At 68.4% G+C, this 94,489-nt stretch carries 87 protein-coding genes and 3 tRNA genes (1 of these 90 running past the window's edge); 64 read left to right on the forward strand and 26 right to left on the reverse strand.

Annotated elements, in window-relative coordinates:
• The 3 genes in view from WKW77_RS28130 to WKW77_RS28140 are tightly spaced (at most 4 nt apart) and all read left to right on the forward strand, a layout consistent with a single transcriptional unit that may run on beyond the window.
• A protein-coding gene (locus WKW77_RS28130; RefSeq protein ID WP_340360196.1) for a LysR family transcriptional regulator crosses the window boundary here: on the forward strand, nucleotides 1-750 show its 3' portion. Its footprint begins 210 nt before the window's first position; 750 of the gene's 960 nt are visible here — the last part of the coding sequence; its start codon lies off the left edge, out of view; it ends in the stop codon at nucleotides 748-750.
• A complete protein-coding gene (locus tag WKW77_RS28135) occupies nucleotides 747-1,205 on the forward strand; it encodes a DUF2214 family protein (protein ID WP_340360197.1) in 459 nt (152 codons plus the stop codon). Before WKW77_RS28130 ends, WKW77_RS28135 begins: the two co-directional genes overlap by 4 nt.
• A gap of 4 nt (nucleotides 1,206-1,209) precedes the next feature.
• Nucleotides 1,210-3,240 (forward strand): fused MFS/spermidine synthase, encoded by a 2,031-nt coding sequence (locus WKW77_RS28140; protein ID WP_340360198.1) that lies wholly within the window; start codon nucleotides 1,210-1,212, stop codon nucleotides 3,238-3,240.
• A gap of 125 nt (nucleotides 3,241-3,365) precedes the next feature.
• On the opposite strand, the gene WKW77_RS28145 is transcribed toward WKW77_RS28140, so the two are convergent.
• Complete coding sequence (locus WKW77_RS28145; protein ID WP_340360199.1) at nucleotides 3,366-3,623, reverse strand: hypothetical protein; 258 nt, start codon at nucleotides 3,621-3,623, stop codon at nucleotides 3,366-3,368.
• Between the two features lie 132 nt (nucleotides 3,624-3,755).
• Between WKW77_RS28145 and argS the strand changes: the two genes are divergently transcribed.
• From argS to WKW77_RS28175, 6 genes are all read left to right on the forward strand, one after another.
• Nucleotides 3,756-5,429 carry an arginine--tRNA ligase gene (gene argS / locus WKW77_RS28150; protein WP_340360200.1) on the forward strand — a complete coding sequence of 558 codons (1,674 nt, stop codon included), beginning with the start codon at nucleotides 3,756-3,758 and terminating at the stop codon, nucleotides 5,427-5,429.
• Nucleotides 5,430-5,443: 14 nt separating this feature from the next.
• Complete coding sequence (locus tag WKW77_RS28155) at nucleotides 5,444-6,193, forward strand: SPOR domain-containing protein (protein WP_340360201.1); 750 nt, start codon at nucleotides 5,444-5,446, stop codon at nucleotides 6,191-6,193.
• Between the two features lie 75 nt (nucleotides 6,194-6,268).
• Nucleotides 6,269-6,910 (forward strand): thiol:disulfide interchange protein DsbA/DsbL, encoded by a 642-nt coding sequence (locus tag WKW77_RS28160; protein WP_340360202.1) that lies wholly within the window; start codon nucleotides 6,269-6,271, stop codon nucleotides 6,908-6,910.
• 131 nt (nucleotides 6,911-7,041) lie between these two features.
• A complete protein-coding gene (gene lptA / locus WKW77_RS28165) occupies nucleotides 7,042-7,734 on the forward strand; it encodes a lipopolysaccharide transport periplasmic protein LptA (RefSeq protein WP_340360203.1) in 693 nt (230 codons plus the stop codon).
• Entirely contained in the window at nucleotides 7,731-8,525 is a 795-nt protein-coding gene (gene lptB / locus WKW77_RS28170; RefSeq protein ID WP_340360204.1) for an LPS export ABC transporter ATP-binding protein, read from the forward strand. The genes lptA and lptB overlap by 4 nt, the downstream gene beginning before the upstream one ends.
• A gap of 17 nt (nucleotides 8,526-8,542) precedes the next feature.
• On the forward strand, nucleotides 8,543-10,132 hold the full coding sequence (locus WKW77_RS28175) for an RNA polymerase factor sigma-54 (RefSeq protein ID WP_340360205.1): 1,590 nt from the start codon (nucleotides 8,543-8,545) through the stop codon (nucleotides 10,130-10,132).
• A gap of 15 nt (nucleotides 10,133-10,147) precedes the next feature.
• Here WKW77_RS28175 and WKW77_RS28180 read toward each other — a convergent pair whose 3' ends face one another.
• Complete coding sequence (locus tag WKW77_RS28180) at nucleotides 10,148-11,926, reverse strand: ATP-binding response regulator (RefSeq protein WP_340360206.1); 1,779 nt, start codon at nucleotides 11,924-11,926, stop codon at nucleotides 10,148-10,150.
• A 55-nt stretch (nucleotides 11,927-11,981) separates the two neighbouring features.
• Between WKW77_RS28180 and WKW77_RS28185 the strand changes: the two genes are divergently transcribed.
• From WKW77_RS28185 to WKW77_RS28200, 4 genes are all read left to right on the forward strand, one after another.
• Complete coding sequence (locus WKW77_RS28185) at nucleotides 11,982-13,244, forward strand: THUMP domain-containing class I SAM-dependent RNA methyltransferase (RefSeq protein WP_340360207.1); 1,263 nt, start codon at nucleotides 11,982-11,984, stop codon at nucleotides 13,242-13,244.
• Between the two features lie 119 nt (nucleotides 13,245-13,363).
• Nucleotides 13,364-14,068 (forward strand): glutathione S-transferase N-terminal domain-containing protein, encoded by a 705-nt coding sequence (locus tag WKW77_RS28190; protein WP_340360208.1) that lies wholly within the window; start codon nucleotides 13,364-13,366, stop codon nucleotides 14,066-14,068.
• A gap of 20 nt (nucleotides 14,069-14,088) precedes the next feature.
• On the forward strand, nucleotides 14,089-14,490 hold the full coding sequence (locus WKW77_RS28195; RefSeq protein WP_340360209.1) for a PIN domain-containing protein: 402 nt from the start codon (nucleotides 14,089-14,091) through the stop codon (nucleotides 14,488-14,490).
• Nucleotides 14,491-14,613: 123 nt separating this feature from the next.
• Complete coding sequence (locus WKW77_RS28200) at nucleotides 14,614-14,784, forward strand: hypothetical protein (RefSeq protein WP_340360210.1); 171 nt, start codon at nucleotides 14,614-14,616, stop codon at nucleotides 14,782-14,784.
• A 15-nt stretch (nucleotides 14,785-14,799) separates the two neighbouring features.
• Here WKW77_RS28200 and WKW77_RS28205 read toward each other — a convergent pair whose 3' ends face one another.
• Nucleotides 14,800-15,696 (reverse strand): BUD32 family EKC/KEOPS complex subunit, encoded by an 897-nt coding sequence (locus WKW77_RS28205; protein ID WP_422823285.1) that lies wholly within the window; start codon nucleotides 15,694-15,696, stop codon nucleotides 14,800-14,802.
• Between the two features lie 146 nt (nucleotides 15,697-15,842).
• Here WKW77_RS28205 and WKW77_RS28210 point away from each other — a divergent pair, with 146 nt between their 5' ends.
• Both WKW77_RS28210 and WKW77_RS28215 read left to right on the forward strand, forming a co-directional pair.
• A complete protein-coding gene (locus WKW77_RS28210) occupies nucleotides 15,843-16,625 on the forward strand; it encodes a UPF0149 family protein (RefSeq protein WP_340360212.1) in 783 nt (260 codons plus the stop codon).
• A gap of 173 nt (nucleotides 16,626-16,798) precedes the next feature.
• The gene (locus tag WKW77_RS28215; protein ID WP_340360280.1) at nucleotides 16,799-17,977 is read left to right on the forward strand and encodes an MFS transporter; all 1,179 of its coding nucleotides are present in this window, start codon (nucleotides 16,799-16,801) and stop codon (nucleotides 17,975-17,977) included.
• Between the two features lie 7 nt (nucleotides 17,978-17,984).
• Here the strand turns inward: WKW77_RS28215 and WKW77_RS28220 are convergent, their stop codons facing one another.
• From WKW77_RS28220 to WKW77_RS28245, 6 genes are read right to left on the reverse strand one after another with little or no spacing between them, the layout of a single operon-like run.
• Complete coding sequence (locus WKW77_RS28220) at nucleotides 17,985-18,428, reverse strand: GFA family protein (RefSeq protein ID WP_340360213.1); 444 nt, start codon at nucleotides 18,426-18,428, stop codon at nucleotides 17,985-17,987.
• A gap of 33 nt (nucleotides 18,429-18,461) precedes the next feature.
• Nucleotides 18,462-18,770: a GNAT family N-acetyltransferase gene (locus tag WKW77_RS28225; protein ID WP_340360214.1), complete on the reverse strand. Its 309-nt coding sequence runs from the start codon at nucleotides 18,768-18,770 to the stop codon at nucleotides 18,462-18,464.
• Between the two features lie 16 nt (nucleotides 18,771-18,786).
• Nucleotides 18,787-19,284, reverse strand: a complete 498-nt coding sequence (locus tag WKW77_RS28230) for a nuclear transport factor 2 family protein (protein ID WP_340360215.1) — start codon at nucleotides 19,282-19,284, stop codon at nucleotides 18,787-18,789.
• A gap of 2 nt (nucleotides 19,285-19,286) precedes the next feature.
• Nucleotides 19,287-19,793, reverse strand: coding sequence for a CinA family protein (locus tag WKW77_RS28235; protein ID WP_340360216.1), 507 nt, complete (start codon nucleotides 19,791-19,793; stop codon nucleotides 19,287-19,289).
• Between the two features lie 5 nt (nucleotides 19,794-19,798).
• The gene (locus WKW77_RS28240) at nucleotides 19,799-20,362 is read right to left on the reverse strand and encodes a phosphatidylglycerophosphatase A family protein (protein WP_340360281.1); all 564 of its coding nucleotides are present in this window, start codon (nucleotides 20,360-20,362) and stop codon (nucleotides 19,799-19,801) included.
• 49 nt (nucleotides 20,363-20,411) lie between these two features.
• Complete coding sequence (locus WKW77_RS28245) at nucleotides 20,412-20,666, reverse strand: hypothetical protein (protein WP_340360217.1); 255 nt, start codon at nucleotides 20,664-20,666, stop codon at nucleotides 20,412-20,414.
• Between the two features lie 82 nt (nucleotides 20,667-20,748).
• Between WKW77_RS28245 and WKW77_RS28250 the strand changes: the two genes are divergently transcribed.
• Entirely contained in the window at nucleotides 20,749-21,369 is a 621-nt protein-coding gene (locus WKW77_RS28250; protein ID WP_340360218.1) for a response regulator, read from the forward strand.
• Nucleotides 21,369-23,186: an ATP-binding response regulator gene (locus WKW77_RS28255; RefSeq protein ID WP_340360219.1), complete on the forward strand. Its 1,818-nt coding sequence runs from the start codon at nucleotides 21,369-21,371 to the stop codon at nucleotides 23,184-23,186. Before WKW77_RS28250 ends, WKW77_RS28255 begins: the two co-directional genes overlap by 1 nt.
• Before the next feature lie 25 nt (nucleotides 23,187-23,211).
• Here the strand turns inward: WKW77_RS28255 and thiL are convergent, their stop codons facing one another.
• The 4 genes from thiL to apaG form a co-directional block, all read right to left on the reverse strand.
• Nucleotides 23,212-24,180, reverse strand: a complete 969-nt coding sequence (gene thiL / locus WKW77_RS28260) for a thiamine-phosphate kinase (RefSeq protein ID WP_340360220.1) — start codon at nucleotides 24,178-24,180, stop codon at nucleotides 23,212-23,214.
• A 7-nt stretch (nucleotides 24,181-24,187) separates the two neighbouring features.
• Nucleotides 24,188-25,336: a YbdK family carboxylate-amine ligase gene (locus tag WKW77_RS28265; protein WP_422823286.1), complete on the reverse strand. Its 1,149-nt coding sequence runs from the start codon at nucleotides 25,334-25,336 to the stop codon at nucleotides 24,188-24,190.
• A gap of 127 nt (nucleotides 25,337-25,463) precedes the next feature.
• Nucleotides 25,464-26,732: a cation:proton antiporter gene (locus WKW77_RS28270; protein ID WP_340360221.1), complete on the reverse strand. Its 1,269-nt coding sequence runs from the start codon at nucleotides 26,730-26,732 to the stop codon at nucleotides 25,464-25,466.
• 58 nt (nucleotides 26,733-26,790) lie between these two features.
• Nucleotides 26,791-27,189 (reverse strand): Co2+/Mg2+ efflux protein ApaG, encoded by a 399-nt coding sequence (gene apaG / locus WKW77_RS28275; RefSeq protein WP_184531038.1) that lies wholly within the window; start codon nucleotides 27,187-27,189, stop codon nucleotides 26,791-26,793.
• A gap of 36 nt (nucleotides 27,190-27,225) precedes the next feature.
• Here apaG and rpe point away from each other — a divergent pair, with 36 nt between their 5' ends.
• Both rpe and WKW77_RS28285 read left to right on the forward strand, forming a co-directional pair.
• Nucleotides 27,226-27,921 (forward strand): ribulose-phosphate 3-epimerase, encoded by a 696-nt coding sequence (gene rpe / locus WKW77_RS28280; protein ID WP_340360222.1) that lies wholly within the window; start codon nucleotides 27,226-27,228, stop codon nucleotides 27,919-27,921.
• A gap of 136 nt (nucleotides 27,922-28,057) precedes the next feature.
• A complete protein-coding gene (locus tag WKW77_RS28285) occupies nucleotides 28,058-29,056 on the forward strand; it encodes a succinylglutamate desuccinylase/aspartoacylase family protein (RefSeq protein ID WP_340360223.1) in 999 nt (332 codons plus the stop codon).
• Nucleotides 29,057-29,080: 24 nt separating this feature from the next.
• Here the strand turns inward: WKW77_RS28285 and WKW77_RS28290 are convergent, their stop codons facing one another.
• Both WKW77_RS28290 and WKW77_RS28295 read right to left on the reverse strand, forming a co-directional pair.
• Nucleotides 29,081-30,868, reverse strand: coding sequence for a carboxylesterase/lipase family protein (locus WKW77_RS28290; RefSeq protein WP_340360224.1), 1,788 nt, complete (start codon nucleotides 30,866-30,868; stop codon nucleotides 29,081-29,083).
• 92 nt (nucleotides 30,869-30,960) lie between these two features.
• The gene (locus WKW77_RS28295; RefSeq protein WP_340360225.1) at nucleotides 30,961-31,563 is read right to left on the reverse strand and encodes a phenylacetic acid degradation protein PaaY; all 603 of its coding nucleotides are present in this window, start codon (nucleotides 31,561-31,563) and stop codon (nucleotides 30,961-30,963) included.
• A 187-nt stretch (nucleotides 31,564-31,750) separates the two neighbouring features.
• Here WKW77_RS28295 and WKW77_RS28300 point away from each other — a divergent pair, with 187 nt between their 5' ends.
• The 18 genes from WKW77_RS28300 to ligD all read left to right on the forward strand — a co-directional run bounded on the left by WKW77_RS28300 (nucleotide 31,751) and on the right by ligD (nucleotide 54,792).
• Entirely contained in the window at nucleotides 31,751-32,551 is an 801-nt protein-coding gene (locus WKW77_RS28300) for an enoyl-CoA hydratase-related protein (RefSeq protein WP_340360226.1), read from the forward strand.
• Between the two features lie 134 nt (nucleotides 32,552-32,685).
• Nucleotides 32,686-33,135 (forward strand): hydroxyphenylacetyl-CoA thioesterase PaaI, encoded by a 450-nt coding sequence (gene paaI, locus WKW77_RS28305; RefSeq protein WP_340360227.1) that lies wholly within the window; start codon nucleotides 32,686-32,688, stop codon nucleotides 33,133-33,135.
• 20 nt (nucleotides 33,136-33,155) lie between these two features.
• Nucleotides 33,156-34,475 (forward strand): phenylacetate--CoA ligase PaaK, encoded by a 1,320-nt coding sequence (paaK, locus tag WKW77_RS28310; RefSeq protein ID WP_340360228.1) that lies wholly within the window; start codon nucleotides 33,156-33,158, stop codon nucleotides 34,473-34,475.
• Between the two features lie 18 nt (nucleotides 34,476-34,493).
• Complete coding sequence (locus tag WKW77_RS28315; RefSeq protein ID WP_340360229.1) at nucleotides 34,494-36,932, forward strand: penicillin acylase family protein; 2,439 nt, start codon at nucleotides 34,494-34,496, stop codon at nucleotides 36,930-36,932.
• A 38-nt stretch (nucleotides 36,933-36,970) separates the two neighbouring features.
• The gene (paaA, locus tag WKW77_RS28320) at nucleotides 36,971-37,981 is read left to right on the forward strand and encodes a 1,2-phenylacetyl-CoA epoxidase subunit PaaA (RefSeq protein ID WP_340360230.1); all 1,011 of its coding nucleotides are present in this window, start codon (nucleotides 36,971-36,973) and stop codon (nucleotides 37,979-37,981) included.
• 23 nt (nucleotides 37,982-38,004) lie between these two features.
• Nucleotides 38,005-38,322, forward strand: coding sequence for a 1,2-phenylacetyl-CoA epoxidase subunit PaaB (paaB, locus tag WKW77_RS28325; protein WP_340360231.1), 318 nt, complete (start codon nucleotides 38,005-38,007; stop codon nucleotides 38,320-38,322).
• A 10-nt stretch (nucleotides 38,323-38,332) separates the two neighbouring features.
• Nucleotides 38,333-39,106, forward strand: coding sequence for a 1,2-phenylacetyl-CoA epoxidase subunit PaaC (gene paaC / locus WKW77_RS28330; RefSeq protein WP_340360232.1), 774 nt, complete (start codon nucleotides 38,333-38,335; stop codon nucleotides 39,104-39,106).
• Nucleotides 39,107-39,120: 14 nt separating this feature from the next.
• Complete coding sequence (gene paaD / locus WKW77_RS28335) at nucleotides 39,121-39,618, forward strand: 1,2-phenylacetyl-CoA epoxidase subunit PaaD (RefSeq protein WP_340360233.1); 498 nt, start codon at nucleotides 39,121-39,123, stop codon at nucleotides 39,616-39,618.
• 17 nt (nucleotides 39,619-39,635) lie between these two features.
• Nucleotides 39,636-40,721 carry a 1,2-phenylacetyl-CoA epoxidase subunit PaaE gene (gene paaE / locus WKW77_RS28340; protein ID WP_340360234.1) on the forward strand — a complete coding sequence of 362 codons (1,086 nt, stop codon included), beginning with the start codon at nucleotides 39,636-39,638 and terminating at the stop codon, nucleotides 40,719-40,721.
• Nucleotides 40,722-40,734: 13 nt separating this feature from the next.
• Nucleotides 40,735-41,358, forward strand: coding sequence for a TetR/AcrR family transcriptional regulator (locus WKW77_RS28345; RefSeq protein WP_340360235.1), 624 nt, complete (start codon nucleotides 40,735-40,737; stop codon nucleotides 41,356-41,358).
• A 45-nt stretch (nucleotides 41,359-41,403) separates the two neighbouring features.
• Nucleotides 41,404-42,558 carry an ABC transporter substrate-binding protein gene (locus WKW77_RS28350; RefSeq protein WP_340360236.1) on the forward strand — a complete coding sequence of 385 codons (1,155 nt, stop codon included), beginning with the start codon at nucleotides 41,404-41,406 and terminating at the stop codon, nucleotides 42,556-42,558.
• Between the two features lie 145 nt (nucleotides 42,559-42,703).
• Nucleotides 42,704-43,732, forward strand: a complete 1,029-nt coding sequence (locus WKW77_RS28355) for a branched-chain amino acid ABC transporter permease (RefSeq protein ID WP_340360237.1) — start codon at nucleotides 42,704-42,706, stop codon at nucleotides 43,730-43,732.
• Complete coding sequence (locus tag WKW77_RS28360) at nucleotides 43,729-45,555, forward strand: branched-chain amino acid ABC transporter ATP-binding protein/permease (RefSeq protein ID WP_340360238.1); 1,827 nt, start codon at nucleotides 43,729-43,731, stop codon at nucleotides 45,553-45,555. Before WKW77_RS28355 ends, WKW77_RS28360 begins: the two co-directional genes overlap by 4 nt.
• Nucleotides 45,556-45,677: 122 nt before the next feature.
• Nucleotides 45,678-46,418, forward strand: coding sequence for an ABC transporter ATP-binding protein (locus WKW77_RS28365; RefSeq protein ID WP_340360239.1), 741 nt, complete (start codon nucleotides 45,678-45,680; stop codon nucleotides 46,416-46,418).
• 17 nt (nucleotides 46,419-46,435) lie between these two features.
• Nucleotides 46,436-48,481 (forward strand): phenylacetic acid degradation bifunctional protein PaaZ, encoded by a 2,046-nt coding sequence (gene paaZ / locus WKW77_RS28370; RefSeq protein WP_340360240.1) that lies wholly within the window; start codon nucleotides 46,436-46,438, stop codon nucleotides 48,479-48,481.
• Between the two features lie 67 nt (nucleotides 48,482-48,548).
• On the forward strand, nucleotides 48,549-51,080 hold the full coding sequence (locus WKW77_RS28375) for a mechanosensitive ion channel domain-containing protein (protein ID WP_340360241.1): 2,532 nt from the start codon (nucleotides 48,549-48,551) through the stop codon (nucleotides 51,078-51,080).
• A gap of 169 nt (nucleotides 51,081-51,249) precedes the next feature.
• Nucleotides 51,250-52,221, forward strand: coding sequence for a non-homologous end joining protein Ku (gene ku, locus WKW77_RS28380; protein WP_340360242.1), 972 nt, complete (start codon nucleotides 51,250-51,252; stop codon nucleotides 52,219-52,221).
• A gap of 30 nt (nucleotides 52,222-52,251) precedes the next feature.
• Nucleotides 52,252-54,792 carry a DNA ligase D gene (gene ligD, locus WKW77_RS28385; protein ID WP_340360243.1) on the forward strand — a complete coding sequence of 847 codons (2,541 nt, stop codon included), beginning with the start codon at nucleotides 52,252-52,254 and terminating at the stop codon, nucleotides 54,790-54,792.
• Here the strand turns inward: ligD and WKW77_RS28390 are convergent.
• Nucleotides 54,780-55,628, reverse strand: coding sequence for a transglutaminase-like domain-containing protein (locus tag WKW77_RS28390; protein ID WP_340360244.1), 849 nt, complete (start codon nucleotides 55,626-55,628; stop codon nucleotides 54,780-54,782). The two genes, ligD and WKW77_RS28390, sit on opposite strands and share 13 nt — an antisense overlap.
• Nucleotides 55,629-55,694: 66 nt before the next feature.
• Here WKW77_RS28390 and katE point away from each other — a divergent pair, with 66 nt between their 5' ends.
• The 3 genes from katE to WKW77_RS28405 all read left to right on the forward strand — a co-directional run bounded on the left by katE (nucleotide 55,695) and on the right by WKW77_RS28405 (nucleotide 60,101).
• Nucleotides 55,695-58,070, forward strand: coding sequence for a catalase HPII (gene katE, locus WKW77_RS28395; RefSeq protein ID WP_340360245.1), 2,376 nt, complete (start codon nucleotides 55,695-55,697; stop codon nucleotides 58,068-58,070).
• Between the two features lie 196 nt (nucleotides 58,071-58,266).
• The gene (locus tag WKW77_RS28400; RefSeq protein ID WP_340360246.1) at nucleotides 58,267-59,307 is read left to right on the forward strand and encodes a M14 family zinc carboxypeptidase; all 1,041 of its coding nucleotides are present in this window, start codon (nucleotides 58,267-58,269) and stop codon (nucleotides 59,305-59,307) included.
• Entirely contained in the window at nucleotides 59,304-60,101 is a 798-nt protein-coding gene (locus WKW77_RS28405; RefSeq protein WP_340360247.1) for an alpha/beta fold hydrolase, read from the forward strand. Before WKW77_RS28400 ends, WKW77_RS28405 begins: the two co-directional genes overlap by 4 nt.
• Here WKW77_RS28405 and WKW77_RS28410 read toward each other — a convergent pair.
• Entirely contained in the window at nucleotides 60,055-60,765 is a 711-nt protein-coding gene (locus WKW77_RS28410; protein WP_340360248.1) for a glycine zipper 2TM domain-containing protein, read from the reverse strand. The genes WKW77_RS28405 and WKW77_RS28410 overlap by 47 nt on opposite strands.
• 222 nt (nucleotides 60,766-60,987) lie before the next feature.
• Between WKW77_RS28410 and WKW77_RS28415 the strand changes: the two genes are divergently transcribed.
• The 6 genes from WKW77_RS28415 (at nucleotide 60,988) to WKW77_RS28440 (ending at nucleotide 68,242) form a co-directional block, all read left to right on the forward strand.
• Entirely contained in the window at nucleotides 60,988-64,458 is a 3,471-nt protein-coding gene (locus WKW77_RS28415) for a response regulator (RefSeq protein WP_340360249.1), read from the forward strand.
• Nucleotides 64,455-65,297: a CheR family methyltransferase gene (locus WKW77_RS28420; protein ID WP_340360250.1), complete on the forward strand. Its 843-nt coding sequence runs from the start codon at nucleotides 64,455-64,457 to the stop codon at nucleotides 65,295-65,297. The genes WKW77_RS28415 and WKW77_RS28420 overlap by 4 nt, the downstream gene beginning before the upstream one ends.
• Nucleotides 65,294-65,920 (forward strand): chemotaxis protein CheB, encoded by a 627-nt coding sequence (locus WKW77_RS28425; RefSeq protein ID WP_340360251.1) that lies wholly within the window; start codon nucleotides 65,294-65,296, stop codon nucleotides 65,918-65,920. The genes WKW77_RS28420 and WKW77_RS28425 overlap by 4 nt, the downstream gene beginning before the upstream one ends.
• Complete coding sequence (locus WKW77_RS28430; protein WP_340360252.1) at nucleotides 65,910-67,115, forward strand: hybrid sensor histidine kinase/response regulator; 1,206 nt, start codon at nucleotides 65,910-65,912, stop codon at nucleotides 67,113-67,115. Before WKW77_RS28425 ends, WKW77_RS28430 begins: the two co-directional genes overlap by 11 nt.
• A gap of 87 nt (nucleotides 67,116-67,202) precedes the next feature.
• Entirely contained in the window at nucleotides 67,203-67,559 is a 357-nt protein-coding gene (locus WKW77_RS28435) for a response regulator (protein ID WP_340360253.1), read from the forward strand.
• Nucleotides 67,556-68,242, forward strand: a complete 687-nt coding sequence (locus WKW77_RS28440) for a hypothetical protein (protein ID WP_340360254.1) — start codon at nucleotides 67,556-67,558, stop codon at nucleotides 68,240-68,242. The genes WKW77_RS28435 and WKW77_RS28440 overlap by 4 nt, the downstream gene beginning before the upstream one ends.
• A 20-nt stretch (nucleotides 68,243-68,262) precedes the next feature.
• On the opposite strand, the gene WKW77_RS28445 is transcribed toward WKW77_RS28440, so the two are convergent.
• The 3 genes from WKW77_RS28445 to WKW77_RS28455 all read right to left on the reverse strand — a co-directional run bounded on the left by WKW77_RS28445 (nucleotide 68,263) and on the right by WKW77_RS28455 (nucleotide 73,370).
• Nucleotides 68,263-70,269, reverse strand: coding sequence for an ATP-binding response regulator (locus tag WKW77_RS28445; RefSeq protein WP_340360255.1), 2,007 nt, complete (start codon nucleotides 70,267-70,269; stop codon nucleotides 68,263-68,265).
• On the reverse strand, nucleotides 70,266-71,261 hold the full coding sequence (locus WKW77_RS28450) for an ABC transporter substrate binding protein (protein ID WP_340360256.1): 996 nt from the start codon (nucleotides 71,259-71,261) through the stop codon (nucleotides 70,266-70,268). Before WKW77_RS28450 ends, WKW77_RS28445 begins: the two co-directional genes overlap by 4 nt.
• Nucleotides 71,262-71,480: 219 nt before the next feature.
• Nucleotides 71,481-73,370 (reverse strand): ATP-binding response regulator, encoded by a 1,890-nt coding sequence (locus WKW77_RS28455; RefSeq protein WP_340360257.1) that lies wholly within the window; start codon nucleotides 73,368-73,370, stop codon nucleotides 71,481-71,483.
• Nucleotides 73,371-73,585: 215 nt separating this feature from the next.
• On the opposite strand from WKW77_RS28455, the gene phnD reads away from it, so the two are divergent.
• Entirely contained in the window at nucleotides 73,586-74,590 is a 1,005-nt protein-coding gene (phnD, locus tag WKW77_RS28460; protein WP_340360258.1) for a phosphate/phosphite/phosphonate ABC transporter substrate-binding protein, read from the forward strand.
• Nucleotides 74,591-74,633: 43 nt separating this feature from the next.
• Entirely contained in the window at nucleotides 74,634-75,608 is a 975-nt protein-coding gene (locus WKW77_RS28465; RefSeq protein WP_340360283.1) for a phosphate/phosphite/phosphonate ABC transporter substrate-binding protein, read from the forward strand.
• Here WKW77_RS28465 and WKW77_RS28470 read toward each other — a convergent pair.
• Entirely contained in the window at nucleotides 75,572-76,498 is a 927-nt protein-coding gene (locus tag WKW77_RS28470) for a beta-1,6-N-acetylglucosaminyltransferase (RefSeq protein WP_340360259.1), read from the reverse strand. The two genes, WKW77_RS28465 and WKW77_RS28470, sit on opposite strands and share 37 nt — an antisense overlap.
• A gap of 216 nt (nucleotides 76,499-76,714) precedes the next feature.
• Between WKW77_RS28470 and tagF the strand changes: the two genes are divergently transcribed.
• The gene (gene tagF, locus WKW77_RS28475; protein ID WP_340360260.1) at nucleotides 76,715-77,365 is read left to right on the forward strand and encodes a type VI secretion system-associated protein TagF; all 651 of its coding nucleotides are present in this window, start codon (nucleotides 76,715-76,717) and stop codon (nucleotides 77,363-77,365) included.
• Nucleotides 77,366-77,384: 19 nt separating this feature from the next.
• Here the strand turns inward: tagF and WKW77_RS28480 are convergent, their stop codons facing one another.
• Nucleotides 77,385-78,176, reverse strand: a complete 792-nt coding sequence (locus WKW77_RS28480) for a crotonase/enoyl-CoA hydratase family protein (protein WP_340360261.1) — start codon at nucleotides 78,174-78,176, stop codon at nucleotides 77,385-77,387.
• Between the two features lie 249 nt (nucleotides 78,177-78,425).
• On the opposite strand from WKW77_RS28480, the gene WKW77_RS28485 reads away from it, so the two are divergent.
• Together WKW77_RS28485 and WKW77_RS28490 are read left to right on the forward strand one after the other, a co-directional pair.
• On the forward strand, nucleotides 78,426-79,520 hold the full coding sequence (locus tag WKW77_RS28485; RefSeq protein WP_340360262.1) for a serine/threonine-protein kinase: 1,095 nt from the start codon (nucleotides 78,426-78,428) through the stop codon (nucleotides 79,518-79,520).
• Between the two features lie 19 nt (nucleotides 79,521-79,539).
• Complete coding sequence (locus tag WKW77_RS28490; protein WP_340360263.1) at nucleotides 79,540-80,313, forward strand: PP2C family protein-serine/threonine phosphatase; 774 nt, start codon at nucleotides 79,540-79,542, stop codon at nucleotides 80,311-80,313.
• Nucleotides 80,314-80,349: 36 nt separating this feature from the next.
• Here WKW77_RS28490 and WKW77_RS28495 read toward each other — a convergent pair whose 3' ends face one another.
• Nucleotides 80,350-80,757 (reverse strand): hypothetical protein, encoded by a 408-nt coding sequence (locus WKW77_RS28495; protein ID WP_340360264.1) that lies wholly within the window; start codon nucleotides 80,755-80,757, stop codon nucleotides 80,350-80,352.
• A gap of 103 nt (nucleotides 80,758-80,860) precedes the next feature.
• Between WKW77_RS28495 and fusA the strand changes: the two genes are divergently transcribed.
• A complete protein-coding gene (fusA, locus tag WKW77_RS28500) occupies nucleotides 80,861-82,921 on the forward strand; it encodes an elongation factor G (protein WP_340360265.1) in 2,061 nt (686 codons plus the stop codon).
• 13 nt (nucleotides 82,922-82,934) lie between these two features.
• Here the strand turns inward: fusA and WKW77_RS28505 are convergent, their stop codons facing one another.
• Together WKW77_RS28505 and WKW77_RS28510 are read right to left on the reverse strand one after the other, a co-directional pair.
• Nucleotides 82,935-84,074: a type VI secretion system protein gene (locus tag WKW77_RS28505; RefSeq protein WP_340360266.1), complete on the reverse strand. Its 1,140-nt coding sequence runs from the start codon at nucleotides 84,072-84,074 to the stop codon at nucleotides 82,935-82,937.
• Nucleotides 84,075-84,084: 10 nt separating this feature from the next.
• Nucleotides 84,085-85,410 carry a DotU family type IV/VI secretion system protein gene (locus WKW77_RS28510; RefSeq protein ID WP_340360267.1) on the reverse strand — a complete coding sequence of 442 codons (1,326 nt, stop codon included), beginning with the start codon at nucleotides 85,408-85,410 and terminating at the stop codon, nucleotides 84,085-84,087.
• Nucleotides 85,411-85,647: 237 nt separating this feature from the next.
• On the opposite strand from WKW77_RS28510, the gene WKW77_RS28515 reads away from it, so the two are divergent.
• Both WKW77_RS28515 and WKW77_RS28520 read left to right on the forward strand, forming a co-directional pair.
• Nucleotides 85,648-86,322: a LuxR C-terminal-related transcriptional regulator gene (locus WKW77_RS28515; protein ID WP_340360268.1), complete on the forward strand. Its 675-nt coding sequence runs from the start codon at nucleotides 85,648-85,650 to the stop codon at nucleotides 86,320-86,322.
• Between the two features lie 136 nt (nucleotides 86,323-86,458).
• Nucleotides 86,459-87,136: a phosphoglycolate phosphatase gene (locus WKW77_RS28520; RefSeq protein ID WP_340360269.1), complete on the forward strand. Its 678-nt coding sequence runs from the start codon at nucleotides 86,459-86,461 to the stop codon at nucleotides 87,134-87,136.
• A gap of 8 nt (nucleotides 87,137-87,144) precedes the next feature.
• On the opposite strand, the gene WKW77_RS28525 is transcribed toward WKW77_RS28520, so the two are convergent.
• The gene (locus WKW77_RS28525; RefSeq protein ID WP_340360270.1) at nucleotides 87,145-87,735 is read right to left on the reverse strand and encodes a chalcone isomerase family protein; all 591 of its coding nucleotides are present in this window, start codon (nucleotides 87,733-87,735) and stop codon (nucleotides 87,145-87,147) included.
• A 277-nt stretch (nucleotides 87,736-88,012) separates the two neighbouring features.
• On the opposite strand from WKW77_RS28525, the gene trpE reads away from it, so the two are divergent.
• The 10 genes from trpE to WKW77_RS28575 form a co-directional block, all read left to right on the forward strand.
• Nucleotides 88,013-89,515 carry an anthranilate synthase component I gene (gene trpE / locus WKW77_RS28530; RefSeq protein ID WP_340360271.1) on the forward strand — a complete coding sequence of 501 codons (1,503 nt, stop codon included), beginning with the start codon at nucleotides 88,013-88,015 and terminating at the stop codon, nucleotides 89,513-89,515.
• A 26-nt stretch (nucleotides 89,516-89,541) separates the two neighbouring features.
• Nucleotides 89,542-90,126 carry an aminodeoxychorismate/anthranilate synthase component II gene (locus WKW77_RS28535; RefSeq protein ID WP_340360272.1) on the forward strand — a complete coding sequence of 195 codons (585 nt, stop codon included), beginning with the start codon at nucleotides 89,542-89,544 and terminating at the stop codon, nucleotides 90,124-90,126.
• Nucleotides 90,127-90,133: 7 nt separating this feature from the next.
• Nucleotides 90,134-91,189, forward strand: coding sequence for a low-specificity L-threonine aldolase (ltaE, locus tag WKW77_RS28540; RefSeq protein ID WP_340360273.1), 1,056 nt, complete (start codon nucleotides 90,134-90,136; stop codon nucleotides 91,187-91,189).
• Between the two features lie 52 nt (nucleotides 91,190-91,241).
• Nucleotides 91,242-92,270, forward strand: coding sequence for an anthranilate phosphoribosyltransferase (trpD, locus tag WKW77_RS28545; RefSeq protein WP_340360274.1), 1,029 nt, complete (start codon nucleotides 91,242-91,244; stop codon nucleotides 92,268-92,270).
• 15 nt (nucleotides 92,271-92,285) lie between these two features.
• A complete protein-coding gene (gene trpC, locus WKW77_RS28550; RefSeq protein WP_340360275.1) occupies nucleotides 92,286-93,086 on the forward strand; it encodes an indole-3-glycerol phosphate synthase TrpC in 801 nt (266 codons plus the stop codon).
• Nucleotides 93,083-93,781 carry a uracil-DNA glycosylase gene (locus WKW77_RS28555; protein ID WP_340360276.1) on the forward strand — a complete coding sequence of 233 codons (699 nt, stop codon included), beginning with the start codon at nucleotides 93,083-93,085 and terminating at the stop codon, nucleotides 93,779-93,781. The genes trpC and WKW77_RS28555 overlap by 4 nt, the downstream gene beginning before the upstream one ends.
• 142 nt (nucleotides 93,782-93,923) lie before the next feature.
• Nucleotides 93,924-94,009, forward strand: a tRNA-Tyr gene (locus WKW77_RS28560).
• A 111-nt stretch (nucleotides 94,010-94,120) separates the two neighbouring features.
• Nucleotides 94,121-94,194: transfer RNA gene (locus tag WKW77_RS28565), tRNA-Gly, on the forward strand.
• 38 nt (nucleotides 94,195-94,232) lie between these two features.
• Nucleotides 94,233-94,307, forward strand: a tRNA-Thr gene (locus WKW77_RS28570).
• 74 nt (nucleotides 94,308-94,381) lie between these two features.
• Nucleotides 94,382-94,489: GTP-binding protein (locus WKW77_RS28575; RefSeq protein WP_295178652.1), on the forward strand; the 108-nt coding region annotated here is incomplete at its 3' end.

A 94,489-nucleotide genomic window follows, 5' to 3' on the forward strand; every position in this document is an offset into this window, starting at 1 on the left:
CGGCTGCTGACAGAGCTCGCCAACGCCGAGGCGAGCGTAAGCGCCGGCGGCATTAAGGCCAGCGGTCATCTGCGGGTGACCGCGCCGGCGGGCTTCGGGCGCCGGCACGTCGCACCGCTGGTGCCGCGCTTTCACGAACTGCATCCGGAAGTGACCCTCTCGCTCAACCTCAGCGACCGCGTGATCGACGTGGCCGGCGAGAACTTCGATTGCGCGGTGCGCGTCGGCGACTTGCCCGATTCATCGCTGGTGAGTGTTCGCCTTGCCGACAACCGGCGCCGGTGCGTGGCGACGCCGGAGTTCGTTCGCCGTCATGGCGCGCCCAAGAATCCGTCGGAGCTGGCGCGCTTCGACTGCCTGAGCCTGTCGAGCGATGCCTCGCAGACGCGGGGCTGGGCGTTCCGCGTGCCGACGGCCAACGGCGAGCACGAGGTGATCCACCTCAAGCCCTCGGGGCCGCTCGATTGCTCGGACGGCCAGGTGCTGCACGACTGGTGCCTCGCCGGCCACGGCATCGCGTGGCGCAGCACCTGGGAGGTCGAAGCCGAGATCGACGCCGGCCTGCTGGTGCCGCTGCTCGACGATTTCGCCGCGCCGCCGAACGGCATCTTCGCGGTCTTCCCGCAGCGCAAGCACCTGCCGCTGCGGGTGCGGCTCTGGCTCGATTTTCTGAAAGCGCACTATGCGCGTCCGGAGTTCTGGGGCGGCACAATCGCTCGGCCGTCGACCACCGAGGAACCTCACCGATGACGCTTGAAGCCATTCTTGCCTACCTGCACATCCTGGCCATCCTGACGATGGTCGTCTTCATCTCCAGCGAGGCGGCGTTGTGCCGGGTCGAGTGGATGAATGCGGCGGTGGTCGAGCGGCTCGGCCGGGTCGACATGGTGTACGGCATCGCGGCCGTCGCGGTGCTCGCGACCGGCGTCGCGCGCACCTGGTGGGGCATGAAGGGCACCGCGTGGTACTGGACCAACCCGCTGCTGCACCTGAAGCTGACGCTCTTCATCATCGTCGGCCTGCTGTCGATCCGGCCGACGATGACCTATTCGCGCTGGCGCAAGGCGTTGCGCTCGAGCGGCGCGCTGCCGGACGAGGCCGAAGTGCGCAAGACGCGCAAGCAGGTGATGGTGCAGGCGCACATCATCGCGTTGATCCCGCTGGCCGCGGTGTTCCTCGCGCGCGGCTTCGGAGCCAGGGGCTAGCGCCATGTCGCCTGCGACCTCCAGGGCGCTGTTCGCCGGCACCATCTTCGCGAGCGCTTTCCTGCTCTTTCTCGTCCAGCCGCTGATCGCCAAGCAGATCCTGCCGTGGTTCGGCGGATCGGCGGCGGTGTGGTCGATCTGCATGGTGTTCTTCCAGGTGGTCCTGCTGGCCGGCTATGCCTATTCCGACTGGGTCACCCGGCGTCTGGCGTCCCGCATGCAGGCGCGGGTGCACATCGGGCTGCTGCTGGCGAGCCTCGCCTTCCTGCCCATCGTGACGAATCCGCGCTGGAAGCCGACCGGCACCGAGGATCCGACGCTTTGGATCCTCGGCCTCCTGATGGGCACGATCGGGCTGCCGTACTTCCTTCTCTCGACCACCGGGCCGCTGGTGCAGTCCTGGGTCGCGCGCACGCCGTGGGGTGCGCAGGTCTACCGGTACTTCTCGCTGTCGAACTTCGCTTCGCTCGCCTCGCTGCTGGCCTATCCGGTGCTGATCGAGCCGCGCAGCTCGCTGGTGCAGCAGGCGTGGGGCTGGTCGGCGGGCTATGCCGCGTTCGTGCTGCTGTGCACCGGGACTGCGCTGCATGTCTCGCGGCGCTGGCCGGCCGGGGCGCCGGTCGCGGCGTCCAGCAGGGCCGTTGCGCCATCGACCCGGCCGGTGGCCGGCGACTACCTCATGTGGCTCGCACTGCCGGCCCTCGGATCCTGGCTGCTGCTGGCGATCACCAACCACCTCACGCAGAACGTGGCGGCGATTCCCTTCCTCTGGGTGCTGCCGCTGTCGGTGTATCTGCTGACCTTCGTGCTGACCTTCGAGAGCGATCGCTGGTATCGGCGCGCGGTCTTCGTGCCGCTCGCCGCCGCGATGCTCGCGCTGTGCGCCTTCGGCTTGCAGGACAACCTCGGCACCAACTTGCGCACCGCGCTGCCGATCTACGTCGTCGGCCTGTTCGCGCTGTGCATGTTCCTGCACGGCGAGATGGCGCGGCTGCGGCCGGGCGGGGCGTATCTCACGCGCTTCTACCTGATGCTGTCGCTGGGCGGCGCGCTCGGCGGCGTGAGCGTGGGACTGATCGCGCCGCACGTGCTGCCGGCCTATTACGAGCTCGGCGTGGGGCTGATGCTGTGCGCCCTGATCGCCGCGGTGCTCTGGCGGCAGCGCCGCGCCGGCATGGCGGCATCGCTCGGCCTGGCCGCCGCCTGTGCGTGGTTCCTCGCGCTGCAGGTCACGGGCGATGCGTCCGGGGCACGCCGCATGGAGCGCAACTTCTACGGCACGCTGCTCACGCTCGACACCTTCCGCGGCGATGCGAAGGAAAGGGTTCGCCAGATGTACCACGGCTCCGTCAAGCACGGAGAGCAGTACCTCGCGGCCTCGCGCCGGCGCGAGCCGACCACGTACTACGGCCGCTCATCCGGCATCGGCCTCGCGATCGAATCGGCACCTGCCCGAGGCCGCCGGGTGGGCCTGATCGGCTTGGGCGCCGGCACGCTAGCCGCCTATGGCCGCACCGGCGACGTCTACCGCATCTACGAGATCAACCCCGAGGTGTTCACGCTGGCCGACAGTGAGTTCAGCTTCCTCGCCGATAGTCGCGCCCGCATCGAGCGCGTGCTCGGTGACGCGCGGCTGGCGCTGGAGCGCGAGAGCCCGATGGCCTTCGACGTGCTCGCCGTCGATGCCTTTTCAGGCGATTCGGTGCCGATCCACCTGATCACCTGCGAGGCGATGGACATCTACTGGAAGCACATGAAGCCGGACGGCATCGTGGCCTTCCATGTGACCAACCGCTTCCTCGCGCTGGCGCCGGTGGTCGAGAAGATCGCGCTGGCGAAGGGCTTGCATGTCGCCTTCGTGCACGATGAGCCGGCTGATCCGGGCTTGCGCAACACGGATTGGGTGCTTGTCGCGCGTGATCCGAACGTGCTGAAGCGCGACCCCATCCGTCGCGCCAGTTCGGAAATCGCGCCGATCCCAGGCCTTCAGGCCTGGACCGACGACTACAACAACCTCTTCGGAGTATTGAAGTAAGACCGCACGGTGGTCGGCGAAGCCAGGCCAGTTCGGAGAACCCCGCGGAACCGGCGTCGCCGGGCCGCTGGGGTTGCCCCCTGCAAGGGGGTGTCAGAGCCACACGAAGTGGGCGAGGCTGGGGGTTAGCCCTCCTTTTCGCACTTCTTCATGAAGCTGTTCTTGGCGGCGCCAGCCAAGGGCTTGCCGTTCTTGTCGATCGCCTTGGTGGCGCAGGTGGCCGACATGGCCGCCTTGGCGTCCTTCTCGCACTTCTTGACGAAGCTGGTCTTGGCGGCGCCGTTGAGTTTCTTGTCCGCGGCCTGGGCATCGCAGGTCTGCGCGTGTGCCACGCCGAAGGAGAGGGTGGCGCCCAGAGCCAACAGGGAAAGGAGTTTTTTCATGATGGAGGAATCCTTGAGGTTGGGTTGCGACAGGTGTCCCCCGCCGCCGGGGCTGCCCACCCTAACGGTCCATCTTGACTGTTGGATGACGTTCGTCACAGATCGTTATCCTGCCCCTCGTAAAATCCCGCGATGCTATTGGTCAAACAGGAGCTGCTCGCGGCACTCGCGGACACGCTCGAATCCCTCTCGCCCGGCGCCGGCAGCAAGGCCGCGTTCGAGTCCCCCAAGGTTGCGGCGCATGGCGACTTCGCCTGCACGGCGGCCATGCAGCTCGCCAAGCCCCTGCAGCGCAAGCCCCGCGAACTCGCGGAACAGATCAGCGCGGCGCTGATGGCGACGCAAGTCTTCGCCCAGTGGGTGGATGCGATCGAGATCGCCGGACCCGGCTTCCTCAACATCCGCCTCAAGACCGCCGCCAAGCAGCAGGTGGTGCGCGAGGTGCTCACCGCGGGCGACCACTTCGGCGCGCAGCCCAGGGACGGCGAGCGCGTGCTGGTGGAATTCGTCTCCGCCAACCCGACCGGCCCGCTGCACGTGGGCCACGGCCGCCAGGCGGCGCTCGGCGACGCGATCTGCAACCTGCTCGCCACGCAGGGCCACGACGTCTATCGCGAGTTCTATTACAACGACGCCGGCGTCCAGATCCAGACACTGGCAAACAGCACGCAACTGCGCGCCAAGGGCCTCAAGCCAGGCGACGCCGGATGGCCCGAACAGGCCTACAACGGCGAATACATCGCCGACATCGCCGAGGACTTCAAGGCGAAGAAGACCGTGCGATCGGACGACCGCGAGTTCACCGCGAGCGGCGACGTCGAGGACATCGACTCGATCCGCCAGTTCGCCGTCGCCTATCTGCGCCACGAACAGGACCTGGACCTCAAGGCCTTCCAGGTCCGGTTCGACAACTACTACCTCGAGTCGAGCCTCTACACCAGCGGTCGCGTCGAGGCGACGGTCAAGAAGCTCGTCGAGGCCGGAAAGACCTACGAGCAGGACGGCGCGCTGTGGCTCAGGTCCACCGAGTACGGCGACGACAAGGACCGCGTCATGCGCAAGGGCGACGGCACCTACACCTACTTCGTGCCGGACGTGGCCTATCACATCGCCAAGTGGGAGCGCGGCTTCCACCAGGTGGTGAACATCCAGGGCACCGACCATCACGGCACGATCGCGCGCGTGCGCGCCGGCCTGCAGGCAGCGGGTGTGGGCATTCCGGCCGGCTACCCCGACTACGTGCTTCACACCATGGTGCGTGTCATGCGCGGCGGCGAAGAGGTCAAGATCAGCAAGCGCGCCGGCAGCTACGTCACGCTGCGCGACCTGATCGAATGGACCAGCACCGATGCGGTGCGCTTCTTCCTGCTCAGCCGCAAGCCCGACACCGAATACACCTTCGACATCGACCTCGCGCTCGCGCAGAACAACGACAACCCGGTCTACTACGTGCAGTACGCGCATGCGCGCATCTGCTCGGTGCTGGCGGCATGGGGCGGTGATGTGGCGTCGCTCGGCAATGTCGACCTGTCGCCGCTGCAGAGCCCGGCCGCACAGGCGCTCCTGCTCCAGCTCGCGAAGTACCCCGCCATGCTCACCGGCGCGGCCAAGGATTTCGCGCCGCACGACGTCACCTTCTACCTGCGCGAACTGGCTGCCAGCTACCACAGCTACTACGACGCCGAGCGGATCTTGGTCGACGAGGAGCCGGTCAAGTTCGCCCGCCTTGCGCTGGTCGCTGCCACCGCGCAGGTGCTGCACAATGGCCTCGCTGTTCTCGGCGTGAGCGCGCCGCAGAAGATGTGATTTCGACTCCCACCATGAAGCAAAGACAAAGCGGCAACATCGTCATCGGCCTGATCATCGGACTGGTGCTCGGCCTGGGCGTGGCGCTCGGCATCGCGGTCTACGTGACCAAAGTGCCGATCCCGTTCATGACGAAAACACAGCGCAGCGGCCCCGAACAGGACGAGGCCGAGGCGCGAAAGAACCGCGACTGGGATCCCAATGCGCCGCTCGCGGGCAAGGCCGGGCAGCAGCCTGCACGCCCGCCCGCGACGACCGCGAACGCGAATCCGACGACGGCCCCGACCCAGCCGGCGACCGTCGGTCCGCTCAATCCGCCGAGCGCGCCGGTGCCGGTCGTGGTCGCGCCGAGCGCCAAGAGCGCCGAGGCCGCCCCCGCGCGTCCCCGTACGGCGCCCGTTCCCGCTGAGGCGAACGCGACGCCGTCGAGCGATCCGCTGGGCGACCTCGCCCGGGCGCGCGCCGGCATCGGCGGCGGCAGCACGTCGACCGCCAGCGCCGCCCACAGCGCCGGCACGGGTTCCGATCCGTTCATCTACTTCGTGCAGGCGGGTGCCTTCCGTACCAACGAAGACGCCGAGGCCCAGCGCGCCAAGCTCTCGCTGATGGGCGTCGAGGCCAAGGTCACCGAGCGCGAGCAGTCCGGCCGAACCGTCTACCGGGTGCGCGCGGGTCCTTTCAACAAGAAGGAAGACGCCGACCTGCTCAAGGAACGGCTCGACGGCGGCGGACTGGAATCCGCCCTGGTCCGGGTCCAGCGCTGAACTTTCTTTACTTCGCTTGTCCGGGGAACTCGCCCCGGAGCGCAGGCTCTGTCAGCCGCATAGGAGAACTCATTAATGAAACGTCGTGACTTTTCGCTGGCCGCAGCTTCGCTGGGTCTTCTTCCGCTGGCTTCCCACGCACAGGCGCGCGCGCCGAAGGCAGGAACCGACTACATCGTGCTCGGCACGCCGATGCCGGTCGACGCACCGGCCGGCAAGGTGGAAGTGGTGGAATTCTTCTCGTACAACTGCCCGCACTGCGCCGCTTTCGAGCCGCAACTGGAAGCCTGGATCAAGAAGCTGCCGCCCAACGTCGTCTTCCGGCGCATCCCCGTGCCCTTCGTGGGCAACGACACCGAAGCCAAGCAGCGCCTGTACTACACGCTCGAGGCGATGGGCAAGGTGGATGAATTCCAGCCGAAGCTCTTCGACGCCATCCACAAACAGCGCCAGCCGCTGTTCGGCGACGCAGCCATCCTCGCGTGGTCCGAGAAGCAGCCGGGCCTGGACGCCAAGAAGTTCGCCGAGCTCTACAAGTCCTTCTCGGTCGCCGGCAAGGCCAAGCGCGCGGCCCAGCTCACCAACGATTACCGCGTGGCCGGTGTTCCGGCACTGGGCGTGGCCGGCCGCTGGTACGTCGACGGCGACACCGCCGGCTCGCTCGACCGCGCGTTGCAGGTCGTCGAGTACCTGATCGGCGAAGCCAAGAAGAGCTGAGCGCTTGGTCCGGGGCGGTCGCTGCGGCCGCCCCGCCTTCTCGCAAAGCCCGCCTCGGCGGGCTTTTTCATCCTGGCCGCGAAACCCCGGCCAACGGCCGCATACAATCGTGCAGCAAGTTTCGTGCCTTTATGAATTCGCCATCCCATATTCCCTCCCTTCGTCACCTCGGCCGCGCGGTCGTGCTGGCCCTGGCATTGGCGGGCATCGGTTCCGTCGCCCAGGCTGAAAAGGCCGACCGGGTCAAGCCGATGAACATCGAGGCGGACTCGATGCGCTACGACGACCTCAAGCAGACGAGCGTCTTCACCGGCAACGTGGTGGTCACCAAGGGCACGATCACCATCCGGGGTGAACGCATCGACGTGCGGCAGGACCCGGAGGGCTACCAGTACGGCGTGGTCACGGCCGCGCCCGGCAAGCTGGCCTACTACAAGCAGAAGCGCGACGCCGGCAGCGACGAATGGATCGAGGGCGAAGCCGAAACCATCGAATACGACAGCCGCGCCGACAACGTGAAGTTCATCCGCCGCGCTGTGATGCGCCGCCTGATCGGCGCGACGCCCAATGACGAAAGCAGCGGTCCGCTGATCGTCTACGACCAGAGCAACGACACCTTCACGGTCAACGGGGCCGGTCTGCCGCCGAATGCCGGCGTCGCGAGCCAGCCGAGCGGCCGCGTCCGCGCCATCCTCACGCCCAAGCCCGCCGCCCCGGCCCAACCCTCGGCCGGCGGCAAGACCCCGGCGCCGGCGGCCGAAACGCCCGCGCCTGGAAAGGGCCTGCGCTCCACCACCACTTTGGGCGGAGAAGCAAAGAAGTGATCGAAACCGCTGGCATCAACGACAACGCGGATTTCGCCGGCAGCCGTCTCGAAGCGCGCGGGCTGCAGAAGTCCTATGGAAGCCGCAAGGTGGTCAAGGACGTGTCGCTCGGCGTGCAGAAAGGCGAAGTCGTCGGCCTGCTGGGGCCGAACGGTGCAGGCAAGACCACCTCGTTCTACATGATCGTGGGGTTGGTCCGCGCCGATGCCGGCGAGATCACCATCGACGGCGAGCCGATCGAGCACATGCCGATCCATCGTCGCTCGCGCATGGGCCTGAGCTACCTGCCGCAAGAGGCTTCGATCTTCCGCAAGCTCACCGTGGAGGAGAACGTGCGCGCCGTGCTCGAACTCCAGCGCGAACCCGATGCCAACGGCCGGCCGGTGACGCTGTCGAAGCAACGCATCGCGGAGCGCCTGGCCGAACTGCTGGCCGACCTGCGCGTCGACCACCTTCGCGACTCGCCGGCGCTGGCGCTTTCGGGCGGCGAGCGCCGCCGGGTCGAGATCGCCCGCGCCCTGGCCACGCAACCGCGCTTCATCCTGCTCGACGAGCCGTTCGCGGGCATCGACCCGATCGCGGTCATCGAGATCCAGCGGATCATCAGCTTCCTGAAGGAGCGCGGCATCGGCGTGCTGATCACCGACCACAACGTGCGCGAGACGCTCGGCATCTGCGACCACGCATTCATCATCAGCGACGGGCACGTCCTGGCGCAGGGCACGCCGTCGGAGATCGTCGACAACGCCGAGGTGCGGCGCGTCTACCTCGGCGAGCATTTCCGCATGTAAGGCGAGGTTCCGGGGTCATGAAACAGGGTCTCTCGCTGCGGGTTTCGCAGCATCTCGCGCTGACTCCCCAGCTCCAGCAGTCGATCCGGCTGCTGCAGCTCTCCACGCTGGAGCTCTCCCAGGAAGTCGAGCAGATGCTCGACGAAAACCCCTTCCTCGAACGTACCGTCGAGGATGCGCCGCGGGAGGAGTTCGGGCTGGAAACCGCCGACGCGCCGGTGCGCGAAGACGATCGCCTCGCGGAAAGCGACGGCGACTTCGTCAGCGGCGCATCGTCTTCGCTGTCCGACACCGCGACCGCCTCCGCCACCGGCGATGCGGAGCCGGCGGTCGCGGAGGGCTTCGATGGCGAGCCCGACTGGGAGGGCGACGGCACCGTCGACCTCGCGCCCGACGACAGCGAATGGGGCAGCGACGCCCCCGCGCGCACCAACAACCTCGGCGACGACGAGCGCGCCGACGCGACCGAACTCGCGCGCAGCCAGGAGTCGCTCCAGTCCTATCTGCACCGGCAGGCGCTGGCGCTGCGCCTTGGCGACACCGACCGCGCGGCGCTGCGCTTTTTGATCGAATCGCTCAACGACGACGGCTACCTCGAGGATTCGCTGCCGGCGCTGGCATCCGGACTGGCCGGCGACGACAACGACCAGTTCGACGACCTCGTGCATCACTTCCAGGTGGCGCTCGGCCTGCTCCAGAGCCTGGAGCCCGCCGGCGTCGGTGCGCGCAACCTCGGCGAGTGCCTCACGATCCAGCTTCGCGCCCTCGCGCACGAGGACGAGACCGAGGAAGAAGAAGAGATCCGCAAGACCGCGATCGCGATCTGCAAGCAGCCGATGGAGCTGCTCGCCAAGCGCGATTTCAAGCGGCTCGCCACGCTCACCCGCAGCAACGAGGAAGAAGTCCGCGCCGCGCTGCAGCTCATCGCGAAGCTCGAGCCCAAGCCGGGCCGCCGCTTCGTGGACGTGGAGCGCAACGTCGTCATCCCCGACGTGATCGTCACGCGCGTGGGCAACGGCGGCAACGCGAAGTTCCGCGTCATGCTCAACCCCGAGGTGATGCCGCGGCTGCGCGTGCACGACATCTACGCCGGTGCGCTCAAGCAGCACAAGGGCGAGGGCAGCCAGGCGCTGTCGCAGCGCCTGCAGGAGGCGCGCTGGTTCATCAAGAACATCCAGCAGCGCTTCGACACGATCCTGCGCGTGTCGAACGCGATCGTCGAACGGCAGAAGAACTTCTTCGTGCACGGCGAGCTCGCGATGCGCCCGCTGGTGCTGCGCGAGATCGCGGACGAGCTCGGCCTGCACGAATCGACCATCAGCCGCGTGACCACCGCCAAGTACATGGCGACGCCCTACGGCACGGTCGAACTCAAGTACTTCTTCGGCTCGGCACTCGGGACCGAGACCGGCGGCAATGCGTCGAGCACCGCGGTGCGCGCGCTCATCAAGCAGTTCGTCACCGCCGAGGACCAGAAGAAGCCGCTGTCGGACAGCCAGATCTCCGAGATGCTCAAGGAGCAGGGCATCGAGTGCGCGCGCCGCACCGTGGCCAAGTACCGCGAGGCCTTGCGCATCGCGCCGGCGAACCTGCGCAAGGCGCTCTGATCCTCGAGTCCGACGTCAAGCTTGCGCGTGCAGGAGCAGCGCCCGCAGGCCGGCCGGCTGGACCGGCTTGCGCAGCGCCTGCCATCCCCGCAGGCTCGCGAGATCCTGCGTGGCATCGTCGATGTCGGCGGACACGAGCGCGATCGAGAGCGTCGGCGCGCGCCGCTGCAGTTCCTTGGCGAGCGTGATCCCGTCGATCGAGCCCGGCAGGCGGATGTCGCACAGGGCGATGTCGAAGCCCCGGAGGGTCGTAGTCAGCGCCAGCGCCTCGACTGCGCTGCCGCACACGTGTGCGCGCGCGCCCCACAGCCGCAGCAGCGCGGCCATGCTGTCGGCGACCACCGCGTTGTCCTCGACGATGAGCACCGAAAGATCGGGGCGTAGCGGCCTCGCGTCCTGCGCCGTTGCGGCGGCGGTCTCGGCGGCCAGCCCCATTCCGACGGTGATGGGGGCATCCTTGGGCGCGGCCGGCAGCTCGAAACCGAAGACCGATCCACGCCCTGGCGCAGAGCGCAGCGTGATCTGCACGCCGAGCCGCAGCGCGAGCCGCCGCACGATCGCGAGCCCCAGGCCGTGGCCGCGCTGCAGGTTCCGCTCCACATTGCCGATCTGTTCGAAGTCGCCGAATACGCGGTCCTGTGCCTCGGGCGGGATGCCGATGCCCGAATCGCGCACCTCGATGCGCCATCCGTCGGGCCGCCGCCGGCAGGCCAGCAGCACGCGGCCTCGCGGCGTGAACTTGAGCGCGTTGTCCAGGAGGTTGCCGAGAATGCGCCGCAGCGTGACCGCATCGGTCCACACCACCGCGTCGTCTGGGCAGCGCACACGCACCCGGCCGGTGCCGGCCTGGCGGGCCAGCTCGCCGAGCAGCGGCGCGAGCGCCACCGCGACCGGCGAGATCGGGTCGGCCGCCGCCTCGATGCGCCCGATCTCGAGCAACTGGTTGGTGAGCCCTTCGAGCGCCTGCTGGGCGCGCGAGAGCGCCGCCAGCGTGTTCTGCACCGTGACCTGGTCCTCGCCCGCTTCGAGTTGATGGCGCAGCACCTCGGCCTGCAGGCCCATCGCCATCACGGGCTGACGCAGATCATGGTTGGCGGCCGAGAAGAAGCGCAGCCGGTCCGACTGTGCCTGCTGCGATTGGCGCAGGCCGGCCATGGCCTGCTCCCGCAAGGTGCTTTCGTTGTGGCGCAGGCCGATGTTCTCTTCGAGCTGACGCGCCCTGTCGCCGACCAGGCGCCAAACCATGACCAGCAGCCCGATGCCCAGCAGCGCGAGCGACACCATCGCCGGCGCGCCGAAGGTCACGCCCATCGCAATCACCGGCGCGAGCAGCAGCGTGATCGCCAGTTGCATGGCCGGCGCGAAGTACGACACCGAGAACACCGACGACAGCGTCATCGCCATCACCACCACGCCGATCATGAGCTGGTTGGTCGGGTTCGCCGGATCGAACAGCAGGATGCCCGCGGCGCCATGCGCGCCCTCGTGGACCGCGATGCGTAGCGTGTGCAGGCGCAGCGCGCCAGGCAGGTTGTCGCGCGTCAGGGGATCGGGAAGGCGCTGCGGAAAGAGGGCTCGATAGGCGGTGGTGGCTGCGATCAGGCTGATCCAGATCACCGCGTTGCGCGCCGAGTACTGCCATCCAAACAGCACTGCGACGCCGCAATCGAGCAGAAACTGCACGAGCAGCATGCTGCCGCTGGGCTGCGCGCTGAGCCGCAACACTTCGCAACGGACCGCGAACCCGTCGGCTTTGAACGGCTCGGTCGCTGTGGGATTGGGCGAGTTGCTCATCGGCTGCTGCTGAGTGCGAAGTAGAACAGCATCGAGACGCGGCGACAATCGCGTCGTGAACGAACTCTCGCTTTTTCTTCCGTGCGCCGCAGGCGTGGAGGACTTCCTCGCGCAGGAGGTCCATGCGCTCACCGGGCGCGTCGGGCAGGACCTGCTCTCGGCGCGCGGCGGCGTCCGCGTCCGGGCCGGCTGGCGCGATGCGCTCAAGCTCAACCTGCACAGCCGCCTCGCGCAGCGCGTGCTGATCGAGGTCGCGCACGCGCCCTACCGCAGCGAGAACGACCTCTACGCCATCGCAAGCGGCGTCGCCTGGGAGGTCTGGTTCACGCCGAAGCAGACTTTCAAGATCGAGACCACCGCGCAGCACAGCCCACTCCAGAGCCTCAACTTCGCCACCTTGCGTATCAAGGATGCGATCGCCGACCGCTTTCGGGCCAAGGCAGGTGGCGTGCGTCCCAGCATCGAGACGCAATGGCCGGACGTGCGGGTCTTCGCCCACCTGACGACCGAGTTCTGCACGCTCTACATCGACACCTCGGGCGAGCCGCTCTTCAAGCGCGGCTGGCGGCAGGACAAGGGCGATGCACCGCTGAAGGAGACGCTCGCCGCCGCGATGCTGGCCGCCAGCGGCTGGTGGAATCCGGAAACCGGCGAGGTCTCGCCGCAGCCCTTGTACGACCCGTGCTGCGGCAGCGGCACCATCGCGATCGAAGCGGCGCAGATCGCCTCCGGCATCGCAGCCGGCTCATTGCGCCGATTCGGGTTCGAGAAGCTGCTGCCTTTCCAGTCCCATGTGTGGGGGGCACTCAAGGCCGAAGCCGCTCCGAAGGCCGATCGGCAGCCGACGCGGGTCTTCGGCTCCGACGTGTCGCACCGCATGGTCGATTTCGCCGAACGCAATGCCGAGCGTGCAGGCGTCGCACAAGCGGTGCAGTTCCGCGGCGGCGATGCCTTGCAGCGGATGCCGCCTGCGGAGTCCGGCGTGATCGTGCTCAACCCGCCGTATGGCGAGCGCATCGAAGTCGGCGGCGTCACGCGCGGCCGGCGAGCCGACGCACCGGCGCGCGGACGCGAAGAAGCTCAGACCGAAGACGGCGGCGAGTTCTTCGTGCAGCTCGCCAGCCACTGGAAGAGGAACTACCCCGGCTGGACCGCGTGGGTGCTCACGCCCGACATCAAGCTTCCCAAGCGCATGCGGCTCAAGGAGTCGCGCCGGGTGCCGATGTGGAACGGGCCGATCGAGTGCCGTCTCTTCCGCTTCGACATGGTGGCCGGCTCGGCGCGCGAGCGCGCAGTGGCGCCCCCGTCTCAGCCTTAGCCCGCGATCCCCGCCGACAGACGCCTCGGGCCGACCTGGGACAGAATGCAGCCCGTCCGGCCTTGCGCCGCATCCGTGGCATCCGTTGCCTCGCCCCTGTCCACATCATCACGCACGCCATGACCGATCTTTCCGCGTTCCCCATCACGAAGAAGTGGCCCGCCCAGCATCCCGATCGCCTGCAGCTCTATTCGCTGCCCACGCCCAACGGCGTGAAGGTGTCGATCGCGCTGGAGGAAACCGGCCTGCCCTATGAGCCGCATCTGGTGAGCTTCGAGTCGCACGACCAGACTTCGCCGGCGTTTCTCTCGCTCAACCCCAACAACAAGATCCCCGCGATCATCGACCCGAACGGACCCGGCGGAAAGCCGCTGCCGCTGTTCGAATCCGGCGCGATCCTCATCTACCTCGCCGACAAGACCGGCAAGCTCATGCCCAAGGACCCGGTGGCCCGCTACCAGACCATCCAGTGGCTGATGTTCCAGATGGGCGGCATCGGGCCGATGTTCGGCCAGGTCGGCTTCTTCCACAAATTCGCCGGCAAGAACTTCGACGACAAAAGGCCGCGCGATCGCTACGTCGACGAATCCAAGCGCCTGCTGCGCGTGCTCAACCAGCACCTCGAAAGCCGCCAGTGGGTGATGGGCGACGACTACACCATCGCCGACATCGCGATCTTCCCGTGGGTGCGCAACCTGGTCGGCTTCTACGGCGCAGCGGATCTGGTGGGCATCGCCGACTTTCCGCAGGTCACGCGCGTGCTGGAGGCCTTCGTCGCGCGTCCGGCGGTGATCGCCGGGCTCAACATTCCGAGCCGCGGCTGAGCATCGGCCCATCCGCCCGCATGACTGTCGTCCTGGATACCAACATCGTTCTCGACCTGCTGGTGTTCGACGACCCCGAGCGGGCGCCGCTCGCGGCCGCGCTGGCCGCCGGCGAACTGCGCTGGCTCGCCACCGCCGCGATGCGCGACGAATTCGAGCGCGTGCTCGGCTATCCGCTGATCATCGCGCGCCTGGCCGCCGTCGGCCGCGAGGCGGGCGACGTGCTCGCGGCCTTCGATGCGCGCGTGCACATGATCGACGGCGTGCCGGCCCGCGCGCCCTGCGTGTGCAGCGACCCGGACGACCAGATCTTCATCGACCTCGCGGTCGCCCACGGCGCCCGGCTGCTGAGCAAGGATCGCGCGGTGCTCTCGATGCACAGGCGGCTGGCGGCGCACGGCGTCGCGGTCTCGGCGACCTAGCCGCCGTGTCGGCCTCCCGGCGGCGCCGTAGGCACCTTCCGACACGCTTTGACGGGCAGAGCCCGCCGGGCCCAAGGCAGAGTGCGGAGAGACTGCGACTGTCCAAGCAACAGGAGATGACGCATGTCCTTCGTTCTCTACATGATCGGCTTCCTGCTCTTCCTGGCCGGCGTGGCCTGGGGGGCCTCGGTGGCGGGCGTGCCCTCGCTCTACATCGGCATCGGCGCGCTCATCCTGCTGGGCGTCGGCATCTTCAGCGCCGTGGGTCGCACGCGCAGCAAAGATCCGTCCTGACCCCGGTGCTGTCCGTCAGCGGCCGTACCAGCGCGCCAGCAGGCTCGCCACCGCGCGCACCCGCTGCGTGTCGCGCCCCCAGCGCCGCCCCGAGGGGAGATGCCGCAGCCACCGCATGCGCCGCGCTGCGACGGTCAGACGGTCGCGCACCTCGTCACTTGCATCGGCCAATACCGCGTGCCAATGCTGGGCGGCCGCATGCGGCGATGCGGCATCGACCAGCATCGCGGTGGAGTGCAGATAGCTGAGCCAGTCGCGCGTCTGGCATTCGGGCAGGGGCAGCGTCTCGCCCGGGTCGTCCTCGAAATCGATGTAGCCGATGACGCCGTCCGGGCACAGCACGAGGTTGCGGTCGAAGGCCTGGCTCAGGTAGGCGTCGCGCGAATGCACGAGCGCGATGGCGTCAAGCCCTTCACGCCAGACCGCGAGCAGCGCGGCGGGGCCGGCGGCGGCCGCGTGGTCGAGGCGTTCCTGGAGCACGACGGCAGGCCGGCCGCTTTCCCCGAGGTCGGAGATCAGCATGCCGTCCGTCTGCTGCGCCAGCACCGCCGGCACGCGCAGACCGGCATCGCCGAGCTGGCGCAGCCGCCGCGCCTCGATCTCGATCGCCGCCTCGCCGCCCGGGTTGGGCACGGGCGACAGCACGTCGAGCCGCAGCACGCCGGAAATCGCCGCCAGGAGCCGGTAGCGCGCCTGGCCATGCCGGGGCCCGGCCTTCTTGAGCCAGACGCGCTGGCCTCCGAAGCGGTGGCTCGACACCGCCTTCGTCTGCTGCGGCAGCATGAGGCGCAGGAATTCGGCGTAGTCCTCGGCCTGCGGCGGCGCATCCGCCTCGAGGGGCGCCGGCGCCGAAGCCGTGCCTTTTCGCATCTGAACGCGGGAGGAAACCCCGCCCCGTCTGACAACGCTCATACGGACAGGATCGGGTGCGGGAGGGGTCGCGCAATTTCGCAAGGCGAAAAAATGGCGCAACCCGCGGGGAGCGGCGATATCGACGGGGTAGGAATAGCGGTCTCCGGGAACCTTGCTGCATCATAGAGGGCTGCCTGTGCACTGACATGACAACCCTTCCCGACACCCCCCCTAACACCCCGCCTGCGGACGCCCCGCTCGGCCCCGACGATTTCGACGCCCAGGACAACGCGCTCGACGCCATGCGCGAGCACGACGAGGAAATTCCGCAGTGGGAATTCTGCGAAGGCTTCCTGGCCGCGCTTGTCTGCTCGCGCCGGGCGATCGAGCCGTCCGAGTATTGGCCCGTGCTGCTCGGCGACGGCTTCTCGCCCGCGCAGCACATGGAATTCGTCTGGCGCTGGAAGCGCCGCTGGCGCGAGATCGAGACCGCGCTCGACGCCGATGTCGAATCGCTCGAGGACGAACGCACCTTCCAGCCCGAGGTGCTCGATACGCGCGGTGCCATCGCCGCCCTGCCCGAAGAGGAGCGCGGCGAGATGGATGGCGAGGCCATCCCTTCTTTCGCGCAGGTCTGGGCGCTCGGCTTCATGTATGCGGTCGAGAACTGGCCCGACGAGTGGTCCGCGCCGCGTGACAAGGAAGCGGCGCAGATGCTCGACGACGCACTCGACGCGATCGTCACGCTGACCGAGGACGACAAGGCCCCGCCCGCCGTCTCGATGTACGCCGAGGACGGGCCGCCCAGCGTGAGCCAGCAGCGCGTCGACGATTTCGGCGCTGCCATCTGGGCGGTGTACGACCTGCGGCAGCTCTGGCGCAGCATGGGGCCGCGCGTGGAGACGATCCGGAAGGAAGCTACGCCGGGCCGCAACGATCCTTGCCCGTGTGGCAGCGGAAAAAAGTACAAGAAGTGCCACGGGCAGTAGCGCTCCCCCCAGGCTTGCCCACTTCGTGTGGCCGCCAACCCCCCTCGCCGGGGGGGCAATACCAGCGGACCGGCAAAGCCGGATCCGCGGTATTCCTGGCTTGATCCCGAGGCTGCGGAGTTGCGGCGTTGAGTTCGGCATCGATCGCACTTCCCGCGCGCACGGCGTGGGCGATGGTGCTCGCGCTGTGCACCGCCTTTGCGCTCAGCCAGGCCTTCCGCACCGTGGGCGCGATCATGGCGGGGCCGCTGCAGAAGGAGTTCGGGCTGTCGGCGCAGGCGCTCGGGATCTTCTCCGGCTCGTTCCACTTCGCATTCGGCGCGATGCAACTCTTCATGGGCATCGGCATCGACCTGCACGGCGTGCGACGCACGATGCTCACCGCGTTTCCGCTCGCGATCGCCGGTGCGGTCCTTTCCGCTTTCGCCCCGGGCTACGGATGGCTGGTGGTGGGGCAGGTGCTGATCGGCGTTGGCTGCGCGCCGGCCTTCCTGGTGTGCACCGTGTTCATCGCGCGGCACTTTCCGGTGACCCGATTCGCGTCGATCTCGGGGCTGGTGCTCAGCATCGGCGGCGTGGGCATGCTGATGACCGGCACGCCGCTCGCATGGCTGGTGCAGGAGCATTCGTGGCGCATGGGCTTCGCGGTGCTCGCGGTCGCTTCGGTGCTCGCGTGGCTGTCGATCCTGTGGGGCGTGCGCGAACCCTTGCCGCAGGCCAGCGGCCCGCGCGAATCGATGACGGCGGCGCTGCGGCAGTTCGGTGCGCTGTTCGCGATGCCGCACACGCTCGGCATCATGGTGCTCGGCGCGGTGACCTATGCCGCCTTCATCTCGCTGCGCGGGCTGTGGCTGGGGCCGCTGCTCGTGGAGCGCCACGGCTTCACGCTGGTGCAGAGCGGGAATGTCGCACTGATCGTGTCGGTCATCTCGCTCATCGGTGCGCCGCTCTTCGGGCGCATGGACCGCGACGGCCCGGCGCGCCGGCCGCGCATCGTGGCCTGCGCCTTCGCCTACGCGGGCTTCTTCGTCGCCATCGCGCTTTTCGACAGCGCGTGGATCGACATCGTCTGCGCGGTGCTGATCGGGTTCGTGTCGGGCTTCATCGTCTGGCAGTACGCCGACGTGCGCGCGGCCTATCCGTCCGCCATCACTGGCCGCGCGATGGCGGTGTTCACGATGGCGATGTTCCTCGGCGTGGCGTTGATGCAGTGGGTCACCGGCATCGCCGCGTCGGTGGCGCAGGCGCATGGCGCCGATCCGTTCCGGGCGGTGCTCGCGACGATCGCTGTGCTGCTGGTGGGCGCGACGATCGCCTTCGCGTGGCTGCCGGCGCCGAAGAGCGACGGTTGAACGCGACTCAGGCGCCCGCGTTCTGCGCGGGTGCGGCGAAGGTCACGTCGCCGATCCAGTTGCGCTTCCTGCGGGCCAGACGTGCGTCGATGTCCTCGCCCTCGAACGACGCCGGCACCGGGTGAAGCAGCGCGCGGTCCACGTTGCCGAAGCTGTTCACGTTCACCACCGCGTAGGTGCGGTCGTCCAGCGTGCAGGTCACCAGCGGCACCACGCCGCACCGGCTGCAGACGTGGAAGCGGCCGGTGCCCGTTCCGAAGAAATAGCCGGGATCGAGCGACGGGTCCCGCACCGTCACCCGCAATGCGCCGGCCGGGTTGGAGGTCCACACGCCACCGTGCTTGACGCAGAACGAGCAGCCGCAGGCGCGCGCCGGTATCTCGGCGGGCTCCGGCTCCCAGGTCAGGTCGAAGGAAATGTTGCCGCAGTGGCAACTGCCCTGGATCAGCATTTCGGACCTCCTGTCAGGAGTGGGATTGGCCGTTCAAATGTTGAAGGCGCGCCGCGACGCGGGCTGCACGATGTCGACGTACTCGGGGTGCTTGCGCAGCCACCCGGCGATGAACTGGCAGACCGGAATCACCTGCTGGCCTTTGGCCCGCGCCTCGTCGAGCACATGCCGCGCGATCGCGGAGCCGACGCCCTGGCCTTCGTGGTCGGCCAGCACTTCGGTGTGAGTGAACATGATGGCGTTGCTCAGCAGGTTGTATTCGCAGTAGCCCGCGAGTTCGCCGCCGATGGTCGCCTCGTAGCGATGCAGTTCGGGCTTGTCGGTGATCGTGATGTCGGTCATGCGGTGTCCATGCGGTTCAGGGTTGGCGGGCGAGGAAGGTCGCGAGTTTGGCTGCCGCCGTCGCGCGCACCTTGTTGCGCAGCATCGGCGACCAGCCCAGCAGCAGGCCCGGCGCGCCGAGCGCCTGCCGGGACCAGCGCCAGAACGAGAAGCTGTCGCGCTGCGTGGCGATCAGGCCCTCGGGCGTGAAGGTGAAGCGCGAGTCGATCGCGTTGTCGACGATGCGCCCGGTCGCGCTGAAGAGGTAGTGCGCGTCCCAGTGCGCCTGCCCGCTCGTCGCATCGGCTCGCACGTCGCGGTAGCCGAGCTTCCAGACCGAGGCGCCCTTGGCCCGCGTGCCGCTGCACAGCATCTTCCACATCCCGCCGATCTCTCGCGCGCCGCGCAGCGAGAAGGCCTCGTCGTCGAAGCTGGCATCGGGCGCGTAGCACGCGGCCATGGTGTCCGCGTCGAGTTGCGCGAAGGCGTCGTAGAAGCGGCGAATGGCTTGTTCGTTGCGCGTCGGGGCTGTCATGTTCAGGCGTGCAGGATTTCTGCCAATGTCTGCAAGGCGTGGTGAACCGTGGCCGCGCGCACGGCCGCGCGATCGCCGTCGAAGCGGCGGCGCTCGGTGCGCACCTGGCCGTTCGCCGACCAGCCGAACCACACCGTGCCCACCGGCTTTTCGGGCGAACCGCCCGTGGGGCCGGCCACGCCGGTGACGGCCACCGCGACCTGCGCCCTCGAATGCGCGACCGCGCCTTGTGCCATGGCGCGCGCGACTTCCTCGCTCACCGCGCCGTGGGCCTCGATCAGTGCCGCATCGACGCCGAGCAGTTCGGTCTTGGCCTCGTTCGAATAGGTCACCAAGCCGCGCTCGAACCAGTTGCTGGAGCCTGACAGGTCGGTGCACGCACCGGCGATGAGGCCGCCGGTGCAGCTTTCGGCGGTGGCCATCATCCAGTGCTTTCGCTGCAGCACATCGGCAAGCGCCAGCACCAGTGCGGGCGTGTCGAGGTCGGAAAGGGCGGGTCTGTGGGTCATCGTGTTCACCATGCTGCACGGACGGCGGCTATCACCAGCAGCGTGCAGAACGCGGCCACCAGGTCGTCGAAGATGATGCCGAACCCGGCCGTGTGCCAGCGCATCGTTTCCGGCGTGGCGTCCTTCTGCTTGAAGAGCTGGTCGGCCCAGCCCACGGGGCCGCGCTTGACCGCGTCGAACAAGCGGAAGAGCGCGAAGGCGAGGATCTGCATCGGCAGCCCGGCCGGCATCACGAGCCAGAGCACGATCCAGAACGCGACGACCTCGTCCCACACGATGCTGCCGGGGTCGGCCACGTTCATGTGGCGCGCGGTCACCGTACAGGCCCACCAGCCGATCGGCAGCGACGCGAGGATCACCCAGCCGATCGTCGCGCTGGACAGCCACAGGTGCATGACGAGATAGGCCGCCCACGCCCACAGCGTGCCGATGGTGCCCGGCGCGCGGCGCGGAAGGCCCGAGCCGAAGCCCAGGGCGATGAGGTGCGCGGGATGCGCGAACATGAATCGCACCGTGGCGCGTCGCGGCGCAAAGTCGGAGGTGGTGCCGGAAGGAGAAGCAGCGGACATGAGGGCGACAGTGTCGCGCATCTGCGCCGCCCCCTGCCAGCGGGTGGGGTCAGGCCGGCTGGAAGTGCTGCTCGATGCGCTGGGCGACCGCCCTGGGCGCGCGGCGCAGGGCGTCGAGGGCGCAGGCGCCGAGGAACAGGCCTTCGAGGTTCAGCTCCACGCTCGTGAAGTAGTGGCCGAGCGAGGCTGCGGCATCGACCAGGCAGTGCTCGATCGATGCGAACGTGCCGCCGGCTTCCTGATCGCTGATGCGGTAGGAGTAGGCGTCGGGTTCGACACGGCGGATCGCGAGCACGGGCTTCATGGCAGGGCAATCATCGGCACGCCGGCGCGGGCGGTAAATAGTCCATTTGGACCATCCGGACTTCGCGCAGAATGCGCGGTTCATGCTGCCGGCCAAGATTCTTCTCATCGACGACCACGCCATGTTCCGCTGCGGCTTGCGGATGGTGCTCACATCCGGGATTCCCGATGTCGAAGTGGCCGAGGCCGGGTCGCTGGAAGAGGCGATGAAGACCGGGTTGGCCGATCCGGGGCTGGTGCTGCTGGACATCCAGCTGCACGGCCTGAACGGCCTGGAAGGCATCGCGCTCGTCAGGCGCAAGTGGCCCGAAGCGCCGGTGGTCATCCTCTCTTCGGACGCCACGCCGCAGAGCGTGCGTCTGGCGCTGGATCGCGGCGCGGCGGCCTTCGTCTCCAAGGCCGAGACGGCGGACAACATCCTTGCCGTCATCGAGAAGCTGCGGCGCGGGCAGGAAGTCGAAACACCCGCGCGGGCGGATGCGCAGCCGACCGGCGGCGAGCCGCCCCGGCAGTTGTTGACGCCGCGCCAGTTCGAAGTGCTCGACCTGCTGTGTCAGGGGCTGTCGAACAAGGTGATCGGCCGGCGTCTCAATCTCTCGGAGAACACGGTGCGCGGCCATGTGCAGGCCGTGCTCGCGGCGCTGGAGGTGTCGAGCCGCTCGGAAGCGGGCTTCGCGGCACGGCGCCGGGGGCTGGTCTCCTGATGCGCAATCCGCTGCGGCTCGCCGAAGGGCGCACGCTGGTGGAGCAGTTGCGCCTGCTGCTGGGCAACGTCGGCAGCTCGGTGGTGCCCACCATCCTCGTGGCGCTGCTGCTGGTGTGGGTGCTGTCGAACGAAAGCAATGCGACCGGGCTGCGCGTGTGGGCCGGCATGGTGATCCTGAGCAAGCTCTGGTGCGCGCGCGAGGCGCGGCGCATGCTGGCCATGGAGATCCCGCCCGACCGCGCGCGCGGGCTCGTGTGGCAGCAAATGTCGCTCAATGCGGTCGATGGTGCGATCTGGGGCGCACTCGGCTGGGCCGCGCTCGGCACGACGACGATGGCCGGCAGCGTGCTGGTGGTCGCGGTGCTCGCGGGCGTGGCCGGCAGCTCGATGTCGTCGCTGGCGCCGGTGCTGCCGGTGTTCATCGTGTTCGGCTCGACCGAACTCGCGGTGCTTGCCGCCAAGCTCTGGACGCTCGACGATCCGGCCTACAACGCGCTCGGTGTGGCCGGTTTTCTCTACGTCGTGACCCTGCTCGGCCAGGCGCGCAACAGCGCCAAGGCGGCGCTGGCGGCGATCAAGCTGCGCTTCGAGAACGTCGAGCTGATCGAGCGCCTGCGCGTCGAGACCGGGCATGCGCAGGCGGCGCACCAGCAGGCCGAGCAGGCGAACCTCGCCAAGTCCAAGTTCCTCGCGGCGGCGAGCCACGACCTGCGCCAGCCGATCCATGCGCAGGGCTTGTTCCTCGAGGTGCTCGCGCGTAGCAAGCTCACCGCCTCGCAATACGACGCCCTGGCCAATGCGCGCGCCACCTGGCAGGCCTCGGCGGAAATGCTCGACACGCTGCTCGACTTCTCGCGCATCGAGGCCGGCGTGGTCGAGCCGCAGATGCAGGTCTTTCCGCTGCAGCCGCTGCTCAACAAGATCGAGAACGAGCTCGCGCCGCAGGCGGACGCGAAGGGCATCGTCTACCGCTCGCGCGAAACCCATGTGGCGGTGCGCTCCGATCCGGCGCTGGTCGCGCTGATCCTGCGCAACCTGGTGTCGAACGCGATTCGCTACACCGAGCGCGGCGGGGTGCTCGTGGCCTGCCGCGAGCGGGGCGGCCGCGCGGTGATCGAGGTCTGGGACACCGGCATCGGCATCGATGCCTCGCAGCACGAGGACATCTTTCGCGAGTTCCACCAGCTCGGCAATGCGGAGCGCGACCGCCGCAAGGGCCTTGGGCTGGGGCTCGCGATCGCGCAGGGCCTCGCGCGGGCGCTCGGCACCACGCTGGTGCTCGCTTCGAGGCCGGGGCGCGGGAGTTGCTTCCGGCTCGCGCTCCCGACGGCGCAGATGGGCGTGGTCAGCAGCGGCGTCGAGGTCATCCCGGGCCATTCGAGCGTCTTCGACGTGCGCGTGCTCGTCATCGACGACGACGATGCGATCCGCGCCGGCATGCGCCAGCTGCTGACCGCGTGGGGCTGCGAATGCGACGTGGCCGACTCGATCGAGGAGGCGCTCGCGCTCGCGCGGCTGCGTCCGCCGGGGCTCGTCATCAGCGACTACCGCCTGCGCGAGCTGCGCACCGGCGCGGAGGCGATCGCGGCGCTGCGCGCGGAATTCGGCCTGCAGTTGCCGGCGCTGCTCATCACCGGCGACACCGCGCCGCAGCGGCTGCGCGAGGCGCGCGCGAGCGGCGTGCCGCTGCTGCACAAGCCGGTGTCGCCGAACCAGCTCTATCACGGGCTGGTGTGCGTGCTCAACGATGTCGAGCTGGATTCGTCCTTCGCCATGCTCGAGGCCACGCCCGACGCCGGTCTGAAGCGGGCCTGATGGCGCGCCGTCGGGCGCCGGCCCGTTACTTGAAGTGGTCGAACGAGGCGTATTGCCGCGCGATCGGCTGGCCCAGCCCATCGACGAGACGCAACCCTGCTTCCGCCTCGATGCGGCCGATGCGCGTGACATGCACCGAGGCGGCGCGACCGGACTGCGCGACCGCTTCCCGCGCCGAGGGCGGTGCGGTGAACGCGAGTTCGTAGTCGTCGCCGCCGGCCAGTGCGCAGGCGCGCAATGTCTCGATGCCGAGGTCGTGCGTGGACTCGTCGATCCCGACCAGGCCTGCGGCCGCATCCGCATCGAGCGTCGCGCCGACGCCGCTGGCGTCGAGGATGTGGCCGAGATCGCCGACCAGCCCGTCGCTGACGTCGACCGCCGCGGACGCGATGCCGCGCAGCGCCTGCCCGAGCGCCACGCGCGGCGTCGGCAGTTCCATGCGGGCGCGCGCCCGCTCGAAGAGTTCGCCCGGCAAGGACAGCGTGCCGCGGAACACTTCGAGCGCCAGCCGCGCATCGCCGAGCGTGCCGCTGACCCAGACGTCGTCGCCGACCTTCGCTCCGGAGCGCAGCAGCGCGTTGCCGGCGGGCACTTCGCCGAACACCGTGATGCAGATGTTGAGCGGCCCGCGCGTCGTGTCGCCGCCGACCAGTTCGCAGCCATGCAGATGCGCCAGCGCGAAGAGGCCGCGCGAAAAGCCGGAGAGCCAGTCTTCGTCGACCGACGGCAGCGCCAGCGCGAGCGTGAACGCGAGCGGCTTCGCGCCGCAGGCCGCGAGATCGCTGAGATTGACCGCCAGCGACTTGTGGCCGAGCCGCTCGGCGTCGACCGTCGAGAGAAAGTGCCGGCCCTCCACCAGCATGTCGGAGGACACGGCGAGCTGCATGCCCGCGGCCGGCGCCAGCAGTGCGCAGTCGTCGCCCACGCCCAGCGGCGAGCGCTTGACGGGGCGCGTGAAGTAGCGCGCGATGAGGTCGAATTCGCCGGTGCTCATGTCGACCTCATACTGCACCGCGGAACCGGAGCGCCGACTGCCGCACCGTCTCGGCCAGCAGCTTTTCCTTGCCCTGGCGCTCCCGCAGCCAGCGCGCATCGTTGCGGTTGGCTTCGACGCTGGTGCGCAGCCCGGCCAGCGCCTTCGTCGCGTTGAGTGCCTCGCTGTGCCATTCGAGCTGGGTCATGGTCATCAGGATATGGTCGCGCAGCGGCATGTGCTCGCCGCTCGCCGGGTCGACGTACACCGCATCGAGCCCGAAGCGGCAGGCCTGGAAGCGGTTGTAGGTGTAGACGAGGTAGTCGTCCTCGACCGGCGTGAAAGGCTGCTCCTGCAGGAACCACGCGGCAAGCGACTGCACGTAGCCCGCGAGCGCGGCCGCGCGTTCTACGGTCAGCGGCGTGTCGAAGACGCGGATCTCGATGGTGCCGAACTCGGGCTTCGGGCGGATGTCCCAGTAGAAGTCCTTCATGCTGCGCACCACGCCGGTCCGCGTCATGCGCATGAAGTAGTTCTCGAACTCCTTCCACGACAGCGTGAACGGCGCCCGGCCCGAGAGCGGAAACGCGAACACCGAGTTGAGCCGCGCCGAGTCGAACTGCGTGTCCTGCCCCTGCACGAAGGGCGAGGACGCCGACAGCGCAATGAAGTGCGGGATGTAGCGCGACATGCGATGCAGCATCAAGAGGGCCGCGTCAGCGTCGGGGCAGCCGATGTGCACGTGCTGGCCGAAGATGGTGAACTGCTTCGAGAGGTAGCCGTAGAGCTCCGACAGCTCGCGAAAGCGCGGCTTGTCGTAGATGCGCCGCTCGTGCCACTGCTGGAAGGCATGCGTGCCGCCGCCGACCACCGCGATGTTGAGCTTGTCGGCATTGCGCACCAGCGCGTCGCGAATCGGCGTGAGCTGGTCCAGCACGTCCTGCACGGAATGGCACACGCCGGTGGAGATCTCGATCATGCTGGAGGTCATCTCCGGCACCACGCTGCCGGGCAGCGGCGTCTGCGCCATGAGGCGCAGCATGTCCTCGGCGTAGGGCGCGAGATCGTAGTCGTGCGTGTTGACGAGTTGCAGCTCGACCTCGACGCCCAGCGAGAGGGCGACCGACTTGTTGAAACGCTCCATGTGCACCACGCGGCTCGCGGGCGTGTTGGGCATCTCGTCGGCGTTCGAAGGCGTGGGCGGCGGCGCACGCAGGCTCATACAGGCCCCCACACTCGGCACTGCATGTCCTCGCGGCCCCCCGAGGGAGTGCGAGCTTGCTTGGAGCGGTCCGGCGCTGCGCTCATCGTTGCGTGTCCTCCACGGCGCGGAAGGCTTCGGGGAACCAGGGCGTGGAACTTTCGCCAGCGCCGTGGATGGCGATCGTCGCGATCACCGCGCCGAGCACTTCCATCAGCAGGATGGCCGGCAGCGTGACCTGCGTGATCATCGCACCCAGCAGCGGCGAGGCGGTCACGAATGCCGACGCGATCAAGAGGGCGATCGACGACAGCGGCGACATCGCGCAGCCGACCCAGAAGGCCTGCTTCCAGCTCGCGCCGCTGCCCGGGTTGGCGATCGCCACGCCCGCGATCTTGGCGAAACCGCGCACGCCGATCATCGCGAGCACCATGCTCGCGACCGGAAGGCTCCAGTCGGCCTGCGCGGCCACGATGGAGACGAGCACGAACATCATCATCGTGATCAGCGTGGCGGCGGTGCCGAGCTGGCGCGGCCACGTCCAGGGCTTGGGATTGAGCGCCTTCAGCAGTACGCCGCCGATGAGTGCGGCGAGCGGCGCGGAGCCGCCGAAGTGCGCTGCCAGCGCAGCACCCGCGGCGATGATCGCAAGCAGCAGGATGGAGGTGTTCTCGCTGGTCGGGCTCATCACGCGCAGCGCCGAACGCAGCGACAGCGCCATCAGCGCGCCCACCACGAAGGACATGCCCAGCACCACCAGCACCGGCTGCAGCTTCTGGATGAGTCCGAGCGGCGCGTGCTCGATCAGCCCCGCCTGCGCATAGCCGAGCGCCAGCGCATAGAAGGTGTTGAGCGTCGCGAGTGTCATCGCGCGCTCGGTCACCGGGCCCGAGGCGCGCGTGTCGATGATGACGCGCATCAGTACCGCGGGCGAGGCGACGATCGAGATCAGGGCGATCGGATTCGCCACCGGGTCGGGGACGTCGAGCCAGTGCAGGATCCAGAAGACGCCGAAGTAGGTCAGGCTCGCTTCGAGCAGGCTCTGCACGAGGATCATCGGGTTGTGGCGGAACCAGCGCAGGGGCAGCCGGCCGCCCGCCTCGAACAGCACGATCGCGACGCCGAGCTCGACGAGGAACAGGCTGGTGCCCTGCAAGGGCCAGATCACGCCTTCGAAGCCCGCGAGGCCGACGACGGTGCCGACGATCGAATAGCCGATCACCTTCGGCATGCCGACATAGCGTTGCACGAGGTGCCCGGCCGCGGCCGCGGCGGCCAGCAGCAGGGCCCACAGCACCGTCGGGAGACCTGCGGAAGGCCGGACCCAGTCGGCCCAGAAACCCAGCAGGTCACTGGGAAAGAAAGAACTCATTCGCAATACTCCGCCCGAGCCACACGAAGTGGGCGAGCCTGGGGATGGGCAAAGTGGTCTAGTGGAGCACCCGCGACGAAGGAATGCCTCCGCCCGCATCGGCTTCCAGCACGAACATGGGAATGGGCACGTCGAAGCGCTCCGCCCGTTCCGTCACGATGAAAAAGCTCCCGCGCATCGTACCGGTCGATGCCTGCAGCCGGCAGCCGCTGGTGTAGTGGAAGGTCTCGCCGGGTGCGAGCAGCGGCTGCTGCCCGATCACGCCGAGCCCGGCGACTTCCTGCGTATGGCCGGCCGCATCCTGGATGAACCAGTGGCGTGCAATGACCTGCGCCGCCCGGTCACCGTTGTTGGTGATCGTCACCGCGTAAGCAAAGGTGAACACGCCGTCTTCGGGCGAAGACTGGTCGGGCAGGAATCGGGGTTCGACCTGCACGGTCATCGGGAAGCTGGACATCCCGGACATCCTACATCGCTGCGACAATTCGCCCCCATGAGCAGCCCCTTCCGCATCGCCCCTTCCATTCTTTCGGCCGATTTCGCGCGCCTCGGCGCCGAAGTGAGCGACGTCATCGCCGCCGGCGCCGACTGGATCCATTTCGACGTGATGGACAACCATTACGTGCCGAACCTGACCTTCGGCCCCATGGTCTGCCAGGCGCTCAAGCCGCACGCCAGGACGGCGGACGGCACGGCGGTGCCGATCGACGTGCACCTGATGATCGAGCCCGTCGATGCGCTCGCCGCAGCCTTTGCGCAGGCCGGCGCCGACTACATCAGCTTCCATCCGGACGCGTCGCCGCACATGCACCGCAGCATCCAGGCGATCAAGGCTGCCGGCTGCAAGGCGGGGCTGGTGTTCAACCCCGGCGCGGGGCTGGAGGCACTCGACTGGGTGATCGACGAGATCGACCTGATCCTGATCATGAGCGTCAACCCCGGTTTCGGCGGCCAGAGCTTCATCGACTCCGCGCTGCGCAAGATCGAACTCGCGCGCAAGCGCATCGACCAGGCGGGCCGCGACATCCGCCTCGAAGTCGACGGCGGCATCAAGACCGACAACATCGCGCGCGTGGCGAGTGCCGGCGCCGACACCTTCGTGGCCGGCAGCGCGATCTTCAATGCCAAGGATTACAAGAGCGTGATCACCGCGATGCGTGGTCAGCTCGAGGCCTCGCTCAAGGCTTGAGCTTCCCCTTGTCGACCTCGTCGGCATCCTTGCGGGTGGTGATGCGGTTGCTTCTTGTCCATTGCGGCGTTTGTCTCACGCCATGGCGGGAAACACGGTAGGAGCTGCCTTCGCCGCCCTGTAGGATGGCCGGCTCATGACCGTTTCGACCGCCGCACTGACCGCCAGCGACACGCTCCGCATCCACGCGTACGCCGCGATCGAGCCCGGGCCGAAGTTCATCGTGCTCGGCGGCGTGCATGGCGACGAAACCTGCGGCACCGCGGGCATCGAGCGCGCCGTGGCCGAACTCGATGACGGCAGGCTGCGGCTGCTGCGCGGTCAGCTCACGATGGTGCCGGTCGCGAATCCTCTCGCCCGGCGGCGTGGACGCCGCGAAGGAGAGCGCAACCTCAATCGCCTCTTCGAACCTTCGGCGCCGGGCATGGAGCCGGCCGATTACGAAGCGCGCATCACCAACCTGCTGTGTCCGCTGCTCGACCGGCACGAGGTGCTTCTCGACCTGCACTCGTTCCAGAGCGCGGGCGAGGCTTTCGCGATGATCGGACCGCGCGACAACACCGGCACGCTCGAACCCTTCGCGCGCGCCTTCGAGGAGGGCCAGCTCGCTCTGCACCTGCGCACGCCGCGCGTCGTCGAAGGCTGGCTCGACATCTATGCCGCCGGTGTCGCGCAGCGCGCGGGCGGCAAGCCGGTCGATCCGGTGCAAGTGGCTTTCGGGAAGGGCACCAACGAATACATGCGAAGCCGCGGCGGCTACGGTGTCACGCTCGAATGCGGGCAGCACGAGGACCCCGCGGCGCCCGGCGTGGCCTATGAGGCGATTCTTTCGGCGCTGCGCCTGCTCGGCATGATCGCGCCGGAACCGGGTGCGTTGCCGCCGCCGAAGCCTTCGCTGCTGCGGCTGGTCAGCGTGGTCGACCGCTTCCACGAAGAAGACCAGTTCGTGCGCGAGTGGGCCACCTTCGACCCGGTCTCGCGCGGCGACCCGATCGCGGTGCGCGAGGACGGCAGCGTGCTGCACTCGGAACGCGACGGGTTCATCGTGTTCCCGAATGCGGAAGCGTTGCCGGGGACGGAGTGGTTCTACTTTGCGGTGAACAGTGATCGGGATCTGACGCAGCAGCCCCGATAGTCGCGATAGTCCCGCACGTCGCCTTCACTGGACCGAAATGGCCTTGTGCGCCGGCGTGGCGTCGAAGAGGAGCGTCGACGGCCAGGGCTGCCAGGTCACGCCGAGTGCCGCCGGTGCATTGGGGTCGCCTCGCCGCGCAAAGGCGCCGAGGCTCTTCATCATCGCGTCGGACAGGTCCAGGCGGCCCGGCTTGTTGGCCGTCGAATTCGCGATGTTCGAGAACAGCGAAGGCCCGAAGTTGCCGAAGATGAAGGCGAGGTCGAACGCATGTGCTGCGCCGTAGATGTCGTTCCAGGGCGCCGGTTCCTCGTCCCAGTCGAAGCGGTAGTACCAGACCTCGTTCTGCTGCGCCTTGAGCGCGTTGAGGACGTTGTCGCGGCTCGCGATGAAGAAGATCTGGTTGAGCAGGTCCGTCTTCGCGTTGAAGCCGGTGACCGGCGTGGTCACCGGAAGATAGACCGAGGGAATCCACTGCCCGATCGTGATCGTCGGCGGCGCGTCGGGGTTGTAGCCGAACTGCGTCGAGAAGAGCACGGCATCGCTCACCAGCCGGCCGCTCACGCCGCCGAGTGCAGGTGACAGCGCGAGGAAGGAGGGGAACAGCTTGGCCTCGTCGCGGGTGTTCCCTGCCAGCACGGGCACCCGCAGGTAGTTGCCGGCCTGGATGGCGGCGATCGGGTCGACCGGCAGCACGATGCCGTCGGGAATCGGGCCGGAGCCCGCCAGCCCGAGCGGCGCGAGTCGGGTCAGCAGCGTGCTGAACAGCGCGGCCGGACTCTTCGAGCGCAGATAGGCCGCGATCTGCGCGGGCGTCTGGCTTGCCGCGTAGGCGGCGGCGGATGCGGCATCGCTGGCCAGGCCATCCGCGATGATCTGTTGGGTGAGCAACGCGCTGCCCTGTGCGGCGTAGGTCGATTTCGGGTTGAGCGTCGGGATGCGCCCCGGCGGCAGATTGGACGCCAGCGAGATACCGCCACTGAGTGGCACCAGCCGGTGAAAGAGCGGCTGACGCGCGTTGGTCACCAGCGGCGAGGTCTGCAGTGCATAGACATTGATGGCGCCAGCCGATTGGCCCATCAAGGTGACGTTGCGCGGGTCGCCCCCGAACGCATCGATGTTGCCGCGCACGAATTCGAGCGCCTTCACGATGTCGAGCAGCGCAAAGTTGCCCGAGTCGCCCACGCCGCCGGTGCCCGCCTTGAGCTGCGGCAGATCGAGGAAGCCGAAGATGCCGAGCCGGTAGTTCACCGTCACGACGACGGCGTTCGCGGCCCTGGCGAGCGCCGCGCCGTCGTAGACCGGGTCCGCGGTGTAGCCCGACACATCGCTGCCGCCGTGGACGAAGACGATCACCGGAAGGTCTTCGCCCTTGTCGTTGCCCTGGCCCGGGTTGTCGTCCCCGTTGCCGCCCTTGCGCTCGGTCTTCGCCGGACGCCAGATGTTCAGGTACAGGCAGTCCTCGCTGCCGACCGCCTGGTTCAGCGTGGTGCCGATCGTCGCGTCGTAGCGGTTGTTGGCGCCGGGGCCGTAGATGCGCCCATATTGGGCGCACGCATTGGCGAACTGCTGGGTGGCCAAGGGCCGATGCCAGGCTTCCGGATCGACCGGCGCTTTCCAGCGCAGGTCACCGACGGGTGGCTTCGCGAAGGGCACGCCCTTCCACGCCAGCGTCCCCGTGCGATCCGAGTCGTCGATGCCGACGACTTTCCCGAACTGCGTGTCGCGCATGACGTCCGCGCGTCCGAGCGCCCAGCAGGGCGTCTGAGAAAGAAGCGCAACACACCCCGCCACCAAGCCGGCCTTGAGCATCATGGTCTTGTCCCCTCCAGAAGGGCGCAACGGTAAGGGCTGGCGGTTGGCAGCGCCTACCCGGGCAAACCCGATTTGCGCCGAACGGCGGGGGCTCAGCCGCGCTTGGTCGCGATCAGCGGCTTCACGTCCGGCGCCTGCACGCGCGGCCGGTTAGCCTCGACCGCGGGGAGTGCCGTGACCTCCTTCATGCTCGCGAGGCTGCGCTTCGTGAGGTCTTGATAGGTCTTCGTGCCTTCGAGCTTCCACGCGACTTCCTGGTCCGTCAGTTCGCGGATCACCTTCGCTGGGATGCCTGCGGCGAGCGATCTCGGCGGGATCTTCTTGCCGGCCGGAACGAAGGCGCAGGCCGCGAGGATGGTCGCTTCGCCGACCTCGGCTTCGTCCATGACGACCGCGTTCATGCCCACCAGCGCATCGCGCCGCACGATGCAGCTGTGCAGCACGGCGCCATGGCCGATGTGGCCGTTTTCTTCCACCACGGTGTCCTGCTGCGGAAAGCCGTGGATCACGCAGGTGTCCTGCAGGTTGGAGCCGCGCTTGAGCTCGATGCGGCCGAAGTCGCCGCGCAGCACGGCGCAGGGGCCGACATAGCAGTCGGGCCCGACGATCACGTCGCCGATCAGCACGGCGGTGGGGTGCACGTAGGCGCTCGGGTCGATGACCGGCACCACGCCTTCGATGGAATAGCAGGGCAAGGCTGTCTCCTTTTCCCGGTGGGATTCCGGGTGGTTTCTGGGCTAGGGGTAAACCCTCTGCAAGTTTGACTTGCGTCAGGATTGATGACGATCTTATGATTCACCGACCGGTCGGTCAACAATACTTTTGACGCAGATCAACACCCGCCCGGCACCCCGATCCCGTTCCCACGTCTGGAGACACAGCTTGTCTGATGCACTCGTCCTCGCCTCGCAGGACGGCCCGGTTCTGACGCTCACGCTCAACCGGCCCGCCGCGCTCAACAGCTTCAACGGCGCCATGCACGAGCAGCTTCGCGCGGCGCTCGATGCGGCCGCAGCGGATGCCGCCGTGCGCTGCGTGATCCTCACCGGCGCCGGCCGCGGCTTCTGCGCCGGACAGGACCTGGCCGACCCGATGGTCGCGCCGTCGCCCGCCGGCGAGCCGCCCAAGGACCTGAGCCGCGCGATCGCGCTGCACTACACGCCGCTGGTCAAGCGCCTCAAGTCGATGCCGGTGCCGGTGATCGCCGCAGTCAACGGCGTGGCGGCCGGCGCGGGTGCGAACCTCGCGCTGAATTGCGATCTCGTGCTGGCCGCGCAGTCGGCGAGCTTCATCCAGGCGTTCGCGAAGATCGGCCTCGTGCCCGACACCGGCGGCACCTGGCTGCTGCCGCGCATCGTCGGCCGCGCCCGCGCGCTGGGCTTGGCGATGCTCGGCGACAAGCTCGGCGCGGCGGAAGCCGAACGTGTCGGCCTCATCTGGAAGTGCGTCGAAGACGCCGCGCTCGCCGACGAAGCCCGCAAGCTCGCCGAGCGCCTCGCCGCCATGCCGGTGAAGGCGCTGGCCGCCACCCGCGCCGCGGTCGATGCCGCGCAGCACTTCACGCTCGACCAGGCGCTCGACCACGAAGCTGCGCTGCAAGCCGAACTGGGCCGCGCCCACGATTACCTCGAAGGCGTGGCCGCGTTCGGCGCGAAGCGCGCTCCCCAGTTCACCGACCGCTGAAATGAAGCTCACCCCCAGCCTCGCCCACTGCGTGTGGCTCGGACACCCCCTCTCCGGGGGCAACCCCGGCGGCCCGGCAAAGCCGGTTCCGCGGGGTTCCTGGCCTCGGCCATGCGGCGCCATCGAAAACTGATATGTCCACACCTCACTCCGAACGCACCCCGCAGCAGATCGCCGACCTCGTTCGCGAACGCATGTTCGCCAACGACCGCGCGGCCCGAGGCCTCGGCATGGAAGTCACCGAAACCACGCCCGGCAAGGCGACCGTCACGATGACCGTGCGCGAGAACATGCTCAACGGCCACGACATCTGCCACGGCGGCCTGATCGCCACGTTGGCCGACACCGCCTTCGCCTACGCCTGCAACTCGTACAACGAACTCACCGTGGCCTCGGGCTTCTCGGTGGACCTGATGGCGCCGGGCCGCGAAGGCGACGTGCTCACCGCGCGCGCCTTCGAAGTGTCGAAGGCCGGCCGCACCGGCGTCTACGACTGCGACATCACCAACCAGCGCAACGAGCGCATCGCGGTCTTCCGCGGTCGCTCCTACACCATCAAAGGCAAGCCGGTCTTCACCGCGTAAGCCAGCCCGAGGAGACATCCATGCCCGTGAAGCAGCCCCGCCCCGGCGAACTCGAAGCCATCGAAACCGCGAGCCGCGACGAGATCCAGTCGCTGCAGCTCCAGCGCCTGCGCTGGACGCTCCAGCACGCCTACGACAACGTGCCGCACTACAAGAAGGCCTTCGACGAGAAGGGCGTGCACCCGAGCGACCTGAAGCAGCTCAGCGACCTGTCGAAGTTTCCCTTCACCACCAAGAAGGACCTGCGCGACAACTATCCCTTCGGCCTCTTCGCGGTGCCGCGCGAGCAGGTGTCGCGCATCCATGCGTCGTCGGGCACCACGGGCAAGCCCACGGTCGTCGGCTACACGAAGAACGACATCGACACCTGGGCCACGCTCGTCGCGCGCTCCATCCGCGCCGCCGGCGGCCGCGCGGGCGACATCCTGCATGTGGCCTACGGCTACGGCCTTTTCACCGGTGGTCTCGGCGCGCACTACGGCGCGGAGAAGCTCGGCTGCACCGTCATCCCGATGTCGGGCGGGCAGACCGAGAAGCAGGTGCAGCTCATCCGCGACTTCAAGCCCGACATCATCATGGTCACGCCGAGCTACATGCAGGTGATCGTGGAAGAGTTCGTGCGCCAGGGGCTGGACCCGCGAGAAAGCTCGCTCAAGGTCGGCATCTTCGGGGCCGAGCCCTGGACCGAGGCGATGCGCCACGAGATCGAGAACAAGGCCGGCATCGACGCGGTCGACATCTACGGCCTGTCGGAAGTGATGGGCCCGGGCGTCGCCAGCGAATGCATCGAGACCAAGGACGGCCCGGTGATCTGGGAAGACCACTTCTATCCCGAGATCATCGACCCCGAGACCGGCGAAGTGCTGCCCGATGGTTCGGAAGGCGAACTGGTCTTCACCTCGCTCTCCAAGGAAGCGCTGCCGATCATCCGCTACCGCACGCGCGACCTCACGCGCCTGCTGGCGCCCACGGCACGCGCGTTCCGCCGCATGGGCAAGATCGTCGGCCGCTCGGACGACATGCTGATCATCCGCGGCGTGAACGTGTTCCCGACGCAGATCGAGGAGATCGTGCTGCAGCACGCCAAGCTGTCCGGGCAGTACCAGATCAACGTGAGCCGCGACGGGCTGCTCGATGCGGTCCACGTGAAGTGCGAACTGCAGCCGCTGGCGGCCCCGGCGACGGGCGAGAAGGAGGTCGCCGAGATCGCACGCTGGCTGCAGCAGCGCATCAAGACGCTGGTCGGCATCAGCACCACCGTCACGGTGCTTCGGCCCGACAGCATCGAACGCACCCTGACCGGCAAGGCCCGGCGCGTGGTCGACGAGCGCAAGGCCTGAGCGGGAACGAGTCGATTCATGCTGCGAAATCTCACCCTTCTCTGCGCATCGCTCGCGCTCGCCGGCTGCGCCGCCATGGGCGGCCATCCGAGCGGTACCGCCACGATCAAGCGCGACACCTATGGCGTGCCGCACGTCTATGCAAACGACACCTACGGCCTCTTCTATGGCTACGGCCATGTCGTCGCCGAAGACCGACTCTTCCAGATGGAGATGGCCCGCCGTGCTGTGCTGGGCACGGTCTCCGAAGTCATGGGTCCGTCCTACGTGGCACTCGACAAGGGCAGCCGTTCGACGTTCACGCCCGAGTCGATCCGTGCGCAGATGGCCAGGCTCTCGGCCGATGACCGCGCGATCTTCGACGGCTACGCCGCAGGCTTCAACGCACGCGTGAAAGAAGTCCTTGCCAGCCCGTCCACGCTGATGCCGCGCCAGTTCATCGACGCCGGCTTCGAGCCGAAGGCCGATTGGACCGGCTACGACGTCGCGATGATCTGGGTCGGCACCATGGCCAACCGTTACTCGAACACCAGCAGCGAGGTCGCGAACCTGCGCCTGCTGGAGCAGCTCAAGAAGGCGCGCGGCGATGAGACCGGACGCGCCCTGTTCGACCAGATCCGCTGGGTCGAGGACCCGCTCGCGCCCACCACCGTGCCGCGCACCGGCGCACGCGCGCAGGCCGCGGCGGAACCCGCGACGCCGGACAACGAGCTGCTGGCGCGTCTTGCGCCGGTTTCGCCGGCACTGCTCGTTTCGCGCAACGAGGTCGATGCCGCGCGGCGCGGCGTCGCCGAGCCGTGGGAACGGCCGGTCGCGAGCAACCTGTGGATCGCCGGGCCGAAGAAGACGGCCGACGGCAGCACGGTGCTCATCAACGGGCCGCAGTTCAACTGGTTCAATCCTTCCTACGTGTTCGCGGTCGGCCTGCACGGCGCGGGCTACGAGGTGACCGGCAATACGCCCTTCGCGCATCCGGTCGTCCTGTTCGGCACCAACGGCAAGATCGCCTGGGGCGCCACGGCGGGACCGCTGGACGTCAACGACATGTACCAGGAGCGGCTCAATCCTTCGAACCGCTACGAGTACAGCTTCAACGGCAGCATGCGGCCGATGACCAAGCGCACCGAGGTCATCAAGGTCAAGGGCCAGCCCGACCAGACGCTCGACGTGTACGCGACCGTGCACGGCATCGTCACCGACTTCGACCTGCCGAACAACACCGCCTACTCGATGAAGCGCAGCTGGGACGGCTACGAGCTCGAATCGCTGCTCGGCTGGATCCACTCGATGCAGGCGAAGAACTGGGAGCAGTGGCTCGCGCAGGCCTCTCGCGTCGCGATCACCATCAACTGGTACTACGCCGACGCCGACGGCAACATCGGCTACGTGTCGCCAGGCCGCCTGCCCATCCGGCCCGCTTCGCAGGACCCGCGGCTGCCTGCGGTCGGCGACGGCTCGATGGAGTGGCTCGGCATCCGTCCGTTCAGCGAGGACCCGCAGGTCCTCAACCCGGCGCAGGGTTATGTGGCGAACTGGAACAACCAGTCCGCACCCGGTGCCGTGAGCGACGGCGGCAACTACAGCGTGGTGGACCGCGTGAACGAATTCATCGCCCGCCTCGAATCCAAGCCGCGCCTCACGGGCGACGAGCTGTGGGCCATCAATCGCAGCACCGCCTACGCGGACACGAATGCGCGCTATCTGCTGCCTTTCATCGTCCGCGCCACCCGCGGCCTGCCGGACAGCGATCCCGCGCAACGCGGCGCGAAGATCCTGGCGGCGTGGAACATGGAGAACGACGACCCGTCGGCGCAGGGCACCTACCAGAGCCCGGCCACCACGGTCATGATGACCTGGCTGCCGATCATCTACAAGCAACTGCTCTCGGATGATTTGCCGCCCGAGGTGTTCGCTGCCTACGCGGGCGGCGGCTATGCCGGCGCGACGCAGGTGGCCAGCATCCGTCCGGGCAACGGCACCAAGCTGCTCTACAACGCACTGCTTGGCCCGAAGGCCGGCGTGCCGCAGCGCTACGACTTCTTCAACGGCGCCGACCAGGACGCGATGATCCGCAGCACGCTCGCGCAGGCGGTGAACGAGCTCACCGCCCGCTACGGCAGCGACCCCGCCCGGTGGCGCACCCCGGTCACGAAGCACGTCTTCCTGACGAACAACTTCATCGGCGCGCCGCAGGCTGGCGCCGGCGAGCAACTCGGCCTGCCGAGCTTCATGAACCGCGGCACGCAGAACGACAAGGTGGTGTTCAGCGCCGGCGGCGTGTCGATGTGCACTTCCGCGCCGCCGGGCCAGAGCGGCTTCATCGCGCCCGACGGCCGCAAGTCCGCGCACTACGATGACCAGATGACGCTCTTCAAGGATTTCGGCTGCAAGAGCGAATGGCTGACGCCGGCCGAGGTCGACACGCATCTCGAGTCGACCCGGCAGCTCACCTACTGAACCCAGTTATTGACTCTCTCATCAGGAAGGAGATCACGATGTACACGCAAGCCATGGACACGATGGGCAAGGACGAGGGCGGCAAGAAGGCCGTTCGTTCCGCCGAGGAAATGCAGCTCGAGGAGCGTTTCGACGCCCATATCGACGCGGGCGATTTCATCGAGGCCAAGGACTGGATGCCCGACCACTACCGCAAGACGCTGGTGCGGCAGATCAGCCAGCACGCGCACTCGGAAATCGTCGGCATGCTGCCGGAAGGCAACTGGGTCACGCGCGCGCCGACGCTCAAGCGCAAGGCGATCCTGCTGGCCAAGATCCAGGACGAAGCCGGCCACGGGCTCTATCTCTACTCGGCCGCCGAAACGCTCGGCACCTCGCGCGACCAGATGCTCGAGGCGCTGCACACCGGCCGCGCCAAGTACAGCTCGATCTTCAACTACCCGACGCTCACCTGGGCCGACATGGGCACCATCGGCTGGCTGGTCGACGGCGCCGCGATCATGAACCAGGTGCCGATCTGCCGCTGCTCGTATGCACCCTATGCGCGCGCCATGATCCGCATCTGCCGCGAGGAGAGCTTCCACCAGCGCCAGGGCTTCGAGGCGCTGCTCACGATGATGCAGCACGGCACCGAGGCGCAGAAGGCGATGGTGCAGGACGCGGTCAACCGCTGGTGGTGGCCGTCGATCATGATGTTCGGCCCCCCGGATGACCAGTCGCCCAACTCCGCACAGTCGATGCGCTGGGGCATCAAGCGCATCTCGAACGACGAACTGCGCGCCAAGTTCATCGACGCCACCATCGAGCAGGCCAAGGTGCTCGGCGTCACGCTGCCCGACCCCGACCTCAAGTGGAACGAGGAACGCCAGCACTACGATCACGGCACGATCGACTGGAGCGAGTTCTGGCGCGTGGTCGGCGGCGACGGCCCGTGCAACCGCGAACGCCTCGGCGCACGCGTCAAGGCATGGGACGACGGCGCCTGGGTGCGCGATGCCGCGCTCGCCCACGCCGCCAAGCGCGCCGAGCCCCAACCCCTCGCTGCCTGACCCACGATCCAAGGAATACGACCATGAGCAACCCGAATCCGTCGAACGCCGCAGCCCCCGCCACCGAGTGGCCGCTGTGGGAAGTCTTCGTCCGCAGCCGCTCCGGCCTCGACCACAAGCACTGCGGCAGCCTGCACGCCGCCGACCCGAAGATGGCCATCCAGATGGCCCGCGACGTCTACACCCGCCGCCAGGAAGGCACCAGCGTGTGGGTCGTGCGCTCCGACCAGATCGTCGCGAGCGACCCGGGCGACAAGGACATGTACTTCGATCCGATGGAAGACAAGGTCTACCGCCACCCGACGTTCTACAAGCTTCCCGGTTCTGTGGACCACATGTGAGGTGAGCGAGATGCAAGCCTCCATCGCCGTCGACCTCCAGCCCATCGTGCAGTACCTGCTGCGCATCGGCGACACCTGCCTGATCCACGCGCAGCGCATTTCCGAGTGGTCCGGGCACGCGCCCATCCTCGAAGAAGACATCGCCATGTCGAACATGGCGCTCGACCTCATCGGCCAGTCCCGCGCGGTGCTCACGCTCGCGGGCCAGCTCGAAGGCCGAGGGCATGACGAAGACCAGCTCGCCTTCCTGCGCCAGGAGAAGGACTACCGCAACCTCACCATGGTCGAGCTGCCGCGCGGCGACTTCGCCTTCACCGTGGTGCGCAACGCGATGATGGCCACGCTCATGAAGCTGCTCTGGGAACGCCTGCACGAGTCGAGCAACGCCGAACTCGCAGCGATCGCCGGCAAGGCGGTCAAGGAAGCGCGCTACCACCAGCAGCACGCCGCCGACTGGGTCGTGCGCCTGGGCGACAGCACCGACGAAGCCCGCCAGCGCATCGAGAAGGCACTGCGCGAGCTGTGGCTCTACGTGCCCGAGCTCTTCGAATCCGACGCGATCGACGAGGCCGCGAGCGCCGCAGGCATCGGCCCGCGCTGGACCGACCTGCAGGCGAAGTGGCTCGAAGAAATGGACGCCATCCTGGGCGAAGCCACGCTCCAGCGCCCCGACGATGCGGCTTTCCGCAGCACCGGCAAGCGCGGCGTGCACAGCGAGCACATGGGCTACATCCTCGCCGAGATGCAGTATCTGCAGCGCGCCTACCCCGGGGGCGTCTGGTGAACGCGCAGGCGCCCATGGCGACGCGCAGCGAACGGGCCTGGGACGTGCTCGGGACGGTGCTCGACCCCGAGGTGCCGGCGCTGTCGGTACGCGACCTGGGCATCGTGCGCGACGTGGTCGAGCACGACGACCGGCTCGAAGTCGTGCTCACGCCGACCTACTCGGGCTGCCCCGCGACCGAAGTCATCGAGCATGACGTGCTCGCCGCGATCGAGAAGGCCGGCCTCGGGCCCGCCTACGTGACCTTGCAGCGCGCACCCGCCTGGACCACCGACTGGATCAGCGCCGAAGGCCGCCGCAAGCTCTTCGAATACGGCATCGCGCCGCCCGGCCCCGCACCCGATGGCGCGGTGCCGATCCGCATCTTCGGCCGCAAGGCCGACACGGTGATTTGCCCGCGTTGCGGGAGCAAGAACACGGAGCGTCTCTCCGCGTTCGGCTCCACCGCCTGCAAGTCCATGTATCGCTGCATTGCCTGCCGCGAACCCTTCGAACATTTCAAGCCGATCTGAAGCGGCGGAGCACCCCCATGAGCGTCATGTTCCATCCATTGACCGTGCGCCAGATCGCACCGGACACCGACGAAGCGGTGATCGTTTCCTTCGACGTGCCGACCGACCTGCGCGAAGTCTTCGGCTTCACGCAGGGCCAGTACCTCACCCTGCGCAAGGAGATCGAAGGCCAGGACCTGCGCCGTTCCTACTCGATCTGCGCCGGCGTCGATGACGGCGAGCTGCGCGTCGGCGTGCGCAAGGTCAAGGGCGGCACCTTCTCCAACTGGATCAACGAGAAGCTCCAGCCCGGCGACACCATCAACGTGATGGCGCCGCAGGGCCGTTTCTTCGTGCCGATCGAGCCCGAGGCGAAGCGCCACCATGTCGGCATCGTCGGCGGGAGCGGCATCACGCCGATCCTGTCGATCATGAAGACGGTGCTGGCGCGAGAGCCCCACTCGCGCTTCACGCTGATCTACGGCAACCGCAAGCTGCAGTCCACGATGTTCAAGGAAGAGCTCGAGGACCTGAAGAACCGCTACATGACCCGCCTCGTTCTGCACCACGTGTTCAGCGGCGAGCCGACCGATGCGCCGCTGAACATGGGCCGCATGGGCCGCGAGAAGCTCGGCGAGTTCTTCGCGAGCGTCGTGCCCGCCGGCAGCATCGACCACGCCTACATCTGCGGCCCGTTCCAGATGAACGACGAGGCCGAGGCCGCGCTGCTCGCGGCCGGCGTGCCGGAAGACCGCATCCACATTGAGCGCTTCGGCGTCGCGACGCCCGAAGGCGCACCGGTGGGCGCGGTGATCCACGAGGCCAAGCCGGGCGATGCCGAAGTGGCGAAGATCGTCATCATCCGCGACGGCCTGCAGCGCGAGATCGAGTTCCGCAAGGACCAGCCGAGCATCCTCGACTGCGCCTCGGCCTCCGGGCTCGAAGTGCCGTTCTCGTGCACCTCTGGCGTATGCGGCACCTGCCGTGCCAAGGTCGTCGAAGGCGAGGTGCGAATGGAGCGAAACTTTGCGCTCGACAAGAACGAGGTCGCAGCCGGCTTCGTTCTGACCTGCCAGGCCCATCCATTGACAGAGAAGGTGGTCCTCTCGTTCGACGAACGCTAGAACAAGGAATTCCATGGCCCGTGGACGCTCACCCGGTTACGACGATCAGCGCGAGATGATTCTCGAGAACGCCGCGCAGCTCTTCGCCAACCGCGGCTATTCCGCCACCTCGATGAACCAGGTGGCGGAAGCGTGCGGATTTTCCAAGGCCCTGCTCTATCACTACTACCGCGACAAATACAGCCTGCTGGTCAGCATCGCCGAGAACCACGTGTCGCGACTCGAAGGGCTCGTCACCGACGTCGAGGCACAGAAGCTCGACGCCGAGGCGCACCTGCGCGAACTCATCCGCCGCTTCGTGCAGGAATACGCGGGTGCGCGCCATGCGCACCGCGTGCTGACGGAGGACGTGAAGTTCATGGAGCCCGAGGACCGCGAGCGCGTGCTCGGCACGCAGCGCAAGGTGGTGTCGGGCTTCGCGCGCGCGGTGCTCGAACTGCGGCCCGACCTGCGCGACGCGGCGCTCGCCAAGCCGCTGACCATGCTGCTGTTCGGCATGATCAACTGGATGTTCATCTGGATGCGCCCGGACGGCGAACTCGACTACGACGCCATGGCCCCGGTGGTGGCCGATCTCTTCCTCGGCGGACTGCCGGGCGTGAAGATCCCGCAGCGCATCGTGCACGTAGACGCCTAGAAGTCAGCTCACTCTTTCATCAACCACCACAACGGAGACATGCTCATGAAACACCTCAAACCCCTCGCGGTGATCGCGGCGCTGCTGGCGTCGGCACTCGCGCATGCGGACATCAACGTCGGCGTGACCGTCTCGGCCACCGGGCCGGCGGCTTCGCTGGGCATTCCCGAGAAGAACACCATCGCGCTGATGCCCAAGACCATCGGGGGCCAGAAGATCAACTACATCGTGCTCGACGACGCCAGCGACACCACCGCAGCGGTCAACAACACGCGCAAGCTGATCTCCGAGAACAAGGTGGACATCATCCTCGGCTCGACCACCACGCCGAATTCGCTCGCGATGATCGACGTCGCTGCCGAAAGCCAGACGCCCGTGATCTCGATGGCCGCTTCGGCGCGCATCGTCGAGCCGGTGGATGCCAAGAAGCGCTGGGTCTTCAAGACGCCGCAGAACGACATCATGATGTCGCTCGCGATCGCCGAGCACATGGCGTCCAACGGCGTGAAGACCGTGGGTTTCATCGGTTTCTCCGACGCCTACGGTGAAGGCTGGTTCCAGGAGTTCTCCAAGGCGGCCGACCTCAAGAAGCTGAAGATCGTCAGCAACGAGCGCTATGCGCGCACCGACACCTCGGTCACGGGCCAGACGCTCAAGCTGATGTCCGCCAAGCCCGACGCGATCCTCGTCGCGGGTTCGGGCACGCCCGCCGCGCTGCCGCAGAAGAGCCTCAAGGAGCGCGGCTACGCCGGCAAGGTCTACCAGACGCACGGCGTCGCCAACGCCGACTTCCTGCGCGTGGGCGGCAAGGATGTCGAAGGCACCTTCCTGCCGGCCGGCCCGGTGCTGGTCGCCGAACAGTTGCCTGCCAGCAACCCGGTGAAGAAGTCCGCGCTCGCCTATGTGTCGGCGTACGAAGCCGCGAACGGCAAGGGCTCGGTCTCGACCTTCGGCGCGCATGCCTGGGACACGGGGCTGCTGATGGCCGCCGCGGTTCCGGTTGCGCTCAAGAAGGCGCAGCCCGGCACGCCCGAGTTCCGCGCTGCACTGCGCGACGCGCTCGAACAGGTCAAGGAACTGCCCGGCGCACATGGCGTGTTCAACATGACGCCCAACGACCACCTCGGCCTGGACCAGCGCGCCCGCGTGATGGTGAAGATCGAGAACGGCGCCTGGAAGTACATCCCCCCGTCACCTTGACCCACCCCCAGGCTTCGCGCACTTCGTGTCGCTACGCCAACCCCCTTGCAGGGGGCGATACCAGCGGCCCGGCTGAGCCGGTTCCGCGGTATCCCTGGCCTTGGTGCTTCGGTGCGCGCAGGTTGATGGACTGACTGGAACAGACATGGATTTCGACATCGCCCTTTTGCTGGGGCAGGACGGCATCGTCAACGGCGCCGTCTACGGACTGATGGCGCTGGCGCTGGTGCTGGTGTTTTCCGTCACGCGGGTGATCTTCATCCCGCAGGGCGAGCTGGTGGCTTTCGGCGCGTTGTCGATGGCCGCGCTCAACGCCGGGCGCACGCCGGCCACGCTCTGGCTGCTGGTGGCCCTCGCCGTCGCGACGCTGGCGGTCGAAGGCTGGCGCTGGAAGCGCGGCGCGACCGTGGACTGGAAGGCCACGGCCGTCTGGACCATCGCTTTCCCGCTCGTCGCCTGCGTGCTGGTGCTGGGCGTGAAATCCACGTCGCTCGCGATGCAGGCGGTCACCGCGCTGGTGCTCATCACGCCGCTCGGTCCGCTGCTGTATCGCCTGGCCTACCGGCCGCTGGCGGATGCGACGGTGCTGATCCTGCTGATCGTCTCGGTGGCGCTGCACGGCGTGCTGGTCGGCCTCGGCCTGCTGTTCTTCGGCGCCGAAGGCTCGCGCACGCCGCCTTTCTCCGAAGCGCGGCTCGACATCGGCGGGCTCGCGATCACCGGCCAGTCGATGGTGGTGGTCGGCGTGGCGGCGGTGCTGGTCGTGCTGATGTTCCTCTTCTTCGAACGCTCCATCGTCGGCAAGGCGCTGCGCGCCACCGCGATGAACCGTGTCGGCGCGCGCCTCATGGGTATCCCGACCGACCTGTCGGGCGACCTGAGCTTCGCGCTCGCGGCGCTGATCGGCGCGGTCTCCGGCCTGCTCATTGCGCCGCTGACCACGGTGTATTACGACACCGGCTTCCTCATCGGGCTCAAGGGCTTCGTCGCGGCGATCGTCGGCGGGCTCGCGAGCTATCCCATCGCGGTGCTCGGCGCGCTGCTGGTGGGGCAGCTCGAAGCCTTCTCTTCGTTCTGGGCGAGCGCGTTCAAGGAAGTGCTCGTGTTCACCTTGATCATCCCTGTACTTTGGTGGCGGTCTCTCCGCAGCCGTCACGTGGAGGATGAGGAATGACCCGCCGCCACCTCACCCTCATCTGCATCGCCGCGCTCGCGCTGAGCTGGGCCTGGCTGCCCGAGTTCACCGTGACGATGTTCAGCTACATCGGCCTCTATTCGATGGTCGCGGCGGGACTCGTGATGCTCACCGGCATCGGCGGCATGACCTCCTTCGGTCAGGCTGCGTTCGTGGCGATCGGCGCGTATGCGACCGCGTGGGTCTGCACGTCGCCCGCAGCGGCGGCCGCGCTGGGCGGCTTCGTGCCGGCGGGCGCGCTGCCGTGGGTCGGGCTGGTGCTCGGCCTCGTGCTGACCTTCGCGGTGGCGTGGGCGCTCGGCGCGATCACGCTCAAGCTCTCGGGCCATTACCTGCCGCTGTGCACGATCGCATGGGGCCTGAGCCTCTACTTCCTGTTCGGCAACCTCGAGTTCCTCGGCGGGCAGACTGGCATCACCGGGCTTCCGGCGCTGACCGTCGCGGGCCTCTCGCTCGCATCGCCGCGCGCACTCGGGCCGCTGATCTGGGCGGCATTGCTGCTCGCGCTCTGGGCGCTGCACAACCTGCTCGATTCGCGCGAAGGCCGGGCGATCCGTGCGCTCAAGTCGGGCCGCGTGATGGCCGAATCGATGGGCGTCGACACGGCGCGTTATCGCGTCAAGGTGTTCGTGCTCGCGGCACTGCTCGCGGCGCTGTCGGGCTGGCTCTATGCGCACATGCAGCGCTTCGTGAACCCGACGCCGTTCAACCTCAACATCGGCATCGAGTACCTCTTCATGGCGGTGGTGGGCGGCGCGGGTCACCTGTGGGGCGCGGTGCTCGGCGCGACGCTCATCACGCTGGTCAAGGAGCAACTGCAGGACATCCTGCCCAAGCTGCTCGGCGCCAGCGGCAACTTCGAGGTGATCGTCTTCGGGCTGCTGATGCTCTTCGTCCTGCAGCGCTTCGCCGACGGCCTGTGGCCGACGCTCGCGCGCTGGTCGTCGCGCTTCCTCAAGCCCGAGCCGGTGCGCGCGCCGAAGTCGACCGCATCGCTCGCCGGCCGCACGCTGCCGCCGGCCGGCACGCTGCTGCTCGAATCGGACAAGGTCACCAAGCGCTTCGGCGGCCTCGTCGCAAACAACGCGGTCGCGATGACGCTGAAGGCCGGCGAGGTGCACGCGTTGATCGGCCCCAACGGCGCGGGCAAGAGCACCTTCTTCAACATGATCTCGGGGGTCGACGACCCGACCGAAGGTGAAGTGCGGCTCATCGGCGAGACGATGAACGGCAAGCCTTCGCGCGACTACGCTGCGCGCGGCCTGGGCCGCACCTTCCAGCATGTGCGCCTGCTCGGCACCCGCACCGTGCTGGAGAACGTCGCCGTCGGCGCGCATCGGCGCGGACGTCACGGCTGGATCGCCTCGATGCTGCGGCTCGACCGCGCCGAAGAGGCGGCACTGCTCGCCGAAGCGCGCCGGCAGATCGAGCGCTGTGGCCTTGGTGCCTATGCCGACGTGCCCGCCGCGTCGCTCGCGCTCGGCCAGCAGCGCGTGGTCGAGATCGCCCGTGCGCTCGCGGGCCAACCGGCCGCGCTGCTGCTCGACGAGCCCGCGGCCGGTCTTCGCCATCTGGAGAAGCAGGCCCTCGCGACGCTGCTTTCTCAACTGCGTGCGGAAGGGCTGGGCATCCTCATCGTCGAACACGACATGGAGTTCGTGATGAACCTCGCCGATCGCATCACGGTGCTGGAGTTCGGCACCGTCATCGCCGAAGGCACGCCTGCCGAAGTGCAGGTCAACCCCCGTGTGCTCGACGCCTACCTGGGCGGCAGCGACGAACCCGTTCCGATGGCAGCCTAGGATGAAGCTCACTCCCAGCCTCGCCCACTTCGTGTGGCTCTGCACCCCCTCACCGGGGGCGCACCCGGCAGCCCGGCGAGCCGGTTCCGCGGGCGCCCGCGAATGATCACGGTGGAACTGACATGAACCCACTTTTTGAACTCCAGGATTTCAGCGTCGCCTACGGCGCGGTCGAGGCGGTGCACAGCGTCGCCCTGCGTGTGGACGAGGGCGAGATCGTCACCGTCATCGGCCCCAACGGCGCGGGCAAGACCACGCTGTTGTGCGCGGCGATGGGCCTGCTGCCGTCCACCGGCAGCGTGACGCTCGCCGGTGAGCGCATCGCGCGGCCGAGCGTCGAGGCGATGGTCGCGCGCGGCGTGGCGCTGGTGCCCGAGCGGCGCGAACTGTTCGGCGAGATGCCGGTCGAGGACAACCTGCTGCTCGGCGGCTTCTACCGCTGGCGCACCGGTCGGCGCGACCAGCGCGAGCGCATGGAAGAAGTCTTCGCGATCTTCCCGCGCCTGAAGGAGCGCCGCGCGCAACTCGCGAGCACGCTCTCGGGCGGCGAGCGGCAGATGCTCGCGATCGGCCGAGCGCTGATGGCGCGTCCGAAGCTGCTGATGCTCGACGAGCCTTCGCTCGGCCTCGCGCCACTGATCGTGCGCGAAGTGCTGAACGTCGTCTCGTCGCTGCGCTCGCACGGCGTCTCGGTGCTGCTCGTGGAGCAGAACGCGCGCGCCGCACTGCAGGTCGCCGATCGCGGCTACGTGCTGGAAACAGGCGCAGTCGCGCTCACCGGTCCCGCACAGGCGTTACTGCACGACCGGCGAATCATCGACACCTATCTCGGCCTCGGCAACAAGCATGCCGTCGCGGCCTGATTCCTTCGGAGAAATTGATGACCCAGATCCTTCAGAGCTTCATCGCCGGCCGCTGGCTTGGCCAACAGGGCGCGCAGGTGCTCCAGAGTGCCGTCAACGGACGTCCGGTCGCGAGCACGCATGCCGAGTCCATCGACTTCGGCGAGGCGCTGCACCACGCGCGCACCGTGGGCCTTGCGAACCTACTCGCCATGGACTTCCAGCAGCGCGCCCAGCGCCTGCGCGCGCTTGCCAAGTACCTCGCGGAGCACAAGGAAGAGCTCTATGCCATCTCGGCGCACACCGGCGCGACCCGCGCCGACAGCTGGATCGACATCGAAGGGGGCGCCGGCACGCTCGCGGCCTATGCGGGCATCGGCGGCAACGAGCTGCCCTCGGGCAACCTCGTGCACGAAGGCCCGCCGATTCCGCTCGGCAAGAAGGGCAGCTTCGCCGGCACACACATCCTGGTGCCCCGCCGTGGCGTCGCCGTCCACATCAACGCCTTCAACTTCCCGGTGTGGGGCCTGCTCGAAAAGTGGGCGCCCAGCTTCCTGGCGGGCATGCCGTGCATCGGCAAGCCGGCGACCTCGACCAGCTACCTCACCGAAGCACTGGTGCGGCTCATGCATCGCTCGGGCCTGCTGCCCGAAGGCAGCCTGCAGCTCGTCATCGGCAGCACCGGCGACCTGCTCGACCGGCTCGATGGCGCCGACGTGGTCACCTTCACCGGCTCGGCAGATACCGCTGCGAAGCTGCGCGTGCATCCGAACATCGTGCGGCAGTCGATCCCGTTCAACGCCGAGGCCGATTCGCTCAACTGTGCGATCCTGGCGCCCGACGTGTCGCCCGAGGATGAGGAGTTCGATCTCTTCGTCAAGGAAGTGGCGCGCGAGATGACGGTCAAGTCCGGCCAGAAGTGCACCGCGATCCGCCGCGCGATCGTGCCGCGCCAGCATCTCGATGCCGTGGCCGAGCGGCTGCGCACGCGTCTTGCGAAGACGGTGGTCGGCGACCCGGCGCTCGAAAGCGTACGCATGGGCGCGCTCGCATCGCACGCACAGCAGGCCGACGTCGCCGAGCGCGTGCGCACGCTGATGCAGGGTGCCGAGCTGGTCTGGGGCGAGCGCGACGGTTTCGCGCCCCAGGGCGAGGGCGTAGCCGAAGGCGCGTTCTTCTCGCCGACCTTGCTGCTGTCGCGCGATCCGCTGCGCCACGACGCGGTCCACGATGTCGAGGCCTTCGGCCCCGTCAGCACGCTGATGCCCTACGACGGAATCGATGAAGCGCTGGCGCTCGCGGCGCGCGGTCGCGGAAGCCTGGTCGGCACGCTGGTCACCAAGGATCCGGCGACTGCGGCGAAGGCCATCCCGATCGCGGCGGCGCATCACGGCCGCATGCTGGTGCTCGATCGCGAAGCGGCGGTCGAATCCACCGGCCACGGCTCGCCGCTGCCTTTCCTGAAGCACGGCGGCCCGGGTCGCGCGGGCGGCGGCGAAGAGCTGGGCGGCCTGCGCGCTGTCAAGCACTACCTGCAGCGCACCGCGGTGCAGGGCTCGCCGACGATGATCGCCGCGGTCACCGGCGAGTACATGCGCGGCGCGAAGCTCAACGAATCCGAGGTGCATCCGTTCCGCAAGCACTTCGAGGATCTGGCGGTCGGCGATTCGCTGCTCACGCATCGCCGCACCGTCAGCGAGGCCGACATCGTCGCCTTCGGCGGCATCTCGGGCGACTACTTCTACATGCATTTCGACGAGATCGCGGCCAAGGAAAGCCCGTTCGGCAAGCGCATCGCACACGGCTACTTCGTGCTCTCGGCGGCGGCGGGCCTCTTCGTCTCGCCGGCGCCGGGGCCGGTGCTCGCGAACTACGGGCTCGACACGCTGCGCTTCGTCAAGCCGGTGGGCATCGGCGACACGATCCGCGCGCGCCTGACCTGCAAGCGCAAGATCGACCGCAACAAGAAGGACGCCAACGGCGTCGGCCAGGGCGTGGTCGCCTGGGACGTGGAAGTGACCAATCAGGACGGCGATCTGGTTGCCAGCTACGACATCCTGACGCTGGTCGCCAAGCGCAGCTGAAGCTGCGCTTTTGCGGTGCATGTTCGCCCGGCTTGCCAACCGGGCGTTCGTGAGCACAATCCGCCGCATGCATGGACTTGTGCCCGCACCGAGGGGAATCCTGCCGATCCTCCTCGGCATCGTGGCCTGCGTGGCGTGTCTTTCGGGTCCGCGATCGTGGGCCGCATCCGCCGATGAGCCCGTCGTCGCCACAGCCCCGGCCGCCACGGTCGAACCCATCCCGGCCGCCGACATCACCGCGCGCGCCGATGCGGACGAGCAGCGCATCCAGCTCGCGGTGCAGCGCGCCAGGCAGGACGAAGAGCTCCAGCGGGTCGATGCGAGCCTGGCCCGGCATTCGGCGTCCATCGGCCAGCTCGCCCAGCAATCCGCCGATCGCAAGCTGGCCGAGCTGCCGGTGCGCCGGCTCGAAAGCCTGCATCGCCACTGGCAGCTCTACACGCGCGAGATCGCCGACCTGCGCACCCGCGCCGCGCGTGTCGCGCGCGAGTTGTCCGAGGATGCGGCAGACCTCGCCCGGATGCGGCTCGAGTGGCGCGCCACCGCGAGCGAAGCGCAGTCTGCCGCGCCGGCATTGCGAGAACGCATCGACGAACTCATCGAGAAGGTCGAGGCCGCCGAGAAGATCGTTGCCGACCCGCTCGCCAAGGCCCTGCATCAGGGGCGCATGGCGGGCGAACTTGCGCGGCAGGTGCGCGAGGAGGAGGCGACCGTCCTCGCGCTGATCGACGAGAAGGACCGGCGTCTGCTCGCGATGGATTCGCTGCCGCTGTGGCAGGCCGCGGGCAGCGCGCGCATCGAGCTCGAACCCTTTCGCATCGGGCTGCGCCAGAGCCTCGCGATCGAGTCGGCTCTCGCGCGCGACCACGACGCGGCGAACGTCAACCTGCTGCGGGTGCTCGTCGCCGCGGCGGTGGCGCTGCTGCCGCTCCTGCTGTGGCTGCGCGGAAGAGCCAACCGCCTGGTGGCCGAGGGCCTGGTGTCGCCGGAGTCGGTCCAGCCGCTCGGCCGGCCATGGGCTGCGTGGCTGGTGCTCATCGCCTTGTTCGCGGTGCTGTTCGACTTCAAGGGTCCGGCCGTCCGGCAGCAGATGTTCATGCTGCTGGCCTGGCCGCCGATGCTGCGGCTGCTCCCCTCGCGGCTGCTGGATGCGGTCGGGCCCTGGGCCTACCTGGGCGCGGGCTTCTATCTGCTGAACATGCTGGCGTCGCTGCCGGTGAGCAACGAATTCCTGTACCGGAGCTTCGTGCTGCTGCTGGACCTCGCGATGCTCGCCACCGTGGTGATGCTCTTCGTGCGTGCGCGCCGCAATGTCCCGATCGGGACGCCGGCGCACCGGCAGCCGGTCATGGTCCTCCTGCTCGGCGCGGCCGCGGCGGCGCTCGGCCTGGCGGCGGTGTCCAACCTGCTCGGCAACGTCTCGCTTGCCACGACGCTGGCCTCGGCGGTACTCGACAGCAGCTATCTCGGCCTGGTCATGTACGCCGCGGTGACCATCGTGGTGGCTCTCGCACAGGTGCTCTTCGTGCGGCACGACGCCTCGCAGGCCGCGCACGGCGGCCGGTCGTGGTCGCAGACCGGCGCCCAGCTAGGGCGCGCCTTGATGGCGCTGGCGTTCGTGGTGATCCTGTTGCAGTCGTTCCGCATCTACCGGCCGCTGTCGGACATGCTGTCGCGCGCGCTCAATCACGTGTTCACGCTCGGCACCATCTCTCTGAGCCTGGGCAACATCGTGGCCTTCGTCGGCGCCGTGTTCGTGGCCTTCTGGGTGGCCCGCGTGATCCGGCTGGTGCTGCAGAAGGATGTGCTGCCCTCGATGTCGCTGCCGCGCGGCGTCGGCAACAGCATCTCGTCGCTGACCTACTACTTCGTCGTCACCTTCGGCCTGCTGATGGCTCTGGGCGTGCTGGGCTTTCCGATCGGGCAACTGGCGATCGTGTTCGGCGCGCTCGGCGTCGGCATCGGCTTCGGCCTGCAGGATGTGGTGAAGAACTTCGTCGCGGGCCTGATCCTCATGTTCGAGCGGCCCATCCGTCCGGGCGATGTCGTGGACATCGCGGGCCTGCTGGGCACGGTGAGCCACATCGGCATCCGCGCCACCATCGTCACCACCTTCGAGGGCGCGGACGTGGTGATCCCCAACGGCGTGCTCCTCGCCGACAAGCTCGTGAACTGGACGCTCAGCGGCACCCGCCGCCGCTTCGAGCTGGAAGTGAACACACGGCCGGAAGTGCCCGCGGAGCGGACGATGGCGCTCCTCGAAGGCGTCGCGCGCGAGCTCGATGGCGTGTCGGTCTCACCGGCGCCGGAAGCCATCCTGATGGGCCTCAACGGCGGTCTTCTGCAGATCAGCCTGCGCGCGTGGACCGTGGAAGGCGCGAACTGGCTGGTGGTGCGCAGCAACTTGGCGAAAGCCATCCGCACCGCGCTGACCGACGCCGGCATCGACCTGCCGCGGCCGCAGAGCGAAGTGCACCTGGGCGGCGCCGAGCTGAGATCGACAAGGCCGGAGCCTCCCCGCGAGGATGCGGCACGTCAGCCCGCGGTCGACGCGCCCGCGTCCGCGACCGGCACGCGCGGCATGCGAATGCCGCAATAGGCCATCGCGACCGCCAGGATGGGGCTCGCGATGCAGAAGAACGCGAACGGCGCGCGTCTCGAAGGCGGCTCGGCAAGAGCCGATCGATCCGGGCCTGCGTTTCGCGCCGTCGCGCTCCTACATGGGCGGGTCGCCCAGCGACCTACGGTGCAGGCTGGAGATTCGCTACATGCCCAAGTCCAAACCCCCCGCGCCGCGTGTCCTCTGGAAGGGTTCGATCAGCTTCGGCCTCGTCTACATCCCGGTGGCGCTCTATGCGGCCACGGTGAGTCACGGCATCGACTTCGACTGGCTCGACAAGCGCACGATGGACCCGGTCGGCTACAAGCGCGTGAACAAGAAGACCGGCAGAGAGATCCCGCGCGAGCAGATCGTGAAGGGCGTCGAGTACGAAAGCGGCCAGTACGTGGTGCTGAGCAACGAGGAGATCGAGGCCGCCTACCCGAAGACCACGCAGACGGTGTCCATCGAGCGCTTCGTGCCGGCCGGCAGCATTCCCTTCGTCTACCTCGATCGGCCCTACTACCTCGCGCCGACCGGCCGCGGCGGCGGCAAGGTGTATGCGCTGCTTCGCGACACGTTGAAGCGGGCGAATCGCGTCGGCGTCGCGCGGGTCGTGATCCAGACCAAGGAGCATCTCGCCGTGCTGGTGCCGATCGGCGCGGGCATGGTGTTGAACCTGCTGCGCTGGGGCACCGACATCCGGCCCTGGAAGGACCTGCCCCTGCCGGCCGAAAGCCCGAAGCAGGCCGGCGTGACCGAGCGCGAGCTGAAGATGGCCGAGGAACTGGTCAAGGACATGAGCGACGACTGGGACGCGGCCGAGTTCGAGGACTCGTTCACCGAGAAGATCAAGCGCCTCATCGACGAAAAAGTCGAAGCCGGCCAGACCGAGGAGGTCACGCAGCCGGAGGCGGGCGAAGAGATGGAAGGCGGGCGCGGCGGCAATGTGGTGGACCTCACGGCGCTGCTCCAGCGCAGCCTGCGCAAGAACCGCGGCAAGGCGGCGAGTGCGCAAGAGGGCGAAAGCGTCGATGATGCGGACGGCCCTCGAACGACCAAGGCGCGCAAGGCGCCCGCCAGGAAGGCGGCCCGCAAGCATGCGCCGGCGAAAGGCGCCACCCGCCGCAAGGCCGCGTAGGGCACCGACATCACAGGAGGCTGGACGACAGTGGGCAGGCAGACGGAATCCGAAGCGCTCGCGCCGTACCACCGCAAGCGCGACTTCAAGAAGACGCCGGAGCCGCAAGCCGGCGGCAGCGCGCGCCGCGGCGCGTTGTCGTTCGTCGTGCAGAAGCACCATGCGAGCCGCCTGCACTACGACTTCCGGCTCGAACTCGACGGCACGCTCAAGAGCTGGGCCGTGCCGAAGGGACCGTGCCTCGATCCCACCGTGAAGCGCATGGCGGTGCACGTGGAGGACCACCCGATCTCGTATGCCGACTTCGAAGGCACCATCCCGCCAAAGCAGTACGGTGCCGGCACGGTGATCGTCTGGGATCGCGGCGACTGGGTTCCGCTGGGCGACGCGCGCCAGCAGATGGCCGAAGGCAAGCTCAAGTTCGAGCTGCGCGGCAGGAAGCTGCGCGGCCACTGGACGCTGGTGCGGATGCACGGCAAGGCCGCCGAGAAGCAGGAGCCCTGGCTGCTCATCAAGGAGCGCGATCCCGAAGCGCGGCCGATCGGCGAATACGACGTGGTCGAAGCCGAGCCCGACAGCGTGCTGACCGGGCGCGATGTCGACAGCCCGCCGCCGGTGACCTACCAGCGCAAGGCCGAGCCTGCAGCGGACGAGGCATCCGTCAAGGCCGCGAAGCCCGCAGAGCCTCCGGGGCGCGAGGCCAAGTCGCTGCCCGACATGCTTGCGCCACAGCTCGCGACGCTGGCGAGCGAACCCCCGCCGCGCGCGGACGAATGGCTCTACGAGCTGAAGTTCGACGGCTACCGCCTGCTTGCGCGCATCGACGAGAAGGGCCGCGTCCAGTGCATCACGCGCAACGGCCACGACTGGACCTCGAAGCTCCCCGCGCTGGCAAAGGCGCTTGCGAACTTGCGGGTGCGGTCGACCTGGCTCGACGGCGAGATCGTGGTCGACAACGAGCACGGCGCACCTGACTTCCAGGCGCTGCAGAACGCCTTCGATCGGGGGTCGACATCGTCGATCGTCTACTGGCTCTTCGACGTACCTTTTCTGGACGGCCGCGACCTGCGCAGCGTGCCGGTGGAGCAAAGACGCGACCTGCTCGCCAGCCTGCTCGCCAGCGACCCCGACCCGCTGCTGCGCTTCAGCGAATCCTTCGACGCTTCGCCGCGCGACCTGCTCGCTTCGTCGGCGCGGATCGGCTTCGAGGGGATCATCGGCAAGCGCCGCGGCTCGGTCTATGTGTCGCGGCGTTCGCCGGACTGGATCAAGCTCAAGAACCAGCGGCGGCAGGAGTTCGTCATCGGCGGCTACACCGCGCCCAAGGGCTCGCGTTCGGGTTTCGGCTCGCTGCTCCTGGGCGTGTACGACGACGAAGGCGCGCTCCAGTACTGCGGCAACGTCGGCACCGGGTTCGACGCCGGCCGCCTCGCCGACATCAAGGCCAGGCTCGACAAGGTGCGGAGCGACGAATGCCCGTTCGCGAAGCGGCCCGCCGGAGTGAAGGCGCAATGGGTCGAACCGCAACTGGTGTGCGAGGTGTCCTTCGGCGAATGGACGGACGACGGCCGCATCCGTCACTCCGTCTTCCAGGGCCTGCGCACCGACAAGCCCGCGCGCGAGATCCGCCGCGAGACCGTGTCTGCGCCCGAGGCGGACCCGGCCAAGCCGGCAAGGCAAGGTGCGGTGGCGTCGAAGCAGCGGGTCACGCATGCCGACCGCGTGATCGACGCGGAAAGCGGCGTCACGAAGGGCGAACTGGTCGCCTACTACGAACAGGTGTCCGAGCTCATCCTGCCGCACCTCAAGGGTCGTCCGGTGTCGCTGGTGCGCGCGCCCGAGGGCGTCGGCGGCGAGCTCTTCTTCCAGAAGCACGCGAAGAAGACCGAGCTGCCCGGCGTGAAGCGGCTCGATGCGTCGCTCGACCGCGACCACGACCCGCTGCTGCAGATCGATACGGAGCGCGGGCTGCTCTCGGCCGCGCAGATGAACGTGATCGAACTGCACACCTGGAACGCCACCTCGAACTCGATCGACAAGCCAGACCGGATGACCTTCGACCTCGACCCCGGGGAAGGTGTCCAGTGGGCGCAGATGCAGGAAGCCACGCTGCTGGTGCATGCCATCCTCACGGAACTGGGTCTCGTGCCCTTCCTGAAGACCAGCGGCGGCAAGGGCATGCACGTGATCGTGCCGGTCCGCCGCCAATACGACTGGGACACGGTCAAGGGCTTTTCGCAGGCAGTGGTCCAGCACCTCGCGCGCGTCATTCCGGACCGCTTCGTCGCCAAGAGCGGGCCGCGCAACCGTGTGGGCAAGATCTTCGTGGACTACCTTCGCAACGGCTTCGGCGCGACCACCGTCGCGGCATGGTCGGCGCGTTCGCGACCCGGACTCGGCGTGTCGGTGCCGGTGGCGTGGGACGAACTGCCCGGCCTGACCAGCGCATCGCAATGGAACGTGCGCAACATCGGCCGGCGCCTGCCGGCGGGAAACACGCCGTGGGATCCGATCGCCAGAAGTGCGAAGGCGCTGGGGCCGGCGATGAGGATGCTCGGCTACACGCGCTGAACCTCGGAGGGCACCGCCACCACCTCCTCGGTGGTCACTTCGAACTTCTCCAGCGTGTTCGCGCCGAACAGCATCGTGATCGGCACGTCCGCCGCGTCGCGCCCGCGCGCGATCACGATGCGGCCGATGCGCGGGGCGTTGTGCCGTGCGTCGAAGGTGTACCAGCGGTCGCCCAGGTACACCTCGAACCACGCGCTGAAGTCCATCGGATAGGGCGCGGCGGGCACGCCGATGTCGCCGAGGTAGCCGGTCGCATAGCGTGCCGGGATGTTCATGCAGCGGCACAGCGCGATCGCGAGATGGGTGAAGTCCCGGCACACGCCGACCCGCTCGCGGAAGACCTCCAGCGCGGTCCGCGTGGCGCGCGCGCACGTGTAGTCGAAGCGCACCCGCTGGTGCACGAAGTCGCAGATGGCCTGCACGCGCTGCCAGCCCGGCGCGACATTGCCGAACAGCTTCCAAGCCAGCGGCAGCAGTTCGCTGTCCACCTCGCAATAGCGACTCGGAAGCAGGAACTGGAGGGTGGACGTGGGCAGTTGGGAGGGAGGGAGGCTCATCGCATGGGGGTTGACCGCATCGGGCCAGCCGGTGTCGTACACCACCGCCTCGTTGCACAGGCGAATCCTGTCCACGCCCTGCGGCACTTCGACGCGCGCGCAGTGGTTGCTGAACACATCGATGTAATGGTCGGCGTGAAGCTGCGGGCAGACGGTGACCCGCTCGCCGCCTTCGCCCTGGATGTCGCCGGCGCGCGAAGGATGCACGTGCAGCATGTAGATCAACGCGGTAGGCGAGGCGAGCGCCAGTTCGATGTCGAAGCCGATGTGGATGAGCATGGTGCAGTGTCGTCGAGGTGAAACGTGCGGCCATGCTAGGAGCGTGATGTCCCTCCCGATGAGTGGATGAAGACGCGAAGAGGCGTAGTCCAAAACCAGCGCGTCTCGCCGTCGGCCACGTCCTACCGGCGGCGCCGGGAAGCTCCCACACATCGCGGCGCGAGGCCACTACGGGTTTTGTGCCGGGAGGTGCCTAAGCTGTGGGATTCCATCGCGCCATCGCGGCGGGCCCGCACGCGATCCACCTTTTCCGAGGAACCCCCGATGACGCAGCAGAACAGGGCCGGAGTTCGCCGGCAGAAGCCGGCGAACGGCACCAACGCCAAGCAGGAGCAGCTCTCGAACTTCACGACGGACCACACGCCGCTGATCACCACCAACCAGGGCGTGCAGATTCCCGACAATCACAACTCGCTGCGCGCCGGCGCGCGCGGGCCGACTCTGCTCGAAGACTTCATCCTGCGCGAGAAGATCACGCACTTCGACCACGAGCGCATCCCCGAGCGCGTGGTGCATGCACGCGGCGCGGCGGCCCACGGCTACTTCGAGGTCTACAGGTCGATGTCGCAGTTCACCTGCGCCGACTTCCTGCAGGACCCGGCGGTGAAGACGCCGGTGTTCGTGCGCTTCTCGACGGTGGCCGGTTCGCGCGGCTCCGCCGACACGGTGCGCGACGTGCGCGGCTTCGCGGTCAAGTTCTACACGCAGCAGGGCAACTACGACCTCGTCGGCAACAACATCCCGGTGTTCTTCATCCAGGACGCGATGAAGTTCCCGGACCTCATCCATTCGGTCAAGCCCGAGCCGAACAACGAGATCCCGCAGGCCGCCAGCGCGCACGACACCTTCTGGGACTTCGCATCGCTGATGCCCGAGAGCACGCACATGCTGATGTGGGCGATGTCGGACCGGGCGATTCCGCGCAGCTTCCGGATGATGGAAGGCTTCGGCATCCACACCTTCCGCTTCATCAACGCGCGCGGCGAGAGCCATTTCGTCAAGTTCCACTGGAAGCCCAAGCTCGGCATCCATGGGCTGGCGTGGGACGAGGCACAGAAGATCGCCGGCAAGGACGCCGACTTCCACCGCCGCGACCTGTGGGAAGCGATCGAGAACGGCGACTTTCCGGAGTGGGAACTCGGCGTGCAGCTCATCCCCAACGACAAGGAGCACGCCTTCGGCTTCGACCTGCTCGATCCGACCAAAGTCATTCCCGAGGAGATGGTGCCGGTGCAGCGCATCGGCCGCATGGTGCTCAACCGCAACCCCGAGAACTTCTTCGCCGAGACCGAGCAGGTCGCCTTCCACCCGGGCCACGTGGTGCCGGGCATCGACTTCACGAACGACCCGCTGCTGCAAGGCCGCCTCTTCTCGTACACGGACACGCAGATCTCCCGGCTCGGCGGGGCGAACTTCCACGAGCTTCCGATCAACCGGGGCGTGTGCCCCTTCCACAACTTCCAGCGCGACGGCATGCACCGCATGACCATCGCGCGCGGGCAGGTCGCCTACGAGCCGCACTCGCTGATCGACGGCAAGGACTTTCGCGTCGATGGCGGCAGCGCGGGCTTCCAGTCCTTCCCGGAGGACCTCGAGCCGCCGAAGGTGCGCCGGCGCAGCCCGTCGTTCGACGACCACTTCACGCAGGCGCGGCTCTTCTTCAACAGCCAGAGCGCGCCCGAGAAGGAACACATCATCGCGGGCTTCCGCTTCGAACTCTCGAAGTGCGAGGTGCCGGCGGTGCGCCAGCGCATGGTGGACAACCTCGCGCACGTCGACGAGAAGCTCGCGCGCCGCGTCGCCGAGCCGCTGGGCATCAATCCGCCGGATGCGAAGGCGGCCGCGGGGCGCGCCGGCTTCCGCGATCACCGCATCACGATGCCGATCGAGGAATCGCCCGCGCTGCGCATGGTCGACACCGGCGACGGCTCGATCAAGACGCGAAAGATCGCGATCCTCGTGGCCGACGGCGTCGATTCGGCATCGCTGCGCCCGATCCGCGAAGCGATCGAAAAGGCGGGGGCGCAATGCAAAGTGGTCGGTCCGCAGCTCGGCACCGTCGCGAGCGCCTCGAAGCGCCAGCTCGATGTCGACGCGACCTACGTGAACATGCCGTCGGTCATGTTCGACGCGGTCCTCGTGCCCGCGGGCGCGCAGGGCGCCGCAGCGATGTCAAGCAACGGCGACGCGGTGCATTTCGTGCTGGAGGCCTACAAGCACTGCAAGGCGATTTGCGCGGTGGGCGAGGGCGTGCAGTTGCTTTCCACGCTCGGCATCGGCGCCGACACCAAGCCCTTGCCGGCGGGTGTGATCGTGGCGCCCACGCCGGTCACCAACCTCGGCGACACCACGGCTGCAACGCAGATCGCGCAGGAATTCATCGCCGCGATCGCGAAGCATCGGCACTGGGACCGGGCGAACGTCGAGTCCGTGCCGGCGTAGTCGACTCGCCCCCAGACTTCGCGCACTTGCTAGCGCGCACCGTGCCGCACGGACCAGCGCGAGCGTGCCAGCGCAGCGAGTTCGAGGGCGCCCGAGAGCAGGGCGATGGCGTGGCGGGAAATGCGGATCATGGTCCGGCCACGCTAGCGCGCCTGTATGACGCTTTCATGTCCGCGCGCCTCGCTATCCTGCGCGCGTGAAGTCACCCGATCTGCCCGAATTGCTGGAGCTGCAGGCGCTCGCCCGACGGGCGGGCGCGAGCATGACGCGCCGCGTGCTGGGCGAGGTCGAGGCCGGCGCGCAGCGTTTCGCGCTGGAGGCCTTCATCCTCGGCAGCAGCGAGCCGGATGCGCCGGCGATCGGCTTCTTCGGCGGCGTGCACGGACTGGAGCGCATCGGCGCGGAAGTCACCATCGCCTACCTGCGCAGCCTCGTGATGCGGCTGCAATGGGACGCCACTGTGCAGCGCCTGCTGGAAGACGTGCGGCTGGTGTTCATGCCGGTGGTCAATCCGGGCGGGCTGTGGCTCGGCACGCGCGCGAATCCGAACGGGGTGGACCTCATGCGCAATGCGCCGGTCGAGTCGATCGAGCGCGTTCCCATCCTCATCGGCGGCCAACGCGTGAGCGCCGCCTTGCCGTGGTTCCGCGGCGCTCCCGGCGCGCCGATGGAGCGCGAGAGCGCGGCGCTGTGCGAGCTGGTCGACACCGAGCTGCTGAATCGCCCGTTCAGCATCGCGATCGACTGCTATTCCGGCTTCGGCCTGGCGGACCGCATCTGGTTTCCGTTCGCGCATGCGTCGCGGCCCATCGAGCATCTGGCCGAGATGCACGCGCTGTGCGAGATCGTGGACGACACGCTGCTGCATCACCGCTATGTGCTGGAGCCGCAGAGCCGCCAGTACCTCACGCATGGCGACCTGTGGGATCACCTCTACCTGCGCGCCTGCGAGCGGGGGCGCGTGTTCCTGCCGCTCACGCTGGAGATGGGTTCGTGGCTGTGGGTGAAGAAGAACCCGCGGCAGCTCTTCTCGCGGCACGGCATCTTCAATCCGATGATCGAGCACCGGCAGCAGCGCGTGCTGCGCCGGCATGTGGGCTGGCTCGACTTCCTCACGCGCGCCGCATGCAGTCACGAGCGCTGGCTGCCCACCGGACCGGCCAGGGACGATCACGCGCGCCGCGCGCTCGCGCGCTGGTACGCCGACGACGGGCAACGCCCAAGGGACAAGCGGTGAACACCTGGGTGCTGCTGCGCGGACTGACGCGCGAGGCGGGACACTGGGGCGCATTCCCGGCGATGCTGCAGGAGCGCCTGCCCACGGGCGAGCGCGTCATCGCGATCGACCTGCCCGGCAACGGCCCTCTGAACGGCGAACGCAGCCCGGCCCGGATCGAGGCCTATGTCGACCACTGCCGACGGCAACTGCGTGCGCTCGGCGTGGCGACGCCGGTGCATGTGCTGGCGATGTCGCTCGGCGCGATGGTCACGGCCGACTGGGCGTCGCGGCATCCGCAGGAGCTGGCTGGCTGCGTGCTGATCAACACGAGCCTGCGGCCGTTCAGCCCGTGGTATCGACGGCTGCGGCCGGCGAACTACGGCCCTCTGCTCGGCGTGGCATGGCCCGGTAGCGACCCTCGTGCGCGCGAGCAGACCATTCTCCGGCTGACCACGCGGCACCCGGCCGACGCGGCCGGCACCGTCGACGCATGGACCGCGCTGCGCGAAGCGCGGCCCGTGAGCGGTGCGAACGCGCTGCGGCAACTGTGGGCCGCGATGCGCTACCGCGCTTGTGCACAGGCGCCGGCCGTGCCGCTGCTGGTGCTGTCGAGCCACCGCGACGGGCTGGTGGATATGCGCTGCTCGCAGCGGCTCGCGCAGGCGTGGCGGGTGCCGATCGCCCTGCACCCCACGGCGGGCCACGACCTGCCGCTCGACGATGGTCCGTGGGTGGCCGACCAGGTGGCGCGATGGGCGGCCGCGCTCACTTGTGGCCGTTCGCCGGACGCAGGACGTTGTTCTTCAGCGTGACGGCCTTGCCGACCGGCGGGGCGGTGGCGGTCTCCACGGTGCGCAGCGTGCCGCTGTCCATGCGGACGCTGACCTTGTAGACCGTCTCCATGTGCGTGCGCTTCTCGACCTCGTTGCCCGCGAAGCCACCGCCCACGGCGCCGGCCACGGTCGCCAGCGTGCGGCCCCGGCCGCTGCCGATCTGGTTGCCGAGCACGCCGCCCACCACACCGCCCGCCACCGCGCCGACGCCGGTGGTGGGCTTCTGCCGCTTGATCGTCTGCACCGATTCGACGTGCCCGCACACCGGGCACACCTTGTGTGCGGGGGGCGGCGGTGCCGCGGCTTCATCGGCAGCCATGACCGGCGCGGGGCTGCCCGCCGGCGTGCCGTGCGGAACGACGGCCGGCGCCCGTACCGGCGACGGTGGCGGGGTGACGGCCGCGACCGCCTGAGGCGGTGGGTCGGCCGGCGCCTGCACTGCGGGCGGCTCGAAGTCGTCCGGTGCGCGCACCGGCGGCGCTGCGGCGAGCGAGGTCGCCTGTGGGTGCGCCGTGCTGTCGAGCTGCTTGTGGACCAGCACGCCGCCCAGTGCCGCCACCGCGACCGACAACGCGCCGATGGCGATCCAGAGCGCCCGCGACGACCGCGGCGCGGAGGGGGTGAGGATGGAATTCGAGTCCATGGGGTGGCCTTTCGTTGGGCCCGGCGGCGGGACGTCCGGCCCCTTCCCACCATCGCCCCTGGCGCGCCTCTGTCAATTCCCCGGGGTCCTACACACCCCCTGCACGCCCCGGAGGGCGGCGGGACGCGGTGCGCACGCCATCGCGCGGTGTTATCCGACACATCCATGGACGGGACTCCGGCAAGCTCGGAAGGTTTTTTGCTGCCCTTTGCACCTACCTTCATGAAGACCCAGGCGACGATCGACACCGAAGACTTCCAACGCCTTCTGAATCGCAACCTCAAGCTGCCGTTGATCGGCGGCGTGGTCGGCGCCTTGGTGTTCGTGCTGCTCATCGCGTACCTGCTCTCGACGATCTCGCGGGTGGAGCACACCGACCGCGTGACCCGCACCGTGGCCGAGGCGCAGCGCCGCAGCATCGACATGGAAACCGGGATGCGCGGCTATCTCATCACCGGCGACGCCAGCTTCCTCGAGCCCTACGACAGCGCACTCGCGCGCATGAAAGACGACCTCGGGGCGCTGAAGTCGATGGTGTCCGACAACCGCGCCCAGACGGATCGCGTGGACCGCATCGCCTCGCTGCAGAACGCATGGAATGCGTTCGCGAGCGACTTGATCGAGCGGCGTCGCAACGGAGGCGAGGTCGCCGAGGCCGTGCGGCTCGGCCGCGGCAAGCGCATCACCGACGAGATGCGCACCGAATACGCCGCCTTCATGGACGCCGAGCAGAACTTGCGCTACCAGCGCAACAACGACGCCAATCGCACCGCGATCGCGGTGGTCGCCTTCTTCGTGCTCTTCACGCTGGTGGCGACCGGGCTCATGGCCTTCTTCGGCCGCCGGCAGCTGCAGCGGCTGTCGGGCAACTACGACGAGGTGCTCCGCGACCAGACCGCGAATGCCGCGGTGGTGGAGGCCCAGTCGCGCCTGCGCGGTGCACAGACCGAGCTGAGCGGCGAACTCGTCGGCGAGCTCAGTGCCCAGGAGATGGGCCGCAAGGTGCTCACGTTCTTCTCGCGCCAGGTCGCAAGCCCGGTCGGCGCCTTCTACCTGCGCGAGCGGCAGGGCACGCTGCGGCGCGTCGCGAGCTACGGCTTCTCGGCCGAGGCCGATGCGTCGCAACAGGTCTTCGCGCCGAACGAGAGCCTCGTCGGGCAGGCGGCGACCGAGCGGCGGCGTCTGCTGATCGAGCCGGTCGAGGCCGCCTACCTGAAGGTCAATTCCGGGCTGGGCGACATGCCGGCCGTGGCGGCGGTGCTGCTGCCGGTGTCGAGCGACGGCTTCATCAACGGCGTGGTGGAACTGGGCTTCCTGCGCACGCCCGGCGCCGAGGTCCATCAGTTGCTCGACCTGGTGGCCGGCAACATCGGCAGCGCCGTGGCCGCGGTTCGCTACCGCGAGCAGTTGCAGGACGTGCTGGCCGAAAGCCAGCAGCTCAACGAGGAGCTGCAGGTGCAGCAGGAAGAGCTGCGCACCGCCAACGAGGAACTGGAGGAGCAGTCTCGCGCGCTGCGCGTTTCGCAGTCCGCGATGGAGAACCAGCAGGCCGAGCTGGAGCAGACCAACAGCCAGCTCTCCGAGCGCACCGAGGCGCTGGACCTGCGCAACGCCGCCCTGCGCCGCGCGCAGCGCGAGCTGGAGGAGCGCGCCGACGAACTCCAGCAGGCGAGCCGCTACAAGTCCGAGTTCCTCGCGAACATGTCGCACGAGCTGCGCACGCCGCTCAACAGCGCGCTGATCCTCGCCAAGCTGCTGCGCGACAACGCGCAGGGCAACCTGAGCGAAGAGCAGGTGAAGTTCGCCGATTCGATCTACAGCTCCGGCAACGACCTGCTGGTGCTGATCAACGACATCCTCGACATCGCCAAGGTCGAGGCCGGCAGGCTCGAGGTGGTGGCGGAGCCGGTCGGCGTCGCGAAGATCGCCGCGGGCCTCGAAGACCTGTTCAGGCCGCAGGCCCATGAAAAGCGGCTGGGCCTGCGCGTGGAGGTGCTTGCGGACGCGCCCGCCACGCTGGTGACCGACAGGCAGCGGGTCGAGCAGATCCTCAAGAACCTGCTCGCGAACGCGCTGAAGTTCACCGACCACGGCGAGCTGGCGCTGACCGTGCGCGGTGCGCCCGAAGGCGGCGCGCTGTTCGAGGTGGCCGACACCGGCATCGGCATCGCCGCGGACCAGCAGGGCGTGATCTTCGAGGCCTTCCGCCAGGCCGACGGGACGGCGAGCCGGCGCTATGGCGGCACCGGCCTGGGGCTTTCGATTTCGCGCGACCTGGCGCGGTTGCTGGGCGGCACGCTGTCGGTGCGCAGCACGCCGGGTGTCGGCAGCACGTTCGCGCTGGCGCTTCCCGCGCAGGCGCCGCAGGCGGATTTGCACGAGATCGTCGAGCGAAGGCCGCTCGCGCCCGTCCGCGGCAGCGTAGCGGCGGCCGCTTCGGCGCCGGCCAGGCCGCCGGAGCCCGCCGTGCCGCAGTTCCCCGACGATCGCGAACTGCCGCCCGACCAGACCCGGCGCCTGCTCGTCATCGAGGACGAGCCGCAGTTCGCGCACATCCTCTACGACCTCGCGCACGAACTCGGCTACCGCTGCCTCGTGGCGCACGGCGCGGCGGACGGCTACGGCCTCGCGACCCGGTTCCAGCCCGACGCGATCCTGCTCGACATGCGGCTGCCGGACGGGCCGGGACTCTCCGTGCTGCAGCGCCTGAAGGACGATCCGCACACGCGCCACATCCCGGTGCACGTGGTCTCGGCGATGGAGAGCCCCGAGGCGGCGATGCACATGGGCGCGATCGGCTATGCCCGCAAGCCCGCGTCGCGCGAACAGCTCATGGACGTGTTCCGCCGCATCGAGGACAAGCTCGCGCAGAAGGTCAAGGCGGTGCTGCTGGTGGAGGACGACGCGGTGCAGCGCGAAAGCGTGGTCAGGCTGATCGGGGACGAGGACGTGGTGATCACCGCGGTCGAATCGGGCGAGGAGGCGCTGGACCTGCTGCGCGCGCGGGTGTTCGACTGCATGATCACCGACCTCCGGCTTCCGGACATGCAGGGCAGCGAGCTGCTCAAGCGCATGGCGACCGAGGAGATCGTCTCCTTCCCGCCGGTGATCGTCTACACCGGCCGCAACCTCACGCGCGACGAGGAGGCCGAGCTGCTGCGCTATTCGCGCTCGATCATCATCAAGGGCGCGCGCTCGCCGGAGCGGCTGCTCGACGAGGTGACGCTGTTCCTGCACAAGGTGGAAGCCGACCTCTCGACCGAGCGGCGCAACATGCTCAAGACGGTGCGCGGGCGCGACCGTGTCTTCGAGGGCCGGCGGATATTGCTGGTGGACGACGACGTGCGCAACATCTTCGCGCTCACCAGCGCGCTCGAGCAACGCGGCGCGGCGGTCGAGGCGGCACGCAACGGACGCGAGGCGCTGGAGAAGATCGACCAGGTGAGCGACATCGATCTCGTGCTGATGGACGTGATGATGCCGGAGATGGATGGCCTCGAGGCCACGCGCCGCCTCAGGCAGGACCCGCGCTTCGACAAGCTGCCGGTGATCGCGGTCACTGCCAAGGCGATGAAGGACGACCAGGAGCAGTGCCTCGCCGCCGGTGCCAGCGACTACCTCGCCAAGCCGGTGGACCTCGATCGCCTCTTCTCGCTGCTGCGCGTGTGGATGCCGAAGATGGAGCGCCTATGAAGGCGTCCCCGCCGCTGCGTCCGCCGAGTGACGCCGACATCGAGCTGCGGCTGCTCATGGAGGCCATCTTCCTCAAGTACAGCTACGACTTCCGCAACTACACCGGCGCCTCGCAGAAGCGCCGCGTGCTGTATGCGCTCGACCAGCTCGCCCTGCCGAGCATCTCGGCGCTGCAGGACAAGGTGCTGCGCGAGCCGGCCACGTTCGCGCGGCTCCTGCAGTTCCTCACGATCCCGGTGAGCGAGATGTTCCGCGACCCGGACTACTTCCTCGCGCTGCGGCGCCAGGTGGTGCCGCACCTGCATACCTATCCGTCGCTCAAGGTGTGGGTGGCCGGGTGCAGCACCGGCGAGGAGGTGTTCTCGCTCGCGATCCTGCTGCGCGAGGAGGGGCTGCTGGAGCGCACGCTGATCTACGCGACCGACATCAACCCGGCCTCGCTGGAGAAGGCGCGCAAGGGCATCTTCCCGCTCGAATCGATCCAGGGCTACACCGGCAACTACCAGCGCGCCGGCGGGCTTCGCTCGTTTGCCGACTACTACACCGCGGCCTACGACGCCGCGCGCTTCGACCCGTCGCTCTGCGCGAACGTGATCTTCGCGGACCACAGCCTGGCGACCGACAGCGTCTTCGCGGAGACGCATCTTGTCTCGTGCCGCAACGTCCTCATCTATTTCAACAGGCCGCTGCAGGACCGGGCGCTCGGGCTCTTCCATGAGTCGCTGTGCCATCGCGGCTTCCTCGGGCTCGGCGCCAAGGAGAGCATCGACTTCTCCGGCTATACGAGCCGCTTCGAAGTGCTGTCCCGCGGCGAGCGCATCTTCAGGAAGGCCACATGACGGGTTCGTCCAACGCATCGAACGTCCCGGCCGAAGCCGGCGAGGTCCGCGCCGTGCGCATCGCCATCATCGGCGCGTCCGCGGGCGGCGTCGATGCATTGCTCACGCTGCTCTCGGGTCTGCCCGCCGGCTGGCGCCTGCCGATCGTGGTGGTGCTCCATCTGCCGGAGCAGTACCAGAGCCGTCTCCCGGAAGTCTTCTCGCAGCGTTTGCCGTTCACGGCCCGCGAAGCGGAAGACAAGCTGCCGGTGGCCGAGGGAACGCTCTATTTCGCGCCGCCGGGCTACCACCTGTCGATCGAAGCGGACCTCAGCTTCTCGCTGAGCTGCGAGCCGCCGGTGCTGTTCTCGCGCCCGTCGATCGACGTCCTCATGAGTTCCGCGGCCGATGCCTGCGGACCGGCGCTCGCCGGCATCCTCCTGACGGGCGCCAACGAGGACGGCGCGCGCGGACTGCTGCGCATTCACGAGGCCGGCGGGCTGACGGTCGTGCAGGACCCGGCCGAGGCCTCCGTGCCGACCATGCCGCTTGCCGCCCTGGCGCTTCACGAACCCGACCATGTCCTGCCACTGCGCGAGATCCGCGCGCTCCTGATGCAGCTGGATGCCGCCCATGCCCATTGATGTCGAAAGCAAGCTGCTGATCGTCGACGACCTGCCGGAGAACCTGCTGGCGCTCGACGCCCTGATCCGCGGCCCCTCGCGCCATGTGTTCCGCGCAATGTCGGGCGAAGCGGCGCTCGCGCTGCTGCTGGAGCACGAGTTCGCGCTGGCGATCATCGATGTGCAGATGCCGGGCCTCAACGGTTTCGAATTGGCCGAGATGATGCGCGGCACCGAGCGCACGCGGCACATCCCGATCATCTTCGTGAGCGCCGCCGGCCGCGAGATGAATTACGCCTTCAAGGGGTACGAGAGCGGCGCGGTGGACTTCCTGCAGAAGCCGCTCGACGCGCATGCGGTGAACAGCAAGGTCAGCGTCTTCGTGGACCTATACCGCCATCGCAAGGCGCTGCGGCACGAGATGGATGCCCTGGCCGCGTCGCACCGCCAGCAGGAGGAGCTCGTGCAGCAGCTCCAGAGCGCCCAGCGCGAACTGGAGCGCGCGGTGCGCATGCGCGACGACTTCATGTCGATGGTGTCGCACGAGTTGCGCACGCCGCTCAACACGCTGTACCTGGAGACGCAGGTGCGCAAGCTGCATCTCGACAAGGGCAACACCGCGGCCTTCTCGCCGGAGCGCCTGCCGGCGATGGTCGAGCGCGACCAGCGGCAGATCCAGAACATGGTTCGCCTGATCGACGACATGCTCGACGTGACGCGCATGCGCAGCGGCTCGCTGTCGATCCGGCCCCGGCCGGCCGACCTCGCGGCGCTCGCGCGCGGCGTGGTGGAAGGTCTTGCCCAGCAGGCCGAGGCCGCGGGGTCGCGCATCGAGCTGCATGCGCCCGGGCCGGTCGAAGGGGTGTGGGACGAGTTCCGCATCGAGCAGGTGCTGACCAACCTGCTGACCAACGCGCTGCGCTATGGGGAAGGGAAGCCGGTGCGCGTGTCGGTGGACCAGGCGGGCGCAATGGCCCGCATGACGGTGCGCGACCAGGGCATCGGCGTCGCGCCGGAGGACCAGGCGCGCATCTTCGAGCAGTTCGAGCGCACCGACGACAGCCGCAAGCACGCGGCGGGTCTCGGGCTGGGGCTGTACATCACGCGGGAGATCGTCCGCCTGCACGGCGGCGACATCGCGCTCGAAAGCCGCCTGGGCGAAGGCTCGGAATTCCGCGTCACGCTGCCCCTGGAGGCCCCGGCGCAGGACGGCTGACGGATCGTGCAGGCGAGGATGTGTCCTACACGACCTGGCCCGTTCCCGGTTCCATACTGTGAAGCTGCCTTCCCGGAGATTCCTGAAGTGAACGTACTGATCGTCGACGACAACGAGGCCGCGGCGGACCTGTTGCAGGAATTGCTCGTCCTGCAGGACCACACGGCACGTTGCACCTACACCGGCCGGCAGGCGCTGGAGGCGGCCGCGAGCGAGGCTTTCGATGCCGCCCTCGTCGATCTCACGCTGCCTGATTTCCCGGGGACCGAAGTGGCCCGGCAACTGCGCGCAGAGGCGCGAGGCACGCCGCCGCTGCTCGTGGCGATATCCGGTTTCGCGGCGGACGAAACCACCAGCGGGACCGGTCTGTTCGATCACCATCTGCAAAAGCCCATCGACTTCGACGCGCTCGAGCGGATCCTGTCGCGGGCCGCAGGCCGATGAAGGCTTCTCCCGGTGCGCGAAGCTGGATGGCGGCAGGTGTGCGCCACGAGCTGCTCACGCGCGCGCTTCCCGCGCTGCGGCACGACATGGCCGCGCCGGTGTCGGTGATCCGCATGGGGCTGCTGGTGCTCAAGCGCCAGGCGGCCTCGGCGCCCGACGCGGCGAGCTGGACGGAACGGCTCTCGCTCATCGAGGACCAGGTGGGGCTGCTCGCGAGCGGCATGCACTCGCTGCGCGCTTGGGAGCTCTCGGCGGGCGACGAGGAAATCTCGCGCAGCCAGCTGGTGGCGCAATGCACCGCGCTCATGCGCGTGGCTTTCGAGTTGCGCGGCATCGGCCTGCGGGTGGCCGAGGATCTTTCGCCGGACAAGGATGAGATGCGCTTCCCGTCGGGCGCCGCGCTGCGCTACATGCTGCTGGGCGCGCTGGGCTACCTGCACGACACGGCGCCGCACCTGGGCGAGATCGGCATCGAGGCCGACGGCGACGAGGCCCTGCTCTTGTTGGCTCGCCGGGGCGAATCCGGGCCGGCCGATCCGCTCGCGGGCGTGCACCGCGCGCCACGGGCGCTGGCCATCGATGCGATCGCGCTGCAATCCCTGGCGGAAGGCCTGGGGTACGCGGTCTCGGTCGAGCCCGAGTCGGTGCGTTTCGGATTGCGTCCCGCGCCGGCCGAGATCTGAGCGCCCGCGCGGCTCAGCACTCAGCAGGCGGCGAGGATCGGCGCGCGCTTCGTCGAAAGCAGCGCGCGCAGCTTCGCCGGAGCGACCGGCTTCGTCAGCAGCATCACGCCGCCCTTGCGCAGGCGCTGCAGCGCCTCGGGGCCGGTGGCGCCCGAGACCAGCACCGCAAGCGCATCCGGCTGCAGGCGGCGCGTGTCCTCGATGACCTCCATGCCGTCTTCCTCGCCGTCGAGCTGGAGATCGCAGAGCACCACGTCGAAGTGCGCGTCGGTCTTGTCGAGCCGGGTCAACGCCTCCTTGCGGGTGGAGGCGCAATCCACCTGGCAGCCCCAGAGTTCGAGCAGCGTGCGGCTGCCGTCGAGGATGGCCGGGTCGTCGTCCACCACCAGGCAGTGCAGGCCGGCGAGCGGCGCCGCGGCCGCGGCCTCCTTGGTCGGGGCGGCGACGAGACGCGGGTGGGCGATCGGCAGGTCCAGCGAGAAGGTGCTGCCCGCCTGCAGCGCCGAGCGCAGCTTGATGCGCGTGCCCAGCAGCAGCGCGATGCGCGCGCAGATCGCGAGGCCGAGGCCGAAGCCCTGGCGGCGGTCGCGTTCCGTGTTCGCGACCTGGTAGAACTCCTCGAAGATGCGCGTCTGGTGGATCGGCGCGATGCCGACGCCGTTGTCGCGCACCTCGATGCGCACCGCGCCGCCGCGCCGCCGCGCGACCACGAGCACCGTGCCGTCGGTCGGCGTGTGGCGGATCGCATTGCTCACCAGGTTGCCGACGATGCGCAGCAGCAGCGCCGGATCGCTGTTGACGGCCAGTCCCCGGTCCTTCCAGACCAGTCGCACGCGCGCGGCGGCGGCCGCGGCGGCATGCTGTGCTTCAAGCTGGTCGAACAGGCTCGCGAGCGACACGCCGGCGATTGCGGGCGTCAGCACCTGCGCATCGAGCCGCGAGATCTCCAGCAGATCGTCGAGCAGCACGCCCATGAAGTCGGTCGCTTCCTGCAGGCGAAGCACCGCGGGGCGCTGCGTCGGATTGGCCGTGGGAAGCAGGCCGTCGATGAAGAGGCCCATCGCGTGCAGCGGCTGCCGCAGGTCGTGGCTCGCGGCGGCCAGGAAGCGTGCGCGGGAGAGCGCGGCCTGCTCCGCCTCGGCCATGCGCTGAAGGGCCACGGCAGTGGCCTCGCGCACCTGCTCGTCGCTGATCTGCTGGTTTCGCTGGAGCCGTTCGGCGAGGCGGTTGATGTCGTGGGCGAGATTCGCGAATTCGTGCCGCGTCCGCCGTCGGCCGCCGCTGCCGGCATCGTCGTCATCCTCGTCCGAGCTGGAAGTGACCACGTTGCAGCGCGCATCGAACTGGCCGGCTTCCAGCGCGGCGACGGTGCGCGAGATGCGGCGCAGCGGCTGCGCCACCGCGCGCGCGGTATGCCGCACCCAGGCCCACGCGGCCAGCAGCGCGAGCATCGCGATGCCGATGCCGGCCATCAGCACGCGCGTGCGCTCATGTGCATAGGCGGTGGTGTCGCGGAAGGTCTGCACCAGCCCGATCGACGCATCGCCCGCGACGGTCGAGCCGGCCGGCGCGAAGGCGGTGGCGCGCGAGGCTTCCCGCAGCGTGACCGGTGCGGTGAACATCCGAAGCTCGCCCATGGGCGCGGTCTTCGGACCGGCGGAGACGAACACGCCGGCGCTGTTGCTGATCTCGACGCGCGTGACCTGTCCGCCGCGCAGCGCCGCGTTGGCGACGTTCTGCAGCGCCGGCACGTCGCCCGCATAAAGACTCAGATCCGACATCGCCGCCACCTGGCGCGCGACGGCCTGCCCCTCGGCGTCGAAGGCCGCTTCGAGCGCGTCGAGGCGGCTGTGGGTGAACCAGCCGGTGAGCGCCAGCGCCACGATGACGCAGGGCACCACGCCCAGGCGGAACAGGTCGCGCTGCAGGGTGCCGGCGACGATGACATCGCGGCTCACGGGGGTGGCTGCCGCATCGTCAGGCTGCACGTCCGGCGGCGGCGCGATCAGGTGTGGGGTGGAGGTCATCTGATCGCGGTGACCCGCTCCGTGAGTTCACGTTCTTCGGGCATCCGCAGCCCGAGCCCGCGTGCCACCGTGGTGTTGACGCGTACCGTGGCGGGGGCCGCGGCCTCGACCACTACGGCGTTCGGTCCGGTGCTGGCGGCCAGCTTCTGGCCGAGCGCACGCGCCTGCTGTGCGAGCTGCGCCGGAGTGGAGACCGCCGCCGCGAGTCCGCCGGAGCGCACCAGCCCGTCGCTGGCGCCGAAGACAGGCAGCCCCGCGCCGGCGCCGGCGCGCAGCACCGCGAGGGTGGCCGCCTGGTTGTCGCCGATCATGTCGGGCAGCACGAGCAGCGCATCGCTGCGGGGCACCAGCACGCGCAGCGCCGCGGCGAGTGATTTCGCGTCGGGCGCCAATTCCACCTGCAGGTCCCAGCCTTGCGCGGCGCTTTGCAGTTCGCGCACGAGGGGCGCGGATTCGCTGGTCGCCACCACGCCGAGGCGCCGCTTGCGGGGCATAACGGCATCGATCAACGCGAGCTGGTCGGCCATGGCCGGATCGCGCAGCAGCACGCCGATCTGGCGCTCCGGGTGCCGCATCGCGGGGCTGGTCTTCAGGCTTTCGTAGTCGAGACGGCTCAGCATCGCGAGCACCAGCGGGTCCTGCCCGGGACGCTCGATCGCCGACCGCGCGGCGGCCATACCGAGCGCCATGGTGACCGGGGGGGGCACCGGGCGAGCGCTGCGGATACGCGCCACGGTCTGATCCCCGCTGGCGGCGGCCGCGTCCGCGGGCGGCTGGCCGACGCTCAGGCGAATCAGGTCGAGGCGGCTGCCTGCCTCCTGCGTGTCGCGCAGCTGGCGGACGAACTCGGCATAGGGCGCGCTCTCGTCCGCCATCAGCACGGTCAATCCGGCTGCGCTCGCGCCGCTCCACACCGTCAGGGCGCAGGCGAATGCCGCGACCGCGATGGCGCGCTTCCTTCGAAGCAGAGTGGGGGAAAGCGTGGCGAACATCGGACCGCATCCGCAATGGCTGATGGATCCAATGTACGGACGCGGCTGTTTGCACGCGATAAGGCAGAGGGCTTATGTCCCCGGCACGAGGTCGGATTGTGAGGGGGGCGGCGAGCCGGCTCGCGGCCTGAAGGCCTATGCCTGACGGCTTATGGGCGGACCAGTCTGCTCAGCAGGGATCCGAAGGGCGCGAAGGTCTGCCGGGACGAGCCCGTCGTCTCACGCGAGCTCGCGCACGGCCGCCAACTGAGCAGCAATCGCCTGCCGCAGCACCTTCGGTGAGACCGGCTTGTAGAGCACCGCGACGCCGGCGCTTGCGACTTCACGCAGGCGGTCGGGTTTGGTTTCACCGGTGACCAGCAGGCGGGCGGTCGCCGGCCCGATGCCGTTGGGATGACGCTCCAGTGCGGCCAGCACGTCGAGCCCGTTGTCGCCGCCTTGCAGGAGCAGGTCGCTGAGCACCACGTCGGGCGGCCTGTCCCAGGCACTCGCGAGCGCGAGCGCTTCGCTGCGGCTCTGCGCGGCCATCACTTCCGCGCCCCAGTTGGAGAGCACGACCTGCAGTCCTTCGAGGATGGTGCGCTCATCGTCGATCACGAGCACGCGGATGTTGCAGAGGCCCCCGTCGTCCTCCGCCGCGAGGCCCATGGGGAGCAGGGCCGTGACCGGCATCGGGATCATCGGCTCGGTGGCGCGCACCATCACGCGCACGCAGGTGCCCTTGTTCGGCCGCGAGCTGAGTTCGACGCGCGTGTTCAGCAGCGCGGCGAGACGCTGCACCGTCGCCAGGCCGAGTCCCATGCCGCGCGAATCGCGGCCGCCGTGCCGGCCGCCCTGCTGCTCGACCTGATAGAACTCCTCGAACACCCGCGCCTGATGGTGCGCCGCAATGCCGACGCCGGTGTCCCAGACGTCGATGCGGATGCCCTTGCGGCGCCGCCGCGCGCCGATCAGCACGCCGCCTTCGACCGTGTGGCGCAGCGAGTTCGACACGAGGTTGTTCAGGATGCGCGACAGCATCACGTAGTCGCAGCGCACCCAGGCATCGGTCTTGCGCACCACGAGCCGCAGGTTCTGCTGCTCGGCCACCGCGCGGAAGTTGCGGCTGATTTCGTCGAAGAGAGTGTCGAGCGCGAAGTCCGTCCATTGCGGCTGCAGCACGCCGGCATCGAGCTGCGAGAGATTGAGCAGCTCGGTGAACAGCCGGTCGAGCGAATCCACGCATTCGCGGATGTGGCCGATGCGCTGCAGGCGCGCCGGGTCGGTCTCGCCGTTGGCAAGGCCGTCGGAAAACAGGGTGAGTGCATGAAGCGGCTGCCGCAGGTCATGGCTCGCGGCGGCGAGCAGCCGGGTCTTGGCCTGGCTGGCGACTTCGAGCTGCTGGTTTTTGCGCGCGAGTTCCGCGGTGGCGTTGACGATTCGGCTTTCGAGCTGGTTGCGGCTTTCGGACAGCGCGCGCGCCGCCTGGTTGAACCCGTCCTGCAGACGCCGGACCTCGGACGTGCCCTTGATGGTCACCTGCGCATCCTCGCCCGCGCCGAGGCGCTCCACCGCTTCGCCGAGTTCGCGGATGGGGGAGCTGATCCGCCGCGCTGCCCACCACCCCGCAAGGCCGACGCCCACCAGACTCGCGGCGAGGACCAGCACCACGTTGAACCACACCGCCTGCTTGGCGCTGCCGACCGCGTCGAGGCTCATCTCGACCATCACCTTGCCCGCGTTCTTGCCATCGTCGCCGATGATCGGCGCCACCACCTGCAGGCCTTCGCCGCGCACGCGGTCGGTGGTTTCCGAGTTGGCGACGATCTCGCCATCCTCCGACCAGATCTGCACCTGCTGCACATGCGGCTGGTAGCTGCCGGATTGCGCCGTGCGTTGCAGCGCGCGGCGATCCATGTGCTGGATCTGCGATTGCGCCACCGTGGCGACCTGCAATGCCACCGTCTGCGCGTTGGCGCGCACCAGCTCGGTCACGTTGGAGAGGTGCTGCCGCGTCAGCACCGCGATGACGCCCAGCGTCGCGACGGTGGCCGGCAGCAGGGCAAGGAGCACGAGCTGCTGGGCCAGCGTCAGACGCAAAAGATGGAAGGCACGGAAGGACCAGTTCATGGACGGATGTCGAGCGGTGCGCGGGTCCCGTTATACGTTACCGATCGAAAAACATGGATGGAGAAAAACGACACGGGAATTGTTCAAGTTAGTTTCTAATTGTGAATTCAACCGTCCGCGTTCCTCTCAGCCCGATGCAGGCCCCGGTTCTCAGCACTTACAGCCCATCGCATGCCCGGCCGGATCGGTTCCGGGCCGCGGTGCGTCGCGCGCGCATGTGGCTGCTGGGTTGCGCGGCGATGCTGGTGGTGGCGGCCATGGGTCTTCAGGCGGCTTCGGCGCAACCCGCATCGAGCGTGCCGGTGCGCTTCGGCATCCTGCCTCTGGGTGGCGCCTTCGAGTCTCGCAACGACTGGGAGCCGCTGCTCGCGGACCTGAGCCGCGCGATCGGCCGGCCGGTGACCATGTTGTCGGTGACTTCCTACGAGGCGCTCGAACAGGCGATCCAGCGCGACCAGGTCGACATGGCTTTCCTGTCCGGCAAGATGGCGCTCGACGCGGTGACCCTGCGCCGCATGAACGTGGTCGCCCAAGTCACGCGTCATGACGGCCTGCCCGGCTACCGCGCGCTGCTGCTCACCCGCAAGAGCGGCGACTACACCAGTCTCAAGAACCTCCTGGCGGAGCCAGAGAAGTGGCGCATCGCGCGCGGCGAGAGCCGCTCGGTGTCCGGCTTCATCGTGCCGCAGCTGCAGCTCTTCCTGCCCAATCACATCGCGATGGAGACGCGCTTTCGCAGCGAAGTCGTCGGCACCCACCAGGTGACCGCGCTCGCGGTGGCCAACGGCGAGGCCGACGTGGCGACGAACAACACCGCGGACTTCGAGCGCTTCAGGCTCCAGTTCCCGGCCGAGGCCGACCGGCTGCAGGTGATCTGGGAATCCGAGCTGATCCCGCACGCGCAGATCGTGATGCGGCGCGAGTACGACGACACCTTCCGCCGCAAGGTGCAGGGCTTCCTCGTCGATTACGCGAGGGGCAAGGGGCCGCGCGGCGACGCGGAGCGAGCCGTGCTGAAGTCGCTGCACGACCTCGCGGGCTTCGTCGCGGCCGACAACAGCTCGCTGATGCCCGCCGCCAAGCTGGCCTATCAGCTCGCGCGGCAGAGCGCGATGAACTCGCAGTGGGTCAGCGAGTCGGCGCGGCAGGCGCGGCTGCAGCGCATCGAGGCCACCTATGCCGAGCAGATGGCCGCGCTTCGTGGAGACGCTCCGCGTTGATCGCATCGTGAGACCTGCCTGGATCGTGATCGTGGGGCGCTGGGTGTTGCTGGCGGCACTTGGCTGGCATGCCCTTGCCGTGGCGCGCGAGCCGGCCGACCCGCTGCGCTTCGGCGTGCTGCCCATCGGCGGCGCGGTCGAGTCGAAGGACGGCTGGGCCCCCCTGCTGGCGGATCTGGCGCGCGCCATCGGCAGGCCGGTGACCGTGCTTTCGGTGACCAGCTACGAATCGCTCGACCAGGCGATCGATCGCGACGAGGTCGACTTCGCGCTGCTGTCCTCCAAGCTGGCGCTCGATGCGGTGACCGAGCGGCGCATGAACGTGCTGGCGCTGGTCAAGCGGCATCCCGGCGATGCCGACCATCGCGCGATCCTCCTGACCCGCAAGGACGGCCCGCGCAACAGTCTCGATGACCTGCTGGCGCATCCGGAGCAGTGGCGGCTCGCGCGCGGGGACGCTCGTTCGGTGTCGGGCTTCATCCTGCCGCAGGTGCAGCTTTTTCTGCCGCATCGCATCGAGATGGAAACACGCTTCAAGAGCGAGGTGATCGGCACCCACCAGGCCACGGCGCTCGCGGTGGCGAACGGCGATGCCGACGTCGCGACCAACAACACCACCGACTTCGACCGTTTTCGGCGCCAGTTCCCGGTGGAGGCCGGGCGGCTGCAGATCATCTGGCGCTCGGACCCGACGCCGCAGGCGCCGATCGTGGTACGGCGCGGGCTGGCGCCGGAACTCCAGAGGCGGCTGCGCGCCTTCTTCCTCGCCTACGGGCACGAGCCCGGTGTGCGGGGCAACGCGCAGCGCGAGACCTTGAAAGACCTGCATGCGAGCCTCGGGTACATCGCCGCCGACAACAAGGCGCTGCTGCCGGCCGCACGGCTCGAATACCAGCTCGCGCGCCAGAGCGCCCTCAACGCCCGCTGGGTCAGCGAGGAAGCGCGGCAGGCGAAGCTCGATCGCATCGAGCAGGCCTACGCTCAGCAGCAGGCGGTGCTGCGCGCGGAGAGTCGCTGAGCGGCCGGCTCCTGCTCCTGCTCGGCCAGATCCGCATAGAGCGCGTCGATCACCGTCGGATCGACGTTGACGTCGAACTTGCGCGCGAAGAGCGCGGGCGATTGCCGCATCTTGTCGAGATCGGATCGGCGCATCACGCGTGGAATCTCCGGGCCCGAGTGCCAGTCGATGTATCGCAGGTGGTCGTTGCAGACCTCCACGTCCTGCACGAAGTTGAAGATCAGCGTGTGGAAGAAGATCTCGTCCGAGCACCGGGTCCACCGGAACTTGCGCTCGTACCACGGGTTGGCGTCGAGCCAGGCGAGCATCTGCGTCACGCAGTGGCCCGAAAGGTTCAGCCACTGGCCGCCGCCCCAATATTCGACCGGCAGCCGCGGCCGCCGTGCGACCTTGCGCATCGCCGGAATGAGGAGTCGCCGGTTGAGCCGCTCCAGCAGGATGTTGAGCTTGTTGGCGAGCGGACTGGCCGGTCCCCGCGACAGCACCTTCGGATAGAAGAAATCGAGCCGGTCGAAGCCGCCGTTGTCCGCCCATTGCGCACGCGGCATCGCATGGTGCTCGAAGAATTCCTGGTCGGTGGCCGCGAAGAAGCGGGTGATTTCATGCAGCGGCTTGAGCGGCACGTCCTCGCCTGAAATCAGCAGGTAGCGGTCGAAGCCGATCCGGGCGGCCTGCCGGAACAGGAAGAGGGTGGCCTCGTTCAGGCTGTGGTGCCCCCAGTAGGCCTTGTACTCGCTGTAGAAGTGGATCCGCGGCGAATCGGGCTGGATCGCGAGCTGCGACCGCTTGTCGGCGTGGATGAACACGTCGTACTCCCGGGCGAGGAACTCGACGAGGCGCTGCTGCTGGTTCGTCCATTTGTGCAAAAGGATGAGCACGGCGATTCGCATGCGATCGATTCTTTCCTCGCCGGGGCTGGCCGGCAGATGGTTTCGTTGCATAACAAACGGAAATTGACCCTTCCATTTGTAATCGAGAAACCGGCTGAGCAGCGCGTTATAGGCCCTTTGCATTACGCTGAACACTTTCGGCGCCTTGCACCATCGGTCAGATGTGTTTCAGCGCGCCGCCGCCGGAAACTGCATGTTTCCCATGTCGGAGTGGTTGTGCACGAGCAGACGAGTTCCCTCTTTTCAGACGCGGCCCCGGGCTGGCTCGGCCGGCTGCCCGGCATGGGCGACTTCTCGCACCGGCGTCTGCCGCAGAGCTTTCGAGAGGCCTGGGGCCGCTGGCTGCGCGCCGGGATTGCGCGCATGCAGCAGAGCCACCCGAATTGGCCCGATCACTACCTGGACGCGCCGCAGTGGTGCTTCGTCCTCGGCAACGACGTGGTCGATGCGCAAGGCTGGGTCGGCGTGATCGTTCCCTCGGTCGATGAGATGGGGCGCCATTTCCCCTTCACGCTGGCGGCCGAACTGGGGGCGGCCGAGAGCGAGCTTCGCGGCGATGCCCTGGCCCGGCTGCGCCACTGGTGGGTGCAGGCGAGCCGCGCCGCGCGCGAGGGCACGCGGGAGCACCTCGATGCAGTGCGTTTCGAGGTGCTGCTGCATCAGCTGTTCGCGCCCGGCGGAACAGAACCGGGCGACTGTGGCGCGACGCTGGCGCTGCCCGTGGTCGGTCAGTCGCTCTGGCTGACCGATCCGACCGCGGAGCGCGGGCTCGGAATGGCCGGCCAGGAACTGCCGCAGGACGACCAGTTCGACGCCCTCTTCGGTTGCGCTGCCGGCGCGGAAGCGCCGCGGCCGGAAGGGCGCTGAGGCCGAAGGCCGGCCGAGGTCACTCGGCGCCGAACTGTCCGTGCCGCCCGGCGCCGCGCACGAAGCGCCCGGCGCCGGCTTCGCCTTCGGCAAACACGGCCGGCACGCCGTTCGCGCCTTCCTGCCGCAGCGCGTCGGCGAGCGGCAGGTCCCATTGGGCATAGGCCGAGCGCCGGTCGGCCAGCATGCACTGCTGCGGAAACGCGGCAATCTCGCGCGCGAGTTCCCGGGACGCCGCCAATGCGCCGCCGGGCGGGGTCACGCGATTGACCAGGCCCATGGCGAGCGCCTCGGCGGCGGGCACCGCACGGCCCGTCAGGATCATGTCGAGCGCGCGTCCCATGCCCACGAGACGCGGCAGGCGCACCGTTCCGCCGTCGATCAGCGGCACGCCCCAGCGCCGGCAGAAGACGCCGAACACCGCATCCTCGTCGGCCACGCGCAAGTCGGCCAGCAGCGCGAGTTCGAGGCCTCCCGCCACGGCGTAACCGTTGACCGAGGCGATCAGCGGCTTGGAAAGCGCCATCCGCGTCGGCCCCATCGGGCCGTTGCCGCTGCCGTCCGGCGTCAGTTCGTTGCGCAGCGCGGGGTCGGCCACCGCCGCGAGATCGGCGCCGGCGCAGAAGTGGCCGCCGGCGCCGGTCAGGATCGCGACGCGCAGGGTCTCATCGGCCTCGAAGCGCTCGAAGGCGGCGAGCAGCGCGGCCGCCGTGGGGCGGTCCACCGCATTGCGCTTGGCGGGGCGGGACAGCGTGATGGTGCAGATCGCTTCGTCCGTATCGAAAAGCACGGGTGGGGAGGCGGTGTCCATGGCGGAGTGACTCATTTGAAGGTGGCGCTCATCCTAGGCAAGGTTCGGCGCCCGCGTCGCGCGGTGGATGCAACTCGAATGCGTCCTCCGCTGTAGGCCTTTAGCGTTATTTCCCGCGCCGCGCCAGCGCCCGACACTGACGCTCCCTGAGTCATCTCCGGAGGCTGCGTGAATCCCCGTGCGTCGGCTCCGGCTCCTCCCGCGGGGAAGGAGGCGCCGGGTGCATTTCCGCGTTCACTCGCGCCCACCGTGGCGCCCGCCGTGCGGTCGGCGCCGCGCCGCACCGGCGCGGGCCTGCTCGCGGTCGGCGCGCGGCTGGCCGAGTTCGAGATCACGCGCATCGTCGGGCAAGGCGGCTTCGGCGTGGTTTACGAGGCGTGGGATCCGGTGCTCGAACGCGTGGTCGCGATCAAGGAATACCTGCCCTCGTCGCTGTCGGCGCGGCGGCCGGACGGCGCGGTGGTGCCGCTGTCCGAGCGGCATCGGGAGACCTACGAGCTCGGCATGCGCGGCTTCATCAACGAGGCGCGGCTCCTGGCGCAGTTCGGGCATCCGTCGCTGCTCAAGGTCTACCGCTTCTGGCAGGAGCGCGGCACGGCGTACATGGTCATGCCCTTCTATCGCGGCGACACGCTGAAACAGGCGCTGGCCGCCTCGCCCGGTATCGCGCAGGAAGCCTGGTTGCTGAAGGTGATGGACGGCGTGACGCAGGCGCTGATGGTCATGCACGCGGCGCACTGCTACCACCGGGACATCGCGCCCGACAACATCCTCCTTCTCGAAGGCTCCGGTCGGCCGGTGGTGCTGGACTTCGGCGCGGCGCGCCGCGTGATCAGCGACAAGACGCAGACCATCACCGTGATCCTCAAGCCCGGCTACGCGCCGATCGAGCAGTACGCCGGCATGCCCGACATGGCGCAGGGCGCGTGGACCGACGTGTACGCGCTCGCCGCCGTGCTGCACGTCGCGGTGTGTGGCCGGCCGCCGCCGCCATCGGTGGCGCGTGTCCTGTCCGACAGCTACATGCCGCTGGCGCGCAACGAGGCGCTGCGGCAGCGCTACAGCGATCGCCTGCTGGGCGCGATCGATGCGGGGCTCGGCGTGCGGCCGGATTCGCGGCCGCAGTCGATGGCGGCATTCCGCGAGGCCTTGGGGCTGGAGGCGGCGCCTGCACCGATGCGTCTCGCGCCGGGCCGGCGCCGGGCCGGTCGCGCGCAGGTGCCGCAGGCGCCGGCGCCCGCGACGAAACGCCAGCGCACGATGTTCGCGGTGGCCGCTTCCGTCGCCGTGGTCCTGCCGCTCTCCATCGCCCTCGTGGTGTGGTGGGCATTCGGCGTCCATTGAACCCGAGCGAGGCCAGCCGGTGGACATCGAATTCGTCGCCGTCTCGAAGCAGGGTGGCCGTACCTACAACGAGGACGTGTTCGGCCAGTGGAGCGACGAGCGCTTCGCGGCCTGCCTCGTGGCCGACGGCGCGGGCGGGCACGGCGGCGGGGATGTCGCGGCCGAGGTCACGCGATCGAGCGTGCTGGGCGCCATGGCCGCTTCGCCCGGGCTGGAGCGCAGCCGGCTGCGGCGTCTGCTCCAGCAGGCCAACCGCGACGTGGTTGCGCGCCAGGCCGAGGGCGGCCGGCTGGCGGACATGCGCTCGACCGTGGTTCTCGCGATCGTCGACCTCGAGGCCCGTACGCTCGCCTGGGCCCACGCGGGCGACAGCCGGGCCTACCTGTTCCGTGATGGCAGGCAGGCGGCGCGCACGACCGACCACAGCCTCGTCCAGCAACTGGTCAACGGCGGCATGATCGACGAGGAGCGTGCGCGCCTGCATCCGCAGCGTCATCTGTTGCTGTCGGCGCTCGGCGCGCCGGACGGCGACGTCGAGATCGATGTGTCCGAGCCCATGCCGGTGCGGGTCGGCGACGTGGTGCTGCTGTGCAGCGACGGCGTCTGGGAGGTGCTGGGCGACCAGCGGCTGGGCGAGATCCTGCGCGCATCGCTCGATCCGCATCAACTGATCGAGCGGATCGACAGCGAGGTCCGGCTGAGCGCCCCGCCGGGCAACGACAACTACACCGCCGTCGCGATGTGGCTGCACTCGGACGAGGAGACGACGCAGCCGCTGCCGCTCGGTCCGTGATCGGTCGGACCGCCGTCCTCCGTTTTCTCTTTCTGTCTATTGCTGCCCGACGCCGTACACCACCGGCTGCGCGAGCCGCCATCCGGGCGGGGCGTAGATGTCGGCCACGCTCGCGCCGTCCCGGCTGTAGTGGATCTCCGTGCCGGCGGGCGCGCCGATGGCCGCGAGGACGGCCTGCAGTTCGGCACGGGCGTCCTCGACCTCGACCACATCGAGATCGACGCGGGTGTAGGCGACGCGCCTGGACCTCCCGGCCCGCGCCTCGCCGAGCGAGTCGCCCCAGCCGATCACCGTGCCGAGGCCCTTGGCCTTGAGCGCCTGGTCGATGCGGTCCTCGCGCTGGTGATACAGGTCGTCCGCGTCGGGGAGGACCGGAATCTTGACGAACATGAATTGCGTGCGGACGTAGCCCGTCGCGCGGGGTGGGGTGGGTGGCTGTGCCATGCGTCCTGCCGTGAGTGCCGCCATTGTCCGGCAGGCGGGGCTGGCTTGCGTCCGGCCGGTCAATCCCGTACGCTGGGTCGCCCGGGTGTAGAGGAGACCACTCATGCCAAGCCGATCGAACGGCCTCGCGGCCGAAATGGAAGCGGTGCGGACGCTGGCACTTGTCGGAGCGTCCGCTTCCGGCAAGACCACGCTCGCCGAGGCCCTGTTGCAGCGCACCGGCGCCATCGGCGCGGCGGGCAGCGTCGAACGCGGGAGCACCGTGAGCGACCACGACCCGCTCGAGCGACGAATGCAGCATTCGCTCAACGCGTCGATCATGCACATGACGCATGGCGATACGCGGATCCACTTCATCGACACGCCCGGCGGCCCCGATTTCCTCGGCCAGAGCCTGCCGGCGCTCGAGGCGGTCGAGACGGCGGCGGTCGTCATCAACGCATCGACCGGCATCGAGCAGATGGCGCTGCGGATGATGGAATACGCGGCCTCGCGCCATCTCACGCGCATGATCATCGTGAACAAGATCGACGCGCAAGGCGTTGATCTGGCGGGACTGCTGGAGCAGATCCAGGCGGCCTTCGGACGGGAATGCCTGCCGCTCAACCTGCCCGCCGACGGCGGCGCGCGGGTGGTCGACTGCTTCTTCAACCGCGAGGGTTCGTGCGACGTCGGCTCGGTCGATGCGGCGCACCGGGCGCTCGTGGAGCAGGTGGTCGAGGTCGACGCCGCCTTCGTGGACCGCTACCTCAACGATGGCGACGTGGACCCCGCCGAGCTGCATGCGCCGCTGGAACAGGCGCTGCGAGAGGGGCACCTGATCCCGGTGTGCTTCGTCTCCGCGCGCACCGGCGCAGGCATCGGCGAGCTGCTCGACGTGGTCGCGCGGCTGCTGCCGGACCCGACCGAAGCCAATCCGCCGGACTTCCTCTTGGGCGAGGGCGCCGCTGCCGAGCCGATGGAAGCGAAGCCGGACCCGTCGCTGCATGTGCTGGCGCACGTGTTCAAGGTCACCGTCGACCCGTACGTCGGCAAGATGGGCATCTTCCGCGTGCACCAGGGCACGGTCACGCGCGACAGCCAGCTCTACGTGGGCGACGGCCGCAAGCCCTTCAAGGTGGGGCATCTCTTCATGCTGCAAGGCAAGGACCATGTCGAGGTTGCGCGCGCATTGCCCGGCGACATCGTGGCGGTGGCGAAGGTCGACGAGATCCGGTTCGACTCGGTGCTGCACGATGCGGCGGAAGACGACCATGTGCACCTCGCGCCGCTCGACTTCCCGGTGCCGGTGCACGGCCTGGCGATCGAGCCCAAGCGGCACGGCGACGAGCAGCGCATGTGGGAGATCCTCGGCAAGCTGGTCGGCGAGGACCCTTGCCTGCGCGTGGAGCACGTGGCAGCGACCAACGAGTCGGTCGTGTACGGGCTCGGCGACCTGCACCTGCGCGTGCTGCTCGACCGGCTGCGCGAGGTCTACAAGTTCGAGGTCAACACGCGGCCGCCGCGCATCGCCTACCGCGAAACCGTGACCTCGCCGGCCGAAGGGCATCATCGCCACAAGAAGCAGACCGGCGGCGCGGGCCAGTTCGGCGAGGTGTTCCTGCGCATCGAGCCGATGGGCCGCGGTGAAGGCTTCGAGTTCGTCGACCAGGTCAAGGGCGGCACGATTCCCGGGCAGTTCATCCCCGCCGTCGAGAAGGGCGTGCGCGAAGTGCTGCAGACCGGAGCGATCGCCGGCTACCCGGTGGTCGATGTGCGCGTGGTGGTCTACGACGGCAAGCACCACAGCGTGGACAGTAAGGACATCGCCTTCGCCACCGCGGGCCGCAAGGCCTTCATGGCGGCCATCCGCGACGCGCGGCCGATCGTGCTGGAGCCGATCGTGCAGATCGAGATCGCCGCGCCCGACGGGTCCATGGGCGACGTGACCGGCGACCTGTCGTCGCGGCGCGGGCTGGTCACCGGCACCTCGAACCTCGCGGTCGGTACCGTCGTCATCAAGGGACAGGTGCCGATGTCGGAACTCGCGAGCTACCAGTCGCGACTCAACGCGATGACCAGCGGGCAGGGGCGCTACACGATCGTGCTGTCGCACTACGAGGCGGTGCCGCCCGCGATCCAGCAGACTCTGACCAGCCAGCACCGGGTGCGCGACGAAGAATGAGCGGCCGCGGCCCTCACAGCCGCGTCGAGTCGAAGTCGCCGTCGTTCGCCGCTCCCGGGCGCCGCGAATGCGCCAGCGGCTGGTCGGACGGGAGAAAGCGCGCGAACAGATCTTGCGCGAAAGCGCCCGCGCTGCCGTTGCACGGCGTGGCGGTGAGATAGAGACCGCGCCAGCGCGGCGACCTGGGCCCGGTGCCGTAGCCGAAGAGCACATCGGCCGTCGAGTGCAGTCCCGGTTGCAGCGACCGCAACTGCTCGACGAAGGCATGGATCGCCTGCCTCTGCGCGGGACTGCGCTCGGCCAGGAACAGCGCCATTCGAAGCGCGTGCATGCGCTGCATGATTTCGGCGTAGAGGCCGTCCAACTGCTTGTCCGCGGGCACGCGCGGGGCGGCGCCATTGTGCAGCCGGTGCCCGAGTGCCTGCCCGAGCGCCTCCACCGGCAGCGCCGCGCGCAGCGCATCGAAGCCATCGAGCCGCTCCAGGCCGGTCACGACCAGGTAGACCGGCAACTGGATCCGCAAATGCTCCGCCGCGTCGTGGACCAGCGCGCGCAGGCGGCGGGCGAGTCCGTCCCGCACGCGGGCCGGTTCGAGCAGCGTCGATGCGCTCACGCACACCACGATGCCGTTGAGCGGAAGGCGTCTGCGGCGCTCGGCCAGATCCAGCAGCGACCGATACCAGAGGCTGCGCTCGCGCGCGTCCGGCGGGTCGCCCAGCACCGAAGGGTGCATCTCGATCGCGATGATCGAAGGCAGCCGATGCCAGCACCAGAACGGGCGAGTGGCGACTTGCACGGTGTCCTGCGTCGTTGGGCTGCCGGCCGCGAGCGCGAGCAGCTCCGCCACGTTCGCCGATGCGTCGCCGACGAAGAGGAACCACGGCGTCGTGTAGAGCGTGCCTCGCCGTGTTCCGGTCGAGCCCGGTGACAGCGGCGGGACCTGCTGCGCGAGCGATTGCCGGATCGCCGCGTCCTCCGCCGGGGCAAGGGCTGCGGCACCGCCCGGCGTGACCGCGACGATCCGTGCGCGCAGCGAGCGGCGGCGCGCCGCCCGGCCCGAGCCGAACAACACCCACCACAGACTCAGGAGCGCCAGCAGGCACACGGCCAATAGCGTCCAGAACTGCATGGGGATCGGGGGCAACTGGCTCATCGGCGCCATCTCAGCGTGGGACGGTTTCGAGGAAGAGGGTGTCGGCGATCACCCGCACGCCGAACTCGCCGGCCGCCAGCGATTCGCGCAGCCGCTGCAGGTAGGCGGAGGCCAGCTCGAAGGGCGGGCGTTCCGTGGCCTCGCGGAACGGCACCGGTGAGGACAACGCGGCCAGCAGCACCGTGCCGAAGGGCGGCGCGACCAGCCAGCTCGAAGGGATGTCCCGGCCGAGCTCGACGCTTTCTCCCGCCCGCACGCGGGCCTGGCCGAGCCCGGCCTTCAGGTGCATCACCGCGCCGTCGGCGGTGTAGTAGTCGACCCAGAGATAGCCGTCGTAGTTGGGGCCCGTGACGCGGAACAGCACCGGATCGCCTTCGCGCAGCTGGCCCTTGTGCGCGCTCGCTGCCTCGACCTTCAGGCCATGGCCCAGTTCGCGGTTGCGTCCCTGGTAGGGCTTGAGGATCTCGACCACCTCGCAATGCGGCCAGATGCGCAGGCGCAGGTCGAAGCTGGCCTCGGTCACGCCGGGCAATTCGCGCACCTCGCGCTGGACCCGCATCACGTCCTCCGCGGTCGGCACGTAGCCGCTGACGCGGATGCCTCCCTTTGGCGTCTGTGTCGCGAAAAGATCGGCGCAGGCATAGGTCTGGACCTGCTGCTCCACGCGCTGGACCAGCGTGAGCGGCGCTTCCCGCGAGTGGGTCAGCAGATGGGTGGCGAGGTAGGCCAGCGGCACCACCACCGCCAGCGCCGCGACGGCGCGCAGCATGGCGCGCTTGCGGCCCTGCGGGTCCCGCGGGCCGGGCGGATCGGGCACGCCGTAGGGCTGCGGCGTGATGCGGTCCTCGGCGAGCGTGTCGAGCGACGCAGGTCGGATGGCGAGCTGCTGACCGTGCAGGTCCTTGAGCTTGCCGAGCTCGCCGTCATCGCCGATCTCGAAGTAGTACTGCCCCTTGAAGCCCAGCGCCAGCGCATGCCAGTAGACCTCGCGGACCTCCTGCTCGTCGGCCGGCAGCGCCGAGAGGTGATGGAAGAACTCGGTCTGGGCGTTGCTCGAATTGAAGAGCCGCATCTGCAGCGGCGCGACCGCGGCTTCGCAGTCGGGATGGCGCGAGAGCACTTCGTCGATCCACGCGACCATCGCGAAGAGGGCCGACTCGATCTGCTCGGTGGACTTGCCAAGGCGCTGCGCGCACGCACGGGCTTCGTCGAGCAACGCCAGGGCCCGGCGCTGCGCCTCCTCGCAGGAGCCGCCGACCCGGCGGCCCGCGATCGAGGCATCCAGGGCCAGCCCGAAGGAAAGCAGGGCCGAAAAGCAGTCGAGCAGGCGCGCCATGGCGGCTCACGGCTGGATGTTGCCGACGACGGGGAAAGCGCTGCGACCGCGCCTGCATCGATGGCACATGCCCGTGTCCCCTGTCGTTTCTGGATGTGAAACGATTCTTCCATGCGGGCCCGCCCGCGCCATACCGCTTGGGTGCTATGTCGTTCGGAAAGCGATTCCGCCTTGCTGCGCGCGGGTTTCATCGGTATCTTCAGCGTGCTGAGTTCATCACTGACGCTGGGGTACGCCATGAAAATCCTGATCGCCGACGACCACCGGCTCGTCATCGAAGCGGTCAAGGCCAAACTGTCGGAGATCGAAGCCGACATCGAATTCGTGTTGGCGATGAGCGTCGACGAATTGCTCGCCGGTGCATCCGACGACATCGACCTGGCCATGATCGACCTGAACATGCCGGGCGCCGAAGGCCAGGCCCACATCGACGAGATCCGACGCCGGCATCCGGCGGTGCCGGTCATCGTGCTGTCGGGCTATGAAGACCCGGCCGTCATGCGCAGCGCGCTGGAGCGCGGGGTGCTCGGCTTCATTCCCAAGGCCTACTCGCCCGAAGTCATGCTGTCCGCCGTGCGGCTGGTGCTGGCGGGCGGCGTCTACGTGCCGCCGATGATGCTGTCGTCGGTGCCGCCCGGCGTCATTGCCGGAATACCCGGCGCGGATGCGGCCCAGCGCGCCGGCGCACCGGGCGGAGCCCAGACGCTCGAACACCTGCGCAACGTGCTGACGGAGCGGCAGGTCGAGGTGCTGCAACTGCTGTCGCAAGGCAAGCCGAACAAGCTGATCGGGCGCGCGCTCGGCATCAGCGAGGGCACGGTCAAGATTCATCTTGCGGCGATCTTCCGCGCGCTCAATGTGCGCAACCGGACCGAGGCGGTGGTGGCTGCCCAGTCATTGACCGAGGCTTGACCTCCAGCCTCGCCCACCGCCCGAGGCTCACCCCCAGGCTCGCGCACTGCGTGTCGCTCTCCACCCCCTTCCAGGGGGCAATCGCGGTGGCCCGGCTAAGCCGGTTCCACGGGATTCCTGGTCTTATGCTCTCTGAATGTCTTTGGAACTTTCAAATTTCGACGCGGCGATCGTGGATCTGGACGGCACGCTGGTGGACACCATCGGCGACTTCGTCGTCTCGCTCAACCGCATGCTCGACGAACTCGCGCTGCCGAACATCGACGGGCCGACGGTGGAGCGGATGGTCGGCAAGGGGTCTGAGCACCTGATCCATTCCGTGCTGCACCATGTGCGCGGCACCGCGGAGGAAGGCGATGCATGGTTCGAGCGCGCCTGGCCGCGCTATCAGCACCACTACCTGGCCATCAACGGGCAGCACGCGGACGTCTACGACGGCGTGGTCGAAGGCCTCTCAGCGCTGCGGGCGCGGGGACTGCGCCTCGCCTGCCTGACCAACAAGCCCACCGCCTTCGCGCGGCCGCTGCTGGCCACCAAGGGGCTCGACGCATTCTTCGAGGTGATGTTCGGCGGCGACGCCTTCGAGCGGAAGAAGCCCGACCCGCTGCCGTTGCTCAAGGCCTGCGAAGCGCTGGCGACGTCGCCAGCGCGCACGCTGATGGTCGGCGACTCCAGCAACGACGCGAAGGCCGCGCGCGCAGCGGGCTGCCCGGTCGTGCTCGTGAGCTATGGCTACAACCACGGCGAGCCCGTCCGGGGCGTGGACGCGGACGGCTTCGTCGATTCGCTGGCCGAACTGGCACACCTGCGCTGACGGAAGGGTCAGCCCTTCCCGAGCAAGGCGTCCTTGAGCTTCCAGTCCGCGGGACTCGGGCCGAGCCAGATGCGCACGAGCGCGTTGAAGAAGGCCTGCTCCTTGATCGGCTCGCCTTGCGGCACGCCCTTCACCGAAATGACGGTGCCAGTGCCGGGCATCCAGTCGATGGTGAAGTTCTCGCCGGTCCTGAGCTGCTTCTGCTCGGAAAAGATGCCGCTCATGCGGAGCAACCCGGGGATCAGTTGCGACATCTCGTTCTTGGGCGAGTTGTCTTCCACGCCGCGCGTGAAGAGCTTGCCGAGTTCGTTCGCGTCGATGTCGCGCAGCATGGTGATGGACACGCGCTTGGCGCCCGGCGCCGCCAGCACCTCTTCAGGGGTGGCTGCCTTCCTGCCCAGGTAGAGCCCCGCGGCGTAAACCTTGAACACGGCCTTGTACCGAACCCCTGCTCCATTGAGCTGCAGTTTGCTGCCTTGGACGTCGATGGCGTCGTCGAGCTTCACGCCGGACACGTCGACCTGCGCAGCGAGGGCGGCGAACGAGGCGAGGGCGAAGGCGGTCAGTGCGACGGCGCGGCGGAGGGTGGACTTGCGCATTGATAAAGCTCCCGTGACATGCAGATTAATAAACTCAATGTATCTTTTTGTATACCCGTTGTCCCTCGGCTAAACTCCCGATTCCATGTTCATTCATCACGTCATCCAGACAGGTCAAGGCAGCCGGGGAGCCTGGCCTTGGCGTTGGCCATCGACGTTGCTTGCTTGATTGCACGGCGCACGCCGTGCGCCCGCGGCCCTCTTTCCTGAGCGGCCAACCTGGATGAACCGCCAGCAGCGACCGAGGAGCGTCCGCTGGCAGACGGAGACCCCACCCGTGATCACCGAACTCGAATTCAAAAGCCTCAGCGCGCAGGGCTACAACCGCATTCCGCTGATGGTCGAGGCCTTTGCCGACCTCGAGACACCTCTTTCCCTCTATCTCAAGCTCGCCTATACCAAGGACAGCGGTCGCAACAGCTTCCTGCTCGAGTCGGTCGTGGGCGGCGAACGCTTCGGGCGCTACAGCTTCATCGGGCTGCCGGCGCGCACTTTCCTCCGGGCCTCGGGCTTCGGCGCGGAGGCCGTGACCGAGGTCGTCACGGACGGCAAAGTCGTGGAAAAAGTCTCAGGCAATCCGCTCGACTTCGTTGCGGCTTACCAACAGCGCTTCAAGGTCGCCCTGCGGCCGGGGCTGCCGCGGTTCTGCGGCGGACTGGCCGGCTACTTCGGCTACGACGCGGTCCGCCACATCGAGAAGAAGCTCGAGAAGACCTGCCCGCCCGATGCCCTGGGCTGCCCCGACATCCTTCTGCTGCAGTGCGAGGAACTGGCGGTTATCGACAACCTGTCGGGCAAGCTCTACCTGATCGTCTATGCGGATCCGGCCCAGCCCGAGGCCTACGCCAACGCCAAACGCCGGTTGCGCGAGCTGCGCGAGCAGCTCAAGTACTCGGTGAGCGCGCCGCAGGTGCGGCCGAGCCAGGCGCACCCGCCGCAGCGCAGCTTCGCCAAGCCCGACTACCTCGCCGCCGTCGAGCGCGCGAAGGAGCTGATCGCCGCCGGCGACTTCATGCAGGTGCAGGTCGGCCAGCGCATCAGCAAGCGCTACACCGAGTCGCCGCTGTCGCTCTATCGCGCGCTGCGGTCGCTGAACCCGTCGCCGTACATGTACTACTACGACTTGGGCGATTTCCATGTGGTCGGCGCTTCGCCCGAGATCCTCGTGCGGCAGGAGCACACCGGCGAAGGCGAGCAGAAGATCACCATCCGGCCGCTCGCGGGCACCCGTCCGCGCGGCGCGTCGCCCGAGCTCGACAAGGCCGCCGAGACCGAGCTCCTCAACGACCCCAAGGAGCGCGCCGAGCACGTGATGCTGATCGACCTCGCCCGCAACGACATCGGCCGCATCGCCAAGATCGGCACGGTGAAGGTGACCGAGGCCTTCGCCATCGAGCGCTACAGCCACGTGATGCACATCGTGAGCAACGTCGAAGGCACCTTGAAAGACGGCATGACCGCCATCGACGTGCTCAAGGCCACCTTCCCGGCCGGCACGCTGACCGGCGCGCCCAAGGTGCACGCGATGGAGCTCATCGACCAGCTCGAGCCGACCAAGCGCGGCATCTACGGCGGCGCCTGCGGCTACATCAGCTATGCCGGCGACATGGACGTGGCGATCGCGATCCGCACCGGCATCGTCAAGGACCAGATGCTGCACGTGCAGGCGGCGGCCGGCGTGGTCGCCGATTCGGTGCCCGAACTCGAATGGAAAGAGACCGAAGCCAAGGCGCGCGCACTGCTGCGTGCGGCGGAACTCGTCGAGGAGGGTCTGGAATGAAGGGCGTATCGAATCGGAGTCAGGCCATGAAGCTCTTGATGATCGACAACTACGACAGCTTCACCTACAACCTGGTGCAGTACTTCGGCGAACTCGGCGCCGATGTCGAGGTGTTTCGCAATGACGAGATCACGCTGGACGAACTGCGGGAGCGCATCGCCGGCGGTGTCGGACGGCTGGTGATCTCCCCGGGGCCGTGTTCGCCGGCGGAAGCGGGCGTGTCGGTCGCCGCCATCCGCGAATTCGCCGGGCGCCTGCCGATCCTCGGCGTGTGCCTCGGCCACCAGTCGATCGGCGCGGCCTTCGGCGGCAAGGTCGTCCGGGCGCAGGAGCTGATGCACGGCAAGACCAGCCAGATCACGACCACGCGCGAAGGCGTGTTCGCCGGCCTGCCCGAAAAGTTCAGCGTGAATCGCTACCACTCGCTGGCCATCGAGCGCGCCAGCTGCCCGGCCGAACTGGCGATCACCGCATGGACGGACGATGGCGAGATCATGGGCGTGCGGCACACCGGGTTCGCGCATGACGTGCGCATCGAGGGCGTTCAGTTCCACCCGGAATCCATCCTGACCGAGCACGGCCATGCCATGCTGAAGAATTTCCTGGAGTGAGCGCGACATGAACGCTTCATCGAACGTGATCGACCTGCGCAGCGATACCGTGACCCGCCCGACCGCCGCCATGCGAGACGCGATGATGGCCGCGGATGTCGGCGACGACGTGTTCGGCGACGACCCCAGCGTGAACGCGCTGCAGGAACAGATCGCCGGCATGCTGGGGTTCGAGGCGGCGCTGTTCGTGCCCACGGGCACGCAGAGCAATCTGTGCGCGATCCTCGCGCATTGCCAGCGGGGCGACGAATACATCGTCGGCCAGCAGGCGCATTGCTATCGCTGGGAAGGCGGCGGCGCGGCGGTGTTCGGCAGCGTGCAGCCGCAGCCGCTGAACCATCAGCCCGACGGCACCCTCGCGTTGGAGGACATCGAGGCGGCGATCAAGCCTGATGATGCGCACTTCGCGCGGACGCGCCTGCTCGCGCTCGAGAACACCCTCGGCGGCAAGCTGCTTCCCTTTGCCTATGTGCAGAAGGCGACCGAGCTCGCCCGGCGAAAGGGGCTCGCCCGCCATCTCGACGGGGCCCGGCTTTTCAATGCCGCCACGGCGCAGGCCGCCGGGACCGACGCCGACGTGCGTTCGGAGGCACGTCGCATCGCCGAGTGCTTCGACAGCGTGTCGGTCTGCTTCAGCAAAGGCCTCGGCGCGCCCGTGGGATCGGCCTTGTGCGGCTCGAGCGAACTCATCGCCCGCGCGCATCGCATCCGCAAGATGGCCGGCGGCGGCATGCGGCAGGCCGGCGTGCTGGCGGCGGCCGCATCGCATGCGCTCGCGCATCACATCGACCGGCTTGCGCAGGACCACGAACTCGCGCGCCGGCTGGCGGACGGCCTGGCCGGCATTCCCCAGTTGCGTGTCGAGGCGCCTCAGACCAATCTGCTGTTCGTCGATCTGGAAGGCGAAGCGCGTCACCGCTCGCCCGAGCTGCTGGCGCATCTGAAGCAGAACGGCGTGCTGGCCACCGGGCTCTACCGGCTGCGCTTCGCAACGCATCTCGACGTCGATGCGAATGGCATCGACCGCGCCATCGGCGCCATCCGGAGCTTCTTCCGTGCCTGAACGGACTTCCTCCCGCAACGACCCGATCCACCGAACCGAGCGAGACATCCCCATGCCCATCACCCCCCAGGAAGCGCTGCAACGCACCATCGAGCACCGCGAGGTCTTCCACGACGAGATGCTTCACATCGTGCGGCTCATCATGAGCGGCGAATGCTCGCCGGTGATGATGGCCGCGCTGATCACCGGCCTGCGCGTGAAGAAGGAAACCATCGGCGAGATCACCGCGGCCGCGCAGGTGATGCGCGAGGTCTCGACCAAGGTGCCGGTGGCCGACACCACGCGCCTCGTCGACATCGTCGGCACCGGCGGCGACGGCTCGCACACCTTCAACATCTCGACCTGCTCGATGTTCGTCGCCGCGGCGGCCGGCGCCAAGGTCAGCAAGCATGGCGGCCGCAGCGTGAGCAGCAAGTCGGGCAGCGCGGATGTGCTCGAGTCGCTGGGCGTGAACATCAACCTGAAGCCCGAGCAGATCGCCAGGTGCATTGCCGATGTGGGCATCGGCTTCATGTTCGCGCCGAATCACCATCCGGCGATGAAGAACGTCGCGCCGGTGCGCAAGGAACTCGGCATCAAGACCATCTTCAACATCCTGGGACCCCTCACCAATCCGGCGGGTGCGCCCAACATCCTGATGGGCGTGTTCCATCCGGACCTCGTGGGCATCCAGGTGCGTGCGCTGCAAAGGCTGGGCGCCGAGCATGCGATCGTGGTCTACGGCCGCGACGGAATGGACGAAATCTCGCTCGGCGCGGCCACCATGGTGGGCGAACTCAAGGGCGGCGAAGTGCGCGAGTACGAGCTTCATCCGGAAGACTTCGGCTTCGCGATGTCGAGCAACCGTACGCTGCGTGTCGAGACACCGGATCAGTCGCGCGAGATGCTGCTCGGGGTGCTCGACAACAAGCCCGGCCCTGCGCGCGACATCGTCCTGCTGAACGCGGGCGCCGCGCTGTATGCGGCCGGTGTGTCGGACTCGATCGCGGCCGGCATCGAGAAATCGCGCGCCGCGCTCGAGTCCGGCGCGGCGAAGGCCAAGCTCGCAGAACTCGTCGCGGCCACGGCCGCCGCGGCTTGAGGGAGGGCAGGCGACATGTCGGACATCCTCGAGAAGATCGTCGCGGTCAAGCGCGAAGAAGTTGCGGCGGCCAGGAAGCGGACGTCGCTCGAAGCCATCCGATTCGATGCGGAAAGTCGCGTCCTCACACGCGATTTCGTCGGTGCATTGCGCTCGAAAATTGCCGCCGGCGCAGCCGCTGTCATCGCCGAGGTCAAGAAGGCGAGCCCCAGCAAGGGCGTGCTTCGCGCGGACTTCGTTCCTGCGGACATTGCACAAAGCTACGCCGCGGGTGACGGCAAGGTCAGCGCGGCCTGCCTGTCGGTGCTGACCGATCGCCAGTTCTTCCAGGGCGGCATCGACTATCTGAAGCAGGCCCGCGCGTCGTGCGACCTGCCGGTGCTGCGCAAGGATTTCATCATCGATGCCTACCAGGTCTACGAGGCCCGCTCGATCGGCGCCGACGCGATCCTGCTCATCGCAGCATGCCTCGACGACGGGCAGATGCGCGACTACGAGGCGATCGCGGCCGGTTTGGGCATGGCGGTCCTGGTCGAGGTGCACGACGGCGCCGAACTCGATCGGGCATTGAAGCTCCGGACGCCCCTGATCGGCGTCAACAACCGCAATCTGCGCACCTTCGAAGTCTCGATCGAGACGACGATCGATCTGCTCGCGCAAGTGCCGGAAGGGCGCTTGCTCGTGACCGAGTCGGGCATCTCGTCGCGAGCCGATGTCGCGAAACTGCGGGCGGCGGGTGTCCACTCGTTCCTGGTCGGCGAGGCCTTCATGCGCGCCGACGAGCCGGGCGAGGCGCTCGCGGAGATGTTCCGTTGAGCGCGGGTCAGTTGGCCAGCAGCAACCCCGCCGACTGGCCCGTGGCGCCCGGCTGGCAGCCGCTGGTCGATGAATTCTTTGCGGGTGCGGTGGGGCAGAGGCTGTTGGTGTTCCTGCAGGAACGCCTCGATGCCGGCGCCGTGATCTTCCCGCCGCGTCCGTTACGGGCGCTGGAACTGACGCCTCCCGAAGCGGTTCGCGTCGTGATCCTGGGGCAGGATCCCTATCACGGACGAGGCCAGGCGGAAGGCCTGGCCTTTTCGGTGGCGCCCGGCGTGGCGCTGCCGCCATCCTTGCGCAACATCTTCAAGGAGCTTCAACGGGACCTTGGTGCGCCGCCGCCGGCTTTCCCGGATCCCGGCGGCAGCCTCGTCAAGTGGGCGAGGAGCGGCGTGCTGCTGCTCAACACCTGCCTCACGGTCGAGGAGGGGCAGCCAGCCAGCCACTCGGGACGGGGCTGGGAAGTGCTGACGGACGCGGTGATCCGCCACGTCGCGAATCTCGGCCAGCCGAGTGTCTTCATGCTCTGGGGCTCCCATGCGCAGAGCAAGCGGTCGTTGATCGATACAAGTCGTCACAAGGTGTTGATGGCCAACCATCCCTCGCCTCTATCCGCGTTGCGGCCGCCGGTGCCCTTCATCGGCTGCGGCCACTTCGGCGAGGCGCGGGCGTGGCGCGAAGCCCAGCGTTCGTAAGGCTGTAAGTGATTGATTTCATGCGAGAATCGAGGGCTCGAAGCGAAACGCCGGTGCAGTGAGGCGCAGGCGACGCGGTGGTACGAGTCACCAAACTGTCATCGACGCAGCTTGGCGTTCGTGCTATATTTCGAGGTTCGCCGGAGAGGTGGCCGAGTGGTTAATGGCAGCAGACTGTAAATCTGCCCTCTTACGAGTACGCTGGTTCGAATCCAGCCCTCTCCACCAGCGAAAATGGATTTTTGCAGAGCGCTTGAATGTGATGTGCGGAGCTGAAGCGAAGGCGAAGGCTCTGCCCGCGAAGTGGTGTGATCCGGTCTAGAGGGATCGCGTCGCAATGCGGGAGTAGTTCAATGGTAGAACCCTAGCCTTCCAAGCTAATGACGCGGGTTCGATTCCCGTCTCCCGCTCCAAAGGGTCCGTTCGCGCTGTGTAGTTTGTTTTGAATATCGCCCATTTGGCTCAGTGGTAGAGCACTCCCTTGGTAAGGGAGAGGTCGCGGGTCCGATTCCCGCAATGGGCACCAGTTTTGGGGTTGCAGTCCGGTGGCTGCAACCCCATGTCAGTGTGTTGATCTAGTTATTTTTCGGAGTCGAGAAAATGGCAAAAGGAAAATTCACCCGCACGAAGCCGCACGTGAACGTGGGCACGATTGGTCACGTTGACCACGGCAAGACGACTCTGACGGCGGCGATCGCGACCGTGCTG

Origin of the sequence: Variovorax ureilyticus (assembly GCF_037889935.1) — a bacterium.
Lineage (GTDB): Bacteria > Pseudomonadota > Gammaproteobacteria > Burkholderiales > Burkholderiaceae_C > Variovorax > Variovorax ureilyticus.

Excerpts from the sequence above, each read along its gene's own strand:
- WKW77_RS28135 (WP_340360197.1), top strand. The coding sequence starts at position 747 with ATGACGCTTGAAGCCATTCTTGCCTACCTGCACATCCTGGCCATCCTG.
- WKW77_RS28140 (WP_340360198.1), top strand. The coding sequence starts at position 1,210 with ATGTCGCCTGCGACCTCCAGGGCGCTGTTCGCCGGCACCATCTTCGCG.
- WKW77_RS28145 (WP_340360199.1), bottom strand. The coding sequence starts at position 3,623 with ATGAAAAAACTCCTTTCCCTGTTGGCTCTGGGCGCCACCCTCTCCTTC.
- argS (WP_340360200.1), top strand. The coding sequence starts at position 3,756 with ATGCTATTGGTCAAACAGGAGCTGCTCGCGGCACTCGCGGACACGCTC.
- WKW77_RS28155 (WP_340360201.1), top strand. The coding sequence starts at position 5,444 with ATGAAGCAAAGACAAAGCGGCAACATCGTCATCGGCCTGATCATCGGA.
- WKW77_RS28160 (WP_340360202.1), top strand. The coding sequence starts at position 6,269 with ATGAAACGTCGTGACTTTTCGCTGGCCGCAGCTTCGCTGGGTCTTCTT.
- lptA (WP_340360203.1), top strand. The coding sequence starts at position 7,042 with ATGAATTCGCCATCCCATATTCCCTCCCTTCGTCACCTCGGCCGCGCG.
- WKW77_RS28175 (WP_340360205.1), top strand. The coding sequence starts at position 8,543 with ATGAAACAGGGTCTCTCGCTGCGGGTTTCGCAGCATCTCGCGCTGACT.
- WKW77_RS28180 (WP_340360206.1), bottom strand. The coding sequence starts at position 11,926 with ATGAGCAACTCGCCCAATCCCACAGCGACCGAGCCGTTCAAAGCCGAC.
- WKW77_RS28190 (WP_340360208.1), top strand. The coding sequence starts at position 13,364 with ATGACCGATCTTTCCGCGTTCCCCATCACGAAGAAGTGGCCCGCCCAG.
- WKW77_RS28195 (WP_340360209.1), top strand. The coding sequence starts at position 14,089 with ATGACTGTCGTCCTGGATACCAACATCGTTCTCGACCTGCTGGTGTTC.
- WKW77_RS28200 (WP_340360210.1), top strand. The coding sequence starts at position 14,614 with ATGTCCTTCGTTCTCTACATGATCGGCTTCCTGCTCTTCCTGGCCGGC.
- WKW77_RS28205 (WP_422823285.1), bottom strand. The coding sequence starts at position 15,696 with ATGAGCGTTGTCAGACGGGGCGGGGTTTCCTCCCGCGTTCAGATGCGA.
- WKW77_RS28210 (WP_340360212.1), top strand. The coding sequence starts at position 15,843 with ATGACAACCCTTCCCGACACCCCCCCTAACACCCCGCCTGCGGACGCC.
- WKW77_RS28215 (WP_340360280.1), top strand. The coding sequence starts at position 16,799 with ATGGTGCTCGCGCTGTGCACCGCCTTTGCGCTCAGCCAGGCCTTCCGC.
- WKW77_RS28220 (WP_340360213.1), bottom strand. The coding sequence starts at position 18,428 with ATGCTGATCCAGGGCAGTTGCCACTGCGGCAACATTTCCTTCGACCTG.
- WKW77_RS28225 (WP_340360214.1), bottom strand. The coding sequence starts at position 18,770 with ATGACCGACATCACGATCACCGACAAGCCCGAACTGCATCGCTACGAG.
- WKW77_RS28230 (WP_340360215.1), bottom strand. The coding sequence starts at position 19,284 with ATGACAGCCCCGACGCGCAACGAACAAGCCATTCGCCGCTTCTACGAC.
- WKW77_RS28235 (WP_340360216.1), bottom strand. The coding sequence starts at position 19,793 with ATGACCCACAGACCCGCCCTTTCCGACCTCGACACGCCCGCACTGGTG.
- WKW77_RS28240 (WP_340360281.1), bottom strand. The coding sequence starts at position 20,362 with ATGTCCGCTGCTTCTCCTTCCGGCACCACCTCCGACTTTGCGCCGCGA.
- WKW77_RS28245 (WP_340360217.1), bottom strand. The coding sequence starts at position 20,666 with ATGAAGCCCGTGCTCGCGATCCGCCGTGTCGAACCCGACGCCTACTCC.
- WKW77_RS28250 (WP_340360218.1), top strand. The coding sequence starts at position 20,749 with ATGCTGCCGGCCAAGATTCTTCTCATCGACGACCACGCCATGTTCCGC.
- WKW77_RS28255 (WP_340360219.1), top strand. The coding sequence starts at position 21,369 with ATGCGCAATCCGCTGCGGCTCGCCGAAGGGCGCACGCTGGTGGAGCAG.
- thiL (WP_340360220.1), bottom strand. The coding sequence starts at position 24,180 with ATGAGCACCGGCGAATTCGACCTCATCGCGCGCTACTTCACGCGCCCC.
- WKW77_RS28265 (WP_422823286.1), bottom strand. The coding sequence starts at position 25,336 with ATGCCCAACACGCCCGCGAGCCGCGTGGTGCACATGGAGCGTTTCAAC.
- WKW77_RS28270 (WP_340360221.1), bottom strand. The coding sequence starts at position 26,732 with ATGAGTTCTTTCTTTCCCAGTGACCTGCTGGGTTTCTGGGCCGACTGG.
- apaG (WP_184531038.1), bottom strand. The coding sequence starts at position 27,189 with ATGTCCAGCTTCCCGATGACCGTGCAGGTCGAACCCCGATTCCTGCCC.
- rpe (WP_340360222.1), top strand. The coding sequence starts at position 27,226 with ATGAGCAGCCCCTTCCGCATCGCCCCTTCCATTCTTTCGGCCGATTTC.
- WKW77_RS28285 (WP_340360223.1), top strand. The coding sequence starts at position 28,058 with ATGACCGTTTCGACCGCCGCACTGACCGCCAGCGACACGCTCCGCATC.
- WKW77_RS28290 (WP_340360224.1), bottom strand. The coding sequence starts at position 30,868 with ATGATGCTCAAGGCCGGCTTGGTGGCGGGGTGTGTTGCGCTTCTTTCT.
- paaI (WP_340360227.1), top strand. The coding sequence starts at position 32,686 with ATGTCCACACCTCACTCCGAACGCACCCCGCAGCAGATCGCCGACCTC.
- paaK (WP_340360228.1), top strand. The coding sequence starts at position 33,156 with ATGCCCGTGAAGCAGCCCCGCCCCGGCGAACTCGAAGCCATCGAAACC.
- WKW77_RS28315 (WP_340360229.1), top strand. The coding sequence starts at position 34,494 with ATGCTGCGAAATCTCACCCTTCTCTGCGCATCGCTCGCGCTCGCCGGC.
- paaA (WP_340360230.1), top strand. The coding sequence starts at position 36,971 with ATGTACACGCAAGCCATGGACACGATGGGCAAGGACGAGGGCGGCAAG.
- paaB (WP_340360231.1), top strand. The coding sequence starts at position 38,005 with ATGAGCAACCCGAATCCGTCGAACGCCGCAGCCCCCGCCACCGAGTGG.
- paaC (WP_340360232.1), top strand. The coding sequence starts at position 38,333 with ATGCAAGCCTCCATCGCCGTCGACCTCCAGCCCATCGTGCAGTACCTG.
- paaD (WP_340360233.1), top strand. The coding sequence starts at position 39,121 with ATGGCGACGCGCAGCGAACGGGCCTGGGACGTGCTCGGGACGGTGCTC.
- paaE (WP_340360234.1), top strand. The coding sequence starts at position 39,636 with ATGAGCGTCATGTTCCATCCATTGACCGTGCGCCAGATCGCACCGGAC.
- WKW77_RS28345 (WP_340360235.1), top strand. The coding sequence starts at position 40,735 with ATGGCCCGTGGACGCTCACCCGGTTACGACGATCAGCGCGAGATGATT.
- WKW77_RS28350 (WP_340360236.1), top strand. The coding sequence starts at position 41,404 with ATGAAACACCTCAAACCCCTCGCGGTGATCGCGGCGCTGCTGGCGTCG.
- WKW77_RS28355 (WP_340360237.1), top strand. The coding sequence starts at position 42,704 with ATGGATTTCGACATCGCCCTTTTGCTGGGGCAGGACGGCATCGTCAAC.
- WKW77_RS28360 (WP_340360238.1), top strand. The coding sequence starts at position 43,729 with ATGACCCGCCGCCACCTCACCCTCATCTGCATCGCCGCGCTCGCGCTG.
- WKW77_RS28365 (WP_340360239.1), top strand. The coding sequence starts at position 45,678 with ATGAACCCACTTTTTGAACTCCAGGATTTCAGCGTCGCCTACGGCGCG.
- paaZ (WP_340360240.1), top strand. The coding sequence starts at position 46,436 with ATGACCCAGATCCTTCAGAGCTTCATCGCCGGCCGCTGGCTTGGCCAA.
- WKW77_RS28375 (WP_340360241.1), top strand. The coding sequence starts at position 48,549 with ATGCATGGACTTGTGCCCGCACCGAGGGGAATCCTGCCGATCCTCCTC.
- ku (WP_340360242.1), top strand. The coding sequence starts at position 51,250 with ATGCCCAAGTCCAAACCCCCCGCGCCGCGTGTCCTCTGGAAGGGTTCG.
- WKW77_RS28390 (WP_340360244.1), bottom strand. The coding sequence starts at position 55,628 with ATGCTCATCCACATCGGCTTCGACATCGAACTGGCGCTCGCCTCGCCT.
- katE (WP_340360245.1), top strand. The coding sequence starts at position 55,695 with ATGAAGACGCGAAGAGGCGTAGTCCAAAACCAGCGCGTCTCGCCGTCG.
- WKW77_RS28410 (WP_340360248.1), bottom strand. The coding sequence starts at position 60,765 with ATGGACTCGAATTCCATCCTCACCCCCTCCGCGCCGCGGTCGTCGCGG.
- WKW77_RS28415 (WP_340360249.1), top strand. The coding sequence starts at position 60,988 with ATGAAGACCCAGGCGACGATCGACACCGAAGACTTCCAACGCCTTCTG.
- WKW77_RS28420 (WP_340360250.1), top strand. The coding sequence starts at position 64,455 with ATGAAGGCGTCCCCGCCGCTGCGTCCGCCGAGTGACGCCGACATCGAG.
- WKW77_RS28425 (WP_340360251.1), top strand. The coding sequence starts at position 65,294 with ATGACGGGTTCGTCCAACGCATCGAACGTCCCGGCCGAAGCCGGCGAG.
- WKW77_RS28430 (WP_340360252.1), top strand. The coding sequence starts at position 65,910 with ATGCCCATTGATGTCGAAAGCAAGCTGCTGATCGTCGACGACCTGCCG.
- WKW77_RS28440 (WP_340360254.1), top strand. The coding sequence starts at position 67,556 with ATGAAGGCTTCTCCCGGTGCGCGAAGCTGGATGGCGGCAGGTGTGCGC.
- WKW77_RS28445 (WP_340360255.1), bottom strand. The coding sequence starts at position 70,269 with ATGACCTCCACCCCACACCTGATCGCGCCGCCGCCGGACGTGCAGCCT.
- WKW77_RS28450 (WP_340360256.1), bottom strand. The coding sequence starts at position 71,261 with ATGTTCGCCACGCTTTCCCCCACTCTGCTTCGAAGGAAGCGCGCCATC.
- WKW77_RS28455 (WP_340360257.1), bottom strand. The coding sequence starts at position 73,370 with ATGAACTGGTCCTTCCGTGCCTTCCATCTTTTGCGTCTGACGCTGGCC.
- phnD (WP_340360258.1), top strand. The coding sequence starts at position 73,586 with ATGTGGCTGCTGGGTTGCGCGGCGATGCTGGTGGTGGCGGCCATGGGT.
- WKW77_RS28470 (WP_340360259.1), bottom strand. The coding sequence starts at position 76,498 with ATGCGAATCGCCGTGCTCATCCTTTTGCACAAATGGACGAACCAGCAG.
- WKW77_RS28480 (WP_340360261.1), bottom strand. The coding sequence starts at position 78,176 with ATGGACACCGCCTCCCCACCCGTGCTTTTCGATACGGACGAAGCGATC.
- WKW77_RS28495 (WP_340360264.1), bottom strand. The coding sequence starts at position 80,757 with ATGGCACAGCCACCCACCCCACCCCGCGCGACGGGCTACGTCCGCACG.
- fusA (WP_340360265.1), top strand. The coding sequence starts at position 80,861 with ATGCCAAGCCGATCGAACGGCCTCGCGGCCGAAATGGAAGCGGTGCGG.
- WKW77_RS28505 (WP_340360266.1), bottom strand. The coding sequence starts at position 84,074 with ATGAGCCAGTTGCCCCCGATCCCCATGCAGTTCTGGACGCTATTGGCC.
- WKW77_RS28510 (WP_340360267.1), bottom strand. The coding sequence starts at position 85,410 with ATGGCGCGCCTGCTCGACTGCTTTTCGGCCCTGCTTTCCTTCGGGCTG.
- WKW77_RS28515 (WP_340360268.1), top strand. The coding sequence starts at position 85,648 with ATGAAAATCCTGATCGCCGACGACCACCGGCTCGTCATCGAAGCGGTC.
- WKW77_RS28520 (WP_340360269.1), top strand. The coding sequence starts at position 86,459 with ATGTCTTTGGAACTTTCAAATTTCGACGCGGCGATCGTGGATCTGGAC.
- WKW77_RS28525 (WP_340360270.1), bottom strand. The coding sequence starts at position 87,735 with ATGCGCAAGTCCACCCTCCGCCGCGCCGTCGCACTGACCGCCTTCGCC.
- WKW77_RS28535 (WP_340360272.1), top strand. The coding sequence starts at position 89,542 with ATGAAGCTCTTGATGATCGACAACTACGACAGCTTCACCTACAACCTG.
- ltaE (WP_340360273.1), top strand. The coding sequence starts at position 90,134 with ATGAACGCTTCATCGAACGTGATCGACCTGCGCAGCGATACCGTGACC.
- trpD (WP_340360274.1), top strand. The coding sequence starts at position 91,242 with ATGCCCATCACCCCCCAGGAAGCGCTGCAACGCACCATCGAGCACCGC.
- trpC (WP_340360275.1), top strand. The coding sequence starts at position 92,286 with ATGTCGGACATCCTCGAGAAGATCGTCGCGGTCAAGCGCGAAGAAGTT.